Origin of the sequence: Enterobacter sp. R4-368 (genome assembly GCF_000410515.1) — a bacterium.
In the GTDB taxonomy this organism is placed as follows: Bacteria; Pseudomonadota; Gammaproteobacteria; order Enterobacterales; family Enterobacteriaceae; genus Kosakonia.
The window spans coordinates 2,304,829-2,417,002 of sequence record NC_021500.1 but is presented as its reverse complement, the minus strand read 5'-3'; the positions used below and the strand labels follow the sequence as shown (position 1 = coordinate 2,417,002).

The 112,174-nt window shown below is 53.6% G+C and carries 120 protein-coding genes, 1 tRNA gene, 1 other RNA gene, 1 pseudogene and 1 riboswitch (2 of these 124 running past the window's edge); of the genes and pseudogenes, 72 read left to right on the top strand and 51 right to left on the bottom strand.

Going from position 1 to position 112,174, the window contains the following annotated elements:
• Positions 1-155 carry the 3' end of an NAD(P)H-binding protein gene (locus H650_RS11320; protein ID WP_020455401.1) on the top strand. The gene continues 499 nt to the left of window position 1, outside the view, so 155 of the gene's 654 nt are visible here — the last part of the coding sequence; its start codon lies beyond the left edge, outside the window; it ends in the stop codon at positions 153-155.
• A gap of 51 nt (positions 156-206) precedes the next feature.
• A complete protein-coding gene (locus H650_RS11315) occupies positions 207-1,244 on the top strand; it encodes a permease (protein ID WP_020455400.1) in 1,038 nt (345 codons plus the stop codon).
• A 58-nt stretch (positions 1,245-1,302) separates the two neighbouring features.
• Here the strand turns inward: H650_RS11315 and dolP are convergent, their stop codons facing one another.
• From dolP to H650_RS11295, 4 genes are read right to left on the bottom strand one after another with little or no spacing between them, the layout of a single operon-like run.
• Positions 1,303-1,878: a division/outer membrane stress-associated lipid-binding lipoprotein gene (dolP, locus tag H650_RS11310; RefSeq protein WP_017457372.1), complete on the bottom strand. Its 576-nt coding sequence runs from the start codon at positions 1,876-1,878 to the stop codon at positions 1,303-1,305.
• A gap of 9 nt (positions 1,879-1,887) precedes the next feature.
• Entirely contained in the window at positions 1,888-2,478 is a 591-nt protein-coding gene (gene diaA / locus H650_RS11305) for a DnaA initiator-associating protein DiaA (RefSeq protein ID WP_040016590.1), read from the bottom strand.
• 23 nt (positions 2,479-2,501) lie between these two features.
• A complete protein-coding gene (locus H650_RS11300) occupies positions 2,502-2,897 on the bottom strand; it encodes a YraN family protein (RefSeq protein WP_020455399.1) in 396 nt (131 codons plus the stop codon).
• On the bottom strand, positions 2,855-4,993 hold the full coding sequence (locus H650_RS11295) for a penicillin-binding protein activator (protein ID WP_020455398.1): 2,139 nt from the start codon (positions 4,991-4,993) through the stop codon (positions 2,855-2,857). Before H650_RS11295 ends, H650_RS11300 begins: the two co-directional genes overlap by 43 nt.
• 62 nt (positions 4,994-5,055) lie before the next feature.
• On the opposite strand from H650_RS11295, the gene rsmI reads away from it, so the two are divergent.
• Complete coding sequence (gene rsmI, locus H650_RS11290; protein WP_020455397.1) at positions 5,056-5,919, top strand: 16S rRNA (cytidine(1402)-2'-O)-methyltransferase; 864 nt, start codon at positions 5,056-5,058, stop codon at positions 5,917-5,919.
• Between the two features lie 73 nt (positions 5,920-5,992).
• Here rsmI and garD read toward each other — a convergent pair whose 3' ends face one another.
• Positions 5,993-7,564, bottom strand: a complete 1,572-nt coding sequence (gene garD, locus H650_RS11285) for a galactarate dehydratase (protein WP_020455396.1) — start codon at positions 7,562-7,564, stop codon at positions 5,993-5,995.
• Between the two features lie 421 nt (positions 7,565-7,985).
• On the opposite strand from garD, the gene H650_RS11280 reads away from it, so the two are divergent.
• The 6 genes from H650_RS11280 to H650_RS11255 all read left to right on the top strand — a co-directional run bounded on the left by H650_RS11280 (position 7,986) and on the right by H650_RS11255 (position 14,090).
• Positions 7,986-9,320 carry an MFS transporter gene (locus tag H650_RS11280; RefSeq protein WP_020455395.1) on the top strand — a complete coding sequence of 445 codons (1,335 nt, stop codon included), beginning with the start codon at positions 7,986-7,988 and terminating at the stop codon, positions 9,318-9,320.
• Between the two features lie 25 nt (positions 9,321-9,345).
• Positions 9,346-10,116, top strand: coding sequence for a 2-dehydro-3-deoxyglucarate aldolase (gene garL / locus H650_RS11275; protein WP_020455394.1), 771 nt, complete (start codon positions 9,346-9,348; stop codon positions 10,114-10,116).
• 31 nt (positions 10,117-10,147) lie between these two features.
• Positions 10,148-11,038 (top strand): 2-hydroxy-3-oxopropionate reductase, encoded by an 891-nt coding sequence (garR, locus tag H650_RS11270; RefSeq protein WP_020455393.1) that lies wholly within the window; start codon positions 10,148-10,150, stop codon positions 11,036-11,038.
• Between the two features lie 103 nt (positions 11,039-11,141).
• The gene (gene garK, locus H650_RS11265) at positions 11,142-12,287 is read left to right on the top strand and encodes a glycerate 2-kinase (RefSeq protein ID WP_020455392.1); all 1,146 of its coding nucleotides are present in this window, start codon (positions 11,142-11,144) and stop codon (positions 12,285-12,287) included.
• Positions 12,288-12,319: 32 nt separating this feature from the next.
• Positions 12,320-12,698: RNase P RNA component class A (rnpB, locus tag H650_RS24265), an RNA gene on the top strand.
• 639 nt (positions 12,699-13,337) lie between these two features.
• Positions 13,338-14,090, top strand: a complete 753-nt coding sequence (locus tag H650_RS11255) for a glutamine amidotransferase (RefSeq protein WP_020455390.1) — start codon at positions 13,338-13,340, stop codon at positions 14,088-14,090.
• Here the strand turns inward: H650_RS11255 and H650_RS11250 are convergent.
• Positions 14,070-14,462 carry a nuclear transport factor 2 family protein gene (locus tag H650_RS11250; RefSeq protein ID WP_020455389.1) on the bottom strand — a complete coding sequence of 131 codons (393 nt, stop codon included), beginning with the start codon at positions 14,460-14,462 and terminating at the stop codon, positions 14,070-14,072. The genes H650_RS11255 and H650_RS11250 overlap by 21 nt on opposite strands.
• 91 nt (positions 14,463-14,553) lie before the next feature.
• Between H650_RS11250 and H650_RS11245 the strand changes: the two genes are divergently transcribed.
• Positions 14,554-15,273, top strand: a complete 720-nt coding sequence (locus tag H650_RS11245; protein WP_020455388.1) for an AraC family transcriptional regulator — start codon at positions 14,554-14,556, stop codon at positions 15,271-15,273.
• A 67-nt stretch (positions 15,274-15,340) separates the two neighbouring features.
• Here the strand turns inward: H650_RS11245 and H650_RS26065 are convergent, their stop codons facing one another.
• Both H650_RS26065 and H650_RS11240 read right to left on the bottom strand, forming a co-directional pair.
• The gene (locus H650_RS26065) at positions 15,341-15,472 is read right to left on the bottom strand and encodes a protein YhaL (protein ID WP_502690908.1); all 132 of its coding nucleotides are present in this window, start codon (positions 15,470-15,472) and stop codon (positions 15,341-15,343) included.
• A gap of 50 nt (positions 15,473-15,522) precedes the next feature.
• Positions 15,523-16,224, bottom strand: coding sequence for a pirin family protein (locus H650_RS11240; RefSeq protein ID WP_020455386.1), 702 nt, complete (start codon positions 16,222-16,224; stop codon positions 15,523-15,525).
• A 105-nt stretch (positions 16,225-16,329) separates the two neighbouring features.
• Here H650_RS11240 and H650_RS11235 point away from each other — a divergent pair, with 105 nt between their 5' ends.
• Entirely contained in the window at positions 16,330-17,226 is an 897-nt protein-coding gene (locus tag H650_RS11235; RefSeq protein ID WP_020455385.1) for a LysR family transcriptional regulator, read from the top strand.
• Between the two features lie 32 nt (positions 17,227-17,258).
• Here the strand turns inward: H650_RS11235 and H650_RS11230 are convergent, their stop codons facing one another.
• The 11 genes from H650_RS11230 to H650_RS11180 form a co-directional block, all read right to left on the bottom strand.
• Positions 17,259-17,606: a DUF805 domain-containing protein gene (locus tag H650_RS11230; RefSeq protein ID WP_020455384.1), complete on the bottom strand. Its 348-nt coding sequence runs from the start codon at positions 17,604-17,606 to the stop codon at positions 17,259-17,261.
• A gap of 124 nt (positions 17,607-17,730) precedes the next feature.
• Positions 17,731-18,717, bottom strand: coding sequence for a glutathione S-transferase family protein (locus tag H650_RS11225; RefSeq protein WP_020455383.1), 987 nt, complete (start codon positions 18,715-18,717; stop codon positions 17,731-17,733).
• 75 nt (positions 18,718-18,792) lie between these two features.
• Entirely contained in the window at positions 18,793-19,185 is a 393-nt protein-coding gene (locus tag H650_RS11220; protein WP_020455382.1) for a DoxX family protein, read from the bottom strand.
• Between the two features lie 218 nt (positions 19,186-19,403).
• Entirely contained in the window at positions 19,404-19,694 is a 291-nt protein-coding gene (locus H650_RS11215; RefSeq protein WP_017457399.1) for a YqjK-like family protein, read from the bottom strand.
• On the bottom strand, positions 19,691-20,086 hold the full coding sequence (locus H650_RS11210; protein WP_017457400.1) for a phage holin family protein: 396 nt from the start codon (positions 20,084-20,086) through the stop codon (positions 19,691-19,693). Before H650_RS11210 ends, H650_RS11215 begins: the two co-directional genes overlap by 4 nt.
• 1 nt (position 20,087) lies before the next feature.
• Entirely contained in the window at positions 20,088-20,390 is a 303-nt protein-coding gene (locus tag H650_RS11205) for an ElaB/YgaM/YqjD family protein (RefSeq protein WP_020455381.1), read from the bottom strand.
• Positions 20,391-20,428: 38 nt separating this feature from the next.
• Entirely contained in the window at positions 20,429-20,797 is a 369-nt protein-coding gene (locus H650_RS11200; protein ID WP_044489740.1) for a DUF1090 domain-containing protein, read from the bottom strand.
• A 148-nt stretch (positions 20,798-20,945) separates the two neighbouring features.
• Entirely contained in the window at positions 20,946-21,332 is a 387-nt protein-coding gene (gene mzrA / locus H650_RS11195) for an EnvZ/OmpR regulon moderator MzrA (protein ID WP_020455379.1), read from the bottom strand.
• Positions 21,333-21,336: 4 nt separating this feature from the next.
• Positions 21,337-21,999: a DedA family general envelope maintenance protein YqjA gene (gene yqjA, locus H650_RS11190; protein WP_017457404.1), complete on the bottom strand. Its 663-nt coding sequence runs from the start codon at positions 21,997-21,999 to the stop codon at positions 21,337-21,339.
• Positions 22,000-22,325: 326 nt separating this feature from the next.
• Positions 22,326-23,102: a transcriptional regulator ExuR gene (gene exuR, locus H650_RS11185; RefSeq protein ID WP_020455378.1), complete on the bottom strand. Its 777-nt coding sequence runs from the start codon at positions 23,100-23,102 to the stop codon at positions 22,326-22,328.
• Positions 23,103-23,225: 123 nt separating this feature from the next.
• Positions 23,226-24,527 (bottom strand): MFS transporter, encoded by a 1,302-nt coding sequence (locus H650_RS11180; protein ID WP_020455377.1) that lies wholly within the window; start codon positions 24,525-24,527, stop codon positions 23,226-23,228.
• 465 nt (positions 24,528-24,992) lie between these two features.
• On the opposite strand from H650_RS11180, the gene uxaC reads away from it, so the two are divergent.
• The 3 genes from uxaC (at position 24,993) to H650_RS11165 (ending at position 28,646) form a co-directional block, all read left to right on the top strand.
• Positions 24,993-26,405: a glucuronate isomerase gene (gene uxaC / locus H650_RS11175; protein ID WP_020455376.1), complete on the top strand. Its 1,413-nt coding sequence runs from the start codon at positions 24,993-24,995 to the stop codon at positions 26,403-26,405.
• A gap of 17 nt (positions 26,406-26,422) precedes the next feature.
• Complete coding sequence (locus H650_RS11170; protein WP_020455375.1) at positions 26,423-27,910, top strand: UxaA family hydrolase; 1,488 nt, start codon at positions 26,423-26,425, stop codon at positions 27,908-27,910.
• A gap of 184 nt (positions 27,911-28,094) precedes the next feature.
• Positions 28,095-28,646 (top strand): YgjV family protein, encoded by a 552-nt coding sequence (locus tag H650_RS11165; protein ID WP_020455374.1) that lies wholly within the window; start codon positions 28,095-28,097, stop codon positions 28,644-28,646.
• 15 nt (positions 28,647-28,661) lie between these two features.
• On the opposite strand, the gene sstT is transcribed toward H650_RS11165, so the two are convergent.
• From sstT to H650_RS11145, 4 genes are all read right to left on the bottom strand, one after another.
• Positions 28,662-29,906 (bottom strand): serine/threonine transporter SstT, encoded by a 1,245-nt coding sequence (sstT, locus tag H650_RS11160; protein ID WP_020455373.1) that lies wholly within the window; start codon positions 29,904-29,906, stop codon positions 28,662-28,664.
• Between the two features lie 240 nt (positions 29,907-30,146).
• On the bottom strand, positions 30,147-31,112 hold the full coding sequence (locus tag H650_RS11155) for a TerC family protein (RefSeq protein WP_020455372.1): 966 nt from the start codon (positions 31,110-31,112) through the stop codon (positions 30,147-30,149).
• A gap of 247 nt (positions 31,113-31,359) precedes the next feature.
• Positions 31,360-32,358 carry a Gfo/Idh/MocA family protein gene (locus H650_RS11150; RefSeq protein ID WP_020455371.1) on the bottom strand — a complete coding sequence of 333 codons (999 nt, stop codon included), beginning with the start codon at positions 32,356-32,358 and terminating at the stop codon, positions 31,360-31,362.
• 105 nt (positions 32,359-32,463) lie between these two features.
• Positions 32,464-32,964, bottom strand: a complete 501-nt coding sequence (locus tag H650_RS11145; protein WP_020455370.1) for a M48 metallopeptidase family protein — start codon at positions 32,962-32,964, stop codon at positions 32,464-32,466.
• A 70-nt stretch (positions 32,965-33,034) separates the two neighbouring features.
• On the opposite strand from H650_RS11145, the gene rlmG reads away from it, so the two are divergent.
• Positions 33,035-34,165 carry a 23S rRNA (guanine(1835)-N(2))-methyltransferase RlmG gene (gene rlmG / locus H650_RS11140; protein ID WP_020455369.1) on the top strand — a complete coding sequence of 377 codons (1,131 nt, stop codon included), beginning with the start codon at positions 33,035-33,037 and terminating at the stop codon, positions 34,163-34,165.
• Positions 34,166-34,254: 89 nt separating this feature from the next.
• Here rlmG and H650_RS11135 read toward each other — a convergent pair whose 3' ends face one another.
• Both H650_RS11135 and lsrK read right to left on the bottom strand, forming a co-directional pair.
• Positions 34,255-36,276: an NADPH-dependent 2,4-dienoyl-CoA reductase gene (locus H650_RS11135; RefSeq protein ID WP_020455368.1), complete on the bottom strand. Its 2,022-nt coding sequence runs from the start codon at positions 36,274-36,276 to the stop codon at positions 34,255-34,257.
• A gap of 142 nt (positions 36,277-36,418) precedes the next feature.
• Positions 36,419-37,993, bottom strand: coding sequence for an autoinducer-2 kinase (lsrK, locus tag H650_RS11130; RefSeq protein WP_020455367.1), 1,575 nt, complete (start codon positions 37,991-37,993; stop codon positions 36,419-36,421).
• A gap of 138 nt (positions 37,994-38,131) precedes the next feature.
• Here lsrK and lsrF point away from each other — a divergent pair, with 138 nt between their 5' ends.
• Positions 38,132-39,019, top strand: coding sequence for a 3-hydroxy-5-phosphonooxypentane-2,4-dione thiolase (gene lsrF, locus H650_RS11125; protein WP_020455366.1), 888 nt, complete (start codon positions 38,132-38,134; stop codon positions 39,017-39,019).
• Positions 39,016-39,309, top strand: a complete 294-nt coding sequence (gene lsrG, locus H650_RS11120; RefSeq protein ID WP_020455365.1) for a (4S)-4-hydroxy-5-phosphonooxypentane-2,3-dione isomerase — start codon at positions 39,016-39,018, stop codon at positions 39,307-39,309. Before lsrF ends, lsrG begins: the two co-directional genes overlap by 4 nt.
• Positions 39,310-39,493: 184 nt before the next feature.
• Here the strand turns inward: lsrG and ygjG are convergent, their stop codons facing one another.
• Positions 39,494-40,873 carry a putrescine aminotransferase gene (ygjG, locus tag H650_RS11115; protein WP_189660106.1) on the bottom strand — a complete coding sequence of 460 codons (1,380 nt, stop codon included), beginning with the start codon at positions 40,871-40,873 and terminating at the stop codon, positions 39,494-39,496.
• 432 nt (positions 40,874-41,305) lie between these two features.
• On the opposite strand from ygjG, the gene H650_RS11110 reads away from it, so the two are divergent.
• Together H650_RS11110 and H650_RS11105 are read left to right on the top strand one after the other, a co-directional pair.
• Positions 41,306-42,826, top strand: coding sequence for a methyl-accepting chemotaxis protein (locus tag H650_RS11110; RefSeq protein WP_020455363.1), 1,521 nt, complete (start codon positions 41,306-41,308; stop codon positions 42,824-42,826).
• A gap of 444 nt (positions 42,827-43,270) precedes the next feature.
• Entirely contained in the window at positions 43,271-44,833 is a 1,563-nt protein-coding gene (locus H650_RS11105) for a methyl-accepting chemotaxis protein (protein WP_020455362.1), read from the top strand.
• On the opposite strand, the gene H650_RS11100 is transcribed toward H650_RS11105, so the two are convergent.
• Entirely contained in the window at positions 44,830-45,351 is a 522-nt protein-coding gene (locus H650_RS11100) for a PadR family transcriptional regulator (RefSeq protein ID WP_020455361.1), read from the bottom strand. The two genes, H650_RS11105 and H650_RS11100, sit on opposite strands and share 4 nt — an antisense overlap.
• A gap of 236 nt (positions 45,352-45,587) precedes the next feature.
• Here H650_RS11100 and H650_RS11095 point away from each other — a divergent pair, with 236 nt between their 5' ends.
• Positions 45,588-46,361: a siderophore-interacting protein gene (locus H650_RS11095; RefSeq protein ID WP_189660118.1), complete on the top strand. Its 774-nt coding sequence runs from the start codon at positions 45,588-45,590 to the stop codon at positions 46,359-46,361.
• A gap of 36 nt (positions 46,362-46,397) precedes the next feature.
• Here H650_RS11095 and H650_RS11090 read toward each other — a convergent pair whose 3' ends face one another.
• The 10 genes from H650_RS11090 to H650_RS11050 form a co-directional block, all read right to left on the bottom strand.
• Entirely contained in the window at positions 46,398-47,567 is a 1,170-nt protein-coding gene (locus H650_RS11090; RefSeq protein ID WP_020455359.1) for a DNA repair ATPase, read from the bottom strand.
• A gap of 267 nt (positions 47,568-47,834) precedes the next feature.
• Complete coding sequence (locus tag H650_RS11085) at positions 47,835-48,977, bottom strand: response regulator (protein ID WP_020455358.1); 1,143 nt, start codon at positions 48,975-48,977, stop codon at positions 47,835-47,837.
• Positions 48,970-50,064 (bottom strand): HDOD domain-containing protein, encoded by a 1,095-nt coding sequence (locus H650_RS11080; RefSeq protein WP_020455357.1) that lies wholly within the window; start codon positions 50,062-50,064, stop codon positions 48,970-48,972. Before H650_RS11080 ends, H650_RS11085 begins: the two co-directional genes overlap by 8 nt.
• Complete coding sequence (locus tag H650_RS11075; protein ID WP_020455356.1) at positions 50,055-51,164, bottom strand: sensor histidine kinase; 1,110 nt, start codon at positions 51,162-51,164, stop codon at positions 50,055-50,057. The genes H650_RS11080 and H650_RS11075 overlap by 10 nt, the downstream gene beginning before the upstream one ends.
• Positions 51,165-51,169: 5 nt before the next feature.
• Positions 51,170-52,282: an FIST N-terminal domain-containing protein gene (locus tag H650_RS11070; protein ID WP_020455355.1), complete on the bottom strand. Its 1,113-nt coding sequence runs from the start codon at positions 52,280-52,282 to the stop codon at positions 51,170-51,172.
• A gap of 388 nt (positions 52,283-52,670) precedes the next feature.
• Positions 52,671-53,039, bottom strand: coding sequence for an STY0301 family protein (locus tag H650_RS11065; RefSeq protein WP_020455354.1), 369 nt, complete (start codon positions 53,037-53,039; stop codon positions 52,671-52,673).
• Positions 53,040-53,515: 476 nt separating this feature from the next.
• The gene (locus H650_RS25735; RefSeq protein WP_189660105.1) at positions 53,516-54,247 is read right to left on the bottom strand and encodes a hypothetical protein; all 732 of its coding nucleotides are present in this window, start codon (positions 54,245-54,247) and stop codon (positions 53,516-53,518) included.
• Positions 54,244-55,266, bottom strand: coding sequence for a phage integrase (locus H650_RS11060; protein ID WP_020455353.1), 1,023 nt, complete (start codon positions 55,264-55,266; stop codon positions 54,244-54,246). The genes H650_RS25735 and H650_RS11060 overlap by 4 nt, the downstream gene beginning before the upstream one ends.
• A 4-nt stretch (positions 55,267-55,270) precedes the next feature.
• A complete protein-coding gene (locus tag H650_RS11055) occupies positions 55,271-55,840 on the bottom strand; it encodes a PH domain-containing protein (protein ID WP_020455352.1) in 570 nt (189 codons plus the stop codon).
• A gap of 14 nt (positions 55,841-55,854) precedes the next feature.
• Positions 55,855-56,436 carry a phage repressor protein CI gene (locus H650_RS11050; protein WP_020455351.1) on the bottom strand — a complete coding sequence of 194 codons (582 nt, stop codon included), beginning with the start codon at positions 56,434-56,436 and terminating at the stop codon, positions 55,855-55,857.
• Positions 56,437-56,570: 134 nt separating this feature from the next.
• Here H650_RS11050 and H650_RS11045 point away from each other — a divergent pair, with 134 nt between their 5' ends.
• The 12 genes from H650_RS11045 to H650_RS10995 all read left to right on the top strand — a co-directional run bounded on the left by H650_RS11045 (position 56,571) and on the right by H650_RS10995 (position 64,795).
• Positions 56,571-56,792 (top strand): hypothetical protein, encoded by a 222-nt coding sequence (locus H650_RS11045; RefSeq protein WP_020455350.1) that lies wholly within the window; start codon positions 56,571-56,573, stop codon positions 56,790-56,792.
• Between the two features lie 30 nt (positions 56,793-56,822).
• Positions 56,823-57,332, top strand: a complete 510-nt coding sequence (locus H650_RS11040) for a phage regulatory CII family protein (protein ID WP_020455349.1) — start codon at positions 56,823-56,825, stop codon at positions 57,330-57,332.
• Between the two features lie 7 nt (positions 57,333-57,339).
• Positions 57,340-57,528, top strand: a complete 189-nt coding sequence (locus tag H650_RS24530) for a phage filamentation protein Fil family protein (RefSeq protein WP_020455348.1) — start codon at positions 57,340-57,342, stop codon at positions 57,526-57,528.
• A complete protein-coding gene (locus tag H650_RS11035; RefSeq protein WP_020455347.1) occupies positions 57,492-57,830 on the top strand; it encodes a DUF5347 domain-containing protein in 339 nt (112 codons plus the stop codon). The genes H650_RS24530 and H650_RS11035 overlap by 37 nt, the downstream gene beginning before the upstream one ends.
• 67 nt (positions 57,831-57,897) lie before the next feature.
• A complete protein-coding gene (locus H650_RS11030; RefSeq protein ID WP_020455346.1) occupies positions 57,898-58,125 on the top strand; it encodes a DUF2732 domain-containing protein in 228 nt (75 codons plus the stop codon).
• Complete coding sequence (locus tag H650_RS11025) at positions 58,125-58,349, top strand: TraR/DksA family transcriptional regulator (protein ID WP_020455345.1); 225 nt, start codon at positions 58,125-58,127, stop codon at positions 58,347-58,349. The genes H650_RS11030 and H650_RS11025 overlap by 1 nt, the downstream gene beginning before the upstream one ends.
• Positions 58,346-58,621, top strand: a complete 276-nt coding sequence (locus tag H650_RS11020) for a DUF3850 domain-containing protein (RefSeq protein ID WP_020455344.1) — start codon at positions 58,346-58,348, stop codon at positions 58,619-58,621. Before H650_RS11025 ends, H650_RS11020 begins: the two co-directional genes overlap by 4 nt.
• A complete protein-coding gene (locus H650_RS11015; protein WP_020455343.1) occupies positions 58,618-60,846 on the top strand; it encodes a replication endonuclease in 2,229 nt (742 codons plus the stop codon). The genes H650_RS11020 and H650_RS11015 overlap by 4 nt, the downstream gene beginning before the upstream one ends.
• Positions 60,847-60,956: 110 nt before the next feature.
• The gene (locus H650_RS11010; protein WP_044489493.1) at positions 60,957-61,169 is read left to right on the top strand and encodes a hypothetical protein; all 213 of its coding nucleotides are present in this window, start codon (positions 60,957-60,959) and stop codon (positions 61,167-61,169) included.
• 9 nt (positions 61,170-61,178) lie between these two features.
• Positions 61,179-62,291, top strand: coding sequence for a hypothetical protein (locus H650_RS11005; protein WP_020455341.1), 1,113 nt, complete (start codon positions 61,179-61,181; stop codon positions 62,289-62,291).
• 13 nt (positions 62,292-62,304) lie between these two features.
• Positions 62,305-62,769, top strand: a complete 465-nt coding sequence (locus H650_RS11000) for a hypothetical protein (RefSeq protein ID WP_020455340.1) — start codon at positions 62,305-62,307, stop codon at positions 62,767-62,769.
• A 1-nt stretch (position 62,770) separates the two neighbouring features.
• Positions 62,771-64,795 carry a hypothetical protein gene (locus H650_RS10995; protein ID WP_044489492.1) on the top strand — a complete coding sequence of 675 codons (2,025 nt, stop codon included), beginning with the start codon at positions 62,771-62,773 and terminating at the stop codon, positions 64,793-64,795.
• Positions 64,796-65,115: 320 nt separating this feature from the next.
• Here the strand turns inward: H650_RS10995 and H650_RS10985 are convergent, their stop codons facing one another.
• Both H650_RS10985 and H650_RS10980 read right to left on the bottom strand, forming a co-directional pair.
• On the bottom strand, positions 65,116-66,153 hold the full coding sequence (locus H650_RS10985; protein ID WP_020455338.1) for a phage portal protein: 1,038 nt from the start codon (positions 66,151-66,153) through the stop codon (positions 65,116-65,118).
• Positions 66,153-67,922 carry a terminase ATPase subunit family protein gene (locus tag H650_RS10980; RefSeq protein WP_020455337.1) on the bottom strand — a complete coding sequence of 590 codons (1,770 nt, stop codon included), beginning with the start codon at positions 67,920-67,922 and terminating at the stop codon, positions 66,153-66,155. The genes H650_RS10985 and H650_RS10980 overlap by 1 nt, the downstream gene beginning before the upstream one ends.
• Positions 67,923-68,099: 177 nt before the next feature.
• Between H650_RS10980 and H650_RS10975 the strand changes: the two genes are divergently transcribed.
• From H650_RS10975 to H650_RS10930, 11 genes are all read left to right on the top strand, one after another.
• Positions 68,100-68,957, top strand: coding sequence for a GPO family capsid scaffolding protein (locus H650_RS10975; protein ID WP_020455336.1), 858 nt, complete (start codon positions 68,100-68,102; stop codon positions 68,955-68,957).
• A 36-nt stretch (positions 68,958-68,993) separates the two neighbouring features.
• Entirely contained in the window at positions 68,994-70,166 is a 1,173-nt protein-coding gene (locus H650_RS10970; protein ID WP_020455335.1) for a phage major capsid protein, P2 family, read from the top strand.
• Positions 70,167-70,169: 3 nt separating this feature from the next.
• Positions 70,170-70,928, top strand: a complete 759-nt coding sequence (locus tag H650_RS10965; protein WP_020455334.1) for a phage terminase small subunit — start codon at positions 70,170-70,172, stop codon at positions 70,926-70,928.
• Between the two features lie 96 nt (positions 70,929-71,024).
• A complete protein-coding gene (locus H650_RS10960; protein ID WP_020455333.1) occupies positions 71,025-71,528 on the top strand; it encodes a head completion/stabilization protein in 504 nt (167 codons plus the stop codon).
• Entirely contained in the window at positions 71,528-71,731 is a 204-nt protein-coding gene (locus H650_RS10955; RefSeq protein ID WP_020455332.1) for a tail protein X, read from the top strand. The genes H650_RS10960 and H650_RS10955 overlap by 1 nt, the downstream gene beginning before the upstream one ends.
• Complete coding sequence (locus tag H650_RS10950; protein ID WP_020455331.1) at positions 71,722-71,958, top strand: HP1 family phage holin; 237 nt, start codon at positions 71,722-71,724, stop codon at positions 71,956-71,958. Before H650_RS10955 ends, H650_RS10950 begins: the two co-directional genes overlap by 10 nt.
• Entirely contained in the window at positions 71,942-72,451 is a 510-nt protein-coding gene (locus H650_RS10945) for a lysozyme (RefSeq protein WP_020455330.1), read from the top strand. The genes H650_RS10950 and H650_RS10945 overlap by 17 nt, the downstream gene beginning before the upstream one ends.
• On the top strand, positions 72,448-72,861 hold the full coding sequence (gene lysB, locus H650_RS10940; protein ID WP_020455329.1) for an Rz-like lysis system protein LysB: 414 nt from the start codon (positions 72,448-72,450) through the stop codon (positions 72,859-72,861). The genes H650_RS10945 and lysB overlap by 4 nt, the downstream gene beginning before the upstream one ends.
• Positions 72,761-73,006, top strand: a complete 246-nt coding sequence (gene lysC, locus H650_RS25940; RefSeq protein WP_110093619.1) for an Rz1-like lysis system protein LysC — start codon at positions 72,761-72,763, stop codon at positions 73,004-73,006. The genes lysB and lysC overlap by 101 nt, the downstream gene beginning before the upstream one ends.
• Complete coding sequence (locus H650_RS10935) at positions 72,969-73,436, top strand: phage tail protein (RefSeq protein ID WP_044489490.1); 468 nt, start codon at positions 72,969-72,971, stop codon at positions 73,434-73,436. Before lysC ends, H650_RS10935 begins: the two co-directional genes overlap by 38 nt.
• Positions 73,429-73,881 (top strand): phage virion morphogenesis protein, encoded by a 453-nt coding sequence (locus H650_RS10930; RefSeq protein WP_020455327.1) that lies wholly within the window; start codon positions 73,429-73,431, stop codon positions 73,879-73,881. The genes H650_RS10935 and H650_RS10930 overlap by 8 nt, the downstream gene beginning before the upstream one ends.
• Before the next feature lie 20 nt (positions 73,882-73,901).
• Here H650_RS10930 and H650_RS10925 read toward each other — a convergent pair whose 3' ends face one another.
• The gene (locus tag H650_RS10925; protein ID WP_020455326.1) at positions 73,902-74,855 is read right to left on the bottom strand and encodes a ComEC/Rec2 family competence protein; all 954 of its coding nucleotides are present in this window, start codon (positions 74,853-74,855) and stop codon (positions 73,902-73,904) included.
• Positions 74,856-74,948: 93 nt separating this feature from the next.
• On the opposite strand from H650_RS10925, the gene H650_RS10920 reads away from it, so the two are divergent.
• The 16 genes and pseudogenes from H650_RS10920 (at position 74,949) to H650_RS24520 (ending at position 87,534) form a co-directional block, all read left to right on the top strand.
• Positions 74,949-76,010, top strand: coding sequence for a patatin-like phospholipase family protein (locus tag H650_RS10920; RefSeq protein WP_020455325.1), 1,062 nt, complete (start codon positions 74,949-74,951; stop codon positions 76,008-76,010).
• A 72-nt stretch (positions 76,011-76,082) separates the two neighbouring features.
• Entirely contained in the window at positions 76,083-76,718 is a 636-nt protein-coding gene (locus H650_RS10915) for a phage baseplate assembly protein V (RefSeq protein WP_020455324.1), read from the top strand.
• Entirely contained in the window at positions 76,715-77,062 is a 348-nt protein-coding gene (locus tag H650_RS10910) for a GPW/gp25 family protein (RefSeq protein WP_020455323.1), read from the top strand. The genes H650_RS10915 and H650_RS10910 overlap by 4 nt, the downstream gene beginning before the upstream one ends.
• A 4-nt stretch (positions 77,063-77,066) precedes the next feature.
• The gene (locus H650_RS10905) at positions 77,067-77,975 is read left to right on the top strand and encodes a baseplate assembly protein (RefSeq protein WP_020455322.1); all 909 of its coding nucleotides are present in this window, start codon (positions 77,067-77,069) and stop codon (positions 77,973-77,975) included.
• Entirely contained in the window at positions 77,968-78,579 is a 612-nt protein-coding gene (locus tag H650_RS10900; RefSeq protein WP_020455321.1) for a phage tail protein I, read from the top strand. The genes H650_RS10905 and H650_RS10900 overlap by 8 nt, the downstream gene beginning before the upstream one ends.
• Positions 78,576-79,820: a phage tail protein gene (locus H650_RS10895; protein WP_020455320.1), complete on the top strand. Its 1,245-nt coding sequence runs from the start codon at positions 78,576-78,578 to the stop codon at positions 79,818-79,820. Before H650_RS10900 ends, H650_RS10895 begins: the two co-directional genes overlap by 4 nt.
• Positions 79,820-80,401, top strand: coding sequence for a tail fiber assembly protein (locus tag H650_RS10890; protein WP_020455319.1), 582 nt, complete (start codon positions 79,820-79,822; stop codon positions 80,399-80,401). The genes H650_RS10895 and H650_RS10890 overlap by 1 nt, the downstream gene beginning before the upstream one ends.
• A gap of 156 nt (positions 80,402-80,557) precedes the next feature.
• A pseudogene (locus H650_RS26115) lies at positions 80,558-80,683 on the top strand (DNA-invertase); the annotation flags it as partial.
• A 212-nt stretch (positions 80,684-80,895) separates the two neighbouring features.
• The gene (locus tag H650_RS10885; RefSeq protein WP_020455318.1) at positions 80,896-82,086 is read left to right on the top strand and encodes a phage tail sheath protein; all 1,191 of its coding nucleotides are present in this window, start codon (positions 80,896-80,898) and stop codon (positions 82,084-82,086) included.
• Positions 82,087-82,099: 13 nt separating this feature from the next.
• The gene (locus H650_RS10880; RefSeq protein WP_020455317.1) at positions 82,100-82,618 is read left to right on the top strand and encodes a phage major tail tube protein; all 519 of its coding nucleotides are present in this window, start codon (positions 82,100-82,102) and stop codon (positions 82,616-82,618) included.
• Positions 82,619-82,679: 61 nt separating this feature from the next.
• Positions 82,680-82,955, top strand: coding sequence for a phage tail assembly protein (locus tag H650_RS10875; RefSeq protein ID WP_020455316.1), 276 nt, complete (start codon positions 82,680-82,682; stop codon positions 82,953-82,955).
• Between the two features lie 32 nt (positions 82,956-82,987).
• A complete protein-coding gene (locus tag H650_RS10870) occupies positions 82,988-83,107 on the top strand; it encodes a GpE family phage tail protein (RefSeq protein WP_020455315.1) in 120 nt (39 codons plus the stop codon).
• The gene (locus tag H650_RS10865; RefSeq protein WP_020455314.1) at positions 83,100-85,571 is read left to right on the top strand and encodes a phage tail tape measure protein; all 2,472 of its coding nucleotides are present in this window, start codon (positions 83,100-83,102) and stop codon (positions 85,569-85,571) included. Before H650_RS10870 ends, H650_RS10865 begins: the two co-directional genes overlap by 8 nt.
• A 12-nt stretch (positions 85,572-85,583) precedes the next feature.
• The gene (locus H650_RS10860; protein WP_020455313.1) at positions 85,584-86,060 is read left to right on the top strand and encodes a phage tail protein; all 477 of its coding nucleotides are present in this window, start codon (positions 85,584-85,586) and stop codon (positions 86,058-86,060) included.
• Complete coding sequence (locus H650_RS10855) at positions 86,060-87,241, top strand: phage late control D family protein (protein WP_020455312.1); 1,182 nt, start codon at positions 86,060-86,062, stop codon at positions 87,239-87,241. The genes H650_RS10860 and H650_RS10855 overlap by 1 nt, the downstream gene beginning before the upstream one ends.
• A 74-nt stretch (positions 87,242-87,315) precedes the next feature.
• The gene (locus H650_RS24520) at positions 87,316-87,534 is read left to right on the top strand and encodes a DNA-binding transcriptional regulator (protein ID WP_020455311.1); all 219 of its coding nucleotides are present in this window, start codon (positions 87,316-87,318) and stop codon (positions 87,532-87,534) included.
• A 167-nt stretch (positions 87,535-87,701) separates the two neighbouring features.
• Here H650_RS24520 and H650_RS10850 read toward each other — a convergent pair.
• Positions 87,702-87,777, bottom strand: a tRNA-Ile gene (locus H650_RS10850).
• Positions 87,778-87,903: 126 nt separating this feature from the next.
• On the opposite strand from H650_RS10850, the gene mug reads away from it, so the two are divergent.
• A complete protein-coding gene (gene mug, locus H650_RS10845; RefSeq protein ID WP_020455310.1) occupies positions 87,904-88,410 on the top strand; it encodes a G/U mismatch-specific DNA glycosylase in 507 nt (168 codons plus the stop codon).
• Positions 88,411-88,468: 58 nt separating this feature from the next.
• On the opposite strand, the gene rpoD is transcribed toward mug, so the two are convergent.
• The 3 genes from rpoD to rpsU form a co-directional block, all read right to left on the bottom strand.
• Positions 88,469-90,310 carry an RNA polymerase sigma factor RpoD gene (gene rpoD / locus H650_RS10840; protein ID WP_020455309.1) on the bottom strand — a complete coding sequence of 614 codons (1,842 nt, stop codon included), beginning with the start codon at positions 90,308-90,310 and terminating at the stop codon, positions 88,469-88,471.
• A gap of 156 nt (positions 90,311-90,466) precedes the next feature.
• Positions 90,467-92,212: a DNA primase gene (gene dnaG, locus H650_RS10835; RefSeq protein ID WP_020455308.1), complete on the bottom strand. Its 1,746-nt coding sequence runs from the start codon at positions 92,210-92,212 to the stop codon at positions 90,467-90,469.
• 168 nt (positions 92,213-92,380) lie between these two features.
• On the bottom strand, positions 92,381-92,596 hold the full coding sequence (rpsU, locus tag H650_RS10830) for a 30S ribosomal protein S21 (RefSeq protein WP_001144069.1): 216 nt from the start codon (positions 92,594-92,596) through the stop codon (positions 92,381-92,383).
• A gap of 238 nt (positions 92,597-92,834) precedes the next feature.
• On the opposite strand from rpsU, the gene tsaD reads away from it, so the two are divergent.
• Positions 92,835-93,848, top strand: a complete 1,014-nt coding sequence (gene tsaD, locus H650_RS10825) for a tRNA (adenosine(37)-N6)-threonylcarbamoyltransferase complex transferase subunit TsaD (protein WP_020455307.1) — start codon at positions 92,835-92,837, stop codon at positions 93,846-93,848.
• Positions 93,849-93,887: 39 nt separating this feature from the next.
• Here the strand turns inward: tsaD and plsY are convergent, their stop codons facing one another.
• Positions 93,888-94,511 (bottom strand): glycerol-3-phosphate 1-O-acyltransferase PlsY, encoded by a 624-nt coding sequence (gene plsY, locus H650_RS10820; RefSeq protein WP_020455306.1) that lies wholly within the window; start codon positions 94,509-94,511, stop codon positions 93,888-93,890.
• A 163-nt stretch (positions 94,512-94,674) separates the two neighbouring features.
• On the opposite strand from plsY, the gene folB reads away from it, so the two are divergent.
• Complete coding sequence (gene folB, locus H650_RS10815) at positions 94,675-95,043, top strand: bifunctional dihydroneopterin aldolase/7,8-dihydroneopterin epimerase (protein ID WP_020455305.1); 369 nt, start codon at positions 94,675-94,677, stop codon at positions 95,041-95,043.
• A gap of 107 nt (positions 95,044-95,150) precedes the next feature.
• On the top strand, positions 95,151-95,969 hold the full coding sequence (gene bacA, locus H650_RS10810; RefSeq protein ID WP_020455304.1) for an undecaprenyl-diphosphate phosphatase: 819 nt from the start codon (positions 95,151-95,153) through the stop codon (positions 95,967-95,969).
• 11 nt (positions 95,970-95,980) lie between these two features.
• Here the strand turns inward: bacA and H650_RS10805 are convergent, their stop codons facing one another.
• Positions 95,981-97,222, bottom strand: a complete 1,242-nt coding sequence (locus tag H650_RS10805) for a multifunctional CCA addition/repair protein (RefSeq protein ID WP_020455303.1) — start codon at positions 97,220-97,222, stop codon at positions 95,981-95,983.
• 67 nt (positions 97,223-97,289) lie between these two features.
• A complete protein-coding gene (locus tag H650_RS10800; RefSeq protein WP_020455302.1) occupies positions 97,290-97,904 on the bottom strand; it encodes a TIGR04211 family SH3 domain-containing protein in 615 nt (204 codons plus the stop codon).
• A gap of 239 nt (positions 97,905-98,143) precedes the next feature.
• On the opposite strand from H650_RS10800, the gene H650_RS10795 reads away from it, so the two are divergent.
• The 3 genes from H650_RS10795 to hldE are packed head-to-tail and all read left to right on the top strand — an operon-like array spanning position 98,144 to position 103,788.
• Positions 98,144-99,445: a CYTH domain-containing protein gene (locus H650_RS10795; protein WP_020455301.1), complete on the top strand. Its 1,302-nt coding sequence runs from the start codon at positions 98,144-98,146 to the stop codon at positions 99,443-99,445.
• 16 nt (positions 99,446-99,461) lie between these two features.
• Positions 99,462-102,311 carry a bifunctional [glutamate--ammonia ligase]-adenylyl-L-tyrosine phosphorylase/[glutamate--ammonia-ligase] adenylyltransferase gene (gene glnE, locus H650_RS10790; RefSeq protein ID WP_020455300.1) on the top strand — a complete coding sequence of 950 codons (2,850 nt, stop codon included), beginning with the start codon at positions 99,462-99,464 and terminating at the stop codon, positions 102,309-102,311.
• Between the two features lie 46 nt (positions 102,312-102,357).
• Positions 102,358-103,788, top strand: a complete 1,431-nt coding sequence (gene hldE / locus H650_RS10785; RefSeq protein WP_020455299.1) for a bifunctional D-glycero-beta-D-manno-heptose-7-phosphate kinase/D-glycero-beta-D-manno-heptose 1-phosphate adenylyltransferase HldE — start codon at positions 102,358-102,360, stop codon at positions 103,786-103,788.
• Between the two features lie 54 nt (positions 103,789-103,842).
• On the opposite strand, the gene ubiK is transcribed toward hldE, so the two are convergent.
• Entirely contained in the window at positions 103,843-104,142 is a 300-nt protein-coding gene (ubiK, locus tag H650_RS10780) for a ubiquinone biosynthesis accessory factor UbiK (RefSeq protein WP_020455298.1), read from the bottom strand.
• Between the two features lie 122 nt (positions 104,143-104,264).
• Positions 104,265-104,414: riboswitch (FMN riboswitch) on the top strand.
• Positions 104,415-104,520: 106 nt separating this feature from the next.
• On the opposite strand from ubiK, the gene ribB reads away from it, so the two are divergent.
• Entirely contained in the window at positions 104,521-105,174 is a 654-nt protein-coding gene (ribB, locus tag H650_RS10775) for a 3,4-dihydroxy-2-butanone-4-phosphate synthase (protein ID WP_020455297.1), read from the top strand.
• 263 nt (positions 105,175-105,437) lie between these two features.
• Entirely contained in the window at positions 105,438-105,587 is a 150-nt protein-coding gene (locus tag H650_RS10770; protein WP_158539535.1) for a hypothetical protein, read from the top strand.
• 27 nt (positions 105,588-105,614) lie between these two features.
• On the opposite strand, the gene zupT is transcribed toward H650_RS10770, so the two are convergent.
• Positions 105,615-106,391 carry a zinc transporter ZupT gene (zupT, locus tag H650_RS10765; protein WP_020455295.1) on the bottom strand — a complete coding sequence of 259 codons (777 nt, stop codon included), beginning with the start codon at positions 106,389-106,391 and terminating at the stop codon, positions 105,615-105,617.
• Positions 106,392-106,588: 197 nt separating this feature from the next.
• On the opposite strand from zupT, the gene ygiD reads away from it, so the two are divergent.
• From ygiD to H650_RS10745, 4 genes are all read left to right on the top strand, one after another.
• The gene (gene ygiD, locus H650_RS10760) at positions 106,589-107,377 is read left to right on the top strand and encodes a 4,5-DOPA-extradiol-dioxygenase (protein ID WP_020455294.1); all 789 of its coding nucleotides are present in this window, start codon (positions 106,589-106,591) and stop codon (positions 107,375-107,377) included.
• A 310-nt stretch (positions 107,378-107,687) separates the two neighbouring features.
• A complete protein-coding gene (locus H650_RS10755; RefSeq protein ID WP_020455292.1) occupies positions 107,688-108,665 on the top strand; it encodes a TRAP transporter substrate-binding protein in 978 nt (325 codons plus the stop codon).
• A gap of 62 nt (positions 108,666-108,727) precedes the next feature.
• A complete protein-coding gene (locus H650_RS10750; RefSeq protein WP_020455291.1) occupies positions 108,728-109,237 on the top strand; it encodes a TRAP transporter small permease in 510 nt (169 codons plus the stop codon).
• A gap of 29 nt (positions 109,238-109,266) precedes the next feature.
• Positions 109,267-110,553: a TRAP transporter large permease gene (locus tag H650_RS10745; protein ID WP_020455290.1), complete on the top strand. Its 1,287-nt coding sequence runs from the start codon at positions 109,267-109,269 to the stop codon at positions 110,551-110,553.
• A 38-nt stretch (positions 110,554-110,591) separates the two neighbouring features.
• On the opposite strand, the gene H650_RS10740 is transcribed toward H650_RS10745, so the two are convergent.
• On the bottom strand, positions 110,592-111,752 hold the full coding sequence (locus H650_RS10740; RefSeq protein WP_020455289.1) for a glutathionylspermidine synthase family protein: 1,161 nt from the start codon (positions 111,750-111,752) through the stop codon (positions 110,592-110,594).
• 5 nt (positions 111,753-111,757) lie between these two features.
• Positions 111,758-112,174, bottom strand: partial view of a DUF1190 family protein gene (locus H650_RS10735; protein ID WP_020455288.1) — the 3' portion only. It continues 252 nt past the right edge of the window; 417 of the gene's 669 nt are visible here — the last part of the coding sequence; the start codon falls outside the window, past its right edge — the gene reads right to left on this strand; it ends in the stop codon at positions 111,758-111,760.

Below are 112,174 nucleotides of genomic sequence, written 5' to 3'. Positions count from 1 at the left end.
TCCGCCTGTTGCCGGGCAACTGGAAGTCGATTTCCGCCCACGACGTTGCCCGCGCAATGCTGGCGCTGGCATTTTTGCCTGCGAGCCAGCCTGTCCGGGTAGTGAAATCCGCGCAGCTACGGGCGATCGCAGCGGATAGCACATTGGCAAAATAGTTATCACGGCGTACTATTCTCGGGCTTATAAATATATCCCCGGGGAATGTTATGACTGGTCAGTCTTCACCTCAGGCGGCAACACCTGTTCAATGGTGGAAACCCGCTCTGTTCTTTCTTGTTGTTATCATTGGTCTTTGGTACGTGAAATGGCAGCCTTATTACGGCAAAGCGTTCACCGCCGCCGAGACACACAGCATCGGTAAATCCATTCTTTCCCAGGCCGACTCCAGCCCGTTTCAGGCGGCGCTTGATTATGCCATGGTCTATTTTCTCGCCGTCTGGAAAGCAGCCGTACTCGGCGTGCTGCTCGGTTCGTTGATTCAGGTGCTTATCCCGCGCGACTGGTTGCTGCGCACGCTGGGGCAAAAACGCTTTAGCGGCACCCTGTTTGGTACGTTATTTTCTCTGCCTGGCATGATGTGCTCCTGCTGTGCGGCGCCGGTGGCGGCGGGCATGCGGCGTCAGCGCGTTTCGATGGGCGGTGCGCTGGCGTTCTGGATGGGCAACCCGCTGCTGAACCCGGCAACGCTGGTGTTTATGGGGTTTGTGCTTGGCTGGCATTTCGCCGCAATCCGCCTGGTTGCCGGTCTGGTCACCGTGCTCGGCGTGGCAACGCTGGTACAGATGCTGGTGAAAGATAGCCCGCAACAGGCAGAGCCGGTGGAGATCACCTTGCCGGAGCCGCAGGGCAGCTTTATGGCGCGCTGGGGCAAGGCGTTATGGCAACTGTTCTGGAGCACCATTCCGGTCTATATCCTCGCGGTGCTGGTTCTCGGTGCGGCGCGCGTCTGGCTGTTCCCGCATGCGGATGGCGCGGTGGATAACACATTGCTGTGGGTGATTGCGATGGCGATTGTAGGTTGCCTGTTTGTTATCCCCACGGCGGCAGAAATTCCCATTGTGCAAACCATGATGCTGGCGGGGATGGGCATGGCGCCTGCCCTGGCGCTGCTGATTACGCTGCCGGCGGTTAGCCTGCCATCGCTCGTTATGCTGCGTAAATCTTTCCCGGCGAAAGCCCTGTGGCTGACCGGCGGCCTGGTGGCGCTGTGCGGGATGATAACCGGAACTATTGCGCTGCTGTAAGCCTACTACTGCGCGAAAAAAAGCCCGGTTTTGACCGGGCTTTTTCATGACTGCGGGTTTATTTAAGCAGGGTAAAGGCGGTGGTCACGTGTTTCACCCCGCTTACGCGGCTGGCGATATCTGCGGCGGCCCGGCCTTCACGCTCGGTGACCAGCCCCATCAGGAACACTTCGCCGTTTTCCGTCGTCACTTTCACGTTTGACGATTTCACCTGGTCGCTGCTCAGCAACTGCGAGCGCACTTTGGTGGTGATCCAGGTATCGGAAGAGGCCGTACCCAGACCAATCGGCTGACCCTGGCGGATCTCGTTAAAGACTTCGGTTGTCCCTTCCACACCAACGGCAATCTGTTTTGCCCGCGAAGAGAGATCGGTATTCGGCGCCTGGCCTGTCAGCAGCACTTTCCCCTGGTAGGCGGTGACGTTAACACGCGCTTCTTTCTTAATTTGTTCGTCTTTCGACAGCGCGCTATTCACGCGTAGTTCCAGCGTGCTGTCATCCACCTGGGTGCCAACGGTTCGCGGATCCGTCGCGGCTTTTGTGCCCACGGCTGCGGAACCTACCACCACTGCGCCAACACAACCCTGTAACAGCAGCGCGGAAATAAGGACTGCGAGGGGCGTAAATGCCTTCATGTGTACTCCTTAATCATCCTGGTGAGGAAAAAGCGTGTTATCAATCAGATCGCATAAGCAATTTACCGTTAGCATGTGCATTTCCTGGATGCGCGCGCTGCGGTGGGAAGGAATACGAATTTCGACATCCTGCGGCCCCAGCAGACCCGCCAGCTCGCCACCGTCGTAGCCAGTTAACGCAATGATCGACATATCGCGCGTCACCGCCGCTTCGACGGCTTTAACGATATCGCGACTGTTACCACGCGTTGAGATGGCTAATAAAATATCGCCGGTATGGCCGAGCGCCCGAACCTGCTTGGCATAAATTTCATCATGCAGACGGTCATTTGCTATCGCGGTTAAGACCACATTATCGGTATTAAGTGCAATGGCAGGTAAACTAGGACGTTCTGTTTCAAAACGGTTGATCATGCTGGCAGCAAAATGCTGTGCGTTGGCGGCAGATGTCCCGTTGCCACAACAGAGGATTTTGTTGCCATTCAGCAGGGAGTGAACCATCGTCATGGCTGCTCGGGAAATGGCATCAGGTAGCGCTTCCGCCGCCGCAATTTGGGTTTGAATGCTTTCCGTAAAGCAGACTTTAATTCGTTCGAGCACGGTAATCCCTATCATTGAGCCAATCATGAGTGGTCGTTAAAGGCGTTGGCTATCCACTCAACATCATTTTCGGTGAAGGCTACCACATCAAACCGGCAATCCACAGTGTCAAAACTCCCATTGTGCCGGGCCAGCCATAAACGCGCGGTATGCAGCAGTTTGGCTTGCTTGGCGCGGGTGACGCTGCTTGCTGCACCGCCAAAACGCGCCGATTTTCGGTAGCGCACTTCAATAAACACGGTGGTCTTGCCGTGTCGCATTATCAGATCGATTTCGCCGCCGCGCTCGCGCACATTGGCGGCGATAAAATGCAGTCCTTTGCTTTCCAGCAGGCGACGCGCTTTCGCTTCCCACACGTCGCCGGTCTGCTTACGGCTTAATTCGCCGGGACGATTTGCCCCTGTTGGTATTTGAGCCATGACAACTTCCTGTTGATCACGCAGTCCTGTGTAGCCGTTAAATCGCCGGTATTGCCGTTTAGCTCAAAACCCGGCACCTGACGCATTTGCGAGAAGTTATTCGCCAGCGACCAGGCATCCGCGCCCATCGCGTACAGACGCGCCAGCGAGTAGTCGTTATTCACGCTTTTCAGCGCTTGCTGCATCAGCGACGGATTTGCGCCAGCAAGCATCGGGATTTCGTTGAATTGCAGGCCTTCCATTTCAAGGCGGAAATCCGGGCCTGCGCCGCCCTGCGCGCTGCGTGAGCTGGCGTACAGCATCACACCGCTCTGGCTGCCGGTACGCAGAGTAATCATCGGTTTAATCAGTGCGATTTCATCCTGCGTGGCGACGATATACACCGCGTCAACGCTGCCGCTACCGCTAATTTGCGCATCCGTCGGCGGCGCCGGAATATTCAGACCGCCAACCGTCACGCCTGGCTGCTGTGGCAGGCTGGAAGCAACCGGGCTACCGGTCAGGGCAATGCCAGAACGACCGTTCAGCCCCATGCGCAGTTCAGCGGTGGAGCCAAATTTTTGCGCTAACACAACGCCGCCGCCCAGTTTTTTCCACTCATCGGCAAACGCGGTGCTGACGCGTTCACCCAATGCGCTGCGTGGCACCAGCAGCAGCGGCGCATGACGACCCTGCTCAAAGATATGGCGTGCGGCATCGTGGGCTTCATCCTCTGGCGAGAGGGCGAAGTAGCAAATGTTGGCGCGGTTTTCGACATGCTCCGGCTGGTTGAGCGCCAGCACGTTCAGCGACGTGTTGCTGCGCATCAGCTCTTCAACATTGTTTTTGAGCAGCGGGCCGACCACGATGCTGGCGCCATCCTGCTGAACCTGGTTGAGGATCTGATCCATCGGTTGCGCACTGGTATCGTAAACTTTCAGCTCAGCGCCAGGATTCGCCGGTGTGCCTGCCACGGCAGGTGCAGCGACCGGCTGAGTCGCATTAGCGTCGGTCGGCTGAGCGGGCGTTGTGGCTGCCGGATCTTGCTGAGCAGTGGCGGCGGAATTCGTTGCTGCTGCGTCACTTTGTGCTGCGCTATCCGGTGCTTGCGCTTGTTGAGCATTCGGTGCAGCTGCATTTTGCTGCGCCGGGACGTTGGTCAGGTCATTCACATTCGCGTCTGCCGGGCTGACAACGGCTGCGGTCGCGGCCTGGGCAACTTGCTGCGGAACAGCCGGGCCGGAAATCGGGGCAATGCCGTTTTTCGCCGCTTCAAAACCTTGCTGGATAGCGCGGCTAAACACTGCCGCCTGGCCATTTAACGGCAACAGCAGCGCGATTTTGTTGGTTGCTGCTGGTTTAAAGTTTTGCAAGTTCGACAACTGGTCAGGCAACATTTTCGCCGCCGGGTTTTGCGGGTAGCGCGTTTGCCAGTCGGTAATGCCAGCTTTCAGCATATTAGGGTCGTTGCGGTTGTCGAACCACATGCGTTGCAGGTCGAGCCAGCCTTGCAGCGTCACTTCATCGGCGTTGATCACCAGCGCTCTGGCCTGATCTTGCGTCATAGAGGCCAGCGCTTGCCAGGTGGCGTCGATGTTTTTCTGCTTCTCTTCCGGTTTACTCAACAGCGGCTGCTGGGCAATGAGCGCGCGCAGCAGCGTCAGAGAAGGCTTGCCTTGCGAGGCGGAAATGCCAATTTGCCAGTAACGCGCTTGCTGGTTCTGCTCAAGATCGGCGGGATCGAGTTCGTTGAGTTGCGCTTTCGCACCGGCAAAATCCTTCTGCGCCAGTTTCATTTCGGCAGCGAGCAACGTGCGTTCTTTGCGCTGATTATCGCTCAGATCCTGCGGCAACTGGGCAAACAGTTCGCCGGCCTGCTGGGTTTTTCCCTCTTTCAGCAGTGCACGAATGGCGAGTAATTGCCAGTTGGTCTTGCTATCATCTGTGCTTTGCTGCATCTGCTGCAGGTAATAGCCAGAATCGGCCTGCGCTTCGCCCTGCATATGCGAGGCGCTCTGGTCTGTCGATTGCGTGCCGCAGCCTGCAAACAGCAGGGCGGCGAGCACCACAGGCAGGCAGCGCGTGGCTTTCGAACGTAGAAATCTTGACGGTAGCATACTGTATCCAGTGATAATTTTTACGCAATGCTCAATATTAAATCGGCAATACGGATGAAACAATGAAACAACACGAATCGGCGGAGAATTCTCAAGGTCAGCTCTATATTGTACCTACTCCTATCGGGAATTTGGCTGATATTACGCAGCGCGCGCTTAACGTGTTACAAACCGTTGATTTAATTGCCGCTGAAGATACCCGCCACACCGGTTTACTGCTCCAGCACTTCGCCATTAATGCCCGTTTGTTTGCGCTGCACGACCATAATGAGCAGCAAAAAGCCGAAACGCTGGTGGCGAAATTAAAAGAGGGGCAGAACATTGCGCTGGTCTCCGACGCCGGAACGCCGCTGATTAACGATCCGGGCTACCATCTGGTGCGTACCTGCCGCGAGGCCGGTATCCGCGTGGTGCCGTTGCCGGGGCCGTGTGCGGCTATCGCCGCGTTAAGCGCCGCCGGGCTGCCATCGGATCGTTTCTGTTACGAAGGTTTTCTGCCCGCCAAATCGAAAGGGCGTCGCGATACGCTCAAAGGGCTGGAAACCGAAAGCCGTACGCTCATTTTTTATGAATCCACTCACCGTCTGCTGGAAAGCCTGGAAGATATGGTCGCCGTATGGGGGGAATCCCGCTATGTGGTACTGGCGCGCGAGCTGACCAAAACCTGGGAAACCATTCAGGGGGCGCCGGTGGGCGAGCTGCTGGCATGGGTTAAAGAGGATGAGAACCGCCGCAAAGGCGAGATGGTACTGATCGTCGAAGGGCACAAGGCGCAGGAAGATGAGTTACCCGCCGATGCGTTACGCACGCTGGTGTTACTGCAAACCGAGCTGCCGCTGAAAAAAGCGGCCGCGCTGGCGGCGGAAATCCACGGCGTGAAGAAAAACGCGTTGTATAAATACGCGCTGGAACACCAGAACGCCTGAGCACCAAACTGAACGAAAAAAAAGCATGGCCTGCGCCATGCTTAAAAAGTGAGGTTTACTTTTCTTATAAAAATCAGGTCACCGGAGCCGGGTTAAATACCGCCAGTTGGTTGTGCAGGCCCCATTGATCCGAAAAGGTTTTCTTACGGCCGCTGGCGACATCCAGGATGAAGTGGAACAGTTTCCAGCCCACATCTTCAATCGTCTCTTCGCCCGTGGCGATCGTCCCGGCGTTGATATCCATTAAGTCATACCAGCGGTTCGCCAGCTCGGTACGCGTTGCCATCTTAATCACCGGCACCGCAACCAGGCCGTAAGGCGTGCCGCGACCGGTGGTAAAGACCTGTACGGTAATCCCGGAAGAGACCTGCTGCGTACCGCAGACGAAGTCGCTCGCGGGCGTTGCTGCGTAAATCAGGCCGCGTTTGGTCGGGCGTTGGCCGGGAGAGAGCACTTCAGAAATGGCGCTCTTACCGGATTTCGCAATTGACCCCAGCGCTTTCTCGACCACGTTCGCCAGGCCGCCTTTTTTGTTCCCCGGAGAGGGGTTGGCACTGCGGTCGGTTTTGCCCATATCGAGATAGTTATCGTACCAGGCCATCTCTTCCAGCAGACGTTTGCCCACTTCTTCGTTAATGGCGCGCGGGGTCAGTAAGTGTATCGCGTCGCGCACTTCGGTCACTTCTGAGAACATTACCGTGCCGCCGCAGCGAATAATCAGGTCAGATGCAAAGCCAACCGCCGGGTTAGCGGTAACGCCGGAGAACGCATCGCTGCCGCCGCACTGCATGCCGACAACCAGTTCGGAGGCCGGGCAGGTTTCACGTTTGCGCTGATTCAGCTTCACCAGGTGGCGTTCAGCCACCTGCAGAATGTCGTCCACCATCGAGCGGAAACCCACGTGATGCTCATCCTGCAAACGCACAATGCTGGCGCTGTCGACCGGAATGGCCTGCACATCTTCAGTGCCCTGCAGCAGACGTTCCGGCTGTAATTTTTCGCAACCGAGACCAATCACCATCACTTCACCGCCAAAGTTCGGGTTCAGCGCGAGGTTATGGATAGTACGAATGGGGATCACCGCAGCCGGTGCGTTAATCGCCACGCCGCAGCCATAGAGATGGTTCAGACCGACGACGCCGTCCACATTCGGGTACTTCGGCAGCAGATCGCGTTCGATAATCTTCACGACATAATCGACAACGCCCGCCACGCAATGCACGCTGGTGGTGATGCCCAGCAGATTTTTAGTGCCGACGCTGCCGTCCGCATTGCGGTAGCCTTCAAAGGTGTAACCTTCCAGCGGCGGCAGCGGCTCAGGGACTTTGGTCGCCAGCGGCAGCGTATTCAGCGGCGGCGCTTTTGGTAGTTCAACGGTGGATTCATCAATCCAGCTACCGCGTGCAATGTCGCGTACAGCGTAACCAATCACTTCGCCGTAACGCACAATCTCACCGTGATGGGGAATATCCACCAGCGCCACTTTATGGCCTTGCGGAATATGCTCGATCAGCTCGAGTCCATCCGGAAAACGGGTTCCCGCTTTTAAGCCATTGTCATTAACGATGATCGCGACATTATCCGTGTCGTGTACCTTAATATAAAACGCCCCTGGCGGTTGCTGTCTAATTTCAATGTCGGACATTGTTAAGTAATCTCCAGCTAGCTGTACGATGCATTACTCAATAAAAAGAGGAACCATTCTTTATTCTGTAATTAATATCAGAAATAAAAATCTCATTTGCTGAAATAAGGATGTCAGGAGTTTAAATAATAAAATGTGATCTGCATCACTTATTATTGTGATCTCCCGTCTGGTGCGGCTGTCTATTGCAAGAACTGTGCATTAGCGCCCAGGCGTATGTGCATATGCTCAAATTATTCTTTTTGTACAAGGTTAAAATTGAGCAACCCTCCAGTGTGTGACATGATGACGCTGATTATACTGAGCGCTAATAAAATCGACGTGCCAATTATCTGATATAAGTTCGGGTGCTTAAATTAAATCAGATAAGAAACATCACAATAATTATATTTTAAATTTGGCGGTGCCCAAGGAAATTAAAATGACTGTTGAACATGCCGTTGAAACAAAACGGGGCTTACCAACCCGTTATTTAATTTTGCTGATTATATTTATTGTTACTGCTGTTAACTATGCAGACCGCGCTACGCTGTCCATTGCCGGGACAGAGGTTGCGAAAGAGCTGCAACTTGATTCTGTCTCAATGGGCTACATCTTTTCAGCATTCGGTTGGGCTTACCTGCTGATGCAAATCCCTGGCGGTTGGTTGCTTGACCGCTTCGGTTCGAAAAAGGTTTATACCTGGAGTCTGTTTTTCTGGTCGCTCTTCACTTTCTTGCAGGGTTTTGTTGATGTTTTCCCGATCGCCTGGGCCGGGATTTCGATGTTTTTCATGCGTTTTATGCTCGGCTTCTCAGAAGCGCCATCATTTCCGGCGAACGCCCGCATCGTTGCGGCCTGGTTCCCGGCAAAAGAGCGCGGTACAGCTTCTGCGATTTTTAACTCTGCGCAGTATTTCTCTCTGGCGCTATTCTCACCGCTGCTGGGCTGGCTGACTTTCGCCTGGGGCTGGGAGCATGTGTTTACCGTGATGGGCGCGATCGGTTTTGTGCTGACCTTCGCCTGGGTGAAATTTGTCCACAACCCAACTGACCACCCTCGTATGTCCCGCGAAGAGCTGGAGTACATCGCGCAGAATGGCGCGGTCGTGGATATGGACCACAAAAAAACGGACGACAGTAAAAACGCCGGTCCTAAAATGGATTACATCAAGCAACTGCTGTGCAACCGTATGATGCTTGGCGTGTTTTTTGGTCAGTACTTCCTCAACACCATTACCTGGTTCTTCCTGACCTGGTTCCCGATTTATCTGGTGCAGGAAAAAGGCATGTCGATCCTCAAAGTCGGGTTTGTTGCCTCCATTCCTGCGCTGTGCGGTTTTGCCGGTGGCGTGCTCGGCGGATTTTTCTCTGATTACCTGATTAAGCGCGGTTCCTCGCTGACCGTGGCACGTAAATTCCCTATCGTGGTCGGGATGTTACTGGCTTCAAGCATCATTCTGTGTAACTACACCGATAACACCGCACTGGTTATTGCCCTGATGGCGCTGGCGTTTTTTGGCAAAGGTTTTGGCGCGTTGGGCTGGCCAGTGATTTCCGATGTCGCGCCGAAAGAGATTGTGGGTTTGTGCGGTGGCGTCTTCAACGTGTTCGGTAATGTGGCCTCTATCGTGACGCCACTGGTTATCGGATACATGGTTAAAGAGTTGCATTCTTTCAACGGTGCGTTGGTGTTCGTAGGCTGTTCAGCGCTGATGATGATGGTCTGCTACCTGTTCGTGGTTGGCGACATCAAACGTATGGAACTGAAGAAATAAGCAACAACTCATTAAGGTACAAAAGATGAATAACGATATCTTCCCAAACAAATTCAAGGCCGCGCTGGCGGCGCAACAGATTCAAATCGGTTGTTGGTCTGCGCTGGGTAGTCATATCAGCACTGAAGTTCTGGGCCTGGCGGGTTTTGACTGGCTGTTACTGGACGGCGAACACGCCCCAAACGACGTGCTCACTTTTGTACCGCAATTAATGGCATTAAAGGGCAGCGTTAGCGCGCCGGTGGTGCGGGTTCCGACCAACGATCCGGTGATTATCAAACGCCTGCTGGATATCGGTTTCTATAACTTCCTGATCCCGTTTGTCGAAACCGAAGAAGAAGCGGTAAACGCCGTGGCAGCGACCCGCTATCCGCCGGAAGGCATTCGCGGTGTCTCTGTTTCGCACCGCGCCAATATGTTCGGCACCGTGCCGGATTATTTTCGCCAGTCCAACGCCAACATCACGATTCTGGTGCAGATCGAAAGCCAGGCGGGGGTGGATAACCTCGATGCCATTCTGGCAACCGACGGCGTAGACGGCGTGTTTGTTGGCCCGAGCGATCTGGCCGCCACGCTGGGTTACATCGGCAATGCCGCGCACCCGGAAGTACAGCGCACCATTCAACACATTTTTGCGCGCGCCAAAGCGCACAACAAACCGAGCGGTATTCTGGCGCCGGTTGAAGCCGACGCACGCCGCTACCTCGAATGGGGCGCGACCGTGGTAGCCGTTGGCAGCGACCTTGGCGTGTTCCGCTCAGCCACGCAGAAGCTGGCCGACACCTTTAAGAAATAATCAAACCACCATTAAAGAGAGAGACGCAATTATGACGATGAAAGTTGGTTTCATTGGCCTGGGTATCATGGGTAAACCAATGAGTAAAAACCTCATTAAAGCCGGTTACTCACTGGTGGTCGTGGATCGTAACCAGGACGCCGTGGCTGAAGTGATTGCCGCAGGCGCTGAAGCCGTAACCAGCGCGAAAGCCGTTGCTGAGCAGTGCGATGTGATTATCACCATGCTGCCGAACTCCCCGCACGTAAAAGAAGTGGCGCTGGGCGAAGGCGGCATCATCGAAGGCGCGAAGCCTGGTACTGTGCTTATCGACATGAGCTCCATCGCACCGCTGGCCAGCCGTGAAATCAGCGAGGCGCTGAAAGCGAAAGGCATTGACATGCTGGACGCGCCGGTCAGCGGCGGCGAGCCGAAAGCCATCGACGGCACGCTGTCGGTGATGGTGGGCGGGGACAAAGCGATTTTCGACAAATATTACGATCTGCTGAAAGCGATGGCGGGTTCTGTGGTGCACACCGGTGATATCGGCGCGGGCAACGTGACCAAACTGGCGAACCAGGTGATCGTGGCGTTGAATATTGCCGCGATGTCTGAAGCGCTGACGCTGGCGACTAAAGCGGGCGTTAACCCGGATCTGGTCTACCAGGCGATTCGTGGCGGGCTGGCGGGCAGCACCGTGCTGGACGCGAAAGCGCCGATGGTGATGGATCGCAACTTCAAACCGGGCTTCCGTATTGATCTGCATATCAAAGACCTTTCCAACGCGCTGGATACCTCGCACGGCGTTGGCGCGCAGTTGCCGCTGACAGCCGCAGTGATGGAGATGATGCAGGCGCTGCGTGCAGACGGTCTGGGCAATGCCGACCACAGCGCGCTGGCATGCTATTACGAGAAACTGGCGAAGATCGAAGTGACTCGTTAATCAAAAGGGCGCGGCGCTGCGCCCTTGACTCCTTATTTATCCACCTCTTCAGGCCGTTGTTGGCCTGAAGGGTGAAGTGCGCGGCACTATCAGGCTCACAACTATGAAAATCGTAATCGCCCCAGACTCTTACAAAGAAAGCCTTTCAGCTACTGAAGTAGCGCAGGCGATAGAAAAAGGATTTCGGGAGATTTTCCCGGATGCTCAATATGTTTCCGTTCCGGTTGCGGATGGTGGCGAAGGTACGGTCGAAGCCATGATTGCCGCCACGAATGGCACGGTGCATACCGCGCGCGTCACTGGACCGCTGGGTAAACATGTTGAAGCCTGCTGGGGGATGTCGGGCGACGGAAAAACCGCGTTTATTGAAATGGCGGCGGCGAGCGGGCTGGCGCTGGTTCCACCTGAATTACGTAACCCTTTGATTACCACTTCGCGCGGCACCGGGGAACTTATTTTGCACGCGCTGGAACAGGGGGCGACCACTATTATTATCGGCATTGGCGGTAGCGCGACTAACGACGGCGGCGCGGGTATGGTGCAGGCGCTGGGCGCGAAACTGACCGATGCTAACGGGACGGAAATCGGCTACGGCGGCGGTAGCCTGATAAGCCTGAACGGCATTGATATTTCCGGGCTCGATCCGCGTTTACAACACTGCACGCTGCGTGTCGCCTGCGATGTCACTAACCCTTTGATCGGCGAGCAGGGCGCATCACGCATTTTTGGCCCGCAAAAAGGGGCGACGGAAGCGTTGATTGTCGAGCTGGATCGCAACCTGAGTCATTTCGCCGATGTTATTAAAAAATCGCTACGCGTTGATGTGAAAAACGTGCCGGGCTCCGGCGCAGCAGGTGGGATGGGCGCGGCATTGATGGCTTTTCTCGGCGCGGAATTGCGCAGCGGCATTGAGATCGTGACGCAGGCGCTCAATCTTGAAGAGCATATTCACGATTGCACACTGGTAGTGACCGGCGAAGGGCGTATCGACAGCCAGAGTATCCACGGCAAAGTGCCGGTGGGCGTGGCGCATGTCGCCAAAAAATACCACAAGCCAGTGATCGGTATCGCCGGGAGTTTGACCAGCGACGTGGGCGTGGTTCACCAGTACGGCATTGACGCTGTATTTAGCGTGCTGACCAGCATCGGTACGCTGGAAGAGGCGTTTCGTGGCGCGTTTGACAATATTTATCGCGCATCGCGCAATATTGCCGCCACCTTGCAAGTGGGAATGTTGACGGAAGGGTGACAGGCGCAAGCAAACCCTCTATACTGCGCGCCGAAGCTGACCAGACAGTCGCCGCTTCGTCGTCGTCCTCTTCGGGGGAGACGGGCGGAGGGGAGGAAAGTCCGGGCTCCATAGGGCAGGGTGCCAGGTAACGCCTGGGAGGCGCAAGCCTACGACCAGTGCAACAGAGAGCAAACCGCCGATGGCCCACGCAAGTGGGATCAGGTAAGGGTGAAAGGGTGCGGTAAGAGCGCACCGCGCGTCTGGCAACAGTTCGCGGCACGGTAAACTCCACCCGGAGCAAGGCCAAATAGGGGTTCACAAGGTACGGCCCGTACTGAACCCGGGTAGGCTGCTTGAGCCAGTGAGCGATTGCTGGCCTAGATGAATGACTGTCCACGACAGAACCCGGCTTATCGGTCAGTTTCGACTATTAATAAAACCCCGCTTCGGCGGGGTTTTTGCTTTCTGGTGGCTAAAGCTGAATGACTGTCCACTCTGCCTTCTATGAAGGAACGCGGCTTACCGGCCAGTTTCGGCTCTTCAGGTAAAAAAACACTTTGGCGGGTTTTGCTTTCTGGCGGCTAAAGCTGAATGACTGTCCACTCTGCCTTCTATGAAGGAACGCGGCTTACCGGCCAGTTTCGGCTCTTCAGGTAAAAAAACACTTCGGCAGGTTTTGCTTTCTGGCGGCTAAAGCTGAATGACTGTCCACTCCGTTTTCGATGAAGGAACGCGGCTTACCGGCCAGTTTCGACTGTTCAGATAAGAATCCGCTTCGGCGGGGTTTTTGCTTTCTGGCGGCTAAAGCTGAATGACTGTCCACTCCGTTTTCGATGAAAGAACGCGGCTTACCGGTCAGTTTCGACTGTGCAGGTAAGAACCCGCTTCGGCGGGGTTTTACCTTTTTTGATAGAGGCAATTTGCAGGCTTTTTGCTGTTGCGCGCGCCGTACCGTTAAGCACTGGCACTGCTAACCTTATAAATAAATATCCCGTCGGAAGGCTGTCGAAAAGCGCTAACATGTTCTTAAACGGTTTTGAAACTAGCATCGCGGGAGTCGCTGCCGTCATGGAACAAAAATCATTGATCATTATTCAGATGGGGGATGCCCCGAAGCCTTTACGTGACGCCCACGGGGATGTTCCGCATTGGTTTTGCCGGGCTATCGGGTGTGCTCCTGAAGAGGTGGACGTGGTTCGCGTTTTTGAAGGCGAAACGCTGCCAGCCCCGGATGCGCGCCGGGCAGCGATCATTACCGGTTCATGGGCGATGGTTTCCGACAGGCTGCCGTGGAGCGAGAAGACCGCAGAATGGATCCGCGAAGCGATTGCGGTTGAGATGCCGCTCTTTGGCGTTTGCTATGGTCATCAACTGATGTCCTGGGCCCTGGGCGGGAATGTTGAATACCATCCGCAGGGCCGTGAAGCGGGGACAAAAACCGTTTATTTGAACGCCTCGGCGCACAACGATCCGCTACTCAGCCACCTGTCTGAAAGTTTCCCTGCGCACCTGACGCACCGGCAAACGGTAACGCGGCTGCCTGAAGGCGCATCGGTGCTGGCCTCTTCTGCCCATGATAATCATCAGATCGTTCGCTATGGGCCGCGAGCCATTTCGGTGCAGTTCCACCCGGAAATGACGCCGGAAATCGCGACCGATCTGCTGCGTTTGAATCGCGCGCATGTCGAAAAAGAGGGCACCGATGCCGACAGCTTAGTCGCCAGCGTGCTGCCCGCGCCGGGCGCGGCGGAGATCCTGCGCCGTTTCGTGCAGGAAGTGACCGAGCGCAACAAGACGTGGTTATCTAACGCTGCCCAGTGAACGATCTTGCGCCGTGCCACGCACCAGCCGGGTTAACTCTTCGCAGCGGGTGATTAGCCCGTTCTCCAGCGTGAAATGCGCAAACACGTCAATGTGTGCCTGAGAGCCATCTTTCTTACTCACCGCCACAAGATGGTGCGTCAATACGTCATTGTTTTGCCCGGCAATGGCAACCACAGTCACGTCAATGGCGTGCGTCAGATGTTTGAGCTTCGCCATATGTTCGACAAATCCCGTGAAATCAAGCGACTGTCCGTCGACAACTTGTTGATAATCCGGCGAGAAGAATTGGCGAATTTTCGCTTCGTTATGGTCAGGGTGGCAAACAACGCGTTGTAAAGCCAGGGTGATATGTTGGGTGATGTCCATCATGGTTATCTTCATTTGAGCCTGTTAGAGAGGATATCGCTACACCGCGTTGGTATATTAGCCGCATCAGGACATCAAATACGGTTTATCAGCCATGTTAATCGTACAAAAGCAGCGACTCACGCATCAAAACAAGCACACCACCGCGTGGCACCAGCATGCCAGCGGGCAGCTGTTTTGCATTCAGCGGGGGATGATGATTGTGAAAACGGAGCAGGCGCAATGGGCGCTAACGCCCGCGACTGTCGGCTGGTTTCCTGCACAGATGCGCCACTGCGCCTGGAGCGTGGGCGAGGTAGAAGGACATAGCCTGCAACTCAACCACGATGATGCCCCCGCTTTCGCGGGAGTGTGGCCTGCCGATCCGTTTATGATGCTGTTAATGGAACGCATAACGCAGTGCGACCCGTCTCGCCAGGCATCGCTTCTGGCGGTGATGATGGAGGAGATTCGCGTAGCACCAGGCACGCCGTTGCAGTTAACCCTGCCACAGGATCGCCGGGCGAAACGGGTAGCTGAACTGCTGTTGTCGGAGCCACACCATGCGGCAAATCAGGCGCAACTGGCTAGCCTCTTTGGCTTGAGCGTCAGAACATTAAGCCGCTTGTTCAGCGAACAAACCGGGCTGAGTTTTAGCCAGTGGCGGCAGCAGGCAAAAGTCCTGGCATCGATGGAGCATCTGCTGCGCGGGGTGTCGGTAAGTGAGACGGCAGAACGCTGCGGGTACGATAATGTCAGTGCTTTTATCGCCGCATTTAAGCTGCGCTTTAGCAGCACGCCGGGGCAGTTTCAGGCGCGAAACCGGGCGTGCTAAGTTCGCGAAGAACGACAGTAGGGTTCAGTAGAGATTTGCCCCGGTCTGATGCGCCGGGGCTTATGGGTCAGGCGGTGGCTTCTTCTTCCGCCAGTCGGACAACGGCTTCTGCGACGATTGCTTCCAGCTCTGTCAGCATCTCTTCATAACCGAATCCAGTCAGGGCGGGGAGTGGGGTTTGCTGTGTAGGGTCTGCCATAAAATTCATTGTGCTGCTCATTTCATTTACTCACTTACGTAACGCAACTATCACACGGGTAAATCTATCAGCAAAGCGCGCAACGGCGTATCCGCAACCAGGGTTATGTTAGCCTCGTCACGAATAAACGCACCGTCACCACAGGTGAGCGCTTCTTTTGCTTCGCAATGTGTCACGGCGTGTACCGTACCGTGAATCGATTGCAAATAGGCGCGCGGGCCATGCAGTTGAATCTGCAACTCTTCGCCTTTGGCAAGCTCGATATGATGCAGCCACACTTGCTGGCGGAGCTGCAAACTTCCCTGGCTACCATCGGGGGAAGCCAGCAGTTGCTGCGCCACATCGGCAATGGTCATTTTTTGCACCGGCGGGTTTTCACGCTCGGGGCAGGCATCCAGCCATAACTGCATGCGCGTTAACGATTTGTCTTTGCTCAGGTTATGTTCGCTGTAGCTGATGCCGGGCTGGGTGGCAATTAACAACGCTTCACCGGCTTTCGCCTGGACATGGTTGCCCTCGCTGTCGCGATACTCCGCTTCGCCTTCCAGAATCAGATTTAAAATATCCACTTTCGGGTAGGTGCGTGGCTGGAACGATGCGCCAGGGGCGAGCACTTCCTGGTTCAACACACGCAGGGAGGCATAGCCCAGTAATTTCGGGTCGAAGTAATGTCCAAAAGAAAAAGTGTAGCGGGCCTGAAGCCAGCCGAAGTCAGCTTGTCCGCATTGTTTCGCAGTACGGGTAGTAATCATAATTGTCGACCTCTCTTTACTTAAAACAATGTTAAAGGTATGGACGCTGCATTGTTAGCCAGATATTCTGCCCGGTATGTTCAAATTTCCTGAATGAGAACACTCATGGCCAAAGAAAGGGCGCTGACGCTCGAAGCGTTACGCGTGATGGATGCGATTGACCGGCGTGGAAGCTTTGCCGCGGCGGCGGATGAGTTGGGACGTGTGCCTTCTGCGCTCAGCTATACCATGCAAAAACTTGAAGAAGAGCTGGATGTCGTGCTGTTTGACCGCTCCGGGCACCGAACAAAATTCACCAATGTCGGACGAATGCTGCTGGAGCGCGGTCGCGTATTGCTGGAAGCCGCCGATAAACTGACAACCGACGCAGAAGCGCTGGCGCGCGGCTGGGAAACGCATCTGACGCTGGTCACTGAAGCGCTGGTGCCGACGGTCGAGCTGTTTCCGCTGGTCGACCGGCTGGCGGCAAAAGCTAATACGCAGTTATCGATCATTACTGAAGTGCTGGCCGGGGCGTGGGAGCGGCTGGAGCAGGGGCGTGCCGATATTGTCGTCGCTCCGGATATGCATTTTCGCTCCTCGTCGGAAATCAACTCACGCAAGCTCTACTCGGTGATGAACGTCTACGTTGCTGCGCCGGATCATCCGATCCACCAGGAAGCGGAACCGCTCTCGGAAGTGACGCGCGTGAAATATCGCGGCGTGGCCGTTGCCGATACCGCCCGCGAGCGTCCGGTGCTGACGGTACAGCTTTTGGATAAGCAGCCAAGGCTGACGGTGAGTACCATCGAGGATAAACGCCAGGCGCTGCTGTCCGGCCTGGGCGTGGCGACGATGCCTTATCCACTGGTGGAGCAGGATATCGCCGAAGGTCGCTTACGTGTTGTGAGCCCGGAATATACCAGCCAGGTAGATATCATTATGGCCTGGCGTCGCGACAGTATGGGTGAAGCGAAAGCCTGGTGTCTGCGGGAAATTCCCAAGCTGTTTGCCGGTAAATAAGTCATTGCTCCACGTTGGTGGAGCAATGCCATTCAGGGGAACGCTTTCGGTACGGGGCCAAAGGGGTTTTCTACCGGCGTGCCGCGCTGGCTGTAAAACGCCAGCAGCATCAACCAGCCAATTACCGGAAACAGCAGCAGCAACAGCCAGCGCCAGCTCCGGTTGGTATCATGCAGGCGGCGTACCTGAACCGCCAGGTTTGGCACCAGCACCAGCAGGGCGTAAATCTGGCTTAACAGGTGCCAGCCGATGATACTGTCGACCACATACAGCACGCCAAAGAGGATAAGGTTGACCAGTGTGAACATCCAGAATTCGCGGCGGTGCGCGCGTCCATGAAATGTCGCGTAGTTGCTCAGTACCCTAAAATACCAGTCCATTTCCCACCTCGATCAACGGTCAATCCGTTGTTTTCTCAACGATCCCTGTAAGAATAGACGGCAAAAATACAAAGCGAAAACCCGGCGAGAAATAATTTGGGCGCGATGAAACGCGCCCGGAAGATCAGGAGAAACGCAGGTCGCGTCCGTGTGGCTCATCCAGATCCTGCCACGGCCCGATAGAGATAATTCCGGTCGGGTTAATGGTTTTGTGGCTGCGGTAATAGTGGTTGCGGATATGGGCGAAATCGACCGTTTCCGCAACGCCCGGCATCTGATAAATGTCGCGCAGAAAGCCGTGCAGATTCAGATAGTCGCTGATGCGATGCTTATCGCATTTGAAGTGAGTGACATAGACCGGATCGAAACGCACCAGCGTTGTCCACAGGCGGATATCCGCTTCCGTAAGCCGGTCGCCGGTCAGGTAACGATGCTGTCCGAGGATCTGCTCAAGGCGTTCCAGCGCATTGAAAACATTGACCACCGCTTCGTCATACGCCTGCTGGCTGGTGGCGAAACCGGCTTTATAGACACCGTTATTCACGTTGTCGTAGATCCAGCCGTTCAGTTCATCGATCTGGCCCCGTAATTCTGGCGGGTAGTAATCGCCCGCTTTCGCGCCCAGACCGTCAAAAGCGGTATTGAACATGCGGATGATTTCCGCCGATTCATTGCTGACAATGGTGTGATTCTTTTTATCCCACAGCACAGGCACCGTGACGCGCCCGGTGTAGTGCGGGTCGGCGTGCAGGTAGAGCTGATAAAGGAATTCGTGTTGATACAGCGTGTCGCCAGTTGCCGCCGGAAAGTCATTGTCAAATGTCCAGCCGTTCTCCAGCATCAACGGGTTGACCACGGAAACAGAGATAAACGGCTCAAGGCCTTTGAGTTTACGCAGGATCAGCGTGCGATGCGCCCACGGGCAGGCGAGTGAAACATATAAGTGGTAGCGGTCTTTCTCGGCGGCAAAGCCACCTTCGCCAGAAGGGCCTGGTGCGCCATCTGCGGTAAGCCAGTTGCGAAATGCGGATACCGAGCGCTGGAAACGTCCGCCGGTGGATTTGGTGTCATACCAGTTGTCGTGCCAGACGCCGTCAATCAGTTGTCCCATTTTGTCTCCTCCTTCTGAATAGCAAAAGCGAGGAGTGGTCTCCTCGCTTTGATCTCTTCACTCAGTATAGAGCGCTTACCATTTTTTATTCAGGACGCGGTCGATACTGATGGCGCCCGGACCAGTGATGCCCAGCAGCAGGTAACCGCCAGCGATGGTCAGGTTTTTCATGAACATCAGCGAGTTCACGCCTTCAGCAAAGTTGCTGTGGAAGATGAACGCGGTCAGCAGCGTAAAACCTGCGGTGAACAGCGCTGTAGTACGGGTCAGGAAGCCGAACAGGATCGCCAGACCGCCGCCAAACTCAAGAAGAATGGTCAGCGGCAGGAAGAACCCCGGCACGCCCATCGCTTCCATATATTGCTGAGTGCCAGCATAACCGGTGATTTTGCCCCAGCCTGCGGTAATAAACAGAATCGGCATCAGGATACGAGCAACCAGGAAACCAACATCTTCTAATTTTTTCATCTTTCTCTCCAGGGAACCACAATAGCGGCTTTCAGTAAAAGGTCTGCAATTACGGGCGCGTGCCGCGTGCTTGCTGTCGATGGAGAGGATAGTAATCGTGACGGGAAAAGATTGTTAGCAAGGAAAACTGTCGAATTTTTTCAAAAAAACTGAGCAAGCAACAAAGCAAACGGGCGATGGATAACCATCGCCCGCGTAAGCCGTGCTGTGATTGTGTATCAGTGCGTTGCGTTGAGCGTTGATTTGACCAGCCGCCATAAGCTCCATGCGCCTAAACCGCGTTTAGCCCAGCGCACAAGCATATTGGGGTGGCGCACGGACCATATCGCCATCGCGCTGCTGCCCACCAGCGCCCAGGAGCGCAAGCTGAGCAGCGTATTCCAGCCGCGATCGTAGGCTCCTGTGGCCTCCAGCCACTCACGGCGGCTGGCGGTGAGATCCAGGCGTTGTTGTTGGATCTCACTGAGCAAACGTGCTTTGCGCTTCAGACGTTCCGCTTTGCCGCTCACTTATCCTCCTCCAGCAAGGCACGGTCGTTTGCCAGCTCCTGGCGAGTATGACGCAGCAGCGTCGAAGCCCGCGCTTTACGCAATGTCCAGATGCCGCCTATCAACGCCAGCACCAGCAACACGACGGTGGTTGCAATCATCGCGTTCAGGCGATATTGCGGATCGATGGCCCAGATAATCAGCACCATCAGACTCATCAGGCCAAATGCGGCGAAAAGCATGGTTAGCCCTACCATAAGCAGCAGCTGGAATAAGTTCGCTTTCTCTTCTTCCAGCTCGACAACCGCCAGCCGCAGGCGGGTCTCAACCATTTCAACAAGAATGGTCACAATGCGTTGACCAATCCCCAGTACGCTTTTGCCCGGCCCTTGCGCGTTTCGCAAATCCGTCATCTTAGCGACGCGACAGCAGTACGCCCAGCACCACACCGACGGCGGCGCCGATACCTACGCTGGCCCACGGGTTGTCACGCACATACTCATCGGTACGCGCAGCCGCTTCACGGGTTTGGCGGGCGAGCGCATCGCCGGTTTCGCCCAAACGGTGACGGCTGTCGCGCAGCGCCTGTTCCGCTTTGGTGCGTAATTTACTCAGCTCTTCTTTCGACTTATCACTGGAATTGCTCAGCACTTCTTCCAGCGTATCCGCCAGGGATTTCAACTCTGCGCGCAAATTGTCAGCATTATCTTTCGACATAATTCTCTCCAGGTGAGTGAGTGGTTATTTCCATTAAATCAGTAGTCACGCGCTTCCAGGGCTTTCAGTTCGGCCTGCGCCTCTTTCAGCTTGTGCTCGCGTTTGCTTATTTTCTCCGCATCGCCTTTTTGCTTTGCCTCATTCAGATCGTGGCGGCGCCCGGCTACTTCTTCTTTCATCTCAGCGATTTTTTTCTGATGGGCGGCGCGCAGCTTGCTGTCAGAGCAATTGGCGCGTACTTCTCGCAGCGCCTTGTTCAGGCCGTTAATTCGGCTCTGATTGTTATGCTTTTCGGCATAGCTGATTTCACGCTGGATCTCATGTTCCTTTTCCTGACAGGGCGAAGCCGCCTGGGAAAATGCGCTCAGCGAAAAAAGGGCCAGCGCCAGTGCGATGCGGTTTTTCATAATCGAGAACCTTCCATTGTTGGCCAGCGAAACGATGGTTACGCCAGCGTCCAGTGACATAAAGCGAACTCTGGTTCCGTGTACTCAAGCATAGTAAGTAAACGGCCAAACACCAAAGTGAGTGAAAAGATTCAGAATCCTGGAAAGGTTAACCGAATCGATGTGTGCTGTTGCGCAGGCGGGTCAGCCACGCGGAAGTTTGGCTGTTGTCATCGTCCTGAGCGGCAATGATGTAACCATGAGGTAAGGTGCGATCGAGCACGATTTTCGCCGCCGCGCTCTGCTCACTGGATTCAAATTTAATTAACAGCGTGTCGTCCTGCGGCGTAATACTTTTAAAATGAATGCCGTTGGCATCCAGATGGTGCCAGACAGAGAAACCATCCGGCACGCTGACATTTTGCGTGAGCGGGCGAATCGCCAGCGTTGATTCACGATTTTGCAGCGTCGTCCAGGCGAAAAACATCACGCTGAAAACGGTCATCGCCGCGACACCCATCAGTAACCAGCGTAAAAAGGGACGTTGCAATTCCATGGTCTTAACCCCGATTGCGGTATTTTTTCTTCCACAGCACCACCAGTGAGCCGGCGAGGCCAATCACCAGCAATACTACCGGAAGCAACATCAGGCAGGACATCAGCGCATCTTCGTATTTACGAAACACCGGCGTCTTGCCCAGCAGATAACCCAGCGTGGTCAGTATCAGCACCCACAGCAGGCCGCTCATCCAGTTGAAAAACTGGAAGCGGGCATTACTCAGACCAGAAAGTCCGGCAATAGTTGGTAACAGGGTGCGAACAAATGCAATAAAACGACCAATCAACAGGGCAGAAAGGCCATGTTTGTGGAAAAGATGGTGCGCGCGCTGGTGATAATGTGCGGGAAGATGCGATAACCAGTTTTGCACGATGCGCGTATTACCCAGCCAGCGCCCCTGGATGTAACTGAGCCAGCACCCCAGGCTTGCCGCCACTGTCAGTAATAAAATAGTTTGTGGGTATCCAAGCGCGCCTTTTGCAATCAGCACGCCAATCAGTACCAGCAGGCTATCGCCAGGAAGAAACGCTGCCGGAAGCAGGCCGTTTTCAAGAAATAAAATGACAAATAAAACAAAATAAAGCATGCCGATCATACCGGGCTGCGAGAGTGTCGCGAAATCCTGGCTCCAGAGGGCATGGAGTAATTGGCTTAAAAGTTCCATTCAGTATTCCTGGTACATCGGTTTACGTCACGCCCAGAACAGCACGGCGATTATCTTTAATACATTATGGTCGCTCGTGGCACACTCGATACGGCATATTCAGGTAACAGACGTTGTGAGCAAGCACTAACTTGTATGATGACAAATGCATCCAATTGTAACAAATGCCGACGTTATGAGTCAGTCAGAAAAATGAGTTTCGGTGATGATTTTGCTTGTCGCGGCAGGGGGAGGCGAGGCTATTTACAAAGGCTGACACTCTAGACGGTTTACTTACCTTAAATCGGGGCAGGCGCAGCGTAAGTGTGCGCCTTACAGGACATTTTTTATTTGCTGCCGGTTGCGGCGGTATCGAGATGCACCACCGGGTTTTCCGCAAATAAATAGCGATCGGCGTTGAACTCGAAATCATCGCTGGTTTCGTTAAACAGCATCTGTTTGGTGTTTTCCAGATGTTGCCACATCGCCAGTTTCGCCGCGTGCGGGTCTTTGCGAATCAGCGCGCGCAGGATCTGGTCATGATCATCACACCAGTTATCCACGGTGCGTAAGTCGATGTGATCGTGAAGTTTTTTCCAGTATGGGTTGTGAACACGCTGTGTCCACATTTTCTCAACGATGGCCGCCAGCGCCGTGTTTTGTGTGGCCAGCGCAACCTGCACATGGAACTGCAAATCCCACTCAGAATCGCGGAAACACTTCTCTTTACGCGCGTTATCCTGAATTTCCATCAGCTTCATGATGTCCTGTTTCGTCACCTGGGTGGCGGCGAATTCAGCAATATTACTTTCGATAAGCTGACGAGCCTGCAGCAGCTCAAACGGGCCGTAATTGGCGAACTCAAGGTTTTCATCCGGCGCCTGGGTGTGGCGTGCCACGTTGGAGATCACATGAATGCCGGAGCCTTTGCGAACTTCAACATACCCTTCTACTTCAAGCATGATAATGGCTTCACGAACCACGGTCCGGCTGACGCTTTTCTCATCGGCGATAAAGCGCTCGGCGGGCAGTTTGTCTCCCACCAGATAGACGCCTTGCTCAATACGGCTTTTAAGCTCCGCGGCAAGCTGCTGGTACAAACGTCGTGACTCGGAGATTTCCATATGTGAGCTCCAGTAAAAAGAAGGGCAATAATAGATTTGTTATACCACTTTTACTGCTTTCTCACCATCGCAGATAGTAAAAAAGCCGCACCAGGCGGCTTTTTTAAGTATCAAAATTGAGGTTTAACTTTGTGCTGCCGGGCCACCAAGTGAATGCTCTTTCACCACCTCTTCGGCTGATTTGTTTTTCAGCACGGTCCAGATAACCACGGCACCCATCAGGTCGAACAGAGCCAGCACAGCGAACAGCGGGCTAAAGCCGATGGTATCCGCCAGCGCACCAACTACCAGGGCAAACAGGGTACTTGCTGTCCACGCCGCCATACCGGTCAGACCGTTCGCGGTTGCCACTTCGTTACGACCGAATACGTCAGAAGAGAGTGTAATCAGCGCACCGGACAGAGACTGGTGAGCAAAACCACCGATACACAGCAGGCCGATTGCCACATACGGGCTGGTGAACAGGCCGATCATGCCAGGGCCAATCATCAGTACCGCACCCATGGTCACTACCATTTTACGGGAAACAATCAGGTTCACACCGAAGACACGCTGGAACAGCGGCGGCAGGTAACCACCGACGATGCAACCCAGGTCAGCGAACAGCATCGGCATCCAGGCGAACATCGCGATTTCTTTCAGGTTAAAACCGTAAACCTTGAACATGAACAGCGGGATCCAGGCGTTAAACGTACCCCAGGCTGGTTCTGCCAGGAAACGCGGCAGTGCGATGCCCCAGAACTGACGGGTGCCCAGAATCTGCCAGACGGACATTTTCTTGCCGTTGTTGGTCTGGTGTTGTGCTTCCTGACCGCCAATGATGTACTCGCGTTCTTCTTCGCTCAGTTTTTTCTGATCGCGCGGGTGTTTATAGAAAACCAGCCAGGCCATCGCCCAGGCAAAGCTCAGCACACCAGAGATGATGAACGCCATTTCCCAGCTGTGCATCACGATTGCCCACACCACCAGCGGCGGCGCAATCATCGCACCAATAGAAGAACCGACGTTGAAGTAACCCACCGCGATAGAACGTTCTTTCGCCGGGAACCATTCGGACGCCGCTTTCAGACCTGCCGGGATCATCGCTGCTTCAGCGGCACCCACCGCGCCACGCGCCAGTGCCAGACCACCCCAGCTCCCTGCCAGCGCAGTCGCGCCGCAGAACACCGCCCAGGTAATCGCAAAGAAGGCATAACCAATTTTGGTGCCCAGAACGTCCAGTACGTAGCCTGCAACAGGCTGCATAACAGTATAAGCCGCGGAATAAGCCGCAATGATGTAAGAGTATTGCTGAGTAGAAATGTGCAGCTCTTCCATCAAGGTTGGAGCGGCAGCCGCTACGGTGTTACGTGTCAGGTAGCCCAGCACGGTGCCGACCGTCACCAGTGCTATCATGTACCAACGTAATCCTTTGATTTTACGCATGTAAACCTCATCGTTATGTTATTACCGCCTGCGCGGCCATCCTTCGATCGCGTCCGGAGGATGAAACGGGGAGGACGTACCCGGGAGAACTCCCGGTACGGCCCAAACCTTGCCATAAGTAAGCGTGTTTAAGTCGGTATCCGTACCCAAAAAATCCGATTAACTTTTTATCGGGAATGCATTCCGTCGGCTTATGTGTTCGACGGCAGGAAAGATAACTTGTCATACAACTTGAAAAGGTGAGTGACATCACAAAAGTGTTTTTCTTTGTGTGGTCTTTAACTTTGCCGGGATAAGCCAGAAACGGCGCGGGTTAGCGGGATATTCAGGCGCCTGGATTGTCAGTTTTTGTCTGCTTTTATTGATCCAACTCACGAAAATATCTTCGGTCTATAGAAATTGGTGTGATAACTTTGTCAGCATTAAAGGTAAGCATCAGACGCACTCGTTTAGAGGAAGACGATAATGACCCCGTTTATGACCGAAGATTTTCTGTTAGATACCGAATTTGCTCGCCGTCTGTACCACGACTACGCAAAAGACCAGCCGATTTTTGATTACCATTGCCATTTGCCGCCGCAACAGATCGCTGACAACTATCGCTTTAAAAACCTGTATGACATCTGGTTAAAAGGTGATCACTACAAATGGCGCGCCATGCGTACCAACGGCGTACCTGAGCGCCTGTGTACCGGTGACGCTTCCGATCGTGAGAAGTTTGACGCCTGGGCCGCAACCGTGCCGCACACCATTGGTAACCCGTTATACCACTGGACGCATCTGGAACTGCGTCGTCCATTTGGTATTACAGGTAAGGTGTTGTCGCCGTCTACCGCCGACGAAATCTGGAACCGGGGTAATGAACTGCTGGCGCAGGATAAGTTCTCCGCGCGCGGCATCATGCAGCAGATGAACGTGAAAATGGTGGGTACCACCGACGATCCGATTGACTCGCTGGAACACCACGCTTCGATCGCCAAAGATGGCACCTTCCACATCAAAGTGCTGCCGAGCTGGCGCCCGGACAAAGCGTTCAACATTGAACAAGCCACTTTCAACGATTACATGGCGAAGCTGGGCGAAGTCTCTGATACCGACATTCGTCGTTTTGCCGATCTGCAGACGGCGCTGAGCAAACGCCTGGATCACTTCGCGGCGCATGGCTGTAAAGTTTCTGACCACGCGCTGGACGTGGTGCTCTTCGCTGAAGCCAGCGAAGCCGAACTGGATAGCATCCTGGCGCGTCGCCTGGCGGGTGAAACGCTCGGCGAAAAAGAAGTCGCACAGTTCAAAACGGCGGTGCTGGTCTGGCTGGGTGCGGAATACGCCCGTCGCGGTTGGGTGCAGCAGTACCACATCGGTGCGCTGCGTAATAACAACCTGCGTCAGTTCAAACTGCTGGGGCCAGACGTCGGTTTCGACTCCATCAACGACCGTCCGCTGGCGGAAGAGCTCTCCAGACTGCTGAGCAAGCAGAATGAAGAGAACCTGCTGCCGAAAACCATTCTGTACTGCCTGAACCCGCGCGATAACGAAGTGCTCGGCACCATGATCGGCAATTTCCAGGGCGAAGGTATGCCAGGCAAAATGCAGTTCGGTTCCGGCTGGTGGTTTAACGACCAGAAAGATGGCATGGAACGTCAGATGACGCAGCTGGCGCAACTGGGTCTGCTGAGCCGCTTTGTCGGCATGCTGACCGACAGCCGCAGTTTCCTCTCTTACACCCGCCACGAATATTTCCGTCGCATCCTGTGCCAGATGATTGGCCGCTGGGTCGAAGCGGGCGAAGCCCCGGCGGATATTCAGCTGCTGGGCGAAATGGTGAAAAACATCTGCTTTAACAATGCGCGTGATTACTTCGCGATTGAACTGAACTAAGGCCGTTTGAGGTTGATATGCAATACATCAAGATCCATTCACTGGATAACGTTGCGGTAGCACTGGCGGATCTCGCTGAAGGCGCGGAAGTCGTTATCGACAACCAAACCGTTCGGCTGCGCCAGGCGGTGGTTCGCGGGCATAAGTTTGCCCTGCAACCCATCGCCAAAGGTGAAAATGTTGTCAAGTATGGTCTGCCAATTGGTCATGCGACAGCAGATATCGCGTCGGGCGAATACATCCATTCCCATAATGCCCGTACCAATCTGAGCGATGTGGACGAGTATAGCTATCAACCTGATTTTCAGGAGGAAGGCGCACAGGCGGCGGATCGTGACATTCAGATCTACCGCCGCGCTAACGGCGAAGTCGGGATCCGCAACGAGCTATGGATCCTGCCGACGGTCGGCTGTGTGAACGGCATTGCCCGTCAGATCCAGAGCCGTTTCCTGAAAGAGACGCAGGACGCCGAAGATATCGACGGCGTTTACCTGTTCAGCCACACCTACGGTTGTTCCCAACTGGGTGACGACCACATTAACACCCGCACTATGTTGCAAAATATGGTGCGTCACCCGAACGCGGGTGCGGTGCTGGTGATTGGTCTGGGCTGTGAAAACAACCAGGTCGACGCCTTCCGTCAGACGCTCGGTGAATTCGATCCGGAACGCGTCCACTTTATGGTCTGCCAACACCAGGATGACGAAGTGGAAGCCGGTCTTGAGCATTTGCATGAGCTTTATCAGGCGATGCGCAACGACAAGCGTGAACCGGGCAAACTGAGCGAGCTGAAATTCGGCCTTGAGTGCGGCGGTTCTGATGGCCTTTCCGGCATCACCGCCAATCCGATGCTGGGCCGTTTCTCGGACTACGTAATCGGCAACGGTGGCACTACCGTGTTAACCGAAGTACCGGAGATGTTCGGTGCGGAACGTATCCTGATGAGTCACTGCCGCGACGAAAGTACCTTTGAGAAGACCGTCACTATGGTCAACGACTTCAAACAGTACTTTATCGCGCATAATCAGCCGATTTACGAAAACCCATCGCCGGGTAACAAAGCGGGCGGTATCACCACGCTGGAAGAGAAATCACTGGGCTGCACGCAAAAAGCGGGTGCCAGCCAGGTGGTGGACGTGCTGCGTTACGGTGAGCGTCTGAAAACCCACGGTCTGAACCTGCTGAGCGCACCGGGTAACGATGCGGTTGCTACCAGCGCGCTGGCCGGGGCAGGCTGCCATATGGTGCTGTTCAGTACCGGTCGCGGTACGCCATACGGCGGTTTTGTTCCGACGGTGAAAATTGCTACCAACAGCGAACTGGCGGCGAAGAAGAAACACTGGATCGACTTCGATGCCGGTCAGCTGATTCACGGCAAAGCGATGCCGCAACTGCTGAGCGAGTTCGTGGATGTGATCGTCGATATCGCCAACGGCAAAAAGACCTGTAACGAGAAAAACGATTTCCGCGAACTGGCTATCTTCAAAAGCGGCGTAACGCTTTAATTTACCTTTATCTTTCGCGCCATGACTGTGTTGGCTGCGCTCATTCACCCCGGTCACTTACTTGTGTAAGCTCCCGGGGATTTGTGAGCTTGCCGCCTTGCCCTGGCGCGAAATTTTTGGCTCAAGCCTGCTGGCAGGCTTTCAGTGATGTGTCGCTTTCCCCAAAATCCTACAAGGAATTTCCATGACCACGTATTGGCTTGCCCAGGGCGTTGGTGTGATTGCTTTTCTGATTGGTATTACCACGTTTATCAACCGTGATGAACGGCGCTTCAAAAAGCAACTCTCAGTCTATAGCGCCATTATCGGCGTGCATTTCTTTCTGATGGGCGCGTTCCCGGCGGGCTCCAGCGCCATGCTTAACGCCATCCGCACCCTGATTACTCTGCGTACCCGTAGCCTGTGGGTCATGGCACTGTTTATTGTGCTTACCGGCGGGTTAGGGCTAGCGAAATTTCACCATCCCATGGAGTTGTTACCGGTTGCCGGGACGATCGTCAGCACCTGGGCGCTGTTTCGTTTTAAAGGCTTGCCGATGCGCTGCGTGATTTGGTGCTCAACCGGCTGCTGGGTGATCCACAATATCTGGCTCGGATCGATTGGCGGTTCGCTGATCGAAGGCAGCTTTTTAGTGATGAATGGCCTGAACATTATTCGCTTCTGGCGCATGCAAAAACGCGGTATCGACCCGTTTAAAGTCGAAACCGCGCAGCAAGAGAAACCGGCTGCCCGGTGAAGGCAGCCAAAAAGATCAGTTACGCAGGGCGTTATTCACCAGGCGCTCATCTTCCGCCTGGCATACCGCTGCGGTAAACAGCACATCGGTGGAGGAGTTAAGTGCCGTTTCGCAGGAATCCTGCAATACGCCGATAATAAAGCCGACCGCTACCACCTGCATCGCCACATCGTTGGAAATACCAAACATGTTACAGGCCAGCGGGATCAGCAGCAGGGAACCGCCCGCCACGCCGGACGCGCCACAGGCACAGAGCGACGCCACCACGCTCAGCAGCAGCGCCGTTGGCACATCAACCGTAATGCCCAGCGTATGCACTGCCGCCAGTGCCAGCACGGTAATGGTGATTGCCGCGCCCGCCATGTTAATGGTGGCACCCAGCGGAATAGAAACCGAATAGGTATCGCGGTCAAGATTCAGCTTCTCACACAGCGCCATGTTCACGGGAATATTCGCCGCTGAACTGCGGGTGAAAAAGGCGGTGACGCCGCTTTCACGCAGGCAGGTAAAGACCAGCGGGAACGGGTTGCGGCGGATTTTCCAGTACACCAGCAGCGGGTTAACCACCAGCGCGACAAACGCCATGCAGCCCACCAGCACCACCAGCAGTTGCGCGTAACCTAACAGCGCGCCAAAACCGGATGTCGCAAGGGTCGAGGAGACGAGGCCAAAAATACCGATCGGCGCAAAGCGGATCACGATCCGCACCATAAAGGTGACGGCGCCTGCCATATCCTGCACCAGATTTTTGGTGCTCTCGTTACTGTGGCGCAGCGCAAAACCCAGCCCCACGGCCCACACCAGAATGCCGATGTAGTTCGCGTTCATGATTGCCGTCACCGGATTGGCGATCATGCTAGTCAGTAAACCGCGCAGCACTTCGACAATGCCGGATGGCGGCGTGACATCATTGGCGCCCGGCACAAGCTGGAGCGTCGAAGGGAAGAGAAAGCTGGCCAGCACGGCGGTCAGCGCGGCAGTGAACGTGCCTAACAGATACAGCACCAGCACCGGGCGCAGATAGGTTTTTTGCCCTTGTTGATGACCTGCGATGGAGGCCATCACCAGCATCAGCACCAGTACTGGTGCCACCGCTTTTAACGCGCTGACGAACAGCGTACCCAGAATGCCGGTCGCAATAGCGGCGGGCGTCGAAATCCACGCCAGTAAAATACCCAGAATTAAACCAATAAGAATCTGTTTCACCAGGCTGCCATCAATCAAGCGTTGCAGTAACCCGGTGGAGCGGTGCGTTGTCATGCCATGTTCCTTTCGTGTTGTGGAGTTGCATCCCGCATGTCTTTTTGGGCGACATTTGTCAGGATGTAACATTTGTTTGCAGAAAGCAGTATATGGACTCTGCGGCAACAAGAAAGGGGAGAAGAATAACTTTTCCAGCCTGGCGCGGCTTTTTGATTTTTTGTGTTAACGTTTTGTGATAAAGGCGACAAGGCTGATGAAATGACCGCTCTGCGCACTGGCAGAGCGGCCATTTACGGCTTACGCCCTGTTTTTCTTGTCGTGCTGGTGGTTAACCCACGCGTTGAGCAGCATGGTCAGCACGAGGATGCCGCCTACCACGCCAAGCGAGACGGCGATCGGAATATGGAAGAAATCGACAATCAGCATCTTGATGCCGATAAACACCAGAATGACCGACAAACCATATTTGAGCATCGAGAAACGCTCCGCCACGCCCGCCAGCAGAAAATACATCGCACGCAGGCCCAGAATCGCAAACAGGTTTGAGGTCAGCACGATAAACGGATCGGTGGTCACGGCAAAAATAGCCGGGATACTGTCGACCGCAAAAATCACATCGCTCAATTCGACCAGAATCAGCACCAGCAATAATGGCGTCGCGAACAGCAGGCCATTTTTGCGCACGAAAAAGTGCTCATTTTCGATGGTATCGGTCATGCGTAAATGGCTGCGCAGCCAGCGCACCAGCGGTTTGTCGCCGATGCCGGTTTCATCCTCTTTCGCCAGCGCCATTTTCACGCCGGTAAACAGCAGGAACGCGCCAAAAACATACAACAGCCACGAGAACTGGGTGATAAGCCAGCTGCCAGCGAAAATCATAATCGTGCGCAGCACAATCGCGCCGAGCACGCCGTAAACCAGCACCCGGCGCTGCAACGCGGCAGGCACGGAGAAGTAGCTAAACAGCATCAGCCAGACGAAGACGTTATCGACCGCCAGCGCTTTTTCAATCAGATAACCGGTGAGGAACGCCAGCGCCTGCGTGTCGGCAACAGCGCGTCCTTCGGTTTGCGTGAGATACCACCAGAAGGCGGCGTTGAACAGCAGGGAGAGGCTGACCCAAACCACAGACCAGGCGGCCGCCTGCTTCATGGTCATCGTATGGACGCCGCGACGCCCCTGAAGCAGAAGGTCGACGGCCAGCATAATCACGACCACAATCGCGAAGCCGCCCCATAACATCGGTGTACCGACAGTATTCATTGTGTGAATCCTTACCTAAAAACAAAAACGGCTAACGTCGGAAGAGGTTAGCCGTTTGCTTTAGGTGCAATGGATCCTCGCCTTCCGGCAAGGTCTCACTTACGTCTGTGAAGACGCCCGGCGACCGGATGCATATACGCATCGTAATGACGATCCACCGGCAATGAAGTTACTCCCCTTTGCAGGTAACAAAATATGTCAGCATATTGATTCCGTCAATGTGAAGCCATCTATGCTTTACGAACCTTTACGCCGGCAGCTGTTCGCCGATGTCATCCGCCGGGAAAACGACGCCGATCTGGCGGCGAATTTCGGTCAGCAGTTTTGCCGTGACCCGGCTTACGTCCAGCCCAGGGTGGTTGACTTCGTTCTCTTCCACCAGGCGGGCAAAAGTTTCCGCTTCATACAGCATGGTATTGATGTGCTGCGGCTGTGTCAGTTCCTGCGCTTTGCCGCCGCGCGGCACGAACGAGACTTTCTGGCATTCGGAGATTTTCTCGATCACCAGCGATCCGGCCTCGCCCTGAATTTCGCTCGGCAGCACGGAATCACTCACTTTCGAGTGTTGCAGCGTGACGCTGAAATCACCGTAATCCATCACCACCACGCCGTGGGCATCCACGCCGCTTTCCAGCAGGCTGGCGGTGGCCTGAACGCTGTGCGGCTCGCCCCACAGCGCCACGGCGGACGCCAGGCAGTAGAAGCCAATGTCCATAATCGAGCCGTTGGAAAACGCCGGATTAAAGGTATTCGGGTTTTCTCCGTCCAGGTAACGCTGGTAGCGCGACGAATACTGGCAGTAGTTGATAAAGGCTTTACGGAGCTTGCCCGCTTTGGCCAGCGTTTGTTTCAGCAAAATAAAATTCGGCAGGCTGGCGGTTTTGAACGCTTCAAACAGCACCACCTGATTTTCCCGCGCGCAGGCGATGGCCGCTTCCACTTCACGCAGGTTGGAGGCCAGCGGTTTTTCGCAGATCACATGCTTTTTGTGACGCAGAAAAAGCTGCGTCTGTGGGAAATGCAGGGAATTCGGGCTGGCAATATAAACCGCGTCAATCGCATCGCTTTGTGCCATATCTTCAAGCGAGGTAAACAGATGTTCGACCGGGTAGTCGTTGGCGAACGTTTGCGCCTGTTCAAGGCTGCGGGAAAAAACGGCGGTGAGTTTATATTTGCCCGTTTCATGGGCGGCATCGACGAACTGGCGGGTGATCCAGTTCGTACCTATGACAGCGAAACGTATCATACAGGCGCTAATTCTCCGTAAGGGGGTCTTCGATCACTCTAGCACGACGAGATGACAAAACCAGTGCACTGCCCCGCACAAGCACAAAAGGTGATGGCGAAAATCTCACCCGTTACGATCCAGCGTCAGATGCGTTAGCCACAACCGCGTATCAAACTCGAGCTGGTGGTACTGCGGCTCCATATAGCAGCACAGCTGGTAGAACGCTTTGTTGTGATCTTTCTCTTTCAGATGCGCAAGTTCGTGAACCACGATCATCCGCAAGAAGGCTTCTGGCGCGTCGCGAAACACCGTGGCGACGCGGATTTCCGCTTTGGCTTTTAATTTGCCGCCCTGGACGCGGGAGACCGCCGTATGTAAGCCGAGTGCATTGTTTAACACATGGATTTTGCTGTCATACATCACCTTATTCACCGGCGCGGCGTTACGCAGATACTGATTTTTCAGCGTTTGCGTATAGTGATAAAGCGCTTTATCGGTGGTGATGTCGTGGCTTTCCGGATAGCGCTTTTGCAGCACCTCGCCCAGCCGGTTCTGTTCAATCAGGGCGGTAACCTGCGTCAGCAGGGATTCAGGGTAGCCCTGAAGATAGGTCAGCTTGTTCATGGCGAAATGTGTTTACATCTCCGGATAATTAAGCGATAAAACGCGCGAATTTTAGCATTGCGGAGGGGCGATGAGCCAGGTTGAGTTAAACGGACAATCATTCACTTTAGACAGATTCCCTGTCGGCGTGGAAGAGGCGTCGCTACAGGCGTGGGACGCGGCGGATGAATATCTGCTGCAACAGGTGAATGAGGTCGATGGCCCGGTTCTGATTTTTAACGACAGCTTCGGCGCGCTGGCCTGTGCGCTGGCGTCGCATCGCCCGGTTTCCGTCAACGACTCCTATATAGCAGAGCTGGCGACACAGCATAACCTGCGCATTAACGATCTGGACGAAACCGCCGTCACGCTGCAAGACAGCCTGCACCCGCTGCCTGCAAACCCGGCGTTAGTGCTGATTAAAGTGCCAAAACAGCTGGCGCTGCTCGAGCAGCAACTGCGCGCGCTACGCGAGGTTGTCACGCCGAGCACGCGGATTATCGCCGGGGCGAAAGCGCGCGATGTCCACAACTCGACGTTAGCGCTGTTTGAAAAAATTCTCGGGCCGACCACCACCACGCTGGCATGGAAAAAAGCCCGGCTCATCAACTGCACATTTAACGCGCCTGCGCTTGAGGAGAGTTCTATGCTCGCCAGCTGGAAGCTGGACGGCACGAACTGGACTATCCATAACCATGCCAATGTCTTTTCCCGCAGCGGGCTGGATATTGGCGCGCGATTTTTCCTGCAACATCTGCCGGAAAACGTGGAAGGTGAGATGGTTGATTTAGGCTGCGGCAACGGTGTGATTGGTTTAAAACTGCTGGCGCAAAACCCGAACAGCCGTGTGCTGTTCGCCGATGAGTCGGCGATGGCGGTGGCTTCCGCGCGGCTGAATGTGGAAGCGAACCTGCCACAAGCCGTTGAACGCAGCGAGTTTATGATCAATAACTCGCTGTCCGGCGTGGAGCCGGACAGGTTTGATGCAATCGTGTGTAACCCGCCGTTCCATCAGCAGAGCGCGATTACCGATCATATTGCCTGGCAGATGTTCAACGATGCGCGTTTTTGCCTGAAATATGGCGGCGAACTGCGCATTGTCGGCAACCGCCACCTCGACTATTTCCGCAAGCTAAAACGCGTATTTGGCAACTGCGAAACCCTCGCCACTAACAACAAGTTCGTGGTGCTGAAAGCGGTGAAAGTGCGTAAGAAACGCTAATGGAAAGTGGCCCGCTTTGCGGGCCACTTTGTTATCCATAGAAAACTTCCAGCCAGGCTGGGGGGGCGGAAAGCTTTAAGCCAGTTATTTTAAATTGCCAGCGCCAGTTTTGTCCCTTGCGCAATCGCCCGGCGGGCATCCAGCTCCAGCGCCACATCGCAGCCACCTATCAAATGCACTGTTTTGCCCGCTTCACGCAGCGGTTCCGCCAGCTCGCGTTTTGGCTCCTGGCCTGCGCAGACCACCACATGATCAACAGCCAATAGCTGAGGTTCACCGCCGATCAACAGGTGCAACCCGGCATCGTCAATCTTTTGATAACTGACCGCCGGGATCATTTTCACGCCACGCGACAGCAACGTGGCGCGGTGGATCCAGCCGGTGGTTTTCCCCAGACCTTCACCAGGCTTGCTGGCTTTACGCTGCAACATCACAATGCGGCGCGGGCTTTTCGGCAACTGCGGTCCTTCCGGGCGCAGACCGCCCACTTCATTCAGGCTGGTATCAATTCCCCATTCCACACAAAATTCGGCGATGTTCTGGCTGGTTGGTTCGCCCGGCTGGCTTAAATACATTGCGGTATCAAAGCCGATCCCGCCGCAGCCAATAATGGCCACACTTTCACCCACCGGTGCTTTATCGCGCAGCACATCGAGGTAGTTCAGCACTTTTGGATGGTCGATCCCGTCGATCGGCGGCATCCGCGGTTCAATGCCGCTGGCAAGGATCACCTCGTCAAACCCCAGTAGGGTGGCCGGATCGACGCGTTGATTCAGGCATAACGTAACGCCGGTCAGATCGATCATCCGTCGGTAGTAACGCAGCGTTTCGTAGAACTCTTCTTTGCCGGGGATCTGTTTGGCGACATTAAACTGCCCGCCGATCTCCGCCTGGGCATCAAACAGCGTTACGCCATGCCCGCGTGCCGCGGCATTAATGGCGAACGCCAGCCCGGCAGGGCCTGCGCCGACCACCGCCAGGTTTTTCTTTTGCACAGCCGGAAGCACTGGCATTAGCGTTTCATGGCAGGCGCGGGGGTTAACAAGGCAGGAGGTGACTTTACCGGCGAAGATCTGATCCAGGCAGGCCTGGTTACAACCGATGCAGGTATTGATCTCATCCGCGCGACCATTTTGCGCTTTCGACACAAACCCGGCATCGGCCAGAAACGGGCGCGCCATCGATACCATATCGGCATCACCACGCGCGAGGATCTCGTCGGCCACCCCAGGATCGTTAATGCGGTTGGTGGTAATAAGCGGCACCTTCACTTTGCCTTTCAGCTTGCGCGTTACCCAACTGAATGCGCCGCGCGGCACCGGCGTGGCAATGGTCGGGATGCGCGCTTCGTGCCAGCCAATACCGGTATTAATCAGCGTCGCGCCTGCGGCTTCCACCGCCTGCGCCAGCGCGATGGTTTCTTCCAGCGTGCCGCCGCCTTCGACCAGATCCAGCATCGACAGGCGGTAGATAATAATAAAGTCGCTGCCGACGCGCTCGCGCACGGCACGCACCACTTCCACGGCAAAGCGCATACGCCGGGTATAATCGCCGCCCCATTCGTCCTCACGGTGATTGGTGCGCGCGGCGAGAAATTCGTTAATCAGGTAGCCCTCAGAACCCATCACTTCAACGCCGTCGTAACCGGCCTGCTGTGCCAGCGCAGCGCAACGTGCGAAATCATCAATCAGCGTGAGAATTTCATCATGGCTCAATTCATGCGGCGTAAAGCGGTTGATCGGCGCCTGTAACGCCGATGGCGCGACCAGCTGCGGCTGGTAGCTGTAGCGTCCGGTGTGCAGAATTTGCAGGGCGATCTTGCCGCCTTCCTGATGCACCGCTTCAGTGATTTGCCGGTGATGGGGAAGCTGGCTGGTATCGTTCAGCACCGCGCCGCCCTCCATGGTGACGCCGGAAAGTGCGGGCGCAACCCCGCCGGTGACTATCAGCGCGACGCCATGACGGGCGCGTTCAGCATAGAATGCCGCCAGCCGCTCTGCGCCGTCCGGGCGCTCCTCCAGCCCGGTGTGCATCGAACCCATCAGCACACGGTTTTTTAGCGTGGTAAAGCCCAGATCGAGTGGGGTGAACAGCGACGGGTAATGGCTCATGCTCTCTTCCAGTGTAAAATTATTGTTATGTGGTCGGATGAGTTCTACTTTAGCCGTCGCGGAAGAAAAGGGAAAAGGCGGAGCGAATGATTGTGATGGGATTCAAATATCCCTCTCCCGCAACGGGAGAGGGAAAAGCGCGTCAGGCGCCGGTTGTCAGGCCGGGTGCCTGCCACAGGGATGTGGTTAAACCGCTGTCGACGAGGCCGAGTTGTTCTGCGTAGATTTTCTGCCACTTCAGCATCATGGTGTCGTACAGCTCGCGATGTTCCGGGTTCGGCGTAAATTCCCGGCTCCAGCGCACCAGCCGCTCGCCGGTGGCTGCCATGTCGTCATACAACCCGGCACCCACACCCGCGGCGATGGCACAGCCCAGCGCGGTGGCCTCTTTCACTTCCGGCACGCGTACCGGCAGGCCCGTGACATCGCTTAAAATCTGGCTCCACAGCGCGCCTTTCGCACCGCCACCGGCGAAGACCAGGCTGTCGAACTGCACGCCGGAAAAGCGTGAAATCTGCGCCAGATTGCAGGCGGAAACAATGGCGGCGTTCTCTTCCAGCGCGCGGAACAGCGTGGCTTTGTTGCATTTTTCCGGGTCGATGGAGAGGTTAATAAACGACGGTGCGGCGTGATACCACTGCTTGAAGTGCATGGCGTCGGAGAAAATGGGCATTACGCCCCATGAACCCGCCGGTACCCGGCCTGCCATCTCTTCCAGTAAGGTGTAGGCGTCAATGCCCATCCGCTCGGCAATCAACTTTTCTTCGGCGCAAAACGCGTCGCGGAACCAGCGCATGGTCAGGCCGGTGAAAAAGCTTATCGACTCCGCTTGCACCATGCCTGGAATGACATGCGGATTGACGCGGATATTCATTTCCGGGTCAGTGCGCACTTGCGGCAGGTTCACCACTTGCTGCCAGAATGTACCGCCGAGCACGGCGGTTTGTCCGGCGCGCACCACGCCAAGGCCAAGGCTGCCGAGCTGTACATCACCGCCGCCCATCACTACCGGCGTGCCTTCGCGCAGACCGCACTCTTGCGCCGCCTGGTGAGTGACTTCGCCCAACAGGCTGCCGGTCTCTTTCACCGGTGATAACAGATCCGGGCGTAACCCGGCCATATCCAGTAAGTCGGGCCGCCAGTCGCGCGTGAAAAGATCGAGCATACCGGTGGTGCCGGCATTGGAAGGATCCACCGCTAACCAGCCGGAGAGGCGCGAGGCCAGCCAGTCGCTGATCATGGTGATGGTGGCGGTATCGCGGTAAATGTCGGGGCGATGATGCGCCAGCCACAGCAGACGCGGCATGGCGCTGAGCGCCAGCGTCTGCCCGGAAACGCTGTAGACTTCGGCTTCAAACTGCCAGTCATGGATCTCTTTTAACTCGGCGACTTCATGGCTGGCGCGGGAATCCACGTTGGCGCACGCCCAGATGGCGTCGCCATTATTGTTATACAGCACAATGCCTTCGCGCATGGAGCAGCAGGCGACTGACTGGATATCCGCGCCGCTCAGACCGGCGGTTTTCAGCGCCTGGCGGATGCACTGGCAGGCCAGTTGCCAGTTGGTGTTGAGGTCGAACTCCATTGAGCCGGGGACGTTTTCCACGCTGAGGTGTTTCCACTCGGCCTGGCCGACGGCAATTTGCCGCCCGCTTAAGTCGAAGATCACTGCCCGAATGCTGCCAGTCCCTGCATCTAACGCTAAAAGGTAACTCATGGGTTTTGCCCCCTCGCAAGCATCATAGATAAAACTGTGATCCTCGTACGGTCGTAAATATAGTTCAGCGCCTACGCTTTTGAACATTCATCAGTCACAAAATCACTTGTTCTATCACAGCTTTTTGCGGGAGGCAGGATGGCGGATGTAGATGACATCAAAGATGGCAAAGACTTTGGCCTGGGCACCGCGCAGCAAAATGTGCCTTTCACCCTGAAGGGCTGCGGTGCGCTGGACTGGGGCATGCAATCGCGGCTGGCAAGGATCTTTAACCCACAGAGTAACCGCACGGTGATGCTGGCCTTCGATCACGGCTATTTTCAGGGACCGACGACCGGGCTTGAGCGTATTGATCTATCGATTGCGCCGCTGTTCGCGCAAACCGATGTGCTGATGTGTACGCGTGGCATTTTGCGCAGTGTGGTGCCGCCCGCCACCAATAAACCGGTGGTGCTGCGCGCCTCTGGCGGCAACTCAATCCTCGCAGAACTTTCTAACGAATGCGTTGCGGTGGCGATGGAAGACGCGCTGCGGCTCAACGTCTGTGCGGTGGCGGCGCAAATCTACATCGGCAGTGAGCATGAACACCAGTCGATTAATAACATCATCAAGCTGGTGGACGCGGGCAACCGCTACGGTGTGCCAACGATGGCAGTGACCGGAGTGGGTAAAGAGATGACGCGCGATGCGCGTTATTTTTCGCTGGCCAGCCGTATCGCCGCCGAAATGGGCGCGCAGTTTGTGAAAACCTACTTTGTGGAAGAGGGGTTCGAAAAGGTCACCGCCAGTTGCCCGGTGCCGATCGTGATTGCTGGCGGGAAAAAGTTACCCGAGCAGGAGGCGCTGGAGATGTGCTTCCGCGCCATTGATCAGGGCGCGTCGGGCGTGGATATGGGGCGCAACATTTTCCAGTCCAGCGCGCCGCTCGCCATGCTCAAGGCGGTGAAAAAAGTGGTACACGAGCACATGCACGCCCGTGAGGCGTACCAGTTCTGGCTGGAGGAAAAACAAGGAGAGCAACCATGAATGTGACGCTGGTGGAAATCAATATCAAACCGGACAGAGTAGATGAGTTTTTACAGGTCTTTCGTGCCAATCACGAAGGCGCTATCCGCGAGCCGGGGAATCTGCGTTTTGATGTATTACAGGATCCGAAAGTGAAAACCCGCTTTTTTATTTATGAAGCGTATCAGGATGACGCCGCGGTCCAGGCGCACAAGGAGACACCGCACTACCTGGCGTGCGTGGAGAAGCTGGAAGAACTGATGTCGGAGCCGCGCAAAAAACGCAGCTTTATTGGTTTACTGCCGAAGTAAACATCCGCTTTCATGGCAGCATTGATTGCGCCTGAAAGCGCATACCGCACCTGCAAAAGACATTTCTGCGAGAGTGTGAAATTGCAAGACAGCAGGGCAGAAAACCAGAGCGTGTTGATGATCCCGGATTTTCTGTGAGCAATAAAAAACCCTCTCCCGCCGGGAGAGGGTTTTATGCGTCTGTTTACGCCAGTTCTTCAGAAACACGCAGGGCCGCCAGCGCATTAGCTGCTGCTTTTAGCACCTGCTCACACTGTTCAATCGTCAGCGTCAGCGGCGGTTCGATACGAATGGTTTTCGCGTTATTGAGCGTTCCGGCAACCAGCACACGCTGGCGGAACATCTCACTGGCAAAGTTGTAGCCCGTTTCGTTATCGACAAACTCAATTGCCATCAGCATCCCGCGACCACGCGCATCCTGCACCAGATCCGGATATTGACGCACCAGCGCGCGGAAACCGTCCAGCAACATGTCGCCTTTCTGCTCCGCCTGAGCGGGCAGGTTCTCTTCCAGCAGCACATTGATGGTCGCCAGCGCGGCCGCACAAGCCAGCGGGTTGCCGCCAAAGGTGGTGGTGTGCAGGAATGGGTTATCAAACAGCACCGAGAACACCTCTTCGGTAGCGACAGTCGCGCCAATCGGCATCACGCCGCCGCCCAGCGCTTTCGCCAGGCACAAGATGTCTGGCTGCACGTTTTCGTGTTCGCAGGCGAACATTTTGCCCGTACGCCCCATGCCGGTTTGCACTTCGTCAAAAATCAGCAGCGCGCCAAACTCATCGCACAGCTTGCGTACCGCTGGCAGATAACCGGCTGGTGGTAAGATCACGCCACCTTCCCCCTGGATCGGCTCCAGGATCACGGCGGCGACATCATCACCGGTTTTCCGGCATTCGCTAAGCAGCGTACGCATCGCGTCGATGTCGCCAAACGGTACATGACGAAAGCCCGGCAGCAGCGGCATAAACGGTTTGCGGAAGGTCGATTTTGCCGTTGCCGACAACGCGCCCAGCGATTTACCGTGGAACGCGCCGCTGGTGGCGACAAAGGTGAATTTACCGCGCGGTGACTGGTAGGCTTTCGCCAGTTTTAGCGCCGCTTCGACGGACTCCGTGCCGCTGTTGCTAAAGAAGCTGTATTTCAGTTTGCCAGGCGTCAGTGCCGCCAGTGTTTTCGCCAGCATGGCGCGTAACGGGTCGAGCAATTCCTGGCTATGCAGAGGTTGTTTTGCGAGTTGATTCTGTACGGCGGAAACCACAACTGGATTACGGTGCCCCACATTGAAAATTCCAAACCCACCCAGACAATCTAAAAACTCCTGCCCCTGGGTGTCGACAAGCGTGTTCAAACTGCCAGCTTGCCACTCTACGGCTCCGTAATCCCCGCCGGCGGTAACAGATTTTCGATACTCTAAAAACCCCGGATTGACATGCTCTTTAAAGTAATCCACCACCTCTCGGTTTAATGCTTTCATCTCCTCATGGTTGAGCGTTCGCTTTTCAATGAGATTCAGTGCGTGAGCGCTGCACGCTAATGCCGATGCGCTGGAAGGTAACCTGTTCAAAATGGGCTCCAGGGACTCGCGTATCACATGATACCGATTTAAGTATTGCAGGGATTACGCCACTTCGGTGCGGGGAGCATAAATCGGGATAAATGCCAGGGGAAAATGAAGGCGCACAAAATTTAATCATGCCGTCCCGTTAATATTTTGTATCTTTTGTGGTTAAAAATCATTCATTGCGGACGGAGAGATGGCTAAGTTGCGCCAATATAGTGCAATAAATGCGCGGTAATGATGCATTCTCATGAGGGAATCGTGATGGTAACGCTGCGAAATTATTAATAATCATAGGGTTAACGAGCCCACGAAAAACAGGGTTTTATTGCAAATTGCGATCTAAATCAAATTTAACAACTAAAGATAAACCCATTATCGCCGAAATAACATTCGCAGTAATTTTTAACAGCAATATAACCTGCATAGGACGCAATCATGTCTTCTCCTCCTTATGTCAGCCAACAGCGCTTTATGCTGGAGGATGACACCACGCTGATGTCGACAACTGACCAGCAAAGTTACATCACCCACGCCAACGACGCGTTTATCCATGCCAGTGGCTACTCCCACAGCGAGTTGCTCGGCCAGCCCCACAATCTTGTTCGCCACCCGGATATGCCAAAAGCGGCTTTTGCCGATATGTGGTACACCCTGAAACAGGGCGAGCCGTGGAGCGGCATCGTCAAAAACCGGCGTAAAAATGGCGATCATTACTGGGTGCGAGCCAATGCTGTGCCGATGGTGCGCAACGGCAAAGTCACCGGCTACATGTCGATTCGCACCGAGGCGAAAGATGAGGAGATCGCCGCCGTTGAACCGCTGTACAAAGCGTTAAATGAAGGGCGCTGCAACAAACGTGTCTATAAAGGCCTGGTCATTAGCAAGCACTGGTGGGGAAAACTGGCGGGCATGCCGCTACGCTGGCGTGCGCGCAGCGTCATGACGTTGTTGTGGGCTGCGCAATTTGCTGGATTATGGTTCACCGATGCAGGCGGCCTGGCGCTGGCGGTGAGCACGCTGGCGATGTTGCTGGGCTGCCTGGCATTTGAGTGGCAAATCGTTCGCCCGGCGGAAAACGTGGCGCGTCAGGCGCTGAGTGTGGCCACCGGGGAACGCAATAGCGTGCAACCGTTGAACCGCAGCGATGAGTTGGGGCTGACATTGCGGGCGATCGGGCAACTGGGGCTGATGTGCCGTTGGTTGATCAATGACGTTTCAACCCAGGTTCACAGTGTGCGTAGCGGCAGTGAAACGCTGGCGAAAGGTAATGAAGATCTTAATGAACGCACGCGCCAGACGGTGGTGAATGTGCAGCAGACGGTTGCCACCATGAGCCAGATGGCGGCATCGGTACAAAACAACTCGCAAACAGCATCGGCGGCAGACGAGCTCTCCAGCTCCGCCAGTAGCGCCGCCACGCACGGCGGTAAGGCGATGGAGACGGTGGTGAAAACCATGGACGAGATTGCCGATAGCACCGGGCGTATCGGCTCTATTACCAAGCTGATTAATGACATCGCTTTCCAGACCAATATCCTGGCGCTGAATGCCGCGGTAGAAGCGGCCAGGGCAGGCGAGCAGGGCAAAGGGTTTGCGGTCGTGGCGGGTGAAGTTCGCCACCTGGCGAGCCGCAGCGCCAGCGCGGCGAATGATATTCGTAAGCTGATCGACGCCAGTGCCAGTAAAGTGCAGTCTGGTTATGACCAGGTGCATGCCGCAGGCCGCACGATGGAAGATATTGTTAATCAGGTACAAAACGTCACTGCGCTGATCGGCCAGATTAGCCAGTCGACATCGGAGCAGGCTACCGGGCTTTCTGAACTGACGCGCGCAGTGGCGGAACTGGATGCCATCACGCAGAAAAACGCTGGTTTGGTAGAGGAGAGCGCGGCGGTTTCGGCAATGGTTAAACATCGCGCCGCCCGCCTGCAGGATGCCGTCGCCGTTTTGCACTAACAGTTTACGTTGCTCTTAAAAAACCACTGGCCGCGCGCTGGTGGTTTTTTATTGGTAAGCGCTTGATTTCTGCCATTTCATGTAAGTGCGATATATATATTTTGTTAATTTTATATTAAGCACAGTTCGCATTGTGAAGTATTAATATATTTTCGCGCCTCTTATTTTATGCAGAGTTAAATCTGATGTAGCGATATTAATATGCCCTGCGCTAATCTTTATTTTCGTATATATAACGATCGATTGATCATTATTAATAGTTGATTGCTATCAGAAAGTTCATTAAGTAACTAAAAAAACGATCAAACTCATAAAGTTAGCGCTAACGTTACCGATAACGGCTAGTGGCTGCATTCTTTTAATTTGCGCCAGGGACTTAAGCGCGCCATTAGGGTGAGGGCGCGGAACTTTCGTCAATAAAATAATCAAACCCATGGAGAATATATGTTTTTACATGATGTAAAAATCGGCACGAAATTATTTCTGGCGTTCGGCTTTTTTATTGCGTTAATGGTAGTGAGTTCCTGTCTGTCTCTCTTCAGCCTGAACCGCGCGAATAACGGAATGCAAGAGATTGTGCATGAGGATTACCCAACCACGGTAAAAGCGAATCAGCTTATTGATAATTTCCAGACCTTTGTCAGCACCCAGCAACTGATGCTGCTGGATAGCGACGGCAAATGGACCGGTGAGTCGCAAAAGCAGCTTGCTGAGATAAGCTCCCACATTACCGCTCTGCTGGAGGATTTATCTAAAAACCTGCGTGATGATAAATCGCAGAAAATCCTCGCCGACATCCGCACCGTGCGCCAGCAGTACCTCGACTCACGTTTCCGCATTCTCGATGCCGTTAAAAATAACGACCGCGCGGGTGCGATTCAGGAGATGATGACCAAAACCATTAACATCCAGAATGCTTATAAAGAGCGGGTGCTGGCGCTGATCGCCATTCAGGATGGGCAAATGCGTGCGGCGGGCGAGCAGGTGCAGAACGATTTCAGTTCTAACCGCCTGATGCTGATTCTGCTGGCGATTGCTAGCATCGGCATGGGCAGCCTGATTGGCTGGTATATCGTACGGATGATCACGCGCCCGCTGAGTGAGGCGGTTGCCTTTGCTGAAGCGATTGCCGATGGCGATTTGACGCGTACCATCGATTCTCGCCACCGCGATGAAACCGGCGTACTGCTGCGTGCGCTGATGGAGATGAAAAACCGTCTTGTTGAGATCGTTCATCAGGTGCAAAACGGCTCAGAGAGTATTTCCAGCGCGGCGGCGCAGATTGTGGCCGGTAACCAGGATCTGGCGGCGCGTACCGAAGAGCAGGCCAGCTCCGTCGAGCAGACGGCGGCGTCCATGGAGCAGATCACCGCGACGGTGAAAAACACCGCCGATCACACCTCCGAAGCGACCCACCTTTCTGCCGATGCGGCGACGGTCGTGAAGAACAACGGCGAGATGATGAAGCAGGTCACCGAGAAGATGCGCGTGATTAACGACACGTCCAATCGTATGTCCGACATTATCAACCTGATTGACGCAATTGCCTTCCAGACAAACATTCTGGCGCTGAACGCGGCGGTCGAAGCGGCGCGCGCCGGTGAACACGGTCGTGGTTTTGCGGTTGTGGCGGGTGAAGTTCGTCAGTTAGCCCAGAAGAGCGCTTCCTCTGCCAACGATATTCGCCATCTGATTGAAAGCTCTACCAGCCAGACTCGTGAAGGCATGGCGCTGGTCGAAAAAGCCAGTGCGCTGATTAACGGTATGGTCAGTAATGTGGAAGAGATGGATGTTATCCTGCGCGAAATTGGTCAGGCGAGCCGCGAGCAGACCGATGGTATTTCGCAGATTAACAGCGCGATTGGCCTGATTGACTCCACCACCCAGCAGAACTCCAGCCTGGTGGAAGAGTCGGTAGCAGCAGCAGCGGCGCTGAACGATCAGGCGTTACATCTGCGCGAGCTGGTGCAGGTGTTCCGCCTGCGCGACGTGCCACAGGCAGTTTAATCGAGTTGTGAAATCTCCAGCGCTGCGCGGTCGATAATGCCGATTATCTGTTTAAGCTGCGTGGCGCTGACTTCCCCCTGATTCACCCGTAAATCCAGTACCGCTTTAAAGTTCTCCAGCGCCCGTTTCATCTGTGGGTTTTTGCGCAGTTGATAGCCAACGTTGCGTGCTTTAATCCGCTCTTCAATCTGTGCCAGCGATGGCGCATTTTCCGCCAGCCACTCCGTGCCCTGCGGCGTAATGGCGATTATTCGGCGTCCGTTTTCTTCATCGCTAACGGTAATTAACTGCTGCGCTTGCAGAGCATCCAGAGTGGGATAAATCACACCAGGGCTGGGTGTGTAGTTGCCCTGCGTCAGCGCTTCAATGGCTTTGATCAGCTCATAGCCGTGGCTGGCGTTTTGGCTGAGCAAATGCAGGATCACCAGACGTAATTCGCCGTGACCGAAAAAGCGCTGGCGTCGGCTGCCGTGTCCGTGGTGGTGCTCCCTGTCGGTATTGACGTGATGATGACGCATAGCTGCTTACTCATTTAATTTGATATATCTAATTTATATCTAAAATAACCAACTTAAACAACACTGACGGTGTTTTTTATTTAATTGCATGATTTTTAATGACTTTATTTCCTGATTTAGCAACCGGTGCGCTTTCGTGTGGCTATATCTTAAAAAGATCTTGCCTTCTGCCTAATCAACAATCATTATCATTTGCACAACATTTAGATATATCGTATTCACGTTCACGAAGGCCGATTATGACAACCCACTCTCAACGCTATCCCCAGCGCGTGCGCAATGAGCTGCGCTTTCGCGAGTTAACTGTTTTGCGCGTCGAACGCCCAGGTGCGGGCTTCCAGCGCATTGTGCTCGGCGGCGAGCAACTGGATGGCTTCACCTCCCGCGGCTTTGACGATCACAGTAAAGTCTTCTTCCCGCAGCCGGGTACGCCCTTTGTACCGCCAGTCGTGACCGATGAAGGTATCGTCTGGGGCGATGGCCCGCGCCCGGCTTCCCGCGACTATACGCCGCTGTACGATGCCAGCCGCCACGAACTGGCACTGGATTTCTATATTCACGACGGCGGCGTAGCGAGTCGCTGGGCGATGCAGGCGCAGGTGGGCGATAAATTGACTATTGGCGGGCCACGCGGTTCGCTGGTGGTGCCGGAAGATTACGCCTGGCAGTTATATGTGTGCGATGAATCCGGTATGCCGGCGCTGCGCCGCCGTCTTGAAGCGCTCAGCCAGCTTGCTGCACGCCCGCAGGTCACAGCGGTGGTGAGCATTGCGGATGTTGCTTATCAAGATTATTTCGCGGATATAAACGGCTTTGATATTCAGTGGGTGGCGGGGCATCACCCGCAGGCCGTTGCCGACAAACTGGCGGCGATAAGCGTGCCGGAAAACGACTATTTTATCTGGCTGACCGGGGAAGGGGAGGTAGTGAAATCGCTGATGGATCGCTTTGAATCTGCCAACATCGATCAACAACTGGTGCGTGCGCAAGCCTACTGGCACAAGAAATAAACACAAAGCCCGGTACGATTACCGGGCTTGTTGCGCTCAGGCCACTTCGTCGTACTCGGCTTCGCTGACCTGCTGCTCCAGCGTCTGGCGGATCTCGGCCAGCGCTTTCTCCTGCTGGCGGAAGTAGGTTTCCCTGTCGCCAAGCGTGGAGATCAACTGCCAGGATTCCTCTTTTTCCAGCGTCGCCAGCTCTTCAATCAGGCTGGCAATATGCTGTTTGACTTCAACAATGCGCTGGCGCAGACGCTGCAGATCGTTGAGACGATCGCTCGCCATTAATGGCTCCAGCCCTTTTTGCAGACGGGTCAAAATCGAGCGGATGGCGCTCAGATCGCCACGCTGGCGCGCCTGGTTAAGCTGCACCATCATGCTGTGAGCGTCGTTTTTCAGTTCATTATCCACCAGGTCCGGGTGGCAGAGCTTACTGGCCTGGCGCCACAGGCGTTTTAGCTCATGACGTTCGTCTTCGCTCATCTTCTGCTCGAAGCTAAAGCGTTTTTCCGCGTCGTGCTGCTGCTCCTGGTAGCTTTCATACTCCTGACGCGCTTCGTCGCGCGCCTGGCGCGTGGGCTCTTCCTCCCGCGTGAGGCCGCGCTCCAGTTCCTGCGCTTCGGCGAGCAGCGAGGCAATCAGCTCGCTTTGTTGTTGCAGATGCTTGCGCGCTTCCGCCGCCTGTAATGAGTGCGGTGGCATGCTCTGCCAGCGTTGCGTCAAGGTCACTAAAACGTCCACGGCTTGCGACAGGTATTTCTGGCAGCGCAGATAATCCGCCTCGCGACGGCGCGCTTCCGCTTCCTGGCGGCGCACCGCCGCTTCGGCCAGCGTTTTACGCAGCCGCAAAATTTGCGACATCAGTGGCCCAAGGCGAGTTAAGTAGAGATCGTTGAATTCATCCAGCAACTGGATACGCGCATTACGTTTATCAATGAGTTCGCGCATTTGCTCTTCCAGCGCTTTCAGTTCCAGCTTGCTGGCGGCCACTTGCGGATCCTGCCAGCTGACCACTGAGCGCTGGTTTTGCAGCCAGACGGTGATGGCGCGCATCGCTTCGCTGTAATTTTTCTCTTCAAGTGCGTGAACGATAAACGCTAACTCCGGGTCCGTAACTTCATTTTTGAGTAAAGGAAGCTGGCTGAGGATGATGCCGTCATCCTCCAGTTCAATGGCGTATTTGATGATTTCAAGCCGTTTTATAGGTTTGTTCATGGCGTTTCGTCAAAGCGCGTTGAGTGTGTTAAAGGGAGTTGTTAATTCATCAAATCTGGACCATGGATGCAAATCTCGCAATAGCCCGGAGCCATATTACATGGGACATATTTCAATGCGTTAGTCTTTCCGTGAAAATTGCGTTTATGGCGCCTTTTTGCCGCGAAATGAGCAAAAAATTGCTTTATGGCGGGGTGTTTGCCTCGCCTGCAACGATTTACCTCTCTGCAACATAACGACGCGATTACTCTCCCAATCGCGTACCGATCATGCCGATGCGGTGCTGTCTGGCAGCCCGCGAACCCGGATGGGTTCCTCAATGGCATTAGCCGCGAGCAAGCGTTGTAATGCCGAGATCGCCGTGTCGGTCAATTCGTGCCCTTTGGTCAGCACCATTAAGCCATTGGTGGTGCGGATATCTTCGTCTACCACCCAACCCGGCATCAGCTCGCGTATACGCGCAGAGCGCACGCCGGTCACATTGGAGCGGAAATCTGACAGGGATTTAATGATGTATTCAGGTAACGGTGGGTGCGCCGCCCGTAAAATTTCCCATGGCCGCTCCAGGCTCCATCCCCGCGCCGCATGTCGCTCCAGCTCAAGGGCTGCGCGCAGCAGATGGGCACCGCGTAAAACCTCAAGCGGCACATTCGTCGCCGGCTCTTTTGCCTGGTGGCGAATGATCCCGGCGACCAGTTCAAGACGGGGAATATTTTCCACCAGCTTTCCCGCGACGTCGGGATGCCCCAGCAGCAGTTTTTTCTCCTCCTCGGAGAGTTTGCGCTGAGCGGCATCGGCCTGAACGATATCGGCGGGAATACCAACACAGCCAATTTGGCTTAATGACGCGGCAATCGTGTAAATCCACTCATCTGGCCACTCCAGCTTCGGCAGCGCGTGGCGAACGCAAGATTGGGCGAACGCCGCCCGCTGAAACGCCCACGGTGCGACCATGGCAAGCACTTCCGTCAGCGTTTTGACCGAAGCGGTAAGGGTGGTTGCCAGCAGCTCTTTTTCTGCGCAGACGAGACGATACTGGCGCACAGCGTCATTAAGCGCCGCGACCAGTTCTTCTTTCGGACACGGTTTGCAGAGATAGCGGAAAATGGCGCCTTTATTGATGGCGGCGATAGAGGACTCTACATCGGCCTGCCCGGTAAGCAGGATCCGCACGCTATCGGGCGAGAGTTCCCGCGCTTTTGCCAGAAAGGTGGCGCCATCCATGCCGGGCATGCGCATGTCGGACATGATTACCGCAAAGCGCTCTCCCCAACGAACAGCGTCCAGAGCGGCTTCGCCGCCTGGGGCCACCACCACATCAAATTCGCCAAACAGGTTTCGTTCCATCGCGGCGAGCACGTTAGGTTCATCATCTACGCACAACACCCTGGGCAAGGCGGTATCAGTCATGAAGTGTGTCCTGTAGGTTAGCGAGCATCTGTTGCCATAAGGGGAGCTGGTCAAGCACGCCTGCTTTTTCAAGATAATCGCGATCGGGGGGGCTGTTGTTGGCCAACGCCACAGCGACATGCACCACACCAGACGCTCCGAATGCATCATGTGCGAAACGTGAGGGCTTGGCCTGCTCCGCCACTATTTCGACAATCTCCAGCGGTAATCCCCACACTGCCAGCAGGTAAGCGCCCACTGCTGAATGCATGGGAATAGCATTACATGTGGTTGTTTCGCTACCGATCTCGCTCATTTCGGGGATCAGCTTCGCAATATTCGCGAGTAGCGCGGCGGTGGATTCCAGCCCCTGATGGCCCGTCATGCGGGCGGCGAGTGAAGAGGCAAGAAGAGAGACCCGGCGTAATTCGCTGACCAAAGGATCCCTTTTCGCATCGGTAAAACAGTGTGATGCCAGCACCAGCAATTTCACCTGATCCATGCCGAGAAGCGTAATAGCGCTACCGATATCGTGGATCGGCGAACCTCTGTTGAACCAGGCTGAGTTCGCAAGCTGCATGATTTTGGCGCTCAGCGCCGGGTCGCTGCCCAGCAATTCGGCAATCTGCCGGGTATCGCTCTCTGGGTTATTGAGAAGATGTTGAACGTCAGTGAACACCTTCGGTGCGGCGGGCAACTGATTGATTCGACCGACCATGTCGAGCACCGTCGGATCGTTGAACATGGTGCGCAGAGAAAGCGCGCTTTCAATTATCGCTATTAACGTCGCGCTGTCGCAGGGTTTCGAGACAAATCGATGTGCAACTTCCAGCATACGCTGGGTGGCACCGGGTTCTGAGTAGCCGGATAAAATGATACGTATCGTACCCGGCCAGCGGTTGCGCACCTGCGCCAGTAACTCTGCGCCATCCATAAAGGGCATACGCATATCAGAGACCACGACATCCGCCGGTGTGTCTTCCAGCATGGTCAGCGCTTCAGGGCCGCTGTTGGCGAAGCGGCACTCCCAGTCGATATCTTGCAACATGATGGCGCGCTCAATGCCTGAAAGCACCCGGCTTTCGTCATCAACGAACATCACTTGCATGCAGGCTCATCCTCGTCGCGGCAATGGAGCGGAAATTGCAGGATAAACGTGGAACCCACGCCTTCTTCTGACTCGCAGCGAATCTTCCCATTATGTTTGTCCACCACGGTGGAGTAGACAATCGCTAAGCCTTGTCCAGTCCCTTTACCCACCGCTTTAGTGGTGAAGAACGGATCGAAAATGCGGTCGCGGATCGCTGCGGGTATGCCACTGCCATCATCCTGGACGCGGATTTCTAAATAGTCGCCGTTCTGTAATGCTGAAATAACGATGCGGCCTTTCTCTTTCACTCCTTCCTGCAGGGTATCCGCAATGGCGTGGGCGGCATTGACCACCAAGTTGAGAATGGCCTGGCCGACCATGTCACGCAGGCAGGGGAGCTGCGGTAAGTTGTCGGCGATGTTAGTTTCGAGCTCCGCCACATATTTCCATTCGTTGCGGGCCACCGTGACCGTGGTATTAATCACATCGCGCACATCTATCCGCTCTTTCACATTCTTCGAAGGGTGGGAAAACTCCTTCATCGCGGCGACAATCCGCGCAATATGCTCAAGCCCCTCCAGAGACTCGTCCAGCGCGCCTGGAATTTGTCGACGCAGAAAATCAATTTTTGTGCGTTTGAGCGTCGTATCGAACTCTGCCATTACCGGATCATCGGCCATTTTTTCGCGCGCAACGTCCGCGAGCGCGAGGGCGGCATTCAGCAGTTTTAGCAGCGAGTCCGTAGCACCTTTGATGAAGCCGACATTATCGGCAACATACTGCGTCGGGGTGTTGATTTCGTGGGCGATACCGGCGGCGAGCTGACCGATAGACTCCATTTTTTGCGCCTGAAGTAGCTGGGTCTGCGCCAGACGCAGCTCGGCCAGCGCCTTTTCCAGCTCATGCCGTTCGTTTTCGAGTTCCATTGTCTTACGCGCGACCACTTTCTCAAGCCCGACATTTTGTTCGAGAATGGCAAATGGTGTGGCGTGACTGTGCCGGGCTTCCTGGGCGATGCGGCGTTTCAGCACATCAATGGTTTTATCCCTGGCTGCGAGTTTGCGCTCGTAGTCAGCAGGGGAAAGAGGCGGGGTAGAGGCTTCGGAAAAGAGCGACATGATATTTACCCTCCAATGGCGACACCGGTAAATGTCTGGTTGACATGCAACCCGTTGTACTGCTCACCGTAGGTTGAAAACCCTACCACCCGGTTCTGCACCATGATTTCACCGATCTGCTGTTCCAGCCCCTCTTTTTCGAACTGGAGACGGCGCAGGATACAATCGCAGCCGATGATGACGGCAGGATTGGGGATCGTCTCGTGCACTTTTTCAAACGCCTGGCTAAACGTCTGGATCGGATCTTCCGCTTTGCCGATCGAGACGATCAGCCCCTCTTCGATAGCGCAATAACAGGTAAGCGAGAGATCGTCGTTCATTTTCTGAATGGAACGGACGTAAGGCTCATCGCCGAAAGAGAGCACCAGCGGGTTGCGGGAAAAGACAGTTGGTGTCAATTCATCGACGGTAAGACCAAGGGATTCGGCATAGATCTGCGCGGCAGGTTCACCGTTGATCTCCATAATGAGCCGTTTTTCCGCGTCCGCCTCGGTGATAACCAGCTCAACATCGCTGGGTACAAAATGCTGGATCTTAAACGTGGCGACCGGTGAACTGGTTTCGATAACCGCGAAAACGGCAGCGTCAGAGATAAAATGACCATCGCCATCATAAATAAAGCTTTTTTCGAAACGCAGATCGTCACCGGCAGAGCCGCCAATGAGGGGTACATTACCAATCTGTTGATAAAGGTTTGCCACCAGCCGCTCTTCGGCCATCGACAGACCATCCACCAGCAGCAGACCAAAACGATGCAGGTTTGGTCTCTCTTCGCTGTCGCGGCGAATGGTTTCTGCGATATCCGTAATGACCGAGGTGTATTCAAGCAGAGGATGAATGATAAACGCGCGGGCGTGAAAACCATCGCTCAGCCCGAGACCCAGCAGCCCAGAATGCTGAAAGCCTTCAGTGCCAATATGACCGGAAGAGGTACAACCGATGCAGGGGCAGGAGAAGGTGTTTTTTAATTCGCGGCCTAACACCTCCAGATCGTAATCCGGAGAGCAAAAGAAAAGGATGGTTTCAACATCATCATGACCGATTTGGGCGGCAAACTGGGCAACGGCTTCGACCGGATCAGGAGATTCACTGCTGGCATATCTGGGCTGGAAACTCACGGCAAATTCTCCCACTCTGTGCAGCGGTTTTCGCCTCTGCGGTAGCATGGCCCAATGCATTGCTCATTGGTCTGATGAAGGAAGATTAGGAGGTGGGTGAGTAAATATCAAATCGGCAGGTTGATAATTTGACAGGCTTTTTACTTCGCTTTTCTTTTTGCATCGGTACGGTAAATTCCGCGCATTTCTGCCGGTATAGACGCGGCTGAAGGATTAACTTTTTAAGCGCAGAAGTTGCACATCGAAGAGATGAGAAACTTGCTGATTAGGTTATTCGGTGCCACGAGTCAGGTCGATATGCTGTGGCGTGCGGGGGCAATTATTCAAAAAATCAGCGCTTAGCTCATTTCGAACGCCACTATTTCATTCCTCGCTTACTGTAGCGGGATTATTGGCAATGGGCGATCAGATTATTGTGCTGGTCATATGAGGCCGAGCATTTCTGCGCCGTTGCCGGAACCACCAATTCGACAGTTTGCAGCGTATTTTTATACCGGCAAACAACGTAGAGCGATGTCTTATGCTGCCTTGCTTCGTCCTGATAATCTGCCAGGGTCCAGGCAGTGTCTTTATCCGTATCCGGCATGAGTTCGACCTGTTCTTTTGGCGGCCCGACAAACAAGCTGGCATCCGTCAGGGCATGTTGTTTCATCGTCAGGGAGGGGAATTGCGGGCACTGAATGCTTTCTGCCTGCGCAATTCTGGCTAACGACAACACGGCTAAAGTGAAAAGAGTACGTTTATTCCACAGCTTCATAATTATCCCCGTTGTTTGCCGTGTGTGATGCATGATGAACACGAATTATACGTTTGCTGACAGGATGATAAAGTGCAGCCACTTTTTTACCAGAGGTAATGTTCTGCGAGAAACTGACTGTAACATCCTGCCCTAGATATATAGCCGGATGAGAGAACCTATCGGCATGATTACCCCAGGCTTTTTTGGCGGAAGTTTTTGGTATTTATTTAACATCAGCCGCCATTTTGGCGACTCGCCAGAATCCAGAAACAAAAAAGCCACTTCAATCGAAGTGGCTTAATTATATGATTTTAAATCTAAAATTTGGTGGCCCCTGTTGGGTTTGAACCAACGACCAAGCGATTATGAGTTCCATTAACGACAACCGAAAAACAATAACTTATTTATTTTTCAATGTGTTATTAAGTCAATATGAGGCAATATAGGTCAATAAGTCTATGCTGGCGCGACACTTTTGCGACACTTTTTTGGGTTCAGGGCTTCATCTTTAGAACGAAGTTTCCATACTCCGGAACAAGTTTGAGATATTTAAACTTAAATATACATAATGAATTATCTTCTGTGGACATAGCAAAGGCTGTATCCGATATGCTGGATATATACCTGTAACGAGTATTTGTATTTTGAGTACATGGGGAGTCAGAGGAAACATAAAATGTTTCAGCACCATTTATTATATTCGCTGCTTTGAATGATGCGAATGTATATATAAATATAGGTGTGATAATGATAAAATAAACTAAAGGTCTTCTGAGGCTACCAAATTCAGAAAGGATTGTTTTGTTTTTTTTAATTAGAATAAATGAAACAAGAAGTGAAATCGCGAGTACTATTACTGTCGTTCTGAAATACCCTTCAGTGATATTATAAAGATATATCAAACTAACAATCCCAGCTAAGTAAGTTAAAATTACTGCGGCGAGGATGCATCGTCTTAACCATTGTGGTCGAGATGTATCGTTATAAATTTCGGTAAATTTTTCAGAAGGATCAAGGAATAATGTAGAGAAAAAGAAATAAGATATATACAAAATCAGTGGAATAGCTAAAACAAAAAGCACAGATGGAAGCAGGTCATAAGCTGAAACGAATTGCAATATATTTATATTGAATACACTCCAAAATGACCAAGAATAAAGAATTCCGTTTCCAATGGCGTATGTAGAGATAGTTGCCCAAGATGCAAAATTAAATTTTATATTCATTGCTTCCTCGCTAAAGGATTTAATGTTACAGCTTCTTCTAAATGATTTGGAGCAAAATGCGCGTAACGCATTGTCATTTTTATATCGGTATGACCCAAGATTTTTTGAAGAACCAGAATGTTTCCACCATTCATCATAAAATGGCTCGCAAAGGTATGACGTAAGACGTGTGTTAACTGACCCGAAGGAAGACCGATTTCCGCCCGTTCAAGTGCGTTCCTGAATGCGTAGTAGCAGGGGGTAAAGAGTGCTCCGTTCTTTTTGGGTAGCTCAGCAATTAAGGATGGATGTAAGGGGATAGTGCGGTTTCTTTTACCTTTTGTTTTAACGAATGTCACTTTTCCAGCCGATATTTGCGACTTCTTAAGAGTTTCCGCTTCGCTCCACCTCGCACCTGTAGCAAGGCAGATTTTAACGACCATCTCTAAATCTTTGGCTGAACTGTTACGACACTCTTGCAAAAGCTGATCGATTTGTTCACCTGTAAGATATGCCATCTCGCTTTCATCGGTACGAAAATGCCTGACATTTTCGAGGGGGTTTGGCGCTGACCATTCGCCCAGGCGTTTAAGCTCATTGAACACTGCTAAAAAATAAGCGAGCTCAAGATTCATTGTCCGTGGCGAAACTTTGCTGATTCGCTTTGTACGAGCGAAATGACCATCAAGCCGTTTAGCCCGGTACGCCGCAAAAAGCTGGGCACTAAACTCAGAAGCAAGGGGGGAGCCCATGCATTCAGCCGCCCAAAGCATAGATTTTTTGCGCTTCTCACCGTCACGAAGCGTGATGCCGTGCCGATCAAACCAGAGGTGAACCAAATCCGTCAGGCGTCGCTTATCTTCACCGTCTCCAAGCCAGGGTGAATCATCGATTTTCTGAAGCGTGTAATTTTCAAAAGCTAGCGCTTCGCCTTTAGTTGCAAACTTTTTGCGAACGCGCTTGCCTTCTTTACCGTTGCTTCGGTCAATGGTATAGAAATCAGCAATCCATTGACCGTTTGAAAGTTTTCTAACCGGCATAATTTTAAGGGTTAAGAATACGTTGTTTTTGTTGTTGGAACTCTTCCTCGGTCAAAATCCCTTCTTCCTTCATCTCCGCCAGCCTTTCAATTTTATCCATCACGTTATCAAAGGATGATGAGTTATTCGCTTGTTGAACGGAGCTTGCTTGTTGACTGGAGGCATAGAGATTTCTGGTCTCGTTCACTAAATTAGTGAAGGGAACCACTGCGTATTTAGGAACGTTTTTAATGGTGTAGTTTTGCCCTGTTGTTGAGATTGTTATTTCCCCAAGTACAAGACCAGTTTTCCCGCCAACACTAACAATATTTTCCAGATTTACATCCACCTGTTTCACGCCGTAAAACATTCCCTTATCCAGGAAAATCACCCTCTGATTTGTAAGAGTGATTAGCCATGTATTGCCATCCATTGAACCGCTAGCGATTGCTAGCGGGATTTCATTTGTTCCCAGAATTTGAGGAAGGTGAAAAAATTCTTTTTTTGTACCAAATGAAGTATCAGAAACGACGGCGGCAAGGCGTTTCATTTCTGCTTTGAGCTGATCTTTTGATGCTGTTTTGTAATCTAACATGCCTAATCCTTGAGCTATTTAATAGTTAATACAACACGTCCTATGATTTTTATATCATCAATAGAACAATCAAATGCTGCACCTACACCGCTAACCCGTACTTTTTTCACTGGAATGCGGGTGAGCAGTCTAATGCTAGTTTTCCCCTCAATTTCTACTAACCATTCATCGTCGTAAACCTCAGTGAAGCTTTGTTCAACGATGTACTGGCTCATGCCGTCCAGAATGCAAACAGCGTTTTGAGGGATTGGTTTACCTTGCACGAATAAGGCTTTATCAAGCATGAGCATGCCTGAGTCATAGAGTTGGCCATCCACGATTTTTGTTCGCGGCATTTTTAGAATATCTAACTCTTCATTATCAAACTTTTTGCCATTGCCGGTAGCCAACCATTCGAGCGTTACGCCCGTTTCTGCCATGCATTTAAGCATGATATCCGCTGGTAAGCCTCCGCGTTTATAGCGTGAGGAAAGAGAACTCGCAGCCATGTCTAAATGTTCCGCAAGCTGCATTTTTTGTGTGAAGCCATACGCTTCAATCACCCGATCCAGCACTGGCGCGCTGTCAGTATCTGGGTCAATACGAAATCTTGCCATCCAATCTCAAGGTAATTAGACATTATCTAAATGAAATTGACATTTAGAATTTATCTAATTAACCTAGCCTCTATGTTAGATAATGCCTCATATAAGCCGATATTGCCTTATCGGCCAAACAGGGAGTTTGCACTATGCGACCTAGTATTACAATTGTCATCCCGGAGCCTTATCTGCCTTTAGATGAGTACTGTCGCCGTACTGGAACCAATAAGGAAACCGCTAAGAACCTTATTGAATATGGAAAATTGCCTATCAAGCCTAAGGGTAAGCATAAGAAGGCACTGATAGAAATCAACATGGCAGCGCTAACCGTTCAAGCGTTAAGCGGATGTGATATTTCGCTTAATGCGTAAATCAGCGTATCAATTTGATTGAGGCGAATCATGTTTAATTTTCAGGTTTCCAAACATCCACACTATGACGAAGCGTGCCGGGCTTTCGCGCAGCGTCACAACATGGCGAAACTGGCTGAGCGCGCGGGGATGAATGTCCAGACTCTGCGCAATAAGCTCAACCCGGAGCAGCCTCACCACCTCACACCGCCGGAAATTTGGCTACTTACCGATCTTACAGAAGACTCGGCGCTGGTTGACGGCTTTCTGGCGATGCTTCACTGCTTACCCTGTGTACCGGTCAACGAACTGGCAAAAGATAAATTACAAACCTATGTCATGCGCGCTATGACTGAGCTTGGCGATCTGGCTGGCGGTGCTGTTTCCTCTGAACGTCTCACCCCGGCAAGGAAGCACAGTATGGTCGAGAGTGTGAATTCTGGTATACGCATGCTTTCGTTGACAGCTCTGGCACTACAAGCGCGCCTCCAGGCTAACCCGGCAATGTCCAGTGTCGTCGATACCGTCAGCGGTCTCGGCGCGTCATTTGGCCTGATGTGAGGTGAGGATGAATAACGAACCTTCATTCGCGTCTTTGCTCGTTAAGCAAAGCCCTGCCATGCATTACGGACACGGCTGGATTGTCGGCGAGAACGGTAAGCGCTGGCATCCGGTGCGCTCACAAACTCAGGCAAAGCCTGTTTCTTTCAAGGGGGCTGTATGGCTATCGAAGCTGTTTCCGCAACGGTTCCGCTGAGCACTGGCGCGCGCATGGCCGGCCTGAATCATATCGCCGAAATACGCGGGCGTTTCTGGGGTGATAGCTGGAAAGAGGTCGAGCAATTCGTCGCGAATATGCGCGATACACGCGACCCACAGCATGAAGACAACGAGCGCGCACTGGCCGCTATTTTCTTTCTGGCAAAAATACCGGCAGCTCGTCACGGGCTCAAATTAAATGAGCTGACTACTGACGAGAAAAAAGCGCTTATTTCAGCAATGAACCATTTTCGCGCAGTCGTGAGCTTATTTCCCAAACGGCTAACCATGCCGAATTAATACCAACAGAAATTTAATGGCGTAAACCCGCCGGGCATTTCTTTGCCCAAATTCAGGAGAAAGCAAAATGCAAAATATCGAAACCCGCAATTTTGAAGCTGATAACGATGTACTGGTCAGCTTGCTTAATAAAGCCAAAAACGAAGAGCGCCGAGACCGCGCTTTAGCCGTGTCTATCCGTCTTGAGGCGCTGGCTATCCATATCACTAAAAAAGGCCTGAGCGGTAAAGAAGCGGCGGAACTGCTGCGCCTTGAAGCCGTTCGCTACGAAAACGAATCTCAGGAGCTTCACTGATGGCCGACGCAATGGATCACATCCAACAGCGCGAGCAGGAAGAACGCGAGCGCCATATCAACAACGCACGCAGCCGTATAAGCGCGCCATCGCGTTTTATCTGCGAAGAGTGTGAAGCCCCAATCCCGGAAGCCCGTCGCATGGCGATTTATGGCGTAACGCTTTGCGTGACCTGTCAGCAAATGCTTGAACTCAAAAATAAGCATTACAGGGGGGCGATATGAGCACGACGCACCAACTCAGGATACGACCTGAACATTTTCGGGATGTTCTTCTAGGTATTAAAAAAGCGGAGTTTCGTCGCGCCGACCGTGATTTCGCGGTCGGGGATTCGCTCTATCTCAATGAATATGGCGAGTCCGAACATGATGCAAATCTTGTCGGGTTTACAGGTGCTTTTATTTTCGTGCGGATTACCCATATCACTGATGTCAGCGAATGGGCGCCGGGATATGTGATGTTAAGCATTGAGCGCCGCCAGGCCAGCGCAACATGACGGTAAACGTAACCTATGCCTGGCCGTGGAACTCACCACGGTCAGCCATCGCCAGCCCTTATCTGACCTACGCCGAACAGCATCGCCGCGATCATATGATTGCGGCGTTGCTGCATGCGCGTAAGGCGTTATCGCTTCAGCCTGAATGCGTCCGTTATGACGTGTACCGCACCGCCGCCACTCTGGAACAACATCACGACAGCCAGCGAGCCAATGCCTTTTTAATCAGCTTCTGCAAAAAAGCATTGCCGCGCCTTGAGCTGGTCGCAAAAAAATATAAGTCCACCGGCATTAATCACGATGTATCTGCCGCCATTTTTAACGGCCATTTTGATACCGGCGTGTTGCAATATCTGGCCTCACGCCTGGTGAATATGGTGGCGCGGTTTAACCGGCTCCCGGATATGTCGAAAGCTGACATTGACCTCCTTGCCGCCGACATCGCGAATTTTATTCGTGGTGAGCTGGCGAATCATGACGATTCCGATGCCGGAGAACTCAAGACGCTTTATCGCTGGTACATGCGCGCCGGTATGATTTCGATGCAGTTCAACGTCACTCCGCCGCACTGGGAGCGCGTTACAGGCAAATATGTCGGCCAGGACGAGATCGCACCGGCAGTGATGCGCATGTTTAATGAAACATGGTGGCGTGGTCGCTTGCGCTGTGTCGCATCTGCCTGGCGCGAACATCTGCAAATTGCCGTTGGCAACGTCAGCAAGAAAAAACACGCCTATGCCAGCAAATCATGCGTGACAGACTGGCGTGAGCAAAAGCGCCGAACCCGCGAATTTCTGAAAGGTCTGGAGCTGGAAGACGAAGACGGCAACCGCATTAGTCTCATTGAAAAATACGACGGGTCGGTTGCTAATCCGGCCATTCGCCGCTGCGAGCTGATGACCCGCATTCGTGGGTTCGAAAATATCTGTAATGAGCTTGGTTATGTCGGTGAATTTTATACGCTGACCGCACCGTCGAAATATCACGCCACAACTAAAGCGGGCTACCGTAATCACAAATGGAACGGTGCGAGCCCGTCCGATACGCAGAATTATTTAACCTCTCTCTGGGCGCGCATCCGCGCCAAACTTCACCGCGAAGAAATCCGTATTTTTGGCATCCGCGTCGCTGAGCCACATCACGATGCAACGCCGCACTGGCACATGTTGATGTTTATGCTGCCGGAAGATGTCGAGCGCGTTCGCAAGGTTATTCGTGATTATGCGTGGCAAGAAGATGAGAACGAGCTCAGCAGCGATAAAGCCAGAAAAGCCCGTTTTCACGCCGAGGCTATCGACGCGGAGAAAGGGAGCGCAACGGGGTACGTTGCTAAATACATTTCCAAGAATATTGACGGCTATGCGCTTGATGGTGAGAAAGATGACGAAAGCGGCGAATTATTGAAAGAGACTGCTCCCGCTGTTTCAGCCTGGGCTGCTCGCTGGCATATCCGGCAATTTCAGTTTATCGGTGGCGCGCCGGTAACGGTCTACCGCGAATTGCGTCGACTGGCTGACACCGAAACCGCCCACGGTCTTAGCGTGGAATTTGCTGCCGTACACGATGCCGCTGACGCCGGTGATTGGGCGGGCTATGTCAACGCGCAGGGCGGCGCGTTTGTCCGTCGTGATGATTTGCAGGTACGCACGCTCTATGAGTCTCGCGCTGAGTTCAACCAGTACGGCGAGGAGACTGTCTGCATTCGTGGCGTGTACGACGCTACAGTCGGCACAGGTTCACCGATTCTGACCCGCCTCACTCAGTGGAAGATTGTCCCGAAACGCGCCTTTGATCTGGCCGTTGACCTTAAGGGCGCGACCGCGCCCTCTCGGAGTTCTGTCAATAACTGTACGGGGAGCGAGAGCGATCCACCGGAGCTGGATTTATCAAAACCACTTAATCGATATCAGCGACGGCAGCTAACGAACCGGTTAAGGGATAAAAAGTCGACCGAGCGCCGCAATTTTATCCACGGAACGGACGAGCAAAATGCAGCTATAGCGAAAACTATCGATAAGATACATCTGACAACCGGCATCACCATCTGCCGGGGCGAAGCCCTGCACTTGATGGAGGGTGGTAAGAGTTGTTTTGATGGCAAATGGTTACGCGGAACGGCGAAAGGAGAACTATATGCTGCGGCTCCTTCATACCAGAAAAAAGCCAGAGAAATCCTTGATCGTGTAGCGATATTGCGAATAAAGGCTAAAGTCACAGGGCATTAATATCCATCGATATCATGCACATACATGGTAGACATTTTTTATTTTTTCTTCCCAATTCTTATCATTACATGATACTGTATGTTTATACAGTGTTCTCGTGAGGAGGTGATGTGAACAGAGGACTAAGCGAATTAGTGATGCTTGAACGGGTTGAGCTTATAGCTCGACTGGCGACTGAAGGCGCAAGCCAAGAAAAAGACAGGGAAATTGCTTTAGGATTAATTGCTGAGATTGCTAAAGAGAATCTAATTAAAAATCATGGGTTTTCAGTAGCTTTTTCCACATCTCCGATTTTGAACACTGAATGGTGGAAAAATAAATGAGGCTATAATATGTTAAATCAGGCTCTTACGCGGCATTTCAGCGCATTTTTCCATTCAAAAGTTAAAAAACATTTTGGCTCTAACAGTCTGATGTTGAGCTATGGGCATACGATCAAAGTCAATTTAATCGATGCCTATTTTTTGCGCGGTTATATTTACTCCATAAAGAACAAGAGGTTATACTGGAGGAAAATTTTTTCAACGGACTTGGAAATGCACATTGACCCTCATAGCGACCCCAAAGCATGGGAATCGTTCTTTAAGAGCATTATTTGGCTACATTATAAGCCCGCGAATTGCTGTGACTTGCCTGATTCACATGGCGGAGATTTTGGCCTTGAATGCTATACTTTAGATGGGCATGTTTTTCAGTGTTATTTGCCGGAACAGTCGAGTGATATTGATAAACTTTATAAAGCACAGCGAAGTAAAATTTATAATGATATCCAAAAATTCTCTATAGATAATGTAAAAGAGTTAGAGAAACTATTTGGAACATTAAAAATAAGTCGCTGGGTTTTAGCGACTCCTTATAATAAATCTGCAAAGTTAAGCCTATACTGTACAAAAAAATCTCTCGAGGTTCGTCAGTTAGGTCTGCCGTATGTGGCTGACGATTTTCAAATTATTGTTCAAACTGAGGAAAACTATTCTCAAGAAGCTTTTCTGCTTCGTAGAGACTCATACCAATTAAGTCTAAATTTAGATGACACAACCGTTGATGGAGCAATTGAGTTTATCAGCAGTAATAGTTCTTTTCTCGAAAAGTTGAATTTAAAATTACCTAAGATCCAAGATTCCATTTCAAGACAAGAGCAAATGAGAAACTTTCTAATTCAAAAATACCTTGATTATCAGAATCTATTAGACACGCTAAAGCAAAACTGGGTTGATATTTACGAGATTGTTTATAAATGTATTCAGCAGAGAGAAGATAATTTGGTTGGGATTTTTATGCTTGCTCCATCTAATGCCCAGCCATCAGGAATAATGAAAGATCAAATTGAAACTTTAAAAAAATGTATTGAAGATGAAGTTCCAACATTTAAACAAGCGGATCTCGAGAAAATTACATGGGGTGTTATTTCAGACTGGTTGATACGATGCCCATTAGACTTTTAAGGTGGAAAAAGATATGCATATAACCATAGAAGAAATAGTTGGGAAACCGTTCACCTTTACTAAAAGGCCTGAACACTTACCTTGTGATATGAGGCCGTTGTGGCGTTGTAGTTTAATTTTATTGATACTTTCTATACTTGGTCGTTCTGGCTGCTGCTCGTTAAAAAAAATGCATGTTGTTAATTGGGTTTTGAAGTCAGATCAAAATATAGCCAGCCTTGAGTTTTGGATTTTAAACAAGGAAAGTCTTAAACCTGAGGTTCGCATGGATCCTACACTCGATCGCGCCCTTGAGTTAATGTTGGCCGAAGGATTTATAATTAGAGATAATGACAAATATAAAATAGTTGAAAAGGGCGAACTATGTGCAGCTAACTTAATAGCACTTGATGTATTCAAGGATGAATCTTTTAAACTCCATAAGCTTAAAAAAGGATTGTCCGAAACTAATATTAATAAAATATTCCAGGTAGGATAATATGTCATTAGAAATTGTTTCGTTGGATATTGTTGTAAATACTACTGATGGCCGATACGGAGTTACTATTCCATTTTCTAAAGGCTTGTTTTTATTGCGCATGGAAAATTCACATGGTAAATCAACATGTATGAATGCAATAGCATATGCGCTAGGCATGGAGAAAGCATTGGGAATGGGGGGAGCCAAAATTCCGTTTCCTCCATCTCTAACAAAGGTGTTAACGACAATTGATGGTCGAGAAATAAATGTCATCTCATCTTTTGTTATTTTACAAATAAAAAATAGCAATGGTGTGACTGCATCTTTGAAGAGAAATATTGTTGGGTTTGAAAGTGACAATATTATTTATATCGATGAAACTCATTCTAATGGAAAAGAAAAAAGAGGTTCTTACTTTCTTCATCGAGAAGGTGATACTGACAGAGATATGGGGTTTTATAAATGGCTAACTGTCTTTTTAGGTTGGGATTTACCTCTGGTTCCCAATCACAACGGTAAAGAGACTCCTCTTTACCCATCAGTATTATTCTCCTCATGGTTTGTTGAACAAAAGAAAGGTTGGTCATCGATAATGGCCACAATACCAACTCAATTTGGTATTAAAGAAGTTAAAAAAAGATCACTTGAATTTTTAATGGCTCTTGATGTTAATGAAAATATACTTAAGAGAAGCGCTATAAAAAATAGTATTGATGAAATCATTTATCAATGGAAAATCATTAAACGAAATGCAGAAACAATTGCTTCAAAAGTTTCATCAGTTGTGACAGGTATTCCAGAACAACCTGAAGTGAAGTTTGATCATTATAAAATAGATCTGGTTATAAAAGAAAACGATCATATTAAATCATTAACAGACCTACGGGCTGTTTATGCTAGCGAACTGAAAGCGATGAATGCTCAAAATTTTGAGCAGGTTGATGATGCTGAATTGCAGTTAAATGTTGTTAACTCAATAAGTTCAAAAGTTGATGAGATTCATCGTTTAGAACTAACTTTGCAGGAAATCAGTGACCATAAGAGCTATATAAATTATCAGATATTTTCAACAAATAAAAGGTTGGCAAACCTTTTGGACGATAAAAGAAAATATGAGGATTTGAAGAAAATTTCAGATTCTAGTGTTTATGAATCCACTAAATTACTAAGTAATGAATGCCCAACTTGCGGCGCTCAATATAATGATAATCTCTTAGATTTTTCATCGCAAGAGAATCTTATGACATATGAAAGTAGCTTGAGCTTTATTAAAGAGCAGATAAAGGCTTTTGACTTTGTTTTGTTAGATTGTAGCAATCAGTTGAAGTTTAAAGAAGCTGAACAAAGTAAAATTGAATCGGCAATAGCTGCTTTAAAAGTTGAGATTAACAAACTTAAAAAAACTGATTATCCTTCTCTTGCTCTTCAAGAAGAGTATCTACGTCATAAAATTAATCTGGAGAATGGCATTGATGAAATTGATGAAGCGGTTAGGGATATAACCAATATTCGTCTTGAATTGGATGAATTACACAAGAAATTTAAAAAGCTAATGGCTGATAAGAAATCATTGCCACAAAGGATACTATCAAAAAATGATGTGTCAAAATTACATCTCTTGAATTCTGGCCTCGTCGGGAGGTTAAAGAAATATAAATTCGATAGTTTTGATGCGGAACTTGTTGAGATATCTGAAGATAATTACCTGCCAACGAGGGAGGGCTATGATATTGGATTCGATACATCTGCTAGTGATGGTATCAGAATAATTTGGGGATATTTGATTAGCTTGTTCACTGTTGGTCAACACTTTGCTACTAATCACCCCGGAGTTCTCATTTTCGATGAGCCGAGACAGCAAGAAGCAAAAAAGGTCAGTTTTGCTGAGTTGCTCAGAGATGCAGCAGAAACTACAAAAGTCAGTGGACAGATTATCTTTGCCACGTCTGAAGATGAGAATGTCTTAGTTGAAGCTTTAAATGGCTATGAATATACAATTGTATCCTTTAATGAAATTGACGGAAAAGTGATAAGGAAGTTGTAATTTTACTTTGCATCTTTACGCATTATTTCGCGTTTAATTTTTAAGTATGTTTTCCCGGTCAGCCCCACAGCGGAGGCGGGCTGGGAAGGGTCATGCAACTGCATTAAAACCGACCCATAAAGCGGGCAGGCGAGGCGGGGAAAGCACTGCGCGCCGGGGGCGTTATTTATTTTTATTTTCCAGCCCGTCAGCGAGGCGGCGTTGCCATTCAATGGCTGATGATGAGCAAGGGGAGCGGGAGAATAATGCGCGCCGTGTGCGGGCGCTGGCGAGGTCTGGTGAGGGGCATTAAAAAGCCGCCCTGCGGCGGCAGTGGTGGGCTATTCGTTGTCGGGTTCGAGTGTGTATTTCTGAAACCTGATGATCTCCTCGCCCGCCCATTCGTTGAGCTCCAGGAATCGCGATTGCAGCGGTATCAGTTCGTTGCGTACAAAGACCTTTGCAACCTTCTCAACGTCCCCGATTGAGCCAGCATTCTCTGGTTTGCCGCCCATCAACTGGAACGGGATGCGGTGCGCGTCAAGCAGGTCGCCCGCGCTCACTTTCTTGATATTAAAAAAATCATCCTTTGTGGCGACTTCACTCAGTGGCACGATTTTAATGCCGTCGGCTTTTCCGTTCGGCGCGTAGAAAAACAGGTTCTTAAAATTACCGAGCCCTTTCGAATCCCGCATCGCCTTGCGCAGCGCCTCGACGTCAGTGCTGCTTTGCGCGGCATCCGTGACGTACATGATGTAACCCGCGTGCGCGCCGTTCTGGTAATACTTGCGGCGGAACAGCGTCGCCGACTCATTCAGCCAGGCCGAATTAAGCGCGCTGAGATATTCCGGCATCCCGTAAATCTCCTGGTTAATATCGGGCTCCAGCAGGTGGAACACGGAACCGGGCGCAAACGGATGCGGTTTCGTGAAGTTCTGAATATACCAGTAGGTATCCTCCTCCACGCCGCGCCGGGTGTATTTTGCCGGTGAGGTTTCATATTTAACCGGCTTGTCGGTGTAGCTCCGCCGCTCCTCAATAAAGGCGTTACCGAACACCATATAATCAAGCGCAAAGCGGCTGAAATCCTGACGTGATAACAGCGGGTGCGGGATATACGTCGACACCAGAATATTACGTTTAACGTACACCGGCGAGCTGTGGTGAACGGCGGCGCGCATGCTTTTCGCCAGGCCGGAAAAACTTATCGGTGGCTCGTACCACTGGCCGTTATGGACACATTCGACATAATCGAGAATTTCGCGCCTGTCGAGCACCGGCACCGGCTCGCCGAAGGTAAACGCCTCCATGCTCTGTGCGGGCGCGGCGGTGTGCTGGCGCGGTTTCGGTGTGTATTTTTGCTTTTTATTTTTGCTCATCAGTTGAAGTCCAGAATGGAAGATGACGACTGGCCGGTCGCGGCGGTTAGCGGTTCGTTAATCAGTACGTGCATGGTCGCCCAGGCTAAATCCGCGTGGCTGGCTTCCTCGGTGCGGCTGGCCTCATAAGTGGCGCTGCGCCCGCTGCTGGTCATGGTTTTACGGATGGACATAAACGACTGCGTGATATCTGTGGCGCTGACGTCATATTCGAGACAACCGCGCGTGATGGTGTCTTTTGCCTTGAGCACCATTGCGGTTTTCATTTCCGGCGTGTAGCGGATGTCACGCGCTGCCGGGTAAAACGAGCGCACAAGCTGGAACACGCCCTGACCGAGCCCGGTTGAGTCGATGCCGATGTATTCCACGTTGTATTTTTGCGTGAGCTCGCGAATGGATTCGGCCTGTGTGGCGAAGTCCATCCCTTTCCACTGGTGGCGCTCCAGAATGCGGAATTTGCCCCCGGCAACCACCGGCGGCGCGATGACCACGCACCCGGCGCTGTCGCCACGGTGTGACGGGTCGTAACCAATCCACACCACGCGATGCCCGAATGGCCGGTCGGCGAATGGCTGAAAATCCGTCCATTCCTCCATGCTGTCGACCATGCAGCGTTGCAGCTCCTCGAACGGAAACACCGATGCCTTGTCATCGACAAACTCGCACATAAACAGGTTACGGAAGTCATCCGCGCTGTTTTCCCGCCGCAGTGCATCCAGGTCAAACAGGGTACAGCCCCCGGCGAGCGCGTCCTCGATGGTGACAATCTGCCGCCACTGACCATCTGCGCACGCCACGCCGCGCGCTAACGCCGCGTGACTGATATCGATATCAACCCGCTCGCTGGCACTGGCGCGCCCCCGGTTAAACAGGTCGCCCGACCAGAACGGATACGCACCGTGACCGAGTGAGGAAGGTGTCGAAAAATAGGTCGTGCGCAGGTGTTTTTGCGACGCCATGCCGGACGCCACTTTGCGCAGTTTCTGGAAGTTGGGGATCCAGAAAATTTCATCGACATACAGGTCGCCGTTATGGCTCTGCGCGGTGTTTGAGTTGGTGCCGAGAAATAACAGCTCCGCGCCGTTATTGCCTATCACAATCGGGTCGCCTGACAGGTCAACATCGACAAGGCGCGCAAAGGCGATGATGTATTTTCGGAACACATAAGCCTGTGTTTTCGATGCAGATAAAAATATCTGGTTCTGGCCGGTTTGCAGGGCGCGTAACAGCGCCTCGCGGGCAAAATAAAACGTCGCGCCAATCTGGCGGGATTTGAGTATGTGCCTGATGCGGTGCTCCAGCCCGGCCTTGTGCCAGCCGAGCTGATAATCGAAAGACTGGTCTAAGAAAATCTCTTCCAGTTTTTCGATGGCTTCCTCGCTGAAATAATTCTTTTTCGGCTTCCTGCGCTCTCCCTTGTTGCGGTTCGCCACGTTCGGATTCAGGTCGGCCTCGTTGCCGGTCTGGCCGTAACGGTTGATGCGCGCAAAGCGCTCCATCTGGCGCGCCAGAAAATCAGCAACCTTGAAATCGTGCGCGGTCAGCTCCGGTTTGGCATAGAGCTGGATTAACCGCGCCTCCAGTGTATTTCCCACCCGGTCTAACGGGGCGGTGTCGTCCCATCCGTCGCGCTGTTTCCAGCTCTGCACCGTCGGGCGTTTGGTCTGCAACATTTCCGCGATTTGCGGCACGGAAAACCCCTGCCAGTACAACAGCGCCGCCTGTCGTCGCGGGTCGTTTAAAAGTGTGGTGTCGGTGGTGATGGTCATGCCTGCCTCGCCGTCATGGATACAGGGCAAGGCTACTCAAGCGCGACCGGCGATTCGCTAAGGCGCTGATGTGCAGGGGGCAAGCCATCCGTGACTGATGGCGAACCAGCGGACGAGCCTGGAAACTAGCCCCCGAAATCAACGTGACTCCTTCACACACAATCAGGACTGCTGACGATGGCAAAAAAAGTCTCAAAATTCTTTCGTATCGGCGTCGAGGGTGACACCTGCGACGGGCGCATTATCAGCGCGGCCGATATTCAGGAAATGGCCGATTCATTCGACCCGCGTGTCTACGGCTGCCGCATCAACCTTGAACACCTGCGCGGCCTGCTGCCTGACGGCGTTTTTGCCCGTTACGGGGATGTGGTTGAGCTGAAAGCGGAGAAAATCGAGGACGATTCCGCGCTTAACGGCAAGCTGGCGCTGTTCGGCAAAATTGCCCCGCTCGACACGCTGGTCGATATGGTGGCGAAAGGCCAGAAAGTTTATACCTCAATGGAAATTCAGCCGAATTTCGCCAACAGCGGCAAATGCTATCTGGTTGGCCTCGCCGTTACCGATGACCCGGCAAGCCTCGGCACCGAATATCTGGAATTCTGCCGCACTGCAAAACACAACCCGCTCCAGCGCTTCAAGTCCAGCCCGGAAAATCTGTTCTCTGTTGCCACCCTGGCCGAGCTGGAATTCGAGGACGCGCCCGAAACTCTGCTGAACAAGCTGACCGACTCGGTGAAAGCCATTTTCAGCCGCCGCCAGTCCTCCGACGATGCCCGTTTTAATGACGTCCACGAAGCCGTGACCACGATTGCGGAGCGCGTCCAGACCAGCCAGGACAACGCCGAAACGCGTTTCGCCTCGCTGGAGACCGAGCTCACCGCGCTTAAGAAAAGCGTGGCTGATGAGGCGAGCAAAACCACTGAGCAATTCAGTGCGATCACCGCCACCCTGGACAAAACGCCGGGTAACACGCAGCCGCGCCGGAAACTGAGCACCGGCGGCGACGGTGCGACCGCCGCGCTGACCGACTGCTAACCGGCCTCCCTCTTTCATCACAGGAAAAAAGAAATAATGCGTAAAGAAACCCGCTTTAAATTTAATGCCTACCTGACCCGTCTCGCTGAGCTGAACGGCGTCGGCGTGGAAGACCTGAGCAAGAAATTCAGCGTTGAGCCGTCAGTGACGCAGACGCTGTTTGACAAGATTCAGCAGTCCTCTTCGTTCCTGCAAAAAATCAACATGGTGGTGGTCGGCGAGCTGACCGAGGAGAAAATCGGCATCGACGTCAACGGCACGATTGCCAGTACCGCCGACACGTCGAACGGCGTGGAGCGCAAGACCGCCGATTTTTCGAAAATGGACGCTTACCGCTATTTCTGTCAGCCGGTGAACTTCGATTTTCACATGAAGTACAACAAGCTCGATTTGTGGGCGCGTTTCCAGGACTTTCAGACCCGTATCCGCGACGCGATCGTCAAGCGCCAGGCGCTGGACTACATCACCATCGGCTTTAACGGCGTAAGCCGTGCGCCAACCTCAGACCGCCAGAAAAACCCGCTGTTGCAGGATGTGGCCACCGGCTGGTTGCAGAAGTACCGCAACGATGCACCGGCTCGCGTCATGGATAAGGTCGTCGATGACACCGGGGCTGTCATTTCCACGACCATCAAGGTCGGCAAGAAAGGGCATTACAAAAACCTCGACGCACTGGTGATGGATGCGCACGAGACGCTGATTGCTGAAATCCACCGCGAAAACCCGGAAATGGTGGTAGTTTGCGGGCGTCGCATCCTGACCGACAAATATTTCCCGATGATCAACAAATTTCAGCCGAACACCGAGCAACTGGCCGGGGAGCTGATTATCAGCCAGAAAACCATCGGCCAGTTACAGGCGGTGCGCGCGCCGTTCTTCCCGGCCAACAGCATTCTGATCACCACGCTGGATAACCTCTCGATTTATCTGTACGAGGACGGCCACCGCCGCCACATCATCGAGAATCCGAAGCTCGACCAGGTGGAAAACTACGAGCAGGTGAAAGTCGACTTTGTGATTGAAGACTACGAAGCCGGTTGCCTGATTGAAAACATCGAAATCCTTGAGCCGGAAGAAGAGGTAACCCCGGAAGGCACCACCGCCACCGTGTTTGCGGCGGCAATCGTCGACGCCATGAAAACCCTGATGGCTGATAACGCCGCACCTGCTGGCGGGTCGGAAACTTCCACCACCGGCGAAGGAGCGTAACCGATGGCGAGCCCCGCACAGCGTCATGCGATGCGGGTCTCGGCCATGCTGGCCGCGCAGCGGGAGAACGCCCCGCTGCGCCATGCCACCGCTTACGAGCAGATGCTCGTTAAGCTGGCCGCAGACCGCCGGACGCTGAAAGAAATCCATTCGAAAGAGCGTAAAGCTGACAAAAAGCGCGAGCTGCTGCCGTTTTATCTGCCGTGGGTCACGGGCGTGCTGGAGAACGGCACCGGCGCGCAGGATGCCATTTTAATGACGGTCATGCTGTGGCGTCTCGATGCCGGTGACATTTCCGGCGCGCTGGAAATCGCCCGCTATGCGCTGCGCTACAACCTGTCGATGCCGGAAAATCATGCGCGCACCGTGCCTTACATGCTGGCCGAAGAGGTGGCGCTCGCTGCCCTGCGCGCCCGCGATGCCGGTCAGCCGGTCAGTGCGGCCATCCTTCTCGACATCATCAGTATGACCGCGAAAGCCGACATGCCCGATGAAGTGCGCGCCCGGCTGCACAAGGTCACCGGTCTGACACTGCGCGATGCCGGTCAGCTCGCTGACGCCATGACCCATCTGCAACGCGCGATCCAGCTCGACCGCAACGCCGGAGTACGTAAGGACATCGAGCGGCTCACGCGCGAGCTGAATCCAAAACCTGTTGTCGCAAAACCCGCGCCGAAAGCGCCCGCGAAAGCGGCGACACAGAAAAAAACAGCCACACCGGCGAAACGCGGGCGGGGACGCCCCCGCAAAAACGCCGGTTAACAGAATGCGCCCCGCGCCAGGGCGGCACGCCGGTCAAAGTGGGAGTTTCACCTTATCTGCGACCGGCGTCCACCGCCCGCCTTTTCAGAGGTAGTCATGATGACGCTGATTATTAATAAAACCGATGCACCGCCGGATAACACGGTGGTCATCCCGCCGCCCGCTGGCGACGAGCCGGTGATTAAAAATACGTTTTTCTTTCCCGATATCGAGCCGAAGCGTGTGCGCGAGCTGATGCGCCTTGAGCAGACTATCGCCCCGGCGCGGTTGCGCCATGCCATCAAAACCGGCATTGCCGAGACGAATGCGGAGCTTTTTGAATACCGCGAAAGCCAGATTAAGGCGGGCTTTGCGCGCCTGGCTGATGTGCCATCGGATGATATCGACGGCGAGAGCACGCGGGTTTTTCATTACCAGCGCGCCGTGTGTGCAATGGCAACCGCCACCCTGTATGAGCGTTATCGCGGCGTGGATGCAAGCGCGAAAGGCGATAAAAAAGCCGACAGCATCGATACCACGATTGATGAGCTGTGGCGGGACATGCGCTGGTCAGTGGCGCGTATTCAGGACAAACCGCGCTGCATCGTGGGGCAAATCTGATGAAGGTCATCGCGCACCAGGGTGACACGCTCGATGTCATCTGCGCCCGCCATTACGGGTGTACTGAGGGGGTATTCGAGGCGGTGCTCGCTGCCAATCCGGGGCTGGCCGAACTTGGTGCGGTACTGCCTTACGGCACGGCGATTGAGCTGCCGGAGATTCAGGCCGCGCCCGTACAGGAAACGGTGAATTTATGGGACTGAGTATGGAAAAAATCACCTCCTCGCTCGCCTACTGGATAAGCGTCGCGCTGACCTTCTTTGGTGCCATGACGCCGCAGGATTTTGCCGCGTATTTCGGCGCGCTGGGCGTCGTGGCGACCGTCGGGGTGAACTGGTATTACCGGCGCAAAAGCTATGCGCTGTTAGCGCTACAGCTCGGACAGAACGCCCTGAGCAGTAAGGAGATTAACAATGTCATCAATCGTTAAGCGTTGCAGTGTGGTCGCGGTGCTGGCACTGGCGGCACTGTTGCCTGATTTTCGTTTACTCCGTACCTCCCCGGACGGGCTCGCCCTGCTGGCAGACCTTGAGGGGTGCCGTCTGCGTCCCTACCAGTGCAGCGCGGGGGTATGGACATCAGGCATCGGCCACACTGCCGGGGTCGCGCCGAAACGCGATATCACGGAGCGTGAAGCGGCAAAAAATCTTGTCGCTGACGTGCTGAATACGGAGCGCCGTCTTGCGGTCTGTGCGCCGGTCGACATGCCGCCGCAGGTTTACGACGCCGTGGTCAGTTTCGCCTTTAACGTCGGCACCGGCGCGGCGTGTAAGTCGACGCTGGTCTATTTCCTGAACCAGAAAAAGTGGCAACAGGCATGTGACCAGCTCCCGCGCTGGGTCTATATCGATGGCGTCAGAAATACCGGGCTGGAAAACCGCCGCAAGCGCGAGCGGGATTACTGCCTTAAGGGGGCAGAATGAAAACGCTAATCGTGTTGCTGATTCTGACCGTCGTCGGCCTGCTGTGGCTGCGCCATGAAAACGGCACTCTTCGCGAGTCTTTTGATAAAGCCAGCCGCGTCGCCAGCGAGCAGAAAACGACGATTGGCATGCTGAAAAACCAGCTCATTGTTGCCAGTGACCGTGCAGATAAAAACGAACGGGCGCAGGTGGATTTACGCCAGAAACTGAATGCCGCCGGTGAGCGCGAAGCCCGGCGGGAACAGACCATAACGAGGTTGCTCAATGAAAACGAAGCCTTTCGCCGCTGGTACAGCGCTGATTTGCCTGATGCTGTGCGCCGGTTGCACAAGCGCGCCGCCTGCGCCAGCGCCGGTGATTGTTTACAACGGCTGCCCGAAGGTGAGCCTTTGCCCGATGCCGGGAAGTGATCCACACACTAACGGCGATTTAAGCGCGGATATCCGCAACCTTGAGCGGGCGTTAGAAAGCTGCGCGCTTCAGGTCGAAACCGTCAAACAATGCCAGGATGATATCGATGCTCAAACCCGACAGTCTGCGAAAAGCCCTGACTAATGCCGCGCCGGTGCTGGCAGCTAACCCCGATATGCTGCGCCTGTATGTGGACAGCGGCAATATTGCCGCCACGCTGGCGACCTCGCTGTCGTTTGAAAAACAGTACACACTGAATGTGGTGGTGACCGATTTTACCGGCGATTTTGATTTGATCCTCGTGCCGGTGCTGGCCTGGCTGCGTGAGCATCAGCCCGATATTCTCAGCACCGACACCGGGCGGAAAAAAGGCTTTATTTTCGAGGCCGATATCAACAACGACAGCAGTTTCGATATCAGTATCAGCCTGTTACTCACCGAGCGAACGCTCGTTGAGGAAGTCGGCGCGGCGCTGCATGTGCGGTGCATCCCGGAACCGCCACTACCGGAGCCGGTGACGCGCCCGGATAAGTTTTATATCAATGGTGAACTGGTGAGTCAGTGGAATGGATGAGTTTAAGCCCTTCGACGATAAGCTCGCGGGGCTGCTTGCTGCCCTTTCGCCCGCTGGCCGTCGGCGTCTGACTGTCGATATTGCGAAGAAGCTGCGCCAGCGCCAGCAACAGCGGATTAAATCGCAAAAAGCCCCTGACGGGACGGCATATACCCCGCGCAAACGCCAGCCACTGCGGGCAAAGAAAGGCCGGATTAAGCGGGAGATGTTCGCGAAGCTGCGCACTAATCGCTATATGAAAGCCAGCGGTAATGACAGCGCGGCAGTGGTGGAGTTTACCGGGAAGGTGCAGCGCATCGCGCGTGTACATCAGTATGGATTAAGAGAAAAACAATCACCTTACAAACATATTATAAAATATGAATCAAGGGTCTTGCTAGGATACGCTTCTGATGAGAAAAAGATGATAATCGATGAGCTATCACATCTTTTATCGTTGTTGTAAAAAGAGCCTCTTGTTAGAGGCTAAAATATTCTGTTGAACTTCTTTCTTCTGGCGTTTAATGTGTCTTCGTTATTTTTTAACAACGCTCTCTTTTTTGATGTGAATTCAACAGTGCTACTAATATCGGTATTGCTTGTTTTGTAGTTATTTACTCTAAACTCACCAGTGTGCGTTTTTATAGAGTGAATAATAACGTCACCGGTCTTTGTTGTGAATAATTTAACACCCTCTTCATGGAGTAGGTTTCTAATTTCTTGTCTAGGATGTTGATATTGATTTCCATAATTTGAGCCTACAACTGCTACTAATGGTTTTATCTTCTTGATGAAGGCTGATGTTGTAAATCCATTGTCGGCTCCATGATGGGCCATAATCATTACATCCACCTCATTTCTGATGATGTTCATTTCTCTTAGATAAGATGCAATGTTTTCATCCTCAACATCACCCAGACTCAACACATTAAACGACCCCGTTCTAAAAAATTTTATTGTCGATTTATTGTTTGCATTGTCAGTATTGGTGTCTAATGGGTTGTATAAAATGTCATTGTATTTTAGTGAGCTAGCTTTACCTAAGGAGGAAATGTAATTTGGAGATATAGAAATTACTTTTACATTTTTGTTTGCTTGTGATTTTTTTCTTTTGTAGCTTTTTATAAGTTCTAAACAGTCAATACCGTTTTCAGTATGAGGCTCATATCCCGGATATTCTATTTTTTGTGGTTTAAGTGATAAGAGTATTTCATCTAGTTCAGAGTATTTGCAATGATCCTTGTCCCAAGACGTAATATGTAGGCAATCGATTTTCGTTACGGCACAATGTCCCATTTCCTCGTAGACACTTTGTCTGTTGATGTCATTAAGACGAGCCTCGATTAAAGTGAAATGTTTTCCATCAAAATATGAGTAAGACCCCCCTGTTTCACCTAACATAAAGGATCTAAAGCGGGTTTGTTTAACTTCTGCTGCCATTATTCATCTCGGTAATTGTCGGTAGCCATGTCAATAGGATATAGTTTAGAAAGAACTATAATCAATTGATTTAGATCAAAAAAGGAATTTTTTATGAGATTTCGTCAGAAAAAAATCGCATTATGTTTATCGGGTGGTGGAACCAGGGCGATAGCTTTTCACTCTGGTATGTTGAAATGCCTTGCTGAATCAAAAGGTTTTGAAAACATCGACAAAATTTCCACTGTGTCCGGGGGGAGTCTTCTTATTGGTTTGATATTTAAATTAAATAATTACAAGTGGCCAACCTCAAAAGAATATAATGAAAGTATCTATTATCTTTTAAGAGAACATTTATGTAGAAATAGTTTGATAATGCAATCTTTAAGGCAATTAATAAATCCAATGAACTGGGGCTATTTACTTTCAAGGGCAAATTTGGTCTCACTTGCTTTGCAAAAGGAATGGGGTGTAAATGCAACTTTATCACAGTTGCCTGAAAAGCCAGAGTGGTCAATAAACGGCACTACAGCAGAGAATGGTAAAAGGTTTCGATTCAAGAGAGATAGTATTGGTGATTATCTTACTGGTTACGCTTCTGCTGGTGACTTTTTATTAGCTGATGCATTGTCCGTCTCTGCTGCTTTCCCTGGAGGTATTGGTCCGTTTTCTTTAAATGCAAAAGACTACTCATGGAAAAAGAAAGAATGGGGTGCTGACGATGATAGTATCCAAGATGTTATTTTACAGACATCAAAATTAAGGGTTTATGATGGAGGTGTATACGATAATTTAGGTCTTGAGCCATTTTTTGACCAAAGTTCAGCTACAGCGAAAAAAGATGTGGAATTTATTATTTGTTCTGACGCAAGTGCACCTCTTCAGTTTGGGTTTACATATTGGAATTTAAATCCATGGAGATTGAAAAGAATAATGGATATTATTTCTGAGCAATCCAGAGCCTTGAGGGTCAGGACATTTGTAAAATATGTAATGCGTAATAATGGTGCTGGTTATTTTATTCATATTAATGATGTTAATTATAATAAAACGCTTCCTGATGGGAGAAGGATTTCTCATTACCCAACATCATTGAATAAATTTAATAGTGACGATTTTGATGCAATAGCTGGTATGGGTTATCAAATTTTGAAAGAAAAGATGACGTCCTTTTGAAGTGTGTTGTATGAATGGCCTCATAACTTAATTCAATTCCATTGCTGTGTGTTGTGCATAAAACTTGTGTTTATGAACATACCAGCAAACATTAACGAACTTGCCCGCGCTATTCGCAATATGGTACGCACCGGCACCGTGGTCGAAACCGATCTCAATGCCGGTCGCTGCCGTGTGCAGACCGGCGGCATTATTACCGACTGGCTCCAGTGGCTGACCCAGCGCGCCGGTCGTTCCCGTACATGGTGGGCTCCGTCTGTCGGTGAACAGGTGTTAATCCTTGCCGTCGGCGGCGAGCTTGATACCGCGTTTGTGCTGCCCGGTATTTTTTCCGATGAGAATCCCGCCCCGTCGGCCTCGGCGGATGCCCTGCATATTGCTTTCCCTGACGGCGCGGTTATTGAGTATGAACCCGAGACCAGCGCCCTGACCGTCAGCGGCATCAAAACCGCCGACGTCACAGCATCCGAGTCCCTCACCGCCACTGTGCCGGTAGTAACGGTCAAAGCCTCAACGCGCATCACGCTCGATACGCCGGAGGTGGTTTGTACAAACAAGCTCATCACCGGGTCGCTGGAAGTGCGGAGAGGTGGCACCCTGCGCGGCGACATCGAACACAGCGGCGGTGCGCTGTCATCTAACGGCAAAGTGCTGCATACCCACAAACACCCCGGCGACAGCGGCGGCACGACAGGAGCGCCACTATGACAGCCAGTTATATCGGTCTGAGCCGCAGCACCGGCGGGACAATCACCGACGCGGAACATATCAGCCAGAGCCTCAGCGATATCCTGCGAACGCCGGTCGGTTCGCGCGTGATGCGCCGGGATTATGGCTCGCTGTTATCCGCCATGATTGACCAGCCGCAGACCCCAGCGCTGGAGCTGCAAATCAAGGTCGCCTGTTATTTCGCGGTGCTCAAATGGGAGCCGCGCATCACCTTAAGCGCAGTGACCACGGAGCGTCAGCCTGATGGCCGCATGGTGGTCAGCCTGACCGGCGAGATTGCCAGCACTGGCGACGCCCTTTCGTTAACCATCCCTGTGAGCTAACACCATGCCGATTGTTGATTTAAGCCAGCTCCCCGCGCCGGATGTGGTTGAGGCGCTGGATTACGAGAGCATTCTCGCCGAGCGCAAGGCGACACTGGTTTCGCTGTTTCCGGCGGAGCAACAGGACGCGGTAGCCCGCACGCTGGCGCTGGAATCCGAGCCGCTGACCAAGTTTCTGGAAGAGAACGCCTACCGGGAGGTTATCTGGCGTCAGCGCGTCAACGAAGCCGCCCGCGCGGTGACGCTGGCAAGTGCTGAGGGGAGCGACCTTGATGTGATGGCCGCGAACAACAACACAGCGCGTCTGACCATCACCCCGGCAGACGATACCGCCATCCCGCCGGTGGCGGCGGTAATGGAGTCCGATGCCGATTTGCGCCTGCGCGCCCAGCAGGCGTTTGAGGGGCTGAGCGTGGCCGGTCCGGTCGGTGCCTATGAATACCACGGGCGCAGCGCCGACGGACGTGTCGCGGATATTTCTGTCGAAAGTCCGACACCGGCCTGTGTGACCATCACCGTGCTTGCCCGCGAGGGGGACGGCACCGCCACTGGTGACCTGCTGGCCGTGGTGGAAAAGGCGCTTAACGCCGAGGACGTGCGCCCGGTGGGCGACCGCGTGACGGTGCAGGCCGCTGAGATTGTGCCGTATGAAGTGGCCGCCACACTCTGGTTTTACCCTGGCCCCGAAGCGGAGCCCATTCGCGCCACGGCTGAGCAGAAACTGAAAGCCTATATCACCGCGCAGCACCGGCTGGGGCGTGACGTTCGCCGGTCTGCCATTTATGCCGCGCTGCATGTTGAAGGTGTCCAGCGCGTGGAGCTGAGCGCGCCGCCAGGCGACATCGTGCTCGGCAAACATCAGGCGTCTTACTGCACCGGGTACAGCATCACCGCCGGGGGGAATGATGAATAGTGACCGGCTGTTACCCGTCGGCTCGTCACCGCTGGAGGTGGCCGCCGCTGCCGCAGCGGCTGAAATTGCCCGCGTCCCGGTGCCGCTGCGTACCCTGTGGAATCCGCAGACCTGCCCGGTGGCGCTATTGCCCTATCTGGCGTGGGCGCTGTCTGTCGACCGGTGGGACGCTGACTGGCCGGAAGCCACGAAACGCCGGGTGATAGCGGCCTCGTTTTTTGTCCATCAGCACAAGGGCACCATCAGCGCCCTGCGTCGCGTGGTGGAGCCGCTCGGTTTTCTTATCGAGGTGCGCGAGTGGTGGGAGCTTAACGAGGAGCCAGGAACGTTTCGCCTGGTGGTGGGCGTGCTCGACGGCGGCATCACCGATGAGATGTATCAGGAACTGGAGCGGCTTATTGATGATGCCAAACCCGCCAGCCGTCACCTGACCGGGCTTGCCATCAGTCTGAGCACATCGGGCGAGTGTTACGTCGACGCGGGAAGCTATGCCGGAGACACGCTGGTCGTTTATCCGTATTTACCTGAGGACATCACCGGCGGCGGGGAATATTTCCCGGCCTCGGCCATTCATTTTATCGACAACGTGAGAGTAAGCGCATGACCGCGAAATTCTTTGCCATTCTGACCAACCAGGGCGCGGCACTGCTGGCAAACGCCACCGCGCTCGGGACTAAGCTCAATATCACGCAAATGGCCGTGGGCGATGGCAACGGCACCTTGCCGACGCCGGACGCCACGCAAACGAAGCTGGTTAACCAGAAACGCATCGCCCCGCTGAATATGCTGAGCGTTGACGCCAGCAATACCAGCCAGATTATTGCCGAGCAGGTTATCCCCGAAAACGAGGGCGGTTTCTGGATCCGGGAAATCGGGTTGTATGACGATAACGGCGTGTTAATTGCGGTCGCCAACTGCCCGGAAACCTACAAGCCGCAGTTGCAGGAGGGGAGCGGGCGCACCCAGACCATCCGCATGGTGCTGATAGTCTCCTCGACCGCTGCCGTCACACTGAAAATCGACCCGTCGGTTGTACTGGCGACGCGTCAGTATGCCGATGACAAGGCTATCGAGGTGAAAAACTATACCGATAACCTGATGAAACAACATGTTGCCGACACCAACCCGCATAAGCAGTATGCGCCGGTTGCCAGCCCGGTATTCACCGGTACACCGAAAGCGCCGACGGCGGCACAGGCATCAAACGACACCCAACTCGCTAATACGGCGTTTGTTCAGGCAGCCATTGCCGCACTGGTTTCCGGGGAGCTGGCAAAAAAACAGCCGCTTGATAAAACGCTGACTGATTTGTCGGGGAAGAGTGCTGCTGCAATTCTGGAATACCTCGGTTTGGGAAACTTAAAATATGGTGCGCCAATGATCGGCGAACTGGTTCACTGGCCGCGCTCGGAAATGCCCCAGGAAATCTGGACTGATTGCGGAATGGAATTTATTCCATACATGGGGCAGTCATTCGATGCTGTCAAATATCCTCTTCTGGCGCAGCTGCACCCAACCAACAAACTGCCAGCTGACATGCGCGGCTATGTTCCCCGTGGGTGGGATAATGCGCGGGGTATCGACATCGCACGCGTTTTAATGTCTTCACAAGAAGATGCGATCCGCAACATCGTTGGGACATGGTCCCCCATTACCGGTGGCTATTACGAGAATGGATTTGGTGGCGCAGTGACGAAGAATACAGGCAGTCAATACCCGCAGATAGCGACCAGCACAGGCACGATAACTAACGGGTTAAAGTTTGATGCATCTTTGTATGTCCCCACCGCATCAGAGAACCGGGTTAGAAACGTCGCATGGAATATGATTGTGAGGGCTAAATAATGGCTGGTTTATTCGATAAAAACGGCAATGCTACAGAGACGCACATTGCTACGGTGAGTGGTTTTGACCCTGTCACTGGCGAGCATATCGCAACCTACGAAGTGCGTATTTTCGCCGGTACCGGAATCCCCGGATTTTCAACATTGTCACTGGCTCCGGCAAAAGAATCAGGATACGCCTACTGCTGGAATGGCTCATCCTGGGAAAAGGTTATTGACCTGCGAAATTCGATAGCTTACGAAAAATCTACTGGCACCCAGGTAACTGTTAAAACTCTTGGCCACCTTGATGACAGTCTAACAGTTATCCCCCCCTCCACCGATTACGATACATGGAATGGCTCCGCCTGGGAGACAGACAAAGACGCTCAAAATGCAGCCACCATTGCTACAGCTCAATTGACTCGTTCAGCCCTGCTGACAACAGCAAATGCAGAAATTTCATGGCGGCAGGATGCGGTTGATACAGAGGTTGCAACGGATAAAGAAACCTCAGAATTATCAGAATGGAAAAAATACCGCGTGCTGTTGATGCGTGTTGATACAACAGCACCGGTATGGCCTATCCGGCCGGATGTGTAGTGGCTTCAGGTGCTGGTGGGAAATCAGCAGCAACTGGCATCCCGTATTCGTCCGCAATAATTTGCTGTCCTGCAAACTGTGCGGCCAGTAGTTCTAGCCACAATTTATCAGTAATTTCTACACTCTCAAGTGCTGGCCTGGTCGCATAAAACCCAGGTGGCTGCCGCCAGGGCTAAGTGCAAGACAGGGGGAAGACGCCCGAAATTCACAACCGAGCAATGGGCTCAGACGGGTAGGCTTATCGCTGCCGGTGAATCCCGGCAAAAGTTGCTATTATTTTTTACGCCTGTGTTTTTCGATGCGAATATTTTTGCCGCGCTACAGTGTGTGAGCCGCTTTACTCAAATACCGGTAGCCACTCTTTTCGCCAGAAGCGGGGCTTCCCTTCTCCAGTGCTTAAAAAGTTGTTGTATCCCTGCCCCAACGCCAATAAATAGCCCCGCACCCGCGCAGCCTGGAAAATACACTCACCCCAACACCACGGAGTTAAACGGATGAGTGATTTTCATCATGGTGTGCAGGTCGTCGAAATTAACGACGGCACACGCGTCATTTCCACCGTCTCGACCGCCATTGTCGGCATGGTCTGCACCGCCAGCGATGCCGATGCCGCGACCTTTCCCCTTAACGAGCCGGTACTGATTACCAGCGTGCAAAGCGCCATCGCAAAGGCCGGTAAAAAAGGCACGCTGGAAGCGTCCTTACAGGCTATTGCTGACCAGGCAAAACCGGTGATTGTCGTTGTGCGTGTCGCGGAGGGCACCGGTGATGATGAAGAGGAGGCGCTCGCGCAGACGATCTCCAACATCATCGGCACCACGGACGAGAACGGCAAATACACCGGCCTCAAGGCACTGCTCACCGCCGAAGCCGTCACCGGCGTGAAGCCGCGCATTCTCGGTGTGCCGGGCTTTGACACGCTGGAAGTGGCGACCGCACTTGCACCGATTTGTCAGAAGCTGCGTGCGTTCGGCTACGTCAGTGCGTGGGGCTGCAAAACGGTTTCTGATGCCATCAAGTACCGCGACAATTTCAGCCAGCGTGAATTAATGGTTATCTGGCCGGATTTTCTCGCCTGGGACACCGTGAAAAATGCAACCACCACGGCATACGCCACCGCCCGCGCGCTCGGTCTTCGCGCCTACATCGACCAGTCGGTCGGCTGGCATAAAACCCTGTCTAACGTCGGCGTCAATGGCGTGACCGGCATCAGTGCGTCGGTGTTCTGGGATTTGCAGGAGCCCGGCACCGATGCGGATTTGCTTAACGAGGCGGGCGTCACAACGCTGATTCGCAAGGATGGCTTTCGTTTCTGGGGTAACCGCACCTGTTCGGATGACCCGTTATTCCTGTTTGAGAATTACACCCGCACCGCGCAGGTTATCGCCGACACGATGGCCGCCGCGCACATGTGGGCGGTCGACAAGCCCATCACCGCGACGCTTATCCGCGATATCGTCGACGGCATCAACGCCAAATTCCGCGAGCTAAAAACCAACGGTTACATCGTCGATGCGACCTGCTGGTTTGACGAAGAAGCCAACGACAAAGAGACCCTGAAAGCCGGAAAACTGTATATCGATTATGACTATACGCCGGTTCCCCCACTGGAAAACCTGACCTTACGCCAGCGCATCACCGATAAATATCTGGCGACGCTGGTTTCCTCGGTCAACAGCAAATAAGGAGCCTGACTAAATGGCAATGCCGCGCAAGCTCAAATACATGAATGTGTTCCTGAATGGCTACAGCTATCAGGGAGTCGCCAAATCCATCACCCTGCCGAAGCTGACCCGCAAGCTGGAGAACTATCGCGGCGCGGGGATGAACGGCGTCGCGCCCATCGATATGGGGCTCGATGATGATGCCCTGTCGATGGAATGGTCGCTCGGCGGTTTCCCCGATTCCGCTATCTGGGAGCTGTACGGCGCAACCGGCGTCGATGCCGTGCCGATTCGTTTTGCGGGCTCCTACCAGCGCGACGACACCGGCGAAACGGTCGCCGTTGAGGTGGTCATGCGTGGCCGCCAGAAAGAGATCGACACCGGCGAAGGTAAACAGGGCGAAGACAGCGAATCCAAAATCTCGGTTATCTGCACGTACTTCAAACTGACGATGGACGGTAAAGAGCTGGTTGAAATCGACACGCTCAACATGATTGAGAAAGTGAACGGCACCGACCGGCTGGAACAGCACCGCCGCAATATCGGCCTGTAATTTTTCACCCGGTCAGCGAGGCTGGCCGGTTAACCCCATTCCCGATTAAGAAGAGAACACCATGACGAACGAAAACGTGATCACCCTGGAAAACCCCGTCAAACGCGGCGAGCAGGTCATCGACCAGATTACGCTGATGAAACCCAACGCCGGTACGCTGCGCGGTGTCAGCCTGGCCTCGGTGGCAAACTCTGACGTCGACGCGCTGATTAAAGTGCTGCCACGCGTGACTGCGCCGTCACTGACCGAGCAGGAAGTCGCCGCGCTTGAATTACCTGACCTTGTGGCGCTGGCCGGTAAGGTGATTGGTTTTTTGTCGCCGAATTCGGCGCAGTAAACTTCCAGCCCGACCTGTCAGTCGATGACCTGATGGCGGATATCGCGGTGATTTTTCACTGGCCGCCATCGGAGTTATTTCCCCTGAGCCTGACCGAGCTCGTTACATGGCGCGAAAAAGCGCTCCAGCGAAGCGGAAACACCAATGAGTGATGTGAAATTACAGGTATTGCTCAGGGCTGTTGACCAGGCGACCCGCCCGTTAAAATCCATCGAAAAGGCCAGCAAAACGCTGGCCGGCGATATCCGGGCGACGCAAACCACATTACGTGAACTCAACAGCCAGGCATCCAGAATCGAGGGGTTTCGCAAGACCAGCGCACAGCTTGCCGTGACCAGCCAGTCGCTGGCGAAAGCGAAACAGGAAGCCGCCGCGCTGGCCGTGGCGTTTAAACAGACCGAAAACCCGACCCGCGCACAGGCCGCCGCAATGGAAGCCGCGCGCAAAAATGCCGCCGCGCTCCAGCTCAGACATAACAGTCTGCGTGAAGCGGTACAGCGTACACGGCAGGAACTCAGCCAGGCGGGCATCAACACGCGCACGCTGGCCGCTGATGAGCGCCGCCTGAAAACCAGTATTGGTGAAACCACCTCGCAACTTAACCGGCAGCGCGAGGCGCTGGCGCGCGTCAGTGCGCAACAGGCCAAACTGAGCGCGGTTAAGCAGCGCTATCAGGCGGGAAAAGCGCTCGCCGGTCAATCGGCGGCGGTCGGCGCTGCCGGTGTCGGGATTGCCACGACCGCCACACTGGCCGGTGCGGCACTGTTAAAGCCGGGATTTGATTTTGCGCAGAAAAACTCTGAGCTCCAGGCGACGTTAGGTGTAGCCAAAGACTCGGCAGAAATGACCGCCCTGCGTAAACAGGCGCGCCAGCTCGGCGATAATACTGCCGCCTCGGCTGATGATGCCGCCGGGGCGCAAATCATCATTGCCAAAGCGGGCGGCGATGCGGCTGCCATTCAGGCCGCGACCCCCGTCACACTCAATATGTCGCTCGCCAACCGGCAGACGATGGAGGAGAACGCAAAATTACTCCTGGGGACGAAAAGCGCCTTTCAGCTATCCAATGACAAAGTGGGTCACATCGGGGATGTCCTGTCAGCCACGATGAATAAATCTGCCGCCGATTTTCAGGGGCTCAGTGACGCCATGACGTATCTGGCGCCCGTTGCCCGCGCGGCGGGGGTAAGCCTCGAAGAAGCGGCCGCGATGACCGGTGTTCTGCACGATAACAACATCACCGGGTCAATGGCCGGGACGGGCAGCTCGGCGGTTGTCAGTCGTTTACAGGCTCCCACCGGGCAGGCGTTCACCGCCCTGAAAGAGCTTGGCATTAAGACGTCCGACAGCAAAGGCAACATGCGGCCTGTCTTCACCATCCTGAAAGAAATCAGCGCCAGCTTTGCGAAGCACAAGCTGGGTAACGCCCAGCAGGGCGAATACCTGAAAACCATTTTTGGTGAGGAGGCGCTGAAATCCGCCAACGCCCTGTTGCAGGGTGCGGCATCCGGCAGACTCGACGCGCTGACAGCGGCGTTAAAGGCGTCCGATGGCAAGACCGAGGAACTGGTTAAAGTCATGCAGGACAACCTCGGCGGCGACTTCAAAGAATTCCAGTCAGCTTATGAGGCGGTCGGTACTGACCTTTTTGACCAGCAGGAATCCTCCCTTCGCAAACTGGTGCAAACCGCTACCGGGTATGTGCTCAAGCTCGACGGCTGGATCCAGAAAAACAAAGGGCTGGCGCAGACGCTCACCACCATTGCGGCGGTGGCCGTCGGGATTATCGGGGTTGTTGGCGCAATCGGTCTGGTGGCGTTCCCGGTTATCAGCGGTATCAACGCCATCATTGCGATTGCCGGGGTGCTCGGCACTGTCTTCAGCGTCGTGGGTGGCGCGATCATGACGGTACTCGGCGCGCTCACCTGGCCGATTGTCGCGATTGGCGTCGCCATCGTCGCCGGGGCATTGCTGATTCGTAAATACTGGGAGCCCATTTCGGCATTTTTTGAAGGCGTGATTGAAGGGCTTAAGGCGGCGTTTGCGCCGGTCGGGGAACTGTTCTCACCACTGAAACCGATGTTTGACTGGCTGGGGGAAAAGCTCAAAGCCGCATGGGACTGGTTTACGAATCTGCTTGAGCCGGTGAAATCGTCTCAGGAGCAACTCAACGCCTGTAAAGATGCCGGGATGCGATTCGGCCAGGGTCTGGCTGATGCGCTGATGTTTCCGCTTAAAGCGTTCAACAAACTGCGCGCGGGGATTGAGTGGGTACTGGAAAAACTCGGCGTCATTAACAAGGAATCGGGCGACCTCGATAAAACGGCGGAAAAAGCCGGTGCCGCGCAAGCCGGTGCAACGCAAAACCCGTCAATCAGTAATGGCGGGTATATACCTGCAACCAGCACGTACGGCGGCTATCAGTCGTATCAGCCTGTTACCGCTCCCGGTGCCGGGAACGCGTACACCGACAACCGGCAGAGCCATTACAACATCACACTGAATAACGGTGGTGCGCCGGGCGGCGACCTCGGGCGTCAGTTGCAGGATGCCGTTGAGAAAGCCGACCGGGACAAACGCGCCCGCGAACGGGCGAACATGCGTACTGACGGATAAGGAACCACTGAAATGATGCTTGCACTTGGCTTTTTCGTTTTTATGCGTCAGACGCTGCCTTTTCAGAGCATGCAGCGCGACGCGGAATACCGCTGGCCGTCAAACAACCGCGTCGGCAAACGCGACGCCTTTCAGTTTCTCGGCGTTGGCGAGGAGAAAATCACGCTCAGCGGCGAGCTGTTCCCGGAACTCACCGGCGGGCATCTGACGCTGACCGCGCTGCGCCTGATGGCGGAGGAGGGGCGCGCCTGGCCGTTACTGGCAGGGACTGGCCTGATTTACGGGATGTACGTTATCAACAGCATCAGCGAGACCGGCACCGAGTTTTTTGCCGACGGCTCGCCCCGCAAAATCACCTTTACCATGACACTGACCCGTGTCGATGAGTCGCTCGCGGCGGTGTATGGCGACCTGAATAAACAGGCCGACAGCCTGGTCGGTAAGGCGAAAGAAGCCGTCACGAAATTAACGTCAAGCCTGGGGTTCTGATGGCAGAGATACTGTACAGCGAAGCGGGGAGCTCGCTCACCCCCGCGTTTATGCTGAAAATTGACAGCAAAGATATTACCGGCAATATCAGCGACCGCCTGATTAGCCTGACCATGACCGATAACCGGGGGTTTGAAGCCGACCAGCTCGATATCGAGCTCAACGACGCCGACGGGCGTGTCGTCCTGCCGGTGCGCGGGGCGGTGCTGACGCTGTTTCTTGGGTGGAAAGGTTCTGCGCTTATTGGTAAGGGCAGTTTCACCGTGGATGAGGTTGAACACCGTGGCGCGCCTGATACCGTGACCATCCGGGCACGGAGCGCCGATTTTCGTGGCTCCCTGAATTCCCGACGCGAGGAGTCATGGCACGATAAAACGCTCGGCATGATTGTCGAGACCATCGCGACACGCAACAAACTGACGGCGGCCATTGCGCCGGAGCTCGCAAAAATCGTTATTCCGCATATCGACCAGTCGCAGGAATCCGACGCCAAATTCCTGACCCGGCTTGCCGACCGGAACGGCGGCGAGGTGTCTGTCAAAGCGGGGAAACTGCTGTTTCTCAAACCGGGCAATGCGGTCAGCGCCAGCGGTAAACCCATCCCACAGGCGACCATTATCCGCAGCGACGGCGACCGGCACCTGTTCGCGATTGCTGACCGGGGCGCTTACACCGGCGTTACCGCGCAATGGCTGCATACCAAAGAACCGAAGCCAAAAAAGGTGAAAGTGAAGCGCAAGCCAAAGGTGCAGCACCTGCGCGCCCTGCAACACCCGAAAGCCAAAGCTGCGAAAAAGAAAGAGGCCAAAGTCCTGGAGGCGCGCGAGGGTGAATACATGGCCGGTGAGGCTGATAACGTATTCGCACTAACCACGGTCTATTCAACAAAAGCCCAGGCAATGCGCGCGGCTAAAGCGAAGTGGGACAAATTACAGCGCGGCGTGGCTGAGTTCTCGATAAATCTGGCCGTCGGGCGCGCCGATCTCTACCCGGAAACGCCGGTGAAAGTCTCAGGGTTTAAGAGCATTATCGATGAGCAGGCATGGATAATTACCAAAGTGACTCACGCGCTCAGCAACAACGGCTATACGACGGTCTTAGAACTGGAGGTGAAACTTTCTGATGTTGAGTATGATGCGGAGTCCGACGACGATGAAGTGATAGATGATGTCTCGCATTAAGTGAATTTCTGTAATTCTCATTATGCGAATTTTTAGATATAATGAATTCTCTTTTAGAGAAATTCGAGGCGATCATGTTCCATTGTCCACAATGCAAGCATGCTGCGCATGCACGTACAAGCCGCTATCTAAGCGAGAACACAAAAGAACGCTATCACCAATGCACCAATATCAATTGCAGTTGTACCTTTGTGACAATGGAATCAATAGAGCGCTACATTGTGACGCCGGGCAAAATTGATCCTGCGCCACCCCATCCAAATCAAACCGGACAACGTCAGTTATGGTTCTAAAATTACCCGCCTCGCGCGGGTTTTTTTATGTCGCAAAAAACCTCGAAATCGTATCAATCGCGGCATTGCCAAAAAACTGGTGCGACACTTTTGCGACACTCAGTGATCTGAAAACAAAAAAGCCACTCATGAGAGTGGCTTAATTATATGATTTTAAAGCTAAAATTTGGTGGCCCCTGTTGGGTTTGAACCAACGACCAAGCGATTATGAGTCGCCTGCTCTAACCACTGAGCTAAGGGGCCGTGGCGGGGAATTATAAAGTAACTTACCCCTGCAATCCAGCAGGAATCACCTGGCTGATGTTTTTATAAACAACGCATTTTCAATCTCTTATACTGGCGTTTATCGCTTTTGTTCGGGAGTTAAGCATGATCCACGATATTCTGGCGCCGGGACTGCGGGTGGTGTTTTGTGGCATCAATCCGGGTAAATCATCTGCTCATACCGGTTTCCATTTTGCCCATCCGGGGAATCGTTTCTGGAAAGTTATCCATCAGGCCGGTTTTACCGACCAGCAACTGCGCCCCGAAGATGAGCGGCATCTGCTGGATACCCGCTGTGGCATCACTATGCTGGTTGAGCGCCCAACAGTGCAGGCCACGGAAGTCGGGTTGCATGAGCTGCGAAACGGCGGCAGGGAACTGGTCAAGAAAATTGAGGATTATCAGCCCGCTGCGCTGGCGGTTTTAGGAAAGCAAGCCTTTGAGCAGGCGTTTAGCGTACGCGGTGCAAACTGGGGTAAGCAAAATATGACGATCGGCGTGACGCAGGTCTGGGTGCTGCCAAACCCCAGTGGGCTTAATCGTGCAACGCTGAATAAACTGGTGGAAGCGTATCGTGAACTGGACGAGGCACTGGTGACGCGCGGGCTGTAACGGCAACTAGTGGGCAAAAAAAAGCTCCCGTACGGGAGCTTTTTTATCGCCTGACGAATTAATCGTCGAGGAAGCTACGCAGCACTTCAGAACGGCTCGGATGACGCAGTTTACGCAGCGCTTTCGCTTCGATCTGACGGATACGTTCGCGGGTCACGTCAAACTGTTTACCCACTTCTTCCAGCGTGTGGTCGGTGTTCATATCGATACCGAAACGCATACGCAGAACTTTCGCTTCACGGGCGGTCAGGCCAGCCAGAACGTCGTGCGTTGCGGCGCGCAGACTTTCAGTGGTTGCAGAGTCCAGCGGCAGCTCGAGGGTGGTATCCTCGATGAAATCACCCAGATGCGAATCTTCATCATCACCGATTGGTGTTTCCATGGAGATAGGCTCTTTCGCGATTTTCAGCACCTTACGGATCTTATCTTCCGGCATCAGCATACGCTCAGCCAGCTCTTCCGGCGTGGGTTCACGGCCCATTTCCTGCAACATCTGGCGGGAGATACGGTTGAGCTTGTTGATAGTCTCAATCATATGCACCGGAATACGAATGGTGCGCGCCTGATCCGCGATGGAACGGGTGATCGCCTGACGGATCCACCAGGTTGCGTAGGTGGAGAATTTGTAACCACGGCGGTATTCGAACTTATCAACCGCTTTCATCAGACCGATGTTGCCTTCCTGAATCAGATCGAGGAACTGCAGACCGCGGTTGGTGTATTTCTTGGCGATAGAAATAACCAGACGCAAGTTCGCTTCCACCATCTCTTTCTTCGCACGACGCGCTTTCGCTTCGCCGATAGACATACGACGGTTGATGTCTTTTACCTGCTCAATGGTCAGGCCGGTTTCTTCTTCAATTTGTTGCAGTTTCATCAGGCTGCGTTGAACTTCTTCTGCCACTTCATGCAGTTTTTCCGACCACGGTTTGTTCATGGCCAGCGCAGCGTTGAACCAGGTTTCGTTGGTTTCGTTGCCGGTGAACAGTGTAATGAAGTTTTTCTTCGGCATTTTGCACTGTTCAACACACAGTTTCATGATGATGCGTTCCTGGGTACGTACGCGATCCATCATGACTCGCATGCTGTTGACCAGGTAATCGAACTGTTTTGGCACCAGACGGAACTGTTTGAACACTTCAGACAGCTTCAGGATCTCTTCCTGCGCGGCAACGTGGCTGCGTCCTTTGGCTTTGATAGTGTCGCGAGTCAGTTCGTACTGGGTACGTAGCTCAGCGAATTTTTCACGCGCCAGTTCAGGATCGATGCTGTTGTCATCATCGCTGTCGTCGTCTTCTTCATCTTCTTCGTCTTCATCATCATCCATCTCTTCGCTGGAGAGTTCAGAACCGACGTGGGTCGCGGTTGGCGCCATGTCTTCTTCAGCGTTTGGATCGACAAAGCCGGTGATCAAATCTGAGAGGCGAGCCTGTTCAGCTTCAACGCGATCATACTGCTCCAGCAGATAGGTGATCGCTTCCGGGTATTCGGCAACGGAACACTGAACCTGGTTGATGCCGTCTTCGATGCGTTTAGCGATGTCGATTTCGCCTTCGCGGGTCAGCAGCTCAACGGTGCCCATTTCGCGCATGTACATGCGCACCGGGTCAGTGGTTCGCCCGATTTCAGATTCAACGCTGGAAAGCACTTGTGCGGCGGCTTCTTCCGCATCTTCGTCAGTGTTGTTGGAGTTTTCGGCCAGCAACAGATCATCGGCGTCCGGTGCTTCTTCCATCACCTGGATGCCCATGTCGTTGATCATTTGGATGATGTCTTCGATCTGATCGGAGTCGACGATATCTTCCGGCAGATGGTCATTGACCTCGGCATAGGTCAGATAGCCTTGCTCCTTACCACGGGTGACAAGAAGCTTCAGCTGTGACTGCGGGTTTTGCTCCATAAGACGGTATCCACACTTAATTCATGAGGGTTGGTGTCGGTCGGCGAAATAAACCGCCAACATTTAACGCGAGGGTGTATTTATATTTTTGCCGCTGGCCCTCATCGCGGCTGTCGGGATCTTCCCGATCGGTTATCGGCACTTAAGCCGTTGAATTCACTTTTTTGCCAGTTCCTGGTTCAATTGCCAGAGTTCCCGGCGTTCTTCGCTGCTTAAACCATGTGTGCGGTCACGAGCTATTAACTCTTCTTGCCGCCGTTCAAGCATCGAATCAAACATATGATTGAGCGCGTCGGTGAACGTTTTTTCAGCGATGTCTTTATCTGCTATATCGTCCCACATCGACAGTTTTTCAAGGGTTGCGGCCTCTTTTGTGCCGCGATAGTGCTCAAGCAACTGGCCAGTAGTCAGGCCTGGCTGTGACAAACAAGTGTTGACCAGTTCTGTAAATAAGCCAAGCCCGGCAAGCCTTGAGTGATCCAAACCCTCTAACGGCGGCACCTTCGGAGCCAGTTCCGGGTTCTGGATCAATAACCCTATCAGTATACGCATGGTTGTGCGTTTTAGCTGCGGAGCGGGGCGCGGCGTTGCGCTTTCCACCTGTTTTGGCATTAATCGATCAAGTTGCGCATCGTCGAATATGCCAATTTTATTCCCCAACAGCTGGCGCAGCTGGATGCGTAGCGTTTCGCCCGGCACCTGGTTGATTAACGGCAGCGCTAATGCGGCAAGCTGCGTTGTACCATCCGGTGTGGTTAAATCCGCCTGCGGCAACAGGCTGTTGAACAGAAACGTGGAGAGCGGCAGTGCCTGCTCCATCCGCGCTTCGAACGCCTCTTTGCCCTCTTTACGCACCAGCGTGTCCGGATCTTCGCCATCCGGTAAAAACATAAAACGCAGCTGACGGCCATCGCTCATATAAGGCAGCGCGGTTTCCAGCGCTCGCCATGCGGCATCACGGCCAGCACGGTCACCGTCGTAACAACAGATAACATTTTTAGTTACACGAAAAAGTAACTGAATATGATCCGCCGTTGTTGACGTTCCAAGCGACGCCACCGCATAGTTGATGCCGTATTGCGCCAGCGCCACCACGTCCATATAGCCTTCGACGACTAGCAGTCGCTGAGGCTCGTCATTGTCCTGCTGCGCTTCATAAAGGCCATACAGCTGGCGGCCCTTATGGAAAATATCTGTTTCCGGGGAGTTCAGGTATTTAGGCGTATCGTTACCCAGAACGCGCCCACCAAAACCAATCACCCGGCCACGTTTGTCACGAATGGGAAACATGACCCGTTCGCGGAAACGATCGTAACTGCGTCCCTGATCGTTTGTGACCAGCATGCCCGCATCAATCAATGATTTACGGTTTTCGCTGTTGCCGCCAAAACGCTTTAATACGTTGTCCCAGCCGGGTGGCGCGTAACCAATGGCGAACCGCTCAATGATTTCGCTGCTCAAACCGCGTCTGGACAGATACTGGCGTGCAGGCTCTGCGGCAGGTTGTGTCAACGATTGCTGATAAAACGCGTTTAGCCCATCCATTAATTGATAGAGCGTTTGCCGTTGATGGCGCTCTATCAGGCTGGGTCCACTGCCTGCTTCAAATGGCACTTCAAGATTGTGCATTGCCGCCAGTTCTTCGACGCTTTCGACAAACTCGAGCTTGTCGTAGTTCATCAGGAAGTCGAGGGCGTTGCCATGCGCGCCGCAGCCAAAGCAGTGGTAAAACTGTTTTTCACCGTTCACGGTGAAAGAGGGCGTTTTTTCGTTATGGAAAGGACAACACGCGTGATAGTTCTTGCCCTGCTTTTTCAGCTTTACACGCGCGTCGATGAGATCGACGATGTCGGTGCGCGCCAGCAGGTCATTAATAAAGACACGTGGAATTCGTCCAGCCATAAGCCCCGTTTTGATCTTTTATAGCCGTTGTTTTCCGGGCCAACATGATGCGACCGAAATCCGCAGGTTATATCAGGTTATAAACGAAAATAAGCCGCGCATTCCTTTCGGAAGCACGGCCTTACAACTACAACTCGGTCTAAACGAAAGGGCGCTTGCCCTGACAGATTAGTACAGACGAGTACGGCGTGCGTTTTCGCGAGCCAGTTTCTTCGCGTGACGTTTCACTGCGGATGCTTTAGCGCGTTTACGTTCGGTAGTCGGTTTTTCATAGAACTCACGACGACGAACTTCCGCCAGAACACCTGCTTTCTCGCAGGAACGTTTGAAGCGACGCAGAGCTACGTCGAACGGCTCGTTTTCACGTACTTTAATTACCGGCATGTGCCTCTCACCTTTGATTAATTCGGTTTGCCGCTGGCGTTCACGCCAGCTTATTTCAAAATGGTGCGGAATTTTACTGCAAGTGCTGCTGCTTTGTAAAGCACCGCCGCCCTTTTTGAAAGGGGACTTTTGTAAGGGTGAGGAGTATACACGAACTCCGCTGCAGGAGTGAGCAAAGTTTTACTTCGACCCGCATTCGCCCTACACTGCGCGCTATTGCAAAGAGGTAAACAGAGTCATGCGCATACTGGGCATTGAAACATCCTGCGATGAAACTGGCATCGCAATCTATGACGATCAACAAGGGCTGTTAGCCAACCAACTGTATAGTCAGGTAAAACTTCACGCCGATTACGGCGGTGTTGTGCCAGAGCTGGCTTCGCGCGATCACGTGCGTAAAACCGTACCGCTGATTCAGGCCGCGTTGAAAGAGTCCGGGTTAACTGCGAAAGATATCGATGCAGTGGCTTACACCGCAGGGCCTGGTCTTGTCGGTGCGCTGCTGGTTGGTGCGACGGTTGGCCGTTCGCTCGCTTTCGCCTGGGACGTTCCCGCCATCCCGGTTCACCATATGGAAGGGCACTTGCTGGCGCCAATGCTGGAAGAGAATCCACCGGCGTTTCCATTCGTTGCGCTGCTGGTTTCCGGTGGGCATACGCAGCTTATCAGCGTAACCGGCATCGGACATTATGAGCTGCTTGGTGAGTCGATTGATGATGCCGCCGGGGAAGCTTTTGATAAAACGGCTAAGCTGCTGGGGCTTGATTACCCGGGCGGGCCGATGCTCTCAAAACTGGCGGCTCAGGGCACGGAAGGCCGTTTTGTTTTCCCGCGTCCGATGACCGATCGTCCGGGGCTGGATTTTAGCTTCTCCGGTCTGAAAACTTTCGCGGCGAACACCATTCGTAACAACGGTTCTGACGATCAAACCCGCGCCGATATTGCGCGTGCGTTTGAAGACGCCGTAGTCGATACGCTGATGATCAAATGCAAGCGTGCGCTGGATCAAACCGGTTTTACGCGTCTGGTTATGGCCGGTGGCGTGAGCGCCAACCGTACGCTGCGCGCGAAACTGGCGGAAATGATGCACAAGCGTCGTGGCGAAGTGTTCTATGCACGCCCGGAGTTTTGCACCGATAACGGCGCGATGATCGCCTATGCGGGAATGGTGCGTCTGAAAGCGGGTAATGATGCAGGGCTGGGGGTGACTGTGCGTCCACGCTGGCCACTGGCGGAGTTGCCTGCGGCGTAAACCGTGATGGCCCGGTAGCACACTGTGCGCCGGGCGATATTATGACGCTTTTCCTTTCTCTTCTTTTTTCTTCTTCAGCTTCGACCAGATTTTGCCTTCCTGATGTCGCCACAGGCGCTGAATATTGTCGTGATGGCGTAGCAGGATCAGGCAGGACAGCATCGCGACCGGGAAAGTGAACTGCGGTTTGAACCACCAGACGTAAAATGGTGCGATCAACGCGCTGACAATCGCCCCCAACGATGAATAGCCGCTCAGCAGCACCGTTAACAGCCAGGTTCCCGCCATCACGCCCGTTAAATCCCAGCCGATAGGTGCGATAGCGCCGAATGCCGTCGCCACGCCTTTACCGCCTTGAAACTTAAAGAAAACCGGCCAGATATGACCCAGACAGGCGGCAATCGCGATAAGGCCGAGCCAGAACGGCGTGACGCCAAGCGCATACGCGCCCCACACTGGCAGCATGCCTTTTAAGACATCAAAAATCAGTACCGTTAGCGCGGCACCTTTGCCACCAATGCGTAATACGTTGGTCGCTCCGGGATTACCGGAGCCACTCTCGCGCGGATCGGGCAGACCGGCGATGCGGCAGACCAGAATGGCGCTGGAAATAGAGCCACAAAGGTATGCAAGGAGAATCATCCCAGGCGCGATTGCACTCATAACGCTGTTCCGTTGTGAAAATGTCGTTTTATTCTCTGCATCCATGGATAATACGCATAAATGATGGAAAGTGGTATCCAGGTTTTGCGCAAAATCTGACAGGCAGCCAATAAAGATGCGGCCTGGCGGCGGCAATGGCGGGGCAAATAGCAGGCGAGGTGAAATGGACATTGTATTTATAGAGCAACTTTCGGTTATCACCACCATTGGTGTTTACGACTGGGAACAGACCATTGAGCAGAAGCTGGTGTTCGATATCGAAATGGCCTGGGATAACCGCGTGGCGGCGAAAAGCGACGATGTGAATGATTGTCTGAGCTACGCGGATATCGCTGATGTGATTATCGGCCACGTCGAAGGCGGGCGTTTTGCACTGGTTGAACGCGTTGCGGAGGAAGTCGCTGAGCTGCTGCTGGCTCGTTTTAATTCGCCCTGGGTACGTATCAAATTGAGTAAACCTGGCGCGGTTGCGCGCGCGCTGAATGTGGGTGTGGTTATCGAACGTGGCCTAAATCTGAAAGAAAGTATTTAAATTCATAATAGTTAAACCAAGCGCTAGTATTCAGGTCATAGATCTCGGTCTTTCGCGGCTTCTCCACGGGATAAGCCGTTTTTTATATCTTTTTAGGGGTTTATTTGATGGGCGATATGCATTCATTGCTGGTAGCAGCCATTCTGGGTGTCGTTGAAGGTCTCACAGAATTTCTGCCCGTATCCAGTACCGGTCACATGATCATCGTGGGGCATTTATTAGGCTTTGAAGGTGATACGGCAAAAACGTTCGAGGTGGTGATCCAGTTAGGTTCGATCCTCGCGGTGGTGGTGATGTTCTGGCGACGTTTGTTTGGCCTGATTGGCATTCATTTCGGCAGGCAGCCGCATGAAGGGACTGGCACCGGCCGCCTGACGCTGATTCATATCCTGTTAGGCATGATCCCGGCGGTGGTACTGGGGCTGGTATTCCACGATACCATCAAATCGCTATTTAACCCGCTCAATGTGACCTATGCGCTGGTAGTCGGGGGTTTCTTGCTGATTGCCGCCGAAGTGCTGAAGCCGAAAGTCCCGCGCGCGCAGGGCGTGGATGATATGACCTATCGCCAGGCGTTTATGATTGGTTGTTTCCAGTGTCTGGCGCTGTGGCCGGGTTTTTCCCGCTCCGGGGCGACGATCTCCGGCGGCATGTTGATGGGCGTTAGCCGCTATGCGGCGTCCGAGTTCTCTTTCCTGCTGGCGGTGCCGATGATGATGGGCGCGACGGTACTGGATCTCTACAAGAGCATGGGCTTTCTCACCGTGGGTGATATCCCGATGTTCGCCGTGGGTTTTATCACCGCATTTATCGTTGCGCTGATCGCTATCAAAACCTTCCTGGAGCTGATTAAACACATCTCCTTTATTCCGTTTGCGATTTACCGTTTTGTGGTCGCGGCAGCGGTTTATCTGGTCTTCTTCTAAGGCTTGCGCCCTCAGTCTTTCGGCTGAGGGCAGCGATGTTCCTTCCAGACCGCCAGCGCTGCAATCCGCCGACGCGTCAGCTCTTCCCGTACTTCTGCTCCCGTAAACCCTGCCTCTATGACTGCTTTCGTTGGCACGGCGCGCGCCACTTCCCAGGCTTCACGCAGTAAACGCCCCTGCGAATAGTCGCAGGCTTCAAAACCGGTGCGCCCACGCACGTCCGCTTCGCTGGTCAGTGCGATTTGCTCGACACGCTGCGGTTTGCGCCATGCGTCGATGGTATCGAACAATTTGACGATGGTTTTCGGCTGTAAAATGGGGAAGGTATGGATCAGGTCGTGAAACTCCGCCACCAGTTTGGCTAAATCGCGGATCTCGTTGGGTACGCGCAGCCGCTGGCACAACCCCTCGACCAGTTTAACGCCCGCCGGGCCGTGCCCATGATGGCGCGGCCAGAGCGATTTTGGCGTCAGCGCTTTGCCTAAATCGTGGCACAATGTGGCGAAGCGCACATCAACATGCGGGCTGAGCATCGCCGCCATCGAGAGCGTCATTAACGTGTGCACACCTGTATCGATCTCCGGATGCCATTTCGCCGGTGCCGGTACGCCAAACAGCGCGTCGATCTCCGGGAACAGCACTTTCAGCGCACCGCAATCGCGTAGCACCTGGAAATAAACCTGCGGATTGCGGGTTTGCAGTGCGCTCTCGGTCTCTTTCCACACCCGTTCGGGTGTCAGGTGTTCAAGTTCACCCGCATCGGTCATCGCGCGCATCAGAGCCTGCGTTTCATCGGCGATACGGAAGCTAAGGTGCGCGTAACGGGCGGCAAAGCGCGCGACGCGTAACACGCGAAGCGGATCTTCACCAAAAGCCGGGGAGACGTGGCGCAGAATGCGGTTACGCAGATCCTGCTGGCCGCCATAGGGATCGATAATCTCGCCCTGGCTATCTTGCGCCAGCGCGTTCACGGTTAAATCACGGCGCAGCAGATCCTGCTCCAGCGTCACGTCTGGCGCGGCATAACAGGTGAAACCGGTATAGCCGGAGCCAGATTTGCGCTCGGTACGCGCCAGCGCGTACTCTTCGTGGCTTTGCGGGTGGAGGAATACAGGAAAGTCGCGGCCTACCTGCTGGTAGCCCGCGTCGAGCATCTCTTGCGGCGTCGCGCCGACAACAACCCAATCTTTGTCTTTGACCGGCAGGCCCAACAACGTATCACGTACTGCACCACCGACCAGATAACTCTTCACGCCGCCACTCTCCTCTACACATTTGCCGACAGATAATACGTAAGTGTAGAGAAGATGGCGAATCTGCTTAGTTCATCCAGCGATCTTTGCGTTTACGGGTGGGGATCATATGCGGTAACAACAGGCCGAGGATCAGGCCCGCGCCCAGCACGCCGCCGCCATACATAAACCACTGCATAATGATGGTGCGCTGTTTGTCATCGAGTTGCAGGTTCGCGGCATTCACCTTCTTCTGCGCCACGATTAACTCATTTTTGAGCTTTTGATTTTCATCTTTCAGACCGCTAATCACGCCATCGCTCTGGGCGACTTTCTGCTGCATCTCAGCGGTTTTCTGGTTCCAGGTATTATCGATATTGCTCAGTTTATCGGTCAGCGTTTTCACCTGGTTTTCCAGCTCTGGCACGCGGGTGCGCAGACTTGGCTGGCTGTTCAGCTCTTTCAGTGGGATCCACGCGGTACGCCCGGTGCTATCGCGCACCTGGCCGTAATCACTGTTTTCTTGCAACAGCGTGACTTCCTCGCCGGCATTTACCGTGCCGACAAGGCGATAATTATCGCCCGGGCCGCTACGTACCCAGGTATTCAGTTCATCGGAAACATAACGTTTTTCTTCGGCGTGGGTACCAACAGACACGCTAAGTGCAAAAAGGGTTAATCCAATCAGGCGTAATTTTGGCATCAGGCAGTCATTATTTTCATTAAACGTGAGTGATAAACAGTGGCAACAGTCTGACGACACCCGGCTGCTGGCATCAATCGGAATCTTCCAGGTCAAACTGCGCACTTACGCGAACTTTTGCACCCGTCAGATTGCGCATTGCATGGCAATTTGACGCAAAATACTATCTACTGACAAACATAGGGCGCGTTAGTTCGCCGAAATTTTCACTGATGTGACATAACCATAAGTGCAAGGCCATGGCTCAGGAAATCGAATTAAAGTTTATCGTGAAGAGCGATAGCGTGGAAACGCTTCGTCAACATCTGCATACGCTGACCGAAGAACATATCGCGTCCAGCCAGTTACTCAACATCTATTACGAGACGCCGGATAACTGGCTGCGCGGCCACGATATGGGGCTGCGCATCCGCGGTTTTGACGGTCAGTACGAGATGACGATGAAAATCGCCGGGCGGGTAATTGGCGGTTTGCATCAGCGGCCTGAATACAATATTCCGCTTACCCAGCCGGAACTCGATCTGGCGCGCTTCCCGGCAGAAGTATGGCCTGATGGCGTACTTCCGCAAGATTTACAGGCGCGAGTGCAGCCGCTGTTTAGCACCGATTTCTACCGTGAAAAATGGCTGGTTAACGTTGGCGAGAGCCGCATTGAGATTGGCCTTGATTTAGGCGAAGTCAAAGCGGGTGAATTTGTTGAGCCGATTTGCGAACTGGAGCTGGAACTGCTGAGCGGTTCTCCGGCGGATATCCTCAAGCTGGCGCGCCAGCTGGTGAATGTCTCCGGGCTGCGTCAGGGTAGCCTGAGCAAAGCGGCGCGCGGTTACCACCTGGCGCAGGGCAATGCCGTGCGCGAACGCCGCCCAACGGCGATTCTGCAAACCCCCGCCAAGGCCAGCGTTGAGCAGGCTTTTGCCGCCGCGCTGGAACTGGCGTTGTCGCAATGGCAATACCATGAAGAGCTGTGGGTGCGAGGAAATGAGAAAGCGAAAGCCGATGTTCTGAGCGCCATTGCCTTGCTGCGCCACACGCTGGCGCTGTTTGGCGGTATTGTCCCACGCAAAGCGAGCGCTCACTTACGTGATCTGCTGACCCAGTCTGAAGCGACCATTACGTCTGCCGTTTCAGCGAATACGGCGGTGTGGAGCGCGCAGTCAGCCCTGGCGAAACTGGTGCTCACCGAGTGGTTAGTGACGCAGGGCTGGCGAACCTTCCTTGATGAAAAAGCGCAGGCCAAATTCGCCGACTCCTTTAAACGCTTTGCCGATGTCCATCTGTCACGCTGCGCCGCCGAGCTGAAAAAAGCCTTTGCCCAGCCGCTGGGCGACAGCTATCGCGACCAGTTGCCGCGCCTGGCGCGTGATATCGACAGCGTGTTACTGATGGCCGGGCATTACGATCGCGCACGCGCCGTGGAGTGGCTGGAAAACTGGCAGGGGCTTCAGCACGCCATTGAAACGCGCCAGAGAGTCGAAATCGAACATTTCCGTAATACCGCGATTACCCAGGAGCCGTTCTGGTTGCACAGCGGAAAACGTTAACGAAAGGATATTTCGCATGCCGCACCACGCAGGATTGTCGCAACACTGGCAAACGGTTTTTTCTCGTCTGCCGGAAGCGCTCACCGCGCAGCCACTGAGCGCGCAGGCGCAGTCAGTGCTCACTTTTAGTGACTTTGTTCAGGATAGCATCATCGCGCATCCTGAGTGGCTGGCAGAGCTTGAAAGCGCGCCACCGCCGGCGAACGAGTGGCAACACTATGCGCAATGGCTGCAGGCGGCGCTGGAGGGTATCACCGATGAAGCCTCGCTGATGCGCGCGCTGCGGTTGTTTCGCCGTCGCATCATGGTGCGCATTGCCTGGAGCCAGGCGCTCCAACTGGTGGCGGAAGAGGATATCCTGCAACAGCTCAGCGTGCTGGCGGAAACCCTGATTGTTGCCGCGCGCGACTGGCTCTATGACGCCTGCTGCCGTGAGTGGGGAACGCCGTGCAATCCGCAAGGCGTGCCGCAGCCGATGCTGGTGCTCGGTATGGGCAAACTGGGCGGCGGCGAACTCAATTTCTCATCCGATATCGATTTGATTTTTGCCTGGCCGGAAAATGGCGCAACGCGCGGCGGACGCCGTGAACTGGATAATGCGCAGTTTTTTACCCGCCTTGGTCAACGGCTGATTAAAGTCCTCGACCAGCCAACGCAGGATGGCTTTGTCTACCGCGTCGATATGCGCTTGCGCCCGTTTGGCGACAGCGGCCCGCTGGTGCTGAGCTTTGCCGCGCTGGAAGATTACTACCAGGAGCAGGGGCGCGACTGGGAGCGCTACGCGATGGTGAAAGCGCGCATTATGGGCGATAACGACGGCGACCATGCGCGAGAGTTGCGTGCAATGCTGCGCCCGTTTGTTTTCCGCCGCTATATCGACTTCAGCGTGATCCAGTCCCTGCGCAACATGAAAGGCATGATCGCCCGCGAAGTGCGTCGCCGTGGCCTGAAGGACAACATAAAACTCGGCGCGGGCGGGATCCGCGAAATTGAATTTATCGTCCAGGTTTTCCAGCTGATTCGCGGCGGTCGCGAGCCTGCGCTGCAATCGCGTTCGCTGTTGCCGACGCTTGCGGCCATTGATCAACTGCATCTGCTGCCGGATGGTGATGCAACCCGACTGCGCGAGGCGTATTTGTGGCTGCGACGGCTGGAAAACCTGCTGCAGAGCATCAATGACGAACAGACACAGACGCTGCCGGGCGATGAACTGAATCGCGCGCGCCTCGCCTGGGGAATGGGTAAAGAGAGCTGGGAAGCGCTGAACGAAACGCTGGAAGCGCATATGTCGGCGGTGCGCCGGATCTTTAACGAACTGATTGGCGATGATGAAACGGATTCGCCGGAAGATGCCCTCTCTGAGAGCTGGCGCGAACTGTGGCAGGATGCGTTGCAGGAAGAGGATTCTACGCCTGTGCTGGCGCATCTCGCAGAGGACGATCGCCGCCGCGTAGTGGCGCTGATTGCCGATTTTCGCAAAGAGATGGATAAACGCACTATTGGCCCGCGCGGGCGGCAGGTGCTCGATCACTTAATGCCGCATCTGCTCAGCGATGTATGCTCGCGTGACGATGCCCCAGTGCCGCTGTCGCGCCTGACCCCGCTGCTTACCGGGATTATTACCCGCACCACATACCTTGAGCTGCTGAGTGAATTCCCCGGCGCACTGAAACACCTCATTTCCCTGTGCGCCGCGTCGCCGATGGTTGCCAGCCAACTGGCGCGCTACCCGATCCTGCTCGATGAACTGCTCGACCCGAACACGCTCTATCAACCGACGGCGATGAACGCCTATCGCGATGAGCTGCGCCAATACCTGCTGCGCGTGCCGGAAGAGGATGAAGAGCAACAGCTTGAGGCGCTGCGGCAGTTTAAACAGGCGCAGTTGCTGCGCGTGGCGGCGGCGGATATCGCCGGTACGTTACCAGTAATGAAAGTGAGCGATCACTTAACCTGGCTTGCGGAAGCGATTATTGATGCGGTGGTGCAGCAAGCCTGGGGGCAGATGGTGGCGCGTTACGGCCAGCCGACGCATCTGCACGATCGCGAAGGGCGCGGTTTCGCGGTGGTCGGTTATGGCAAACTGGGCGGCTGGGAGCTGGGTTACAGTTCCGATCTGGATCTGGTGTTCCTGCACGACTGCCCGATGGATGTGATGACTGATGGCGAGCGTGAAATCGATGGCCGCCAGTTCTATCTGCGACTTGCACAGCGCGTGATGCACTTGTTCAGCACGCGCACATCGTCCGGCATTCTTTATGAAGTCGACGCGCGTTTGCGCCCATCTGGTGCTGCGGGAATGCTGGTGACCACTGCGGAATCGTTCGCTGATTATCAGAAAAACGAAGCATGGACGTGGGAACATCAGGCGCTGGCCCGCGCGCGCGTGGTGTATGGCGATCCGCAACTGACTGCCGAGTTTGATGCCATTCGCCGCGATATCCTGATGACGCCGCGCGACGCCACTACGCTGCAAACTGAAGTGCGCGAAATGCGCGAAAAAATGCGTGCCCATCTTGGCAACAAGCACAAAGACCGCTTCGATCTGAAAGCCGATGAAGGCGGTATCACCGATATTGAGTTTATCGCCCAATATCTGGTACTGCGTTTTGCCCATGACAAGCCGAAACTGACGCGCTGGTCGGATAACGTGCGCATCCTTGAAGGGCTGGCGCAAAACGGCATCATGGATGAGCAGGAAGCGCAGGCATTGACGCTGGCGTACACCACATTGCGTGATGAGCTGCACCACCTGGCGCTGCAAGAGTTGCCGGGACATGTGGCGCGCTCCTGTTTTGTCGCTGAGCGTGCGCTTATCAAAACCAGCTGGAACAAGTGGCTGGTGGAACCGTGCGCCCCGGCGTAAGTGTGGTATCATCGCGCGCAAATTTTGTATCTCTCAGGAGACAGGAATGAAAGTGACGCTGCCAGAGTTTAAGCAAGCCGGTGTAATGGTGGTGGGTGATGTGATGCTGGATCGTTACTGGTACGGTCCAACCAGCCGTATCTCTCCGGAAGCGCCAGTCCCGGTTGTGAAAGTCGATACCATTGAAGAGCGACCGGGCGGTGCGGCAAACGTGGCGATGAACATTGCCTCGCTGGGCGCAACGGCGCGTCTGGTTGGTCTGACTGGCATTGACGATGCGGCGCGCGCGCTGAGCAAAGCGCTGGCGGATGTTAACGTTAAATGTGACTTCGTTTCTGTTCCGACGCATCCAACCATCACTAAGTTGCGCGTGCTGTCGCGCAACCAGCAGCTGATTCGCCTGGATTTTGAAGAGGGTTTTGAAGGGGTGGATCCGCAACCGCTGCATGAACGCATCAGCCAGGCGCTTGGCAACATTGGCGCACTGGTGCTGTCCGATTACGCTAAAGGCGCGCTGGCAAGTGTTCAGCAGATGATCGCGCTGGCCCGCAAAGCCGGTGTGCCGGTGCTTATCGATCCGAAAGGCACGGATTTTGAACGCTATCGCGGTGCCACGCTGCTGACTCCTAACCTGTCCGAGTTTGAAGCGGTGGCCGGGAAGTGCAAAAGCGAAGATGAGATCGTGGAACGCGGCATGAAATTGATTGCCGATTACGAGCTCTCTGCGCTGCTGGTTACCCGTTCCGAGCAGGGGATGACGCTACTGCAGCCGGGCAAAGCGCCGCTGCATATGCCGACCCAGGCGCAGGAAGTGTATGACGTCACCGGTGCGGGCGATACGGTGATTGGCGTGCTGGCGGCGACGCTGGCGGCCGGGAATTCGCTGGAAGAGGCGTGCTACTTCGCCAACGCGGCCGCAGGCGTGGTGGTCGGTAAACTCGGTACCTCAACCGTGTCGCCAATCGAGCTTGAAAATGCCGTGCGTGGCCGTGCGGAAACCGGCTTCGGTGTGATGACGGAAGACGAACTGAAAGTCGCTGTCGCGGCGGCGCGTAAGCGCGGCGAGAAAGTGGTGATGACCAACGGCGTGTTCGACATTCTGCATGCCGGGCATGTCTCTTATCTGGCGAATGCGCGCAAACTGGGCGATCGCCTGATTGTTGCGGTTAACAGTGATGCGTCCACCAAACGCCTGAAAGGGGAAACCCGTCCGGTGAACCCGCTGGAGCAGCGCATGATTGTACTGAGCGCGCTGGAAGCGGTGGACTGGGTGGTATCGTTTGAAGAGGATACGCCGCAGCGCCTGATTGCCGGGATCCTGCCGGATCTGCTGGTGAAAGGTGGTGATTACAAACCCGAACAGATCGCGGGCAGCGAAGAGGTGTGGGCGAACGGCGGGGAAGTGCTGGTGCTCAACTTTGAAGACGGCTGCTCAACCACCAACATCATCAAAAAGATCCAGAAAGACAGCCAATAACGGCGCTGCTGGTGAATGGTGAAAAGAAAAAGCCCTCTTTATGAGGGCTTTTTACTATTGTTCATCAACCGGTGGGATGGCGGGGGCCGGTTTCACTTCGGTGACGTTGCCGCTGCTGCGGCTTTCCAGCTCGCTGAGGCGCTGTTCCAGCAACGCCAGTTTTTCGCGGGTGCGCAGCAGAACCTGCGTCTGCACGTCAAACTCTTCGCGGCTCACCAGGTCGAGGCGGGTTAACTGCGATTGCAGCGTCTGACGGATTTTCTTTTCAACGTCTTCCCCAAACTCACGGATCCCTTTCGGCATGGATTCGTGAACCTGTCGCGCAATCTGTTCAATTTTCTTCGGATCAATCATGTTGGGGTCCCTGTTCGGATAGGCTCATAGGGTTATTGTAGTGTGATAACCCCAGGTGATAAACCAGAATTGTTTGAAGCTTATGCATTGCCGAAGATTATCAATGGCGTTATAGTTATCGCGCTTATTCTCAGGGCGGGGCGAAATTCCCCACCGGCGGTAAATCAGCGCATGCTGAAAGCCCGCGAGCGCTTCAGGTTAACGCCTGAAGGTCAGCAGATCCGGTGTAATTCCGGGGCCGACGGTTAAAGTCCGGATGGGAGAGAGTAACGAATCTGTCGGGCAATGACGCCCGCTCGCGTTATTTTTTTGCCGCATTGCGACACTCCTAAGACTGCCCTGATTCTGGTAACCATAACTTTATTGAGGTCTTTTACCATGAATCAGACGCTGCTTTCTTCTTTTGGCACGCCTTTCCAACGTATTGAACACGCGCTTGCCGCGCTGCGCGAAGGCCGCGGTGTGATGGTGCTCGATGACGAGAACCGCGAAAACGAAGGCGACATGATTTTCGCCGCCGAAACCATGACCGTTGAGCAGATGGCACTGACCATTCGCCACGGTAGCGGCATTGTTTGCCTGTGCCTGACCGACGAACGCCGTAAACAACTCGATCTGCCAATGATGGTAGAGAACAACACCAGCGCATTTGGCACCGGTTTTACTGTGACCATTGAAGCGGCGCATGGCGTAACCACCGGCGTTTCGGCGGCTGACCGTATCACTACTGTTCGTGCGGCGATTGCCGATGGCGCAAAACCGTCCGATCTGAACCGTCCAGGCCACGTGTTCCCGCTGCGTGCGCAGCCGGGTGGCGTGCTGACCCGTGGTGGTCACACAGAAGCGACTATCGATTTAGTGACGCTGGCGGGCTTCAAACCGGCGGGTGTGCTGTGTGAATTAACCAATGATGATGGTTCAATGGCGCGCGCCCCGGAATGCATCGCGTTTGCGAAACAGCACAATATGGCGGTAGTGACGATTGAAGACCTGGTGGCTTATCGCCAGGAACATGAGCGCAAAGCCAGCTAACAGTTAACCTTCTCCGTAAAAATCCGCAGCCAAGAGCTGCGGATTTTTTTGCCTGTTCTGCATCAAAGTTTGGCGTGCTTCTGGTCATCACGCATTGAAAATCAATTGTTCTACTTATAAAGTGGTAAGCGTTGCGGCGAGTATTACAAGGGATTTGAGATTTTTCTAACTCGTTCAATTTAAGTGGCTTTGTAATTAATTTGTGAAGCAATTTTTGCCGAATATATGACGGAGGCAATGTGTTCATTTCCTGGTATTGGATTGTGGCTGTTGTTGTGATTGTCTTTGGTTATATCCACGTGCTTAAACGTAATTGCAAAGCCTGCCGTCATGATCGGGAAGCGATATATAAAGGTTATTTACGCGTGGTGGAGGAGTTGAAAAAACACCGGCGCGTTGGGCAGGGCGATTAATACACCGCTGCCCGTCATCACTCTGACTTACCCGCCAAACCCCATCGCCTGTAACGCCACCAGGCTTAATCCCATCACCGACATGCCGCACAGCACGCCATAGCTTGGGTTGTTATTGGGATCGATCTCTTTTGCCAGCGGCATCAGCTCATCGACCGACAGCGCTACCATGATCCCGGCGACTGCAGCCATAATCGCCGCCATCACTACCGGCGAGACCAGGCTTCCCAGAATCAGCCACGCCAGCACCCCGCCAAGGATTTCCGCCATACCTGAAATACCCGCCCAGAAAACCGCACTGCGTTTTGACCCGGTCGCCGCATAGACCGGCCCTGCAACCGCCAGTCCTTCAGGAATATTGTGTAATGCAACCGCAAAAGCGATGCCAAAGCCGAGTTCCAGGTCGTTACTGGCGGTAACGTAAGTGGCGATCCCTTCGGGAAAGTTATGCAGGCTGATACCGAGCGTCAGCAAAATGGCGGTACGGCGAATGCCGCGCGGAAAAGTTTGCTGTGTGCCCTGCATTAAATCTTGCGGATGCGCGTGTGGCAGCAGGCGATCCAGCGCGAAATAGCCCAGCAACCCGACCACAAACATGCCGTAGCCGAGCATGGGCGACATATTTTCCGTTGCCAGCGCGGCGGGCAGCATCTCCATCAGTGAGATAAGCAGCATGATCCCGGCGGCAAAGCCGAGTGAAAACGCCAGTACGCGGTTTGAGGGCTTCTGGCCGATAACACCAAGAAGCGCGCCAATAAACGTCGCCGCGCCTGCCAGGATGGTCAGAATCAAAGGTACTGACATAAGTTACTCCTTTATGATAATCATTCTCATTAATCTAAGATTTTGTTGCAAAAAAAGCGAGACGGAGTGGCGACCTTTACGCATTCCTTACATTCAAAATTACTGATGATCTTCATCATGGTTATCTGAGTTCTTCACCCGCCGAAAAAGCGTAACCTACGTTTATCAAAATAGACACACTCAGTAAGGATATCACCATGTCAGCACCTCGCATGCCTGCACTGTTTTTGGGCCACGGCAGCCCAATGAATGTGCTGGAAGATAACGTTTATACCCGCGCCTGGAGCGCTCTGGGCGAGACGCTGCCACGCCCGAAAGCGATTGTGGTGGTATCCGCGCACTGGTTTACTCGCGGAACCGGCGTGACCGCTATGGAAGCGCCGAAAACTATCCATGATTTCGGCGGTTTCCCGCAGGCGTTATACGATACGCATTACCCTGCTCCGGGCTCGCCGGAACTGGCGCAACGCCTGGTGGAATTGCTCTCGCCAGTGCCGGTAACGCTGGATAAAGAAGCCTGGGGTTTTGACCACGGTTCATGGGGCGTGTTGATTAAAATGTACCCGAACGCGGATATTCCGATGGTGCAGCTCAGTATCGACAGCACCAAACCGGCGGCATGGCACTTCGAAATGGGGCGCAAACTGGCGGCACTTCGCGATGAAGGCATTATGCTGGTGGCCAGCGGTAATGTGGTACATAACCTGCGAACTGCGCGCTGGCATGGCGAAAATACGCCGTATCCGTGGGCCATTGCGTTCAATGATTATGTGAAAGAGAACCTGACCTGGCAGGGGCCAGCCGAGCAGCATCCGTTGGTCAATTATCTTGACCATGAAGGCGGTTCGCTCTCTAACCCGACGCCGGATCACTTCCTGCCGTTGCTGTATGTGCTTGGCGCATGGGATGGCAGGGAACCTGTGTCGATACCGGTCGATGGTCTCGAGATGGGATCGCTCAGTATGCTCTCGGTGCAGGTTGGCTAAATGACTGGCGCGTTATGCGCCATTTTTTTTGCCTGAAAATGGAAAACTTCGAGGAGGATCGCAAAAAAAAGCACCTGAAATACGGTTTTTTTGAAAATAAAAAGAGCTTCGCTACAAAAATGAAACGCCGTGCTGAATTTCGGCTCTTTTTGTGAACATCATCGTCGCAATAACCCACCTGAGTGACTACGCTTCAGAAGGTCTGTTTTTCAGACATACCCATAAAAACAATCCGGTGTAATGCCACGAACATTCTGTTCGCGGTCGGTCTTTTGCGCCTAAAAAATAAACCCTCTGGAGACACGGAAATATGAACTCAGCGAAAACCTTACTGAAAGTCTGTATTAGTTCCGCTCTGCTGTTTATCTCCCACGCCTCTGTCGCCCAAACCTTTCGCGCTGCCGATGTTCACCCCGCCGACTACCCCAATGTGGTGGCGGTAAAACATATGGGGGAAAAGCTCAGTAAGGCGACAGACGGTCGGCTGGATATTAAGACCTTTCCAGGCGGCGTATTAGGCGATGAGAAGCAAGTCATTGAACAGGCACAAATTGGCGCCATTGATATTATTCGTGTCTCTATGACGCCAGTGGCGGCGATATTACCGGAGATAAATGTCTTTACGCTGCCCTATATTTTCCGCGATGAAGACCATATGCACAAAGTGCTGGATGGCATGATTGGCCAGGAAATTGGTAACCGCCTGTCGGAAAGCAGCAAATCACGGCTAATTTTCCTGGGCTGGATGGACGCCGGGACGCGTAACCTGATCACCAAAGCGCCAGTCACTAAGCCGGAAGATCTTAAGGGTATGAAGATCCGCGTGCAGGGCAGCCCAATTGCGCTCGATACCCTGAAAGCGATGGGCGCTAACTCGGTGGCGATGGGGGTCAGCGAAGTGTTCAGCGGAATGCAAACCGGCGTGATCGATGGCACGGAAAATAACCCGCCCACTTTCGTCGCGCATAACTATTTACCGGTCGTCAAAAATTATACCTGGAGTAAGCATTTTATTATTCCCGAGCTGTTTTTGTTCTCAAAAGCCAAATGGGACAAGCTGAAAAAAGAGGATCAGGAATTAATTCTGAAACTGGCGAAAGAGGCCCAAGCTGAGCAGCGAGAATTATGGAAAACCTATAACGAAAAATCGCTGGAAGCGATGAAAACGGGCGGAGTGCAATTCCATGACATCGATACCAAAGCGTTTTTTGAAGCGACACAACCGGTTCGTGATAAATACGGCAAAGAGCATCAGGAGCTGATTACCCGTATTCAACAAGTGCAATAACTTTTGCCGGGCAGGCGCGTTTTGTGTTCTGCCCACTTGCAACTTTCACCGGGAAAACTGCTATGGCTGAACGCTATTCGTTGTTGATGGATATTCTGTACCGGATATCGATGTGGATTGCAGGTCTGGCGCTGTTAATTATGGTGGCGATTATTCCGGTGGGCATTTTCGCCCGCTACGTCATGAACAGCGCTTTATCGTGGCCGGAGCCGGTCGCCATTATTTGCATGGTGACCTTTACCTTTATTGGCGCCGCCGTGAGTTACCGCGCGGGTTCGCATATTGCAGTCAGTATGGTTACCGATCGTTTAAGCGAACCGCTGCGCAAAATCTGCTTTGTGATTGCGGAGTTGATGCTGCTGGCGATCAGCATTTTTATTCTCTGGTATAGCACTGCGTTATGCGCGGAATTATGGGAACAACCGGTCGCCGAATTCCCGCTCTTTACCGCAGGAGAAAGCTATTTGCCGCTGCCTGTCGGTTCTGCCATTACCATCTTGTTTATTATCGAAAAAATGCTTTTTGGCGCGCAATATCACCGCCCGGTGGTGATGCTGGGTTCGTCGAGCTAATCCCCGATCACATCCCGTAAGGAACGTTTATGGATGCATTTATTCTGCTCTTTACGCTGGCTATTATGCTGGCGGTGGGTGTACCGGTGGCTTACGCCGTGGGCATTAGCGCGGTGCTGGGCGCGTGGTATATCGATATTCCGCTGGAAGCGGTGATGATCCAGTTGACGAACGGCGTGAATAAGTTCTCGCTGCTGGCGATCCCGTTTTTTATTCTCGCGGGCGCGATCATGGCCGAAGGGGGGATCGCCCGGCGGTTGGTAAATTTCGCCTATATCTTTGTCGGCTTTATTCGCGGCGGGCTGTCGTTAGTAAATATTGTCGCTTCCACATTTTTCGGCGCAATTTCCGGATCGTCCGTGGCAGATACCGCCTCGATCGGTTCGGTGATGATCCCGGAAATGGACAAAAAAGGGTATCCGCGTGATTTTGCCGCCGCGGTCACCGCCAGCGGCTCGGTACAGGCGATCTTAACGCCGCCGAGCCATAACTCGGTGATCTACTCGCTGGCGACGGGCGGTACGGTTTCTATTGCCGCGCTGTTTATCGCCGGGATCCTGCCGGGGCTGTTGCTCAGTTTTACACTGATGGTGATGTGCGTAGCATTCGCCCATAAACGCGGCTATCCAAAAGGGGAGCGCGTGCCGTTTCGCCAGGCGTTGAAGATCTTCGTGGATACGCTGTGGGGGCTGATGACTGTGGTGATCATCATGGGCGGCATTCTGTCCGGGGTTTTCACTGCGACAGAGTCAGCGGCGATCGCCTGCCTGTGGGCCTTTTTCGTCACCATGTTTATTTACCGCGATTACAAATGGTCGGAACTGCCTAAACTGATGTACCGCACCGTTAAAACGGTGACGATCGTGATGATCCTGATTGGCTTTGCGGCCGCGTTCGGGGCGGTAATGACCTATATGCAGTTGCCCGCTCGCATTACGGAAGCCTTTACCCAAATCTCGGATAACAAATACGTTATTTTGATGTGCATTAACATCATGCTGCTGTTGCTTGGCACGCTGATGGATATGGCACCGCTGATTTTGATCCTGACGCCGGTGCTGCTGCCGGTGACCAATGCACTGGGCATCGATCCGGTACATTTTGGCATGATCATGCTGGTGAACCTGGGAATTGGATTGATCACCCCGCCTGTCGGATCGGTGCTGTTTGTCGCCAGTGCGGTCAGTAAGCAGAAGATCGAACAGGTGGTAAAAGCGATGTTGCCGTTCTATCTGATCCTGTTCCTTGTATTGCTATTGGTGACCTATATTCCGGCGATCTCGCTGTTCTTGCCGAAGCTGTTTGGCGTGTTGTAAGGCAATAAAAAACCCGGCCTGCGTTGCCGGGTTTTCTCTTATTCCACAAAGATATGCGGATAGAAGCGGGAGAGATCCTGCGTTATCAATGCGCGATCTTCGCGAATGCCGATCCCGGCGGGTTGATCGTTGATAAGCCAGCTGCCAATCAGCGTATAGCTGTCGCCGAATTTGGGGAGCGGGCAGAACTGTTGCACGATCATGCCTTCTTCGCCATACGGCCCTTCAACGGCTTCGACCGTTTTGCCATTTTCAATGATCGATACATTAGCGCCTTCGCGGGAAAAAATAGGTTTAACAACGTATTTTTCCATCTCCGGGTGCGCGTCTTCGGCAAAATAAGCCGGCAGCAAGTTCGGGTGATCCGGGAACATTTCCCACAACATCGGCAACAGGGCCTTGTTGGAAATAATGCTTTTCCAGGCGGGTTCCAGCCAGCGTACGCCTGCGTCTTCCAGCTTGGTCGAGAACATTTCGCGCAGCATATATTCCCACGGATAGAGCTTAAACAGGTTACCAATCACCTGGTCTTGCAAGTCCGTGAACTGGCCTTTTTCCCCGAGACCAATATCTTCGATATAAAGGAATTCGGAGGCCAGCTCTGCTTCTGCCGCACAATCCTGCAAATATTGCACCGTACCGCGATCTTCGACCGTATCGCGGCAGCAGGTGAAGTGCAGCAGCTGAAAACCGTGCTGCTCACGCAGCTCGGCAAAGCGCTCAATCAGCTTCTCTTGCAGGCTATTGAACTGATCGCTGCCTTGCGGCAGGTTGCCGGCGTTGAGCTGATCTTCCAGCCAGATCCACTGAAAAAACGCTGCTTCATACAGCGAAGTCGGCGTATCAGCATTGTTTTCCAGCAGCTTAGGTTCGCCCACGCCATCCCAGGCGAGATCGAGGCGCGAATACAAAGAGGGCTGATGCGTGGCCCATGACTGGCGCACAAAACTCCAGGTGTGCTTAGGAATGCGAAACTTCGCCATCAGCTCATCACTGGCAACGACTTTCTCCACCACCTTCAGGCACATCTGGTGCAATTCTGCGGTGACCTCTTCCAGCTTTTCAACCTGTGCAAGCGTCAGCTTGTAATAGGCATCTTCACACCAGTACGGCTCGCCGTACATGGTGTGAAAGTTGAAGCCGTACTCGGTGGCTTTTTCGCGCCAGTCCGGGCGCTCGGTAATACTGATTCTTTCCATGGCGCTTAGCCGCCCATTGAACGGGTGGTTGTACCGCTGGCGCTACGCTGCATGGTGTTCTGCTTCGCCACAGACTCACCAAAGCCGCCGCGCGTTACCGTGGTAGTGGTCGCCGGTTTCGGTGCCATCGCCGTTTTCGGCACGTTAATGGTACGGCCAGGCTGCGCTGCGCCATAGCCTTTACCGGAAGCATCGGTGTACTGACCGTAAGCCGGGCTGGCCGGGTTACGCGAGCTGAACAGCGGCTGCTGCGCAAAGCCTGCGCCGCCACCCATCATACGGCCCATCATGTAACCGGCCATCAGCGGCATCCAGAAGCTGCCGCTGGACTGCGCCTGTGCCTGGTTTTCCGGCGCTACGCCAGCCTGCACCGGTGCTGCCTGGCACTGACCTTCACCGAACTCGGCAACGCAATCTTCACG

Excerpts from the sequence above, each read along its gene's own strand:
- H650_RS11015 (WP_020455343.1), top strand. The coding sequence starts at position 58,618 with ATGACGGTAAACGTAACCTATGCCTGGCCGTGGAACTCACCACGGTCA.
- H650_RS10995 (WP_044489492.1), top strand. The coding sequence starts at position 62,771 with ATGTCATTAGAAATTGTTTCGTTGGATATTGTTGTAAATACTACTGAT.
- H650_RS11240 (WP_020455386.1), bottom strand. The coding sequence starts at position 16,224 with ATGATTACTACCCGTACTGCGAAACAATGCGGACAAGCTGACTTCGGC.
- H650_RS10755 (WP_020455292.1), top strand. The coding sequence starts at position 107,688 with ATGAACTCAGCGAAAACCTTACTGAAAGTCTGTATTAGTTCCGCTCTG.
- H650_RS11020 (WP_020455344.1), top strand. The coding sequence starts at position 58,346 with ATGAGCACGACGCACCAACTCAGGATACGACCTGAACATTTTCGGGAT.
- H650_RS11085 (WP_020455358.1), bottom strand. The coding sequence starts at position 48,977 with ATGACTGATACCGCCTTGCCCAGGGTGTTGTGCGTAGATGATGAACCT.
- H650_RS11225 (WP_020455383.1), bottom strand. The coding sequence starts at position 18,717 with ATGGGACAACTGATTGACGGCGTCTGGCACGACAACTGGTATGACACC.
- exuR (WP_020455378.1), bottom strand. The coding sequence starts at position 23,102 with ATGGAAATCTCCGAGTCACGACGTTTGTACCAGCAGCTTGCCGCGGAG.
- H650_RS10870 (WP_020455315.1), top strand. The coding sequence starts at position 82,988 with ATGGCGGATATCGCGGTGATTTTTCACTGGCCGCCATCGGAGTTATTT.
- H650_RS11135 (WP_020455368.1), bottom strand. The coding sequence starts at position 36,276 with ATGAGCCATTACCCGTCGCTGTTCACCCCACTCGATCTGGGCTTTACC.
- garR (WP_020455393.1), top strand. The coding sequence starts at position 10,148 with ATGACGATGAAAGTTGGTTTCATTGGCCTGGGTATCATGGGTAAACCA.
- garL (WP_020455394.1), top strand. The coding sequence starts at position 9,346 with ATGAATAACGATATCTTCCCAAACAAATTCAAGGCCGCGCTGGCGGCG.
- H650_RS11205 (WP_020455381.1), bottom strand. The coding sequence starts at position 20,390 with ATGTCGAAAGATAATGCTGACAATTTGCGCGCAGAGTTGAAATCCCTG.
- H650_RS10965 (WP_020455334.1), top strand. The coding sequence starts at position 70,170 with ATGGCGAGCCCCGCACAGCGTCATGCGATGCGGGTCTCGGCCATGCTG.
- rlmG (WP_020455369.1), top strand. The coding sequence starts at position 33,035 with ATGAGCCAGGTTGAGTTAAACGGACAATCATTCACTTTAGACAGATTC.
- H650_RS11030 (WP_020455346.1), top strand. The coding sequence starts at position 57,898 with ATGCAAAATATCGAAACCCGCAATTTTGAAGCTGATAACGATGTACTG.
- H650_RS11155 (WP_020455372.1), bottom strand. The coding sequence starts at position 31,112 with ATGAATACTGTCGGTACACCGATGTTATGGGGCGGCTTCGCGATTGTG.
- H650_RS10880 (WP_020455317.1), top strand. The coding sequence starts at position 82,100 with ATGGCAATGCCGCGCAAGCTCAAATACATGAATGTGTTCCTGAATGGC.
- H650_RS11280 (WP_020455395.1), top strand. The coding sequence starts at position 7,986 with ATGACTGTTGAACATGCCGTTGAAACAAAACGGGGCTTACCAACCCGT.
- sstT (WP_020455373.1), bottom strand. The coding sequence starts at position 29,906 with ATGACAACGCACCGCTCCACCGGGTTACTGCAACGCTTGATTGATGGC.
- H650_RS10950 (WP_020455331.1), top strand. The coding sequence starts at position 71,722 with ATGGGACTGAGTATGGAAAAAATCACCTCCTCGCTCGCCTACTGGATA.
- rsmI (WP_020455397.1), top strand. The coding sequence starts at position 5,056 with ATGAAACAACACGAATCGGCGGAGAATTCTCAAGGTCAGCTCTATATT.
- H650_RS10980 (WP_020455337.1), bottom strand. The coding sequence starts at position 67,922 with ATGACCATCACCACCGACACCACACTTTTAAACGACCCGCGACGACAG.
- H650_RS10890 (WP_020455319.1), top strand. The coding sequence starts at position 79,820 with ATGGCTGGTTTATTCGATAAAAACGGCAATGCTACAGAGACGCACATT.
- rpoD (WP_020455309.1), bottom strand. The coding sequence starts at position 90,310 with ATGGAGCAAAACCCGCAGTCACAGCTGAAGCTTCTTGTCACCCGTGGT.
- H650_RS11170 (WP_020455375.1), top strand. The coding sequence starts at position 26,423 with ATGCAATACATCAAGATCCATTCACTGGATAACGTTGCGGTAGCACTG.
- dolP (WP_017457372.1), bottom strand. The coding sequence starts at position 1,878 with ATGAAGGCATTTACGCCCCTCGCAGTCCTTATTTCCGCGCTGCTGTTA.
- H650_RS10885 (WP_020455318.1), top strand. The coding sequence starts at position 80,896 with ATGAGTGATTTTCATCATGGTGTGCAGGTCGTCGAAATTAACGACGGC.
- H650_RS10920 (WP_020455325.1), top strand. The coding sequence starts at position 74,949 with ATGAGATTTCGTCAGAAAAAAATCGCATTATGTTTATCGGGTGGTGGA.
- H650_RS11220 (WP_020455382.1), bottom strand. The coding sequence starts at position 19,185 with ATGAAAAAATTAGAAGATGTTGGTTTCCTGGTTGCTCGTATCCTGATG.
- H650_RS10875 (WP_020455316.1), top strand. The coding sequence starts at position 82,680 with ATGACGAACGAAAACGTGATCACCCTGGAAAACCCCGTCAAACGCGGC.
- H650_RS11090 (WP_020455359.1), bottom strand. The coding sequence starts at position 47,567 with ATGAACAAACCTATAAAACGGCTTGAAATCATCAAATACGCCATTGAA.
- H650_RS10855 (WP_020455312.1), top strand. The coding sequence starts at position 86,060 with ATGGCAGAGATACTGTACAGCGAAGCGGGGAGCTCGCTCACCCCCGCG.
- H650_RS11210 (WP_017457400.1), bottom strand. The coding sequence starts at position 20,086 with ATGACGGATTTGCGAAACGCGCAAGGGCCGGGCAAAAGCGTACTGGGG.
- H650_RS11245 (WP_020455388.1), top strand. The coding sequence starts at position 14,554 with ATGTTAATCGTACAAAAGCAGCGACTCACGCATCAAAACAAGCACACC.
- H650_RS10955 (WP_020455332.1), top strand. The coding sequence starts at position 71,528 with ATGAAGGTCATCGCGCACCAGGGTGACACGCTCGATGTCATCTGCGCC.
- glnE (WP_020455300.1), top strand. The coding sequence starts at position 99,462 with ATGCCGCACCACGCAGGATTGTCGCAACACTGGCAAACGGTTTTTTCT.
- H650_RS11065 (WP_020455354.1), bottom strand. The coding sequence starts at position 53,039 with ATGAAGCTGTGGAATAAACGTACTCTTTTCACTTTAGCCGTGTTGTCG.
- lysB (WP_020455329.1), top strand. The coding sequence starts at position 72,448 with ATGAAAACGCTAATCGTGTTGCTGATTCTGACCGTCGTCGGCCTGCTG.
- H650_RS10975 (WP_020455336.1), top strand. The coding sequence starts at position 68,100 with ATGGCAAAAAAAGTCTCAAAATTCTTTCGTATCGGCGTCGAGGGTGAC.
- H650_RS11235 (WP_020455385.1), top strand. The coding sequence starts at position 16,330 with ATGGCCAAAGAAAGGGCGCTGACGCTCGAAGCGTTACGCGTGATGGAT.
- H650_RS11035 (WP_020455347.1), top strand. The coding sequence starts at position 57,492 with ATGGCTATCGAAGCTGTTTCCGCAACGGTTCCGCTGAGCACTGGCGCG.
- H650_RS11200 (WP_044489740.1), bottom strand. The coding sequence starts at position 20,797 with ATGAAAAACCGCATCGCACTGGCGCTGGCCCTTTTTTCGCTGAGCGCA.
- H650_RS11075 (WP_020455356.1), bottom strand. The coding sequence starts at position 51,164 with ATGTCGCTCTTTTCCGAAGCCTCTACCCCGCCTCTTTCCCCTGCTGAC.
- lsrK (WP_020455367.1), bottom strand. The coding sequence starts at position 37,993 with ATGAGTTACCTTTTAGCGTTAGATGCAGGGACTGGCAGCATTCGGGCA.
- H650_RS11110 (WP_020455363.1), top strand. The coding sequence starts at position 41,306 with ATGTCTTCTCCTCCTTATGTCAGCCAACAGCGCTTTATGCTGGAGGAT.
- H650_RS11045 (WP_020455350.1), top strand. The coding sequence starts at position 56,571 with ATGCGACCTAGTATTACAATTGTCATCCCGGAGCCTTATCTGCCTTTA.
- dnaG (WP_020455308.1), bottom strand. The coding sequence starts at position 92,212 with ATGGCTGGACGAATTCCACGTGTCTTTATTAATGACCTGCTGGCGCGC.
- H650_RS11230 (WP_020455384.1), bottom strand. The coding sequence starts at position 17,606 with ATGGACTGGTATTTTAGGGTACTGAGCAACTACGCGACATTTCATGGA.
- H650_RS10925 (WP_020455326.1), bottom strand. The coding sequence starts at position 74,855 with ATGGCAGCAGAAGTTAAACAAACCCGCTTTAGATCCTTTATGTTAGGT.
- H650_RS10960 (WP_020455333.1), top strand. The coding sequence starts at position 71,025 with ATGATGACGCTGATTATTAATAAAACCGATGCACCGCCGGATAACACG.
- H650_RS11080 (WP_020455357.1), bottom strand. The coding sequence starts at position 50,064 with ATGCAAGTGATGTTCGTTGATGACGAAAGCCGGGTGCTTTCAGGCATT.
- H650_RS11025 (WP_020455345.1), top strand. The coding sequence starts at position 58,125 with ATGGCCGACGCAATGGATCACATCCAACAGCGCGAGCAGGAAGAACGC.
- H650_RS11050 (WP_020455351.1), bottom strand. The coding sequence starts at position 56,436 with ATGGCAAGATTTCGTATTGACCCAGATACTGACAGCGCGCCAGTGCTG.
- H650_RS11040 (WP_020455349.1), top strand. The coding sequence starts at position 56,823 with ATGTTTAATTTTCAGGTTTCCAAACATCCACACTATGACGAAGCGTGC.
- H650_RS10740 (WP_020455289.1), bottom strand. The coding sequence starts at position 111,752 with ATGGAAAGAATCAGTATTACCGAGCGCCCGGACTGGCGCGAAAAAGCC.
- H650_RS24530 (WP_020455348.1), top strand. The coding sequence starts at position 57,340 with ATGAATAACGAACCTTCATTCGCGTCTTTGCTCGTTAAGCAAAGCCCT.
- mzrA (WP_020455379.1), bottom strand. The coding sequence starts at position 21,332 with ATGGAATTGCAACGTCCCTTTTTACGCTGGTTACTGATGGGTGTCGCG.
- H650_RS10970 (WP_020455335.1), top strand. The coding sequence starts at position 68,994 with ATGCGTAAAGAAACCCGCTTTAAATTTAATGCCTACCTGACCCGTCTC.
- H650_RS11250 (WP_020455389.1), bottom strand. The coding sequence starts at position 14,462 with ATGATGGACATCACCCAACATATCACCCTGGCTTTACAACGCGTTGTT.
- H650_RS11295 (WP_020455398.1), bottom strand. The coding sequence starts at position 4,993 with ATGCTACCGTCAAGATTTCTACGTTCGAAAGCCACGCGCTGCCTGCCT.
- rpsU (WP_001144069.1), bottom strand. The coding sequence starts at position 92,596 with ATGCCGGTAATTAAAGTACGTGAAAACGAGCCGTTCGACGTAGCTCTG.
- zupT (WP_020455295.1), bottom strand. The coding sequence starts at position 106,391 with ATGTCAGTACCTTTGATTCTGACCATCCTGGCAGGCGCGGCGACGTTT.
- H650_RS11105 (WP_020455362.1), top strand. The coding sequence starts at position 43,271 with ATGTTTTTACATGATGTAAAAATCGGCACGAAATTATTTCTGGCGTTC.
- H650_RS10900 (WP_020455321.1), top strand. The coding sequence starts at position 77,968 with ATGAATAGTGACCGGCTGTTACCCGTCGGCTCGTCACCGCTGGAGGTG.
- H650_RS11180 (WP_020455377.1), bottom strand. The coding sequence starts at position 24,527 with ATGCGTAAAATCAAAGGATTACGTTGGTACATGATAGCACTGGTGACG.
- ubiK (WP_020455298.1), bottom strand. The coding sequence starts at position 104,142 with ATGATTGATCCGAAGAAAATTGAACAGATTGCGCGACAGGTTCACGAA.
- H650_RS11300 (WP_020455399.1), bottom strand. The coding sequence starts at position 2,897 with ATGGCTCAAATACCAACAGGGGCAAATCGTCCCGGCGAATTAAGCCGT.
- folB (WP_020455305.1), top strand. The coding sequence starts at position 94,675 with ATGGACATTGTATTTATAGAGCAACTTTCGGTTATCACCACCATTGGT.
- H650_RS10895 (WP_020455320.1), top strand. The coding sequence starts at position 78,576 with ATGACCGCGAAATTCTTTGCCATTCTGACCAACCAGGGCGCGGCACTG.
- ribB (WP_020455297.1), top strand. The coding sequence starts at position 104,521 with ATGAATCAGACGCTGCTTTCTTCTTTTGGCACGCCTTTCCAACGTATT.
- H650_RS11145 (WP_020455370.1), bottom strand. The coding sequence starts at position 32,964 with ATGAACAAGCTGACCTATCTTCAGGGCTACCCTGAATCCCTGCTGACG.
- garD (WP_020455396.1), bottom strand. The coding sequence starts at position 7,564 with ATGTCCGACATTGAAATTAGACAGCAACCGCCAGGGGCGTTTTATATT.
- H650_RS10865 (WP_020455314.1), top strand. The coding sequence starts at position 83,100 with ATGAGTGATGTGAAATTACAGGTATTGCTCAGGGCTGTTGACCAGGCG.
- H650_RS10800 (WP_020455302.1), bottom strand. The coding sequence starts at position 97,904 with ATGCCAAAATTACGCCTGATTGGATTAACCCTTTTTGCACTTAGCGTG.
- H650_RS26065 (WP_502690908.1), bottom strand. The coding sequence starts at position 15,472 with ATGGCAGACCCTACACAGCAAACCCCACTCCCCGCCCTGACTGGATTC.
- H650_RS11060 (WP_020455353.1), bottom strand. The coding sequence starts at position 55,266 with ATGCCGGTTAGAAAACTTTCAAACGGTCAATGGATTGCTGATTTCTAT.
- H650_RS10915 (WP_020455324.1), top strand. The coding sequence starts at position 76,083 with ATGAACATACCAGCAAACATTAACGAACTTGCCCGCGCTATTCGCAAT.
- hldE (WP_020455299.1), top strand. The coding sequence starts at position 102,358 with ATGAAAGTGACGCTGCCAGAGTTTAAGCAAGCCGGTGTAATGGTGGTG.
- H650_RS11255 (WP_020455390.1), top strand. The coding sequence starts at position 13,338 with ATGGAACAAAAATCATTGATCATTATTCAGATGGGGGATGCCCCGAAG.
- H650_RS10905 (WP_020455322.1), top strand. The coding sequence starts at position 77,067 with ATGCCGATTGTTGATTTAAGCCAGCTCCCCGCGCCGGATGTGGTTGAG.
- tsaD (WP_020455307.1), top strand. The coding sequence starts at position 92,835 with ATGCGCATACTGGGCATTGAAACATCCTGCGATGAAACTGGCATCGCA.
- H650_RS10860 (WP_020455313.1), top strand. The coding sequence starts at position 85,584 with ATGATGCTTGCACTTGGCTTTTTCGTTTTTATGCGTCAGACGCTGCCT.
- H650_RS10985 (WP_020455338.1), bottom strand. The coding sequence starts at position 66,153 with ATGAGCAAAAATAAAAAGCAAAAATACACACCGAAACCGCGCCAGCAC.
- H650_RS11000 (WP_020455340.1), top strand. The coding sequence starts at position 62,305 with ATGCATATAACCATAGAAGAAATAGTTGGGAAACCGTTCACCTTTACT.
- H650_RS25735 (WP_189660105.1), bottom strand. The coding sequence starts at position 54,247 with ATGAATATAAAATTTAATTTTGCATCTTGGGCAACTATCTCTACATAC.
- H650_RS11315 (WP_020455400.1), top strand. The coding sequence starts at position 207 with ATGACTGGTCAGTCTTCACCTCAGGCGGCAACACCTGTTCAATGGTGG.
- H650_RS10750 (WP_020455291.1), top strand. The coding sequence starts at position 108,728 with ATGGCTGAACGCTATTCGTTGTTGATGGATATTCTGTACCGGATATCG.
- H650_RS10745 (WP_020455290.1), top strand. The coding sequence starts at position 109,267 with ATGGATGCATTTATTCTGCTCTTTACGCTGGCTATTATGCTGGCGGTG.
- H650_RS11055 (WP_020455352.1), bottom strand. The coding sequence starts at position 55,840 with ATGTTAGATTACAAAACAGCATCAAAAGATCAGCTCAAAGCAGAAATG.
- H650_RS11165 (WP_020455374.1), top strand. The coding sequence starts at position 28,095 with ATGACCACGTATTGGCTTGCCCAGGGCGTTGGTGTGATTGCTTTTCTG.
- H650_RS10935 (WP_044489490.1), top strand. The coding sequence starts at position 72,969 with ATGCTCAAACCCGACAGTCTGCGAAAAGCCCTGACTAATGCCGCGCCG.
- lsrF (WP_020455366.1), top strand. The coding sequence starts at position 38,132 with ATGGCGGATGTAGATGACATCAAAGATGGCAAAGACTTTGGCCTGGGC.
- H650_RS10930 (WP_020455327.1), top strand. The coding sequence starts at position 73,429 with ATGGATGAGTTTAAGCCCTTCGACGATAAGCTCGCGGGGCTGCTTGCT.
- mug (WP_020455310.1), top strand. The coding sequence starts at position 87,904 with ATGATCCACGATATTCTGGCGCCGGGACTGCGGGTGGTGTTTTGTGGC.
- H650_RS10795 (WP_020455301.1), top strand. The coding sequence starts at position 98,144 with ATGGCTCAGGAAATCGAATTAAAGTTTATCGTGAAGAGCGATAGCGTG.
- garK (WP_020455392.1), top strand. The coding sequence starts at position 11,142 with ATGAAAATCGTAATCGCCCCAGACTCTTACAAAGAAAGCCTTTCAGCT.
- H650_RS11100 (WP_020455361.1), bottom strand. The coding sequence starts at position 45,351 with ATGCGTCATCATCACGTCAATACCGACAGGGAGCACCACCACGGACAC.
- H650_RS11150 (WP_020455371.1), bottom strand. The coding sequence starts at position 32,358 with ATGATACGTTTCGCTGTCATAGGTACGAACTGGATCACCCGCCAGTTC.
- H650_RS11005 (WP_020455341.1), top strand. The coding sequence starts at position 61,179 with ATGTTAAATCAGGCTCTTACGCGGCATTTCAGCGCATTTTTCCATTCA.
- plsY (WP_020455306.1), bottom strand. The coding sequence starts at position 94,511 with ATGAGTGCAATCGCGCCTGGGATGATTCTCCTTGCATACCTTTGTGGC.
- uxaC (WP_020455376.1), top strand. The coding sequence starts at position 24,993 with ATGACCCCGTTTATGACCGAAGATTTTCTGTTAGATACCGAATTTGCT.
- H650_RS24520 (WP_020455311.1), top strand. The coding sequence starts at position 87,316 with ATGTTCCATTGTCCACAATGCAAGCATGCTGCGCATGCACGTACAAGC.
- yqjA (WP_017457404.1), bottom strand. The coding sequence starts at position 21,999 with ATGGAACTTTTAAGCCAATTACTCCATGCCCTCTGGAGCCAGGATTTC.
- H650_RS10910 (WP_020455323.1), top strand. The coding sequence starts at position 76,715 with ATGACAGCCAGTTATATCGGTCTGAGCCGCAGCACCGGCGGGACAATC.
- lsrG (WP_020455365.1), top strand. The coding sequence starts at position 39,016 with ATGAATGTGACGCTGGTGGAAATCAATATCAAACCGGACAGAGTAGAT.
- ygiD (WP_020455294.1), top strand. The coding sequence starts at position 106,589 with ATGTCAGCACCTCGCATGCCTGCACTGTTTTTGGGCCACGGCAGCCCA.
- bacA (WP_020455304.1), top strand. The coding sequence starts at position 95,151 with ATGGGCGATATGCATTCATTGCTGGTAGCAGCCATTCTGGGTGTCGTT.
- lysC (WP_110093619.1), top strand. The coding sequence starts at position 72,761 with ATGCTGTGCGCCGGTTGCACAAGCGCGCCGCCTGCGCCAGCGCCGGTG.
- H650_RS10945 (WP_020455330.1), top strand. The coding sequence starts at position 71,942 with ATGTCATCAATCGTTAAGCGTTGCAGTGTGGTCGCGGTGCTGGCACTG.